The sequence below is a fragment of the Roseimaritima multifibrata genome, assembly GCF_007741495.1.
Taxonomy (GTDB): Bacteria; Planctomycetota; Planctomycetia; order Pirellulales; family Pirellulaceae; genus Roseimaritima; species Roseimaritima multifibrata.
The window spans coordinates 1,672,472-1,787,814 of sequence record NZ_CP036262.1; the positions used below are offsets into that span (position 1 = coordinate 1,672,472).

The 115,343-nt window shown below is 54.8% G+C and carries 82 protein-coding genes (2 of these 82 running past the window's edge); 45 read left to right on the top strand and 37 right to left on the bottom strand.

Going from position 1 to position 115,343, the window contains the following annotated elements:
• Together FF011L_RS06140 and FF011L_RS06145 are read right to left on the bottom strand one after the other, a co-directional pair.
• A protein-coding gene (locus FF011L_RS06140; protein ID WP_145350790.1) for a hypothetical protein crosses the window boundary here: on the bottom strand, positions 1-340 show its 5' portion. 326 nt of this gene lie to the left of the window's left edge; only the first 340 of its 666 coding nucleotides appear in the window; the start codon lies at positions 338-340; the stop codon falls past the left edge of the window.
• Between the two features lie 45 nt (positions 341-385).
• Positions 386-688 carry a hypothetical protein gene (locus FF011L_RS06145; protein WP_145350791.1) on the bottom strand — a complete coding sequence of 101 codons (303 nt, stop codon included), beginning with the start codon at positions 686-688 and terminating at the stop codon, positions 386-388.
• 332 nt (positions 689-1,020) lie between these two features.
• Between FF011L_RS06145 and FF011L_RS06150 the strand changes: the two genes are divergently transcribed.
• From FF011L_RS06150 to FF011L_RS06160, 3 genes are read left to right on the top strand one after another with little or no spacing between them, the layout of a single operon-like run.
• Positions 1,021-1,413 carry a hypothetical protein gene (locus FF011L_RS06150; protein WP_145350792.1) on the top strand — a complete coding sequence of 131 codons (393 nt, stop codon included), beginning with the start codon at positions 1,021-1,023 and terminating at the stop codon, positions 1,411-1,413.
• 5 nt (positions 1,414-1,418) lie between these two features.
• Positions 1,419-2,228, top strand: a complete 810-nt coding sequence (locus FF011L_RS06155; protein WP_145350793.1) for an ABC transporter ATP-binding protein — start codon at positions 1,419-1,421, stop codon at positions 2,226-2,228.
• Positions 2,229-2,258: 30 nt separating this feature from the next.
• A complete protein-coding gene (locus FF011L_RS06160) occupies positions 2,259-3,056 on the top strand; it encodes an ABC transporter permease (RefSeq protein WP_145350794.1) in 798 nt (265 codons plus the stop codon).
• Between the two features lie 198 nt (positions 3,057-3,254).
• Here the strand turns inward: FF011L_RS06160 and FF011L_RS06165 are convergent, their stop codons facing one another.
• The 3 genes from FF011L_RS06165 to mgtE (FF011L_RS06175) all read right to left on the bottom strand — a co-directional run bounded on the left by FF011L_RS06165 (position 3,255) and on the right by mgtE (FF011L_RS06175) (position 8,068).
• Positions 3,255-4,664, bottom strand: coding sequence for a neutral/alkaline non-lysosomal ceramidase N-terminal domain-containing protein (locus FF011L_RS06165; RefSeq protein ID WP_145350795.1), 1,410 nt, complete (start codon positions 4,662-4,664; stop codon positions 3,255-3,257).
• A 76-nt stretch (positions 4,665-4,740) separates the two neighbouring features.
• Positions 4,741-6,312, bottom strand: a complete 1,572-nt coding sequence (locus tag FF011L_RS06170; protein ID WP_145350796.1) for a bifunctional GNAT family N-acetyltransferase/carbon-nitrogen hydrolase family protein — start codon at positions 6,310-6,312, stop codon at positions 4,741-4,743.
• A 361-nt stretch (positions 6,313-6,673) separates the two neighbouring features.
• On the bottom strand, positions 6,674-8,068 hold the full coding sequence (mgtE, locus tag FF011L_RS06175) for a magnesium transporter (protein WP_246109767.1): 1,395 nt from the start codon (positions 8,066-8,068) through the stop codon (positions 6,674-6,676).
• 107 nt (positions 8,069-8,175) lie between these two features.
• Here mgtE (FF011L_RS06175) and FF011L_RS06180 point away from each other — a divergent pair, with 107 nt between their 5' ends.
• Positions 8,176-9,498 (top strand): Gfo/Idh/MocA family protein, encoded by a 1,323-nt coding sequence (locus FF011L_RS06180; RefSeq protein ID WP_246109768.1) that lies wholly within the window; start codon positions 8,176-8,178, stop codon positions 9,496-9,498.
• A gap of 779 nt (positions 9,499-10,277) precedes the next feature.
• On the opposite strand, the gene FF011L_RS06185 is transcribed toward FF011L_RS06180, so the two are convergent.
• The 3 genes from FF011L_RS06185 to rplM form a co-directional block, all read right to left on the bottom strand.
• A complete protein-coding gene (locus tag FF011L_RS06185) occupies positions 10,278-11,735 on the bottom strand; it encodes a Do family serine endopeptidase (RefSeq protein ID WP_145350798.1) in 1,458 nt (485 codons plus the stop codon).
• A 95-nt stretch (positions 11,736-11,830) separates the two neighbouring features.
• Positions 11,831-12,244, bottom strand: a complete 414-nt coding sequence (rpsI, locus tag FF011L_RS06190) for a 30S ribosomal protein S9 (protein WP_145350799.1) — start codon at positions 12,242-12,244, stop codon at positions 11,831-11,833.
• A 65-nt stretch (positions 12,245-12,309) separates the two neighbouring features.
• Entirely contained in the window at positions 12,310-12,762 is a 453-nt protein-coding gene (rplM, locus tag FF011L_RS06195; RefSeq protein WP_145350800.1) for a 50S ribosomal protein L13, read from the bottom strand.
• A gap of 880 nt (positions 12,763-13,642) precedes the next feature.
• On the opposite strand from rplM, the gene FF011L_RS06200 reads away from it, so the two are divergent.
• From FF011L_RS06200 to ettA, 7 genes are all read left to right on the top strand, one after another.
• On the top strand, positions 13,643-15,181 hold the full coding sequence (locus tag FF011L_RS06200) for an MFS transporter (RefSeq protein WP_218933044.1): 1,539 nt from the start codon (positions 13,643-13,645) through the stop codon (positions 15,179-15,181).
• 88 nt (positions 15,182-15,269) lie between these two features.
• Positions 15,270-16,271, top strand: a complete 1,002-nt coding sequence (locus FF011L_RS06205; protein WP_145350801.1) for a sugar phosphate isomerase/epimerase family protein — start codon at positions 15,270-15,272, stop codon at positions 16,269-16,271.
• Positions 16,272-16,302: 31 nt separating this feature from the next.
• Positions 16,303-16,503: a sulfur carrier protein ThiS gene (gene thiS, locus FF011L_RS06210; RefSeq protein WP_145350802.1), complete on the top strand. Its 201-nt coding sequence runs from the start codon at positions 16,303-16,305 to the stop codon at positions 16,501-16,503.
• A gap of 1 nt (position 16,504) precedes the next feature.
• Positions 16,505-17,395, top strand: a complete 891-nt coding sequence (locus FF011L_RS06215; RefSeq protein ID WP_315851702.1) for a thiazole synthase — start codon at positions 16,505-16,507, stop codon at positions 17,393-17,395.
• Between the two features lie 1,052 nt (positions 17,396-18,447).
• Positions 18,448-19,542, top strand: coding sequence for a BON domain-containing protein (locus FF011L_RS06225; protein ID WP_145350803.1), 1,095 nt, complete (start codon positions 18,448-18,450; stop codon positions 19,540-19,542).
• A 172-nt stretch (positions 19,543-19,714) separates the two neighbouring features.
• A complete protein-coding gene (guaA, locus tag FF011L_RS06230; protein ID WP_145350804.1) occupies positions 19,715-21,307 on the top strand; it encodes a glutamine-hydrolyzing GMP synthase in 1,593 nt (530 codons plus the stop codon).
• Positions 21,308-22,981 carry an energy-dependent translational throttle protein EttA gene (gene ettA / locus FF011L_RS06235; protein ID WP_145350805.1) on the top strand — a complete coding sequence of 558 codons (1,674 nt, stop codon included), beginning with the start codon at positions 21,308-21,310 and terminating at the stop codon, positions 22,979-22,981.
• Positions 22,982-23,085: 104 nt separating this feature from the next.
• On the opposite strand, the gene FF011L_RS06240 is transcribed toward ettA, so the two are convergent.
• The 3 genes from FF011L_RS06240 to FF011L_RS26185 form a co-directional block, all read right to left on the bottom strand.
• A complete protein-coding gene (locus FF011L_RS06240) occupies positions 23,086-23,805 on the bottom strand; it encodes a hypothetical protein (RefSeq protein WP_145350806.1) in 720 nt (239 codons plus the stop codon).
• A 522-nt stretch (positions 23,806-24,327) separates the two neighbouring features.
• Positions 24,328-26,055 carry a hybrid sensor histidine kinase/response regulator gene (locus tag FF011L_RS06245; RefSeq protein ID WP_145350807.1) on the bottom strand — a complete coding sequence of 576 codons (1,728 nt, stop codon included), beginning with the start codon at positions 26,053-26,055 and terminating at the stop codon, positions 24,328-24,330.
• A 347-nt stretch (positions 26,056-26,402) separates the two neighbouring features.
• The gene (locus FF011L_RS26185; protein WP_218933045.1) at positions 26,403-26,573 is read right to left on the bottom strand and encodes a hypothetical protein; all 171 of its coding nucleotides are present in this window, start codon (positions 26,571-26,573) and stop codon (positions 26,403-26,405) included.
• 858 nt (positions 26,574-27,431) lie between these two features.
• On the opposite strand from FF011L_RS26185, the gene FF011L_RS06250 reads away from it, so the two are divergent.
• Entirely contained in the window at positions 27,432-29,540 is a 2,109-nt protein-coding gene (locus FF011L_RS06250; protein ID WP_145350808.1) for a hypothetical protein, read from the top strand.
• Positions 29,541-29,723: 183 nt separating this feature from the next.
• Entirely contained in the window at positions 29,724-30,665 is a 942-nt protein-coding gene (locus tag FF011L_RS06255; RefSeq protein WP_145350809.1) for a hypothetical protein, read from the top strand.
• 13 nt (positions 30,666-30,678) lie between these two features.
• Here the strand turns inward: FF011L_RS06255 and FF011L_RS06260 are convergent, their stop codons facing one another.
• Complete coding sequence (locus FF011L_RS06260) at positions 30,679-31,902, bottom strand: S26 family signal peptidase (protein WP_145350810.1); 1,224 nt, start codon at positions 31,900-31,902, stop codon at positions 30,679-30,681.
• 81 nt (positions 31,903-31,983) lie between these two features.
• Between FF011L_RS06260 and FF011L_RS06265 the strand changes: the two genes are divergently transcribed.
• Positions 31,984-33,090: a beta-ketoacyl-ACP synthase III gene (locus FF011L_RS06265; protein ID WP_246109769.1), complete on the top strand. Its 1,107-nt coding sequence runs from the start codon at positions 31,984-31,986 to the stop codon at positions 33,088-33,090.
• Here FF011L_RS06265 and FF011L_RS06270 read toward each other — a convergent pair.
• Together FF011L_RS06270 and FF011L_RS06275 are read right to left on the bottom strand one after the other, a co-directional pair.
• On the bottom strand, positions 33,079-33,801 hold the full coding sequence (locus FF011L_RS06270; RefSeq protein WP_145350811.1) for a class I SAM-dependent methyltransferase: 723 nt from the start codon (positions 33,799-33,801) through the stop codon (positions 33,079-33,081). The genes FF011L_RS06265 and FF011L_RS06270 overlap by 12 nt on opposite strands.
• Positions 33,802-33,811: 10 nt before the next feature.
• Positions 33,812-34,798 carry a glycosyltransferase family 2 protein gene (locus tag FF011L_RS06275; RefSeq protein WP_145350812.1) on the bottom strand — a complete coding sequence of 329 codons (987 nt, stop codon included), beginning with the start codon at positions 34,796-34,798 and terminating at the stop codon, positions 33,812-33,814.
• A 264-nt stretch (positions 34,799-35,062) separates the two neighbouring features.
• On the opposite strand from FF011L_RS06275, the gene FF011L_RS06280 reads away from it, so the two are divergent.
• Positions 35,063-36,181 carry a glycosyltransferase gene (locus FF011L_RS06280; RefSeq protein ID WP_218933046.1) on the top strand — a complete coding sequence of 373 codons (1,119 nt, stop codon included), beginning with the start codon at positions 35,063-35,065 and terminating at the stop codon, positions 36,179-36,181.
• A gap of 517 nt (positions 36,182-36,698) precedes the next feature.
• On the opposite strand, the gene rpoC is transcribed toward FF011L_RS06280, so the two are convergent.
• From rpoC to rplK, 6 genes are all read right to left on the bottom strand, one after another.
• Positions 36,699-41,078: a DNA-directed RNA polymerase subunit beta' gene (rpoC, locus tag FF011L_RS06285; protein WP_145350814.1), complete on the bottom strand. Its 4,380-nt coding sequence runs from the start codon at positions 41,076-41,078 to the stop codon at positions 36,699-36,701.
• A gap of 122 nt (positions 41,079-41,200) precedes the next feature.
• A complete protein-coding gene (gene rpoB / locus FF011L_RS06290) occupies positions 41,201-44,923 on the bottom strand; it encodes a DNA-directed RNA polymerase subunit beta (RefSeq protein ID WP_145350815.1) in 3,723 nt (1,240 codons plus the stop codon).
• Between the two features lie 495 nt (positions 44,924-45,418).
• Positions 45,419-45,829 carry a 50S ribosomal protein L7/L12 gene (gene rplL / locus FF011L_RS06295; RefSeq protein WP_145350816.1) on the bottom strand — a complete coding sequence of 137 codons (411 nt, stop codon included), beginning with the start codon at positions 45,827-45,829 and terminating at the stop codon, positions 45,419-45,421.
• A 153-nt stretch (positions 45,830-45,982) separates the two neighbouring features.
• Positions 45,983-46,510: a 50S ribosomal protein L10 gene (gene rplJ, locus FF011L_RS06300; protein WP_145350817.1), complete on the bottom strand. Its 528-nt coding sequence runs from the start codon at positions 46,508-46,510 to the stop codon at positions 45,983-45,985.
• 53 nt (positions 46,511-46,563) lie between these two features.
• Positions 46,564-47,241: a 50S ribosomal protein L1 gene (gene rplA / locus FF011L_RS06305; RefSeq protein WP_145350818.1), complete on the bottom strand. Its 678-nt coding sequence runs from the start codon at positions 47,239-47,241 to the stop codon at positions 46,564-46,566.
• A gap of 187 nt (positions 47,242-47,428) precedes the next feature.
• On the bottom strand, positions 47,429-47,854 hold the full coding sequence (rplK, locus tag FF011L_RS06310; RefSeq protein WP_145350819.1) for a 50S ribosomal protein L11: 426 nt from the start codon (positions 47,852-47,854) through the stop codon (positions 47,429-47,431).
• A 327-nt stretch (positions 47,855-48,181) separates the two neighbouring features.
• Between rplK and cutA the strand changes: the two genes are divergently transcribed.
• Both cutA and FF011L_RS06320 read left to right on the top strand, forming a co-directional pair.
• Positions 48,182-48,520 (top strand): divalent-cation tolerance protein CutA, encoded by a 339-nt coding sequence (gene cutA / locus FF011L_RS06315; RefSeq protein ID WP_145350820.1) that lies wholly within the window; start codon positions 48,182-48,184, stop codon positions 48,518-48,520.
• Positions 48,521-48,919: 399 nt separating this feature from the next.
• Positions 48,920-49,474 carry a DUF4332 domain-containing protein gene (locus tag FF011L_RS06320; RefSeq protein WP_145350821.1) on the top strand — a complete coding sequence of 185 codons (555 nt, stop codon included), beginning with the start codon at positions 48,920-48,922 and terminating at the stop codon, positions 49,472-49,474.
• 1,194 nt (positions 49,475-50,668) lie between these two features.
• Here FF011L_RS06320 and FF011L_RS06325 read toward each other — a convergent pair.
• The gene (locus tag FF011L_RS06325) at positions 50,669-50,980 is read right to left on the bottom strand and encodes a hypothetical protein (protein ID WP_246109770.1); all 312 of its coding nucleotides are present in this window, start codon (positions 50,978-50,980) and stop codon (positions 50,669-50,671) included.
• Positions 50,981-51,163: 183 nt separating this feature from the next.
• Complete coding sequence (locus FF011L_RS26995; protein ID WP_218933047.1) at positions 51,164-53,164, bottom strand: peptide MFS transporter; 2,001 nt, start codon at positions 53,162-53,164, stop codon at positions 51,164-51,166.
• A 215-nt stretch (positions 53,165-53,379) separates the two neighbouring features.
• Between FF011L_RS26995 and FF011L_RS06335 the strand changes: the two genes are divergently transcribed.
• Positions 53,380-54,300 (top strand): RluA family pseudouridine synthase, encoded by a 921-nt coding sequence (locus tag FF011L_RS06335; protein WP_145350823.1) that lies wholly within the window; start codon positions 53,380-53,382, stop codon positions 54,298-54,300.
• Here FF011L_RS06335 and FF011L_RS06340 read toward each other — a convergent pair.
• The 5 genes from FF011L_RS06340 to pilM all read right to left on the bottom strand — a co-directional run bounded on the left by FF011L_RS06340 (position 54,281) and on the right by pilM (position 65,620).
• The gene (locus FF011L_RS06340; RefSeq protein WP_145350824.1) at positions 54,281-57,496 is read right to left on the bottom strand and encodes an efflux RND transporter permease subunit; all 3,216 of its coding nucleotides are present in this window, start codon (positions 57,494-57,496) and stop codon (positions 54,281-54,283) included. The genes FF011L_RS06335 and FF011L_RS06340 overlap by 20 nt on opposite strands.
• An 18-nt stretch (positions 57,497-57,514) precedes the next feature.
• On the bottom strand, positions 57,515-58,804 hold the full coding sequence (locus FF011L_RS06345) for an efflux RND transporter periplasmic adaptor subunit (RefSeq protein WP_145350825.1): 1,290 nt from the start codon (positions 58,802-58,804) through the stop codon (positions 57,515-57,517).
• A 269-nt stretch (positions 58,805-59,073) separates the two neighbouring features.
• Positions 59,074-61,314 carry a hypothetical protein gene (locus FF011L_RS26190; protein ID WP_218933048.1) on the bottom strand — a complete coding sequence of 747 codons (2,241 nt, stop codon included), beginning with the start codon at positions 61,312-61,314 and terminating at the stop codon, positions 59,074-59,076.
• A 141-nt stretch (positions 61,315-61,455) separates the two neighbouring features.
• Positions 61,456-63,345 carry a hypothetical protein gene (locus FF011L_RS26195; RefSeq protein WP_218933049.1) on the bottom strand — a complete coding sequence of 630 codons (1,890 nt, stop codon included), beginning with the start codon at positions 63,343-63,345 and terminating at the stop codon, positions 61,456-61,458.
• Positions 63,346-63,421: 76 nt separating this feature from the next.
• A complete protein-coding gene (gene pilM / locus FF011L_RS06365; protein WP_145350826.1) occupies positions 63,422-65,620 on the bottom strand; it encodes a type IV pilus assembly protein PilM in 2,199 nt (732 codons plus the stop codon).
• 221 nt (positions 65,621-65,841) lie between these two features.
• Here pilM and FF011L_RS06370 point away from each other — a divergent pair, with 221 nt between their 5' ends.
• Positions 65,842-68,601, top strand: a complete 2,760-nt coding sequence (locus FF011L_RS06370) for a hypothetical protein (RefSeq protein WP_145350827.1) — start codon at positions 65,842-65,844, stop codon at positions 68,599-68,601.
• 489 nt (positions 68,602-69,090) lie between these two features.
• Here FF011L_RS06370 and FF011L_RS06375 read toward each other — a convergent pair whose 3' ends face one another.
• From FF011L_RS06375 to panB, 3 genes are all read right to left on the bottom strand, one after another.
• A complete protein-coding gene (locus FF011L_RS06375; RefSeq protein WP_145350828.1) occupies positions 69,091-74,322 on the bottom strand; it encodes an AAA domain-containing protein in 5,232 nt (1,743 codons plus the stop codon).
• Positions 74,319-75,521 (bottom strand): M48 family metallopeptidase, encoded by a 1,203-nt coding sequence (locus FF011L_RS06380; RefSeq protein ID WP_145350829.1) that lies wholly within the window; start codon positions 75,519-75,521, stop codon positions 74,319-74,321. The genes FF011L_RS06375 and FF011L_RS06380 overlap by 4 nt, the downstream gene beginning before the upstream one ends.
• Before the next feature lie 181 nt (positions 75,522-75,702).
• Positions 75,703-76,509 (bottom strand): 3-methyl-2-oxobutanoate hydroxymethyltransferase, encoded by an 807-nt coding sequence (panB, locus tag FF011L_RS06385; protein ID WP_145350830.1) that lies wholly within the window; start codon positions 76,507-76,509, stop codon positions 75,703-75,705.
• Between the two features lie 173 nt (positions 76,510-76,682).
• On the opposite strand from panB, the gene FF011L_RS06390 reads away from it, so the two are divergent.
• Positions 76,683-77,285 carry a metallophosphoesterase family protein gene (locus FF011L_RS06390; RefSeq protein ID WP_145350831.1) on the top strand — a complete coding sequence of 201 codons (603 nt, stop codon included), beginning with the start codon at positions 76,683-76,685 and terminating at the stop codon, positions 77,283-77,285.
• A gap of 15 nt (positions 77,286-77,300) precedes the next feature.
• Here the strand turns inward: FF011L_RS06390 and FF011L_RS06395 are convergent, their stop codons facing one another.
• Positions 77,301-77,579: a ferredoxin family protein gene (locus FF011L_RS06395; RefSeq protein ID WP_145350832.1), complete on the bottom strand. Its 279-nt coding sequence runs from the start codon at positions 77,577-77,579 to the stop codon at positions 77,301-77,303.
• A 329-nt stretch (positions 77,580-77,908) separates the two neighbouring features.
• Here FF011L_RS06395 and FF011L_RS06400 point away from each other — a divergent pair, with 329 nt between their 5' ends.
• The 3 genes from FF011L_RS06400 (at position 77,909) to FF011L_RS06410 (ending at position 81,918) form a co-directional block, all read left to right on the top strand.
• Positions 77,909-78,466 carry an RNA polymerase sigma factor gene (locus tag FF011L_RS06400; protein WP_145350833.1) on the top strand — a complete coding sequence of 186 codons (558 nt, stop codon included), beginning with the start codon at positions 77,909-77,911 and terminating at the stop codon, positions 78,464-78,466.
• A gap of 133 nt (positions 78,467-78,599) precedes the next feature.
• The gene (locus FF011L_RS06405; RefSeq protein ID WP_145350834.1) at positions 78,600-80,948 is read left to right on the top strand and encodes an AMP-binding protein; all 2,349 of its coding nucleotides are present in this window, start codon (positions 78,600-78,602) and stop codon (positions 80,946-80,948) included.
• 4 nt (positions 80,949-80,952) lie between these two features.
• Positions 80,953-81,918 carry an SGNH/GDSL hydrolase family protein gene (locus tag FF011L_RS06410; protein ID WP_145350835.1) on the top strand — a complete coding sequence of 322 codons (966 nt, stop codon included), beginning with the start codon at positions 80,953-80,955 and terminating at the stop codon, positions 81,916-81,918.
• A gap of 125 nt (positions 81,919-82,043) precedes the next feature.
• On the opposite strand, the gene mgtE (FF011L_RS06415) is transcribed toward FF011L_RS06410, so the two are convergent.
• Positions 82,044-83,393 (bottom strand): magnesium transporter, encoded by a 1,350-nt coding sequence (mgtE, locus tag FF011L_RS06415; RefSeq protein ID WP_145350836.1) that lies wholly within the window; start codon positions 83,391-83,393, stop codon positions 82,044-82,046.
• A 460-nt stretch (positions 83,394-83,853) separates the two neighbouring features.
• Between mgtE (FF011L_RS06415) and FF011L_RS06420 the strand changes: the two genes are divergently transcribed.
• The 4 genes from FF011L_RS06420 (at position 83,854) to FF011L_RS06435 (ending at position 86,240) form a co-directional block, all read left to right on the top strand.
• Positions 83,854-84,690, top strand: coding sequence for a coiled-coil domain-containing protein (locus tag FF011L_RS06420; protein WP_145350837.1), 837 nt, complete (start codon positions 83,854-83,856; stop codon positions 84,688-84,690).
• Positions 84,683-84,874 carry a hypothetical protein gene (locus FF011L_RS06425; protein WP_145350838.1) on the top strand — a complete coding sequence of 64 codons (192 nt, stop codon included), beginning with the start codon at positions 84,683-84,685 and terminating at the stop codon, positions 84,872-84,874. Before FF011L_RS06420 ends, FF011L_RS06425 begins: the two co-directional genes overlap by 8 nt.
• Before the next feature lie 115 nt (positions 84,875-84,989).
• Entirely contained in the window at positions 84,990-85,319 is a 330-nt protein-coding gene (trxA, locus tag FF011L_RS06430; RefSeq protein ID WP_145350839.1) for a thioredoxin, read from the top strand.
• A gap of 450 nt (positions 85,320-85,769) precedes the next feature.
• Entirely contained in the window at positions 85,770-86,240 is a 471-nt protein-coding gene (locus tag FF011L_RS06435) for a DUF1569 domain-containing protein (RefSeq protein ID WP_145350840.1), read from the top strand.
• A 332-nt stretch (positions 86,241-86,572) separates the two neighbouring features.
• On the opposite strand, the gene FF011L_RS06440 is transcribed toward FF011L_RS06435, so the two are convergent.
• Positions 86,573-87,037 carry a hypothetical protein gene (locus tag FF011L_RS06440; RefSeq protein WP_246109771.1) on the bottom strand — a complete coding sequence of 155 codons (465 nt, stop codon included), beginning with the start codon at positions 87,035-87,037 and terminating at the stop codon, positions 86,573-86,575.
• Positions 87,038-87,176: 139 nt separating this feature from the next.
• Here FF011L_RS06440 and FF011L_RS06445 point away from each other — a divergent pair, with 139 nt between their 5' ends.
• The 4 genes from FF011L_RS06445 (at position 87,177) to FF011L_RS06460 (ending at position 92,486) form a co-directional block, all read left to right on the top strand.
• A complete protein-coding gene (locus tag FF011L_RS06445; protein WP_246109964.1) occupies positions 87,177-88,259 on the top strand; it encodes a diacylglycerol/lipid kinase family protein in 1,083 nt (360 codons plus the stop codon).
• Positions 88,260-88,316: 57 nt separating this feature from the next.
• Positions 88,317-89,174 carry a 3-deoxy-8-phosphooctulonate synthase gene (kdsA, locus tag FF011L_RS06450; protein ID WP_145350842.1) on the top strand — a complete coding sequence of 286 codons (858 nt, stop codon included), beginning with the start codon at positions 88,317-88,319 and terminating at the stop codon, positions 89,172-89,174.
• Positions 89,171-90,937: a tetratricopeptide repeat protein gene (locus FF011L_RS06455; RefSeq protein ID WP_145350843.1), complete on the top strand. Its 1,767-nt coding sequence runs from the start codon at positions 89,171-89,173 to the stop codon at positions 90,935-90,937. Before kdsA ends, FF011L_RS06455 begins: the two co-directional genes overlap by 4 nt.
• A 547-nt stretch (positions 90,938-91,484) precedes the next feature.
• A complete protein-coding gene (locus FF011L_RS06460) occupies positions 91,485-92,486 on the top strand; it encodes a PIN/TRAM domain-containing protein (RefSeq protein ID WP_145350844.1) in 1,002 nt (333 codons plus the stop codon).
• Between the two features lie 36 nt (positions 92,487-92,522).
• Here the strand turns inward: FF011L_RS06460 and FF011L_RS06465 are convergent, their stop codons facing one another.
• Together FF011L_RS06465 and FF011L_RS06470 are read right to left on the bottom strand one after the other, a co-directional pair.
• On the bottom strand, positions 92,523-93,944 hold the full coding sequence (locus tag FF011L_RS06465; protein WP_145350845.1) for an Nramp family divalent metal transporter: 1,422 nt from the start codon (positions 93,942-93,944) through the stop codon (positions 92,523-92,525).
• A 465-nt stretch (positions 93,945-94,409) separates the two neighbouring features.
• Complete coding sequence (locus tag FF011L_RS06470) at positions 94,410-95,795, bottom strand: S1C family serine protease (protein ID WP_246109772.1); 1,386 nt, start codon at positions 95,793-95,795, stop codon at positions 94,410-94,412.
• A 511-nt stretch (positions 95,796-96,306) separates the two neighbouring features.
• Here FF011L_RS06470 and cdd point away from each other — a divergent pair.
• On the top strand, positions 96,307-96,708 hold the full coding sequence (gene cdd / locus FF011L_RS06475) for a cytidine deaminase (RefSeq protein ID WP_145350847.1): 402 nt from the start codon (positions 96,307-96,309) through the stop codon (positions 96,706-96,708).
• On the opposite strand, the gene FF011L_RS06480 is transcribed toward cdd, so the two are convergent.
• On the bottom strand, positions 96,705-97,013 hold the full coding sequence (locus FF011L_RS06480; RefSeq protein WP_145350848.1) for a hypothetical protein: 309 nt from the start codon (positions 97,011-97,013) through the stop codon (positions 96,705-96,707). The two genes, cdd and FF011L_RS06480, sit on opposite strands and share 4 nt — an antisense overlap.
• Positions 97,014-97,444: 431 nt before the next feature.
• Between FF011L_RS06480 and FF011L_RS06485 the strand changes: the two genes are divergently transcribed.
• The 3 genes from FF011L_RS06485 to FF011L_RS06495 all read left to right on the top strand — a co-directional run bounded on the left by FF011L_RS06485 (position 97,445) and on the right by FF011L_RS06495 (position 100,131).
• Positions 97,445-98,050 carry an HNH endonuclease gene (locus FF011L_RS06485; protein WP_145350849.1) on the top strand — a complete coding sequence of 202 codons (606 nt, stop codon included), beginning with the start codon at positions 97,445-97,447 and terminating at the stop codon, positions 98,048-98,050.
• 86 nt (positions 98,051-98,136) lie between these two features.
• Positions 98,137-99,405, top strand: a complete 1,269-nt coding sequence (locus FF011L_RS06490) for an LL-diaminopimelate aminotransferase (RefSeq protein WP_145350850.1) — start codon at positions 98,137-98,139, stop codon at positions 99,403-99,405.
• A 333-nt stretch (positions 99,406-99,738) separates the two neighbouring features.
• Positions 99,739-100,131, top strand: a complete 393-nt coding sequence (locus FF011L_RS06495; RefSeq protein ID WP_246109773.1) for an NUDIX hydrolase — start codon at positions 99,739-99,741, stop codon at positions 100,129-100,131.
• 302 nt (positions 100,132-100,433) lie between these two features.
• Here FF011L_RS06495 and FF011L_RS06500 read toward each other — a convergent pair whose 3' ends face one another.
• Entirely contained in the window at positions 100,434-101,006 is a 573-nt protein-coding gene (locus FF011L_RS06500) for a helix-turn-helix domain-containing protein (protein WP_145350852.1), read from the bottom strand.
• 924 nt (positions 101,007-101,930) lie between these two features.
• On the opposite strand from FF011L_RS06500, the gene FF011L_RS06505 reads away from it, so the two are divergent.
• The 10 genes from FF011L_RS06505 to FF011L_RS06550 all read left to right on the top strand — a co-directional run.
• A complete protein-coding gene (locus tag FF011L_RS06505) occupies positions 101,931-102,611 on the top strand; it encodes a cytochrome c3 family protein (protein WP_145350853.1) in 681 nt (226 codons plus the stop codon).
• A complete protein-coding gene (locus FF011L_RS06510) occupies positions 102,608-105,859 on the top strand; it encodes a TAT-variant-translocated molybdopterin oxidoreductase (RefSeq protein WP_145350854.1) in 3,252 nt (1,083 codons plus the stop codon). Before FF011L_RS06505 ends, FF011L_RS06510 begins: the two co-directional genes overlap by 4 nt.
• 80 nt (positions 105,860-105,939) lie before the next feature.
• The gene (nrfD, locus tag FF011L_RS06515) at positions 105,940-107,364 is read left to right on the top strand and encodes an NrfD/PsrC family molybdoenzyme membrane anchor subunit (RefSeq protein ID WP_145350855.1); all 1,425 of its coding nucleotides are present in this window, start codon (positions 105,940-105,942) and stop codon (positions 107,362-107,364) included.
• Positions 107,361-109,121 carry a quinol:electron acceptor oxidoreductase subunit ActD gene (locus tag FF011L_RS06520; RefSeq protein ID WP_246109774.1) on the top strand — a complete coding sequence of 587 codons (1,761 nt, stop codon included), beginning with the start codon at positions 107,361-107,363 and terminating at the stop codon, positions 109,119-109,121. The genes nrfD and FF011L_RS06520 overlap by 4 nt, the downstream gene beginning before the upstream one ends.
• A 75-nt stretch (positions 109,122-109,196) precedes the next feature.
• Positions 109,197-110,468 (top strand): hypothetical protein, encoded by a 1,272-nt coding sequence (locus FF011L_RS06525; protein ID WP_145350856.1) that lies wholly within the window; start codon positions 109,197-109,199, stop codon positions 110,466-110,468.
• Positions 110,469-110,510: 42 nt separating this feature from the next.
• Positions 110,511-110,834 carry a hypothetical protein gene (locus FF011L_RS06530; protein WP_145350857.1) on the top strand — a complete coding sequence of 108 codons (324 nt, stop codon included), beginning with the start codon at positions 110,511-110,513 and terminating at the stop codon, positions 110,832-110,834.
• A gap of 61 nt (positions 110,835-110,895) precedes the next feature.
• A complete protein-coding gene (locus tag FF011L_RS06535) occupies positions 110,896-111,729 on the top strand; it encodes an SCO family protein (protein WP_218933051.1) in 834 nt (277 codons plus the stop codon).
• A gap of 23 nt (positions 111,730-111,752) precedes the next feature.
• Entirely contained in the window at positions 111,753-112,913 is a 1,161-nt protein-coding gene (locus FF011L_RS06540) for a cytochrome c oxidase subunit II (protein WP_218933052.1), read from the top strand.
• Positions 112,914-113,012: 99 nt separating this feature from the next.
• Complete coding sequence (locus FF011L_RS06545; protein ID WP_145350860.1) at positions 113,013-114,749, top strand: cytochrome c oxidase subunit I; 1,737 nt, start codon at positions 113,013-113,015, stop codon at positions 114,747-114,749.
• Positions 114,750-114,828: 79 nt separating this feature from the next.
• Positions 114,829-115,343 carry the 5' end (the start) of a cytochrome c oxidase subunit 3 gene (locus tag FF011L_RS06550; protein WP_145350861.1) on the top strand. Its footprint extends 670 nt past the window's final position, so the window shows 515 of its 1,185 coding nt (coding positions 1-515); its start codon is at positions 114,829-114,831; its stop codon lies beyond the right edge, outside the window.

The following is a 115,343-nucleotide window of genomic DNA, read 5'->3' on the forward strand; positions in this document are numbered from 1 at the left end:
GGGCGGCTTTAAACAGCGGCTCCACGACTTCGGGGGCGGAGGCTCCGTAGACAATCAAGCGGGGCTGGATCGTCACCACGATCAGCAGAACTAGGAGGGCGTAGAACAGGATCATCGCCAGCCAGACAGCCGGTCCAAAGAGCGCGGCTGCAGCTCCTGGAAAGAATAATTCTACGGGGCCGACGGCCAGCATCCCAGCAAGTGCCATCGCAAGGGCGACTAGGTCTCGTCCACCGCTGGTGACCAGTGGCGGGAAGAACAGCCGGATCGTGCCTAGCAATAACAGATAGGCGGCTAGCGGAAGGAGCGCTAGAACAATCGCAAAGGGCTCAAACCACATAATGAATAGCAGCGGGAGGGAGGGGGGGAATTGGCTTTGAGCAGTTTACTGCGGTTCTTCTTCAGGCGAATCCCCTCCAGCCGTGCTGGCTGGTTCGAGCGTTGCGTCTTGTTCCGAAGGGGCGGGAGTGAGCATAAGACTTTCTTCTTCTTCGGCAGGATCTCCCTCATCGGAAACGGCGGTGGCTTCGACGCGAGGAACAAAACGCTGCGGCGCGGGGCGGCTTTGTTGGTAGGCAAGCAGGGCGGCGCCAATCAATAGTAGAATCAGCAGGAACCCCAGTAGAAAATTGCCATGGTTTTGGTCCCACCGACTAGTATCTGGTGAATTCAGGGGGGCTGAAGACATGGGAAAAGCTCATGAAAGCTGAGGAAAAGGCCTGGAATCGGTTGAATAGAATCACCTCTGGAGGACGATTGTCGGGGATTAACTGGCGGAATTCAATACTCGCCCCGCCGCTTGGGGGAGTGTGATGAAACGGGGAGCATTGGTTTTCCCGGATAGGGGCGCAGAATGCTCGCGAAAGTTCAGTCTGATTGACACTGTTGCAAACCCTTTCACACTATGGTTTGTAGTGTTTTATCGGTGTTCACGCTCAGCCCCCTGTTCGCAGCAAACACTCGATTCCAAAATTTGACGAAGCACCCGCAGTAACTTCAACTTTTTAAGGAAATGAACCAATGGCCAAAAAACGCCAAGGCCCAAATAAATCAGAAGCGATTCGAACCTTCTATGAGAACAATCCGAATGCTAAACCTCGCGCAGTCGTGGAAGCTTTGGCGGCCGAAGGGCTGGAAGTAAGCGCTCAGTTCGTCAGCACGATTCGCTCTAAGCAATTGGCAACGGGAGGCAAAACGACCAAGCGTGCTGGACGGCCAAAGAAGGTTGCCACCAAGCGAGTCACCAAGCGTGCTTCGAAGCGTGGCCGGCCTGCGAAATCCGTAATCCCCGCTGCCGGGACCGCTCAGTTGTCGCTGGACGAACTGCTGAAAGCAAAAGAACTGATCGAAGAGATGGGCGGAATCGAGCGAGCTCGAGCGTCGCTCGATGCCCTCGATCAACTGTCTAGCTAAACGGTTTGGCGGAACCGAATGGGAGTGCTTCCAATGGTCTTGATCCTTTGAAGGTCCTCGGGGCGTCAATCGATGGTCAGCAAATGCAGGTTCGTTTTCAAGACGGATCGGTTGCTTTTGATGATTTGAAGTTGGCGGTTTCGCCGGGAGAATTTGTCGCCATCGCGGGGCCAAGTGGCTGCGGCAAAACGACATTGCTTCGTTGCCTGGCGGGTCTGCAAGACCTGACCTCCGGCACGTTGCAGTTGGAGCCGGCGGTGGAGCCTCGACGTGGTGGGTTGGGATTTGTGTTCCAGGGGGCAGCGTTGATGCCCTGGAGATCGGCTTGGCAGAATGTGGCTTTGCCGCTGGAACTGTTGCAGGGGACGCAGCGGCCGACGGCGAATGAACGGAAGCGAATCGCCTCGGAGTGGCTGTTAAAGGTTGGGCTGCAGCCAGAGGATTTCGAGAAGCGGCCGGATCAGTTGTCCGGTGGCATGCAGATGAGGGTCTCCATTGCCCGAGCTCTGGTAACCGAACCGACGGTCCTCTTGTTGGACGAACCATTCGCTGCGCTTGATGACATGCTTCGGCAGCGACTGGGGCAGATGCTACAACAGATTTGGATGGAACAAGGGCGGACGGTTGTCTTGGTCACGCACAACTTGCAAGAAGCCGTCACCCTTTCGCAGCGTGTGGTGGTGATGAATCGTGGCGGCGTTGTGGGGCAAGTCGCTGTCGATTCGAAGTATCCTCGCAAACCCGAAGTCTTCCGGAGCGAACATCATCTCGCATGTGTTGCGGAAATTTCAGGATTGTTGGAGGAGACTTCGTAAGCGATGCCAATTGCGAATTCATCAAATCGGATGTCCTCTGGCCTTGGATCCCGCCAGAATCCCTATCGGTTTTGGGAAACCTTTTTGTCGGTTTCGGTCGTCGCGGTTTGCTTGGTCCTTGCCTGGGAAGGACTGATTCGCTGGGGAAATATTCATCCCATCCTGTTGCCGCCACCGAGCCAGGTTTTGCAAACGGCTTGGGAGAATCGCGAACGGCTTTTTCAGGGCAGTTTGATGACAGGCTGGGCGGCGCTGGTTGGGTTATGCCTTAGCGTGACCATCGGGTTGATCATTGGGATTTTGTTCAGCCAGTTCCGTGCGCTGCGGATTGGCTTTTTCCCTTATGTGATGTTTTTGCAAACGGTTCCCATTATCGGTATCGCTCCGCTCTTAGTCACGTGGAGCGGGTATCAGTTCAGGACGGTCGTGTATGTAGTGGTAATCATCAGTCTGTTTCCGGTCATCAATAGTGTGACGGCGGGATTGATGGCGACCGATTCGGCGGGGCTGGATTTGTTTCGGCTGTACGGAGCCGGACGCATCAAGACGCTATTGAAATTAAGGCTTCCAGCGGCGGTGCCAGCGATCTTAGTGGGAGTTCGCACCAGCGGTGGGCTGGCGGTCATCGGCGCGATTGTCGGAGATTTCTTTATCGGTTTTGGTGGTAGTCACGACGGTTTGGGAACTTTGATGCTTAGTTGGTTGAATCAACAACATACCGCCTCGCTGATCGCCGCCATGTTCGCCAGTGCAGCCGTTGGGTTGGCGATTTATGGCCTGATCCATCTGGTTTCGCTATTGCTTTTAAGGCGATGGATCCGCGTCTAAAGTTGTGTGTCGCCTTTCGCTCCGCGAAAGAACGTTCTGTTGAAGCTACTTTCGCAGGGGACGTGAAATTTAATGGTGACGTATTGCCGGTCTGTCCACGCTCTGGCGAGCGCGGCGACGGCAGTCACGTTGCTGCCGTCGCCAGGCGGTGGTTCCTGCTGCACGTCCCACCCTTTTGCGTTTCACCTTCGCAGGCGATTACTTGCTCGTGGGCGTTTCGCTTGGTACTTGTACCACGCGCTGTTGCGATTTGATTTCGTCCATGATCTGTTTTTCGACCGTTGGGGCCCAGGCGGTTGGAAGGCCGTAGTAGACCATGGCTCCTCCCCCTTCGTAGCCTCCCTCTTGGAGGACTCGGCGCGATGGAATGTAGGCCATCACGTCGTTGGAGTATCCTGCGACCCACGTCGGTTGCTCACGTGTTGCTTGGATGGCAAGCGAGTAATCAACAACCACTTCGCCACCTAAGAAAACGAATTGCAGTTGCGAACCAAGACTCCAGGTTTGAATCGGGTAGGGATAGGTTGCATCTAGGCTTCCGTTGTCGGCTAGCTGCTGTTTCAGTTGTTTTCCTCGAGAGGCAACGAAGCGATCTTTGGATTGAATCTGTTGGTCAATTTCGGCTTCGGTAGGAAGGGTACCAAAGGCTAGATCGATTTCGCTGTAGGTTGTTTTTAGGGTTGGTTCAAGCGGCAGCATTTCGGTCGTCATGATGGCTGCGTCGACAGCTGTCGCCAAGCGGCGCCCGTAATGTGCGGCCAATTCAGGTGTCCGTCGTGGGAGTGGGTTTTGGTCGGCACCGCAGCCTGCCCAGAACATCGCTTGGCAACCCGGATAGATGGTCTCCAATTCTTGTTGTGCAAATCCGGGATAGTCTCCGGACCAAAGTTGATCACCAAGGGTGGTGGCGTGGCAGGCATAGCCAAATAGGATCGCTTGCAATTCGTTGTTGTTGTCGCGGACCGTCAGGACGGGGACGCTGTGGTCGAAAGGTCCAGCCAGGGTGCCTGCGGTTCGCCGGCTGGGGACCTCTGATTCGGGGCGATTGTCGCGACGATTGGTGGCAAAGGTCGCGGTGGAAAGTCCGTAGGCAAGTTCGCATTCTTGTAGGTTGGCAACCGCCTGTTCGCTGATTTCGACAATCGTTTTCTGAAGCGTTTCGGTGTACTTTTGGATGCTGGCTTGCTCGGTTTCGGACGCGAGCGAATAGTGCATCGTGCCAAGCAATTTTCCGACGACGGGGCCGGTGTGGGTATGGGAAGTACAGATTGCGATCTGTTCCCGTTTTAGGTCCAATTTGTCTTCCAGTTCGGCGCAGATTGCCGAAGATAAGCTGCGGTCGATGCCAACCAAATCAAGAGTCAGGATCAATCCACGGTTGCCGGTTGCGTCCTGGAGGACAAGGGCTTTGGCCCACAGTTCGGTACGTGTGCCCGAAGCGGGGTCGGTCCGGCTGGCATAGCCGGACATTGGCATCGGGTGAGTCGGAGTGATCGTGGCTCGGGCGGCACCGGCTTGCCAGGTCGCGGGGACCGCGTCGGCGGCAAGGATTGGACTTGCCGCGACAAAAAGAAGGAGGCTGAATAGGATCGGCATTTTGTTTGACATCGCGGAACCTCGGTGGGGAGCATGAAGGAGGGAGTACCGAAGATTCTAACGTTTATTCTGACGCCGGGGGCTCCTTTTACGGTGCGTCGCAGTCTCCTTCACCGCGGTGCGTCCGGACGCTGTAGAGGTCGGTTCGGCGGTCACGCCAGTTCTGCACCGATCCTTGTTGGCGGTGGCGTCGCAAAACTTCCAGGTCGACATCGTGAATGATCACGGTTTCGATATTGGGGTTCGCCTCGGCTCCGATCCCATCGCGAGGGAAGACGACATCGGCAGGGGTGAAGATCGCCGTTTGGGCGTAGTGGATATCGGCATTTTCGACGAACGGCAAATTGCCCGTGCAACCGGCGATCGCTACGTAGACATGGTTTTCGACGCAGCGAGCCTGGGCACAGGTTCGGACCCGCATGTAGCCGTGTCGATTGTCGGTGTTGAACGGAACGAAAATAATGTTCGCCCCTTTGGAAGCGGCGATACGTCCCAGTTCGGGGAATTCAACGTCGTAGCAAACCTGGATCGAAATCGGGCCGCAGTCGGTATCAAAGACCTCGATCGCGTCTCCGCCGATAACACCCCACCAACGTCGCTCGCTGGGGGTGATGTGCAGCTTGTACTGTTTTTCGATGCTCCCATCGCGACGAAAAAGGAACGCGACGTTGTAAAGTTGTTCGTCCTCTACAACGAACTGCGAACCTCCGATGATGTTGCAGTCAAAGGAGACCGCCATGTCGATGAACAGTTCGAGGTACTTGGGCGTGAATTCGGCGAGTGCACGAGCCGCAGTGCCGGGGCGCTGAGGCGGCATGCAGGAGAGAAGCTGCGAAGTGAAGAGTTCAGGGAATAGCAAAAAGTCGCATTTGTAATCGCCAGCGACATCGACGAAGTAGCGCGCTTGCTGGGCAAATTCGTCGAAGTTGGCGACTGTTCGCATTTGATACTGAACCGCACCGATTCGGACCGGTTGGACGTTTCGACGAAATCGCCGGCCGGATCCCACCTGGACGTCCAGGTTCTTCCATTCGAGAAAGGTCGCATAGCCGCAGCTTTCGACATCCGACGGGAGGTAGTTGGGGATCAGTCCCTGAAGGGCAAAGCCGTTTGCAATTTGAGCGGTTAAGACAGGGTCGTATAGCGATTTGTTAATGACACGTTCAACGTATTCGCTTGGTTTCATCTCCTCCGCATGTTTGCAGTATCCAGGGATGCGGCCGCCGATGATCATCCGGGTGACCTGTCGTTGTCGGCATAGTTCTTTCCGTGCGGCGTATAGGCGGCGGGAGAGTCGCATCCCGCGATATTCTGGATCGACCATCATTTCGATCCCGTACATCGTGTCTCCGTCGGGACGATGATTGCTGATAAAGCCCGAATCCGCGGTCTTCTTCCAGTCATGCCATTCGAGGTTGTCGTCGTAGTTCAGCAGCAAGCTGCTGGAGGAAGCGGCGACTCGGCCGTCGATTTCGATCACAAATTGGCCTTCTGGAAAATGTTTCAGCTGGCTTTCAATTTGGGATTTTCCCCATGGCTCCATATCAGCAAAGCATTTTTTTTGCAGGACAACCAGAGCGTCATAGTCTTCGATTCGCATCGGGCGGACGATGACATTCCATTCAAAATCGCTTAGATCAATGTCAGATGGGGAGTTCATGTAAGAAAAACAGTCCTTAGGTTAGGTGGTGTCTGAGGTGCGGGCGAGCCGCGCCGCTGGGCTGCAAAATCGATTCGCTACTTTGTAGCGGATCATCGCGAGACGTCCTGTCGTATTCGCCCAAAATTTCAGGTATTTCCCTCGCTAGGTTGTCTGTCGGTTTTGTGATTGTCGACTTTCGCATCCCTTGCAAAAGTATCGGCCGCAAACGCTACCTACGGTTGGTCGTGACAGCAATGCAGCAGGAACCACCGTCTGGCGACGGTAGCGACGTCACCAATACTTTTTTCTTCCCGGAGAGACGACGCTACGGCCGACGTTCTGCTTGCTTGGCGAAAGCAGGCAAGCCTGGCGTTTCAGCCTATGGGGTTACCAATTTGGATAGCATCAGGGTTGCCATTCCCAGAACGAGAAAGAACCCGCACATGTCGGTTACGGTTGTTAGCAGGGGGCCGCTGGCGACTGCAGGGTCGACGCCGAAGCGTTTGAGTAGCAGTGGGACCGTCCCGCCGATAGAAACCGCGATGATCGTGTTGGTTAGCAGGGCGACTCCGACCACCAATCCCAGATAGAGATTGCCATTAAACACAAACGCGGCCAGGGCCACCAACAACCCGAGGACGGTACCGTTGATCAGGCCAACGCTGACCTCCTGCCACCAGACTCGAAAGGCTTCGGTGGGGCGGACCAGCCCAAGGGAGAGTTCTCGCATGCTGACGGCGACCGCTTGGTTTCCGCTGCAACCACTCATGTCGCTGATGATGGGTAAGAAAACCGCCAGGGCGATCACCGCTTCCAGCGTGTCTTGGAACATTGCGATGACGCTGGCCGCCCCCAGGTTCAAGAAGACATTGATGCTAAGCCAGCTGAGCCGTCGTCGGGCTCGCAGCCAGATCGGCATTGTGCGAAGTTCTTCACCGCCGACGATCCCCTGGCTCTTGAGGTAATCACTTTCGACTGCTCGAGTCGCTTCATAGTCGACCGCATCGCGATGGATGACCCCTCGCAGGTGGCCACCCGCGTCGATCACCGGTGCCCCCAGGAAAGAGTGGTCATCAAAAAATTCGACCAAGTCTTCCAGCGAGGTGGAATCGAAGACAGACAACGGGTTGCGGATCATGATCGTGGCGATCCGTTCGGATCGTTTAGCGAACAGCAGGTTGCGCATTGGGATCACGCCGATCAGACGGTCTTCGCTGTCGCAGACATAGCCGTACTGAACGTCGAAGTCGCTGTATTCGTCTTCGTTGGCACTCAGTTGATGGATGACTTCGGCGACCGTCATGTTTTCATGAAACCGCAGGACTTCACAGATCATCAAACCGCCAGCGACATCGTCCGCAAAGGATGTCAGTTCGCGAACGGCGGCCGCTTCGTCGTCGGGTAAAGCCTGTAGGATCGCTTCGGCTTGCTCGCTGCTGACGTCGCCCAGAACGTCGGCTTGTTCATCGCTATGGAGTTCGTGAACGATCGCTGCGGCTGTATCGACCTGCAGCATTCCGATCGTGTTTGCTGCTTGCATTTCGGGCAGGCAACGAATCAGTTCCGCAGCTTCTTCGGCAGAAAGGGCTGTGAGGACCTCGGAGCGTTCGTCCTCGCTCAAGCGGCTGAGGGCTCTTGCTTGGTCGCCCGTGGAGAGCTGTTCGACGCAATCGGTTAGCTGTTGGGGATCCCCGCTACGGGCATGTCGAAGCAGATCCTCCCAAGGGCGATCGTTGGCTTCGGGGGCGTCCGGCAGCGTGGAGTCTTGTGACATATTGGAAGTCATCAATCGATTGCGCGTTCAAAACAGATCGGTAGTGAGCGTGGTATGATAGAGAGTATCAAACTCTTTCTTTTTCTATCACCCGGAATACTTGCAACATGAATCGCAAAATCAATCGACGAAATGCTTTGCTGACTTCGATGGCAGCCGGAGCCCTGATGGTTCACGGGGGTGCCGGTCGTCGACTGTCGGCAGCGGAAAGCCCCAATGAGAAACTGAATTTGGCCTGTATTGGCGTTGGAGGACGAGGGGCGGCGAACGTGAGTGGCGTGAAAAGCCAGAATATGGTCGCCTTTGTCGACGTCGACGCAAAGCGTGCAGGGAAGACGTTTGAATCTTTCCCGAATGTTCAGCAGCTGACGGATTACCGCAAGTTATTTGACCAGTTCGGAAGCAAGCTGGACGGTGTGGTTATTAGCACGCCTGATCATACGCATTTTCACCCCGCTTACGCCGCGATGCAGTTGGGGATTAACGTTTATCTGGAAAAACCGCTCGCCCACAACGTCTGGGAAACAAGAACGCTCACCGAACTCGCTCGCTCCAAAGGTTTGGCGACTCAGTTGGGCTCGCAGCGGCATGCAATGAGCAACATGCACCGGGTGGTTGAGTGGGTTCAGAGCGGAGCGATTGGTGAAGTCCAAGAGGTTCATTCCTGGGTTGGCGGGAGCCGTGGGATGCCCGATTTCCCGACCGACAATCCTCCGGTTCCTCCGGAGCTGAATTACGATCTGTGGCGAGGTCCGGTCCTCAATCCGCCGCGTCCCTATCACCCCACGATTTGCCCTTATGGCTGGCGTTTTTGGTGGGATTTCGGGACGGGAGAAACCGGCAACTGGGGCTGCCATATTCTCGATATCCCCTATTGGTCATTGCAGTTGACCAAGCCAACCCGAATCAAGGCAAGTGGCCCGGAGCCCGATGCCGAGCGGACTCCCAAGGCGATGCATGTTGAATACCAGTTCCCTGCGATCGACGACCATGCAACCCTTGGCAAGCGAGGAGCCGTGAAATTGCACTGGTACCATGGCACGCCTCCGATCCTGAAGGAAAAGGGGCTGGATGCTTCGGGCAATAACACTTTGATGATCGGTTCAAAGGGAATGTTGCTGTGCGGGTTCTCTAAGCGACAGTTGTTGCCAGAGGATCAGTTCGCCGATTACAAGTCGCCTGATGAGTTCATTCCTGATTCGCCAGGCTTCCACAATGAGTGGTTGAATGCATGTCGCGGAGGTGAAGCGGCGACGTGCAATTTTGATTATTCAGGGCCGATGGCCGAAACCGTGTTGTTGGGGAACGTCGCCTATCGAGCGGGGAACTTTGACTGGGACGCCGAAGCCCTCTCGACCGGCGATAATCAAGCGGCACAGGCTCTCATCAAAGAAGCCTACCGACCAGGCTGGGAAATCGAGCAGTCCTAGAGGATCGCAGATTTTCGAAGAGTGCAAAGCAAGGGTAGGTCCGGTTCGCACCGGCCCTGCCCTTTTTTTAGCGGCACGGCGCAAGGACGTGCGATTTATAAGTGAAGAAAGTCTGGCTCCTCTCGCCCTCAAAACAAGCTCGCCTAAAACAGGTTTGATCCTGGATCAACAGTTCGCCAGATAATTCAATTAATGGCGATTCAAAAGCTTGTTTTTGGGGAGAGGGGCCGACAGCGTTGGGCTAGGCGTGGAATAACCGCTTGGAATGCGGGGCGTTCACCGCGTCTTCGCTGCAAAATCGCCGCCTGGAAATCTCCCCCTCTCCCCCAGCCCCTCTCCCCCAAGCAAGCCCCGCTAAGCCAAACAAAGAGGCAGAGATCACGCAATGAACTAGCAGAGATTTCCTCCGCAACAAAGAGCTTGCTTAGGGGCGAGGGGAGCCAGACTTTCGTCAGTTATAAATTTCACGTCCCACGCGAAAGAACGCTCCCTCCAGGGCGCTTTCGCTAGGGACATGCAAAGAATGAGCAAAGAAAGTCTGGCTCCCCTCGCCCTCAAAACAAGCTCGCTTAAAAACAGGTTGGATATTGAATCAACGGTTCGCCAGCTAGTTCAGTTGAATGCGATTCAAAGGCTTGTTTTGGGGGAGAGGGGCTGGGGGAGAGGGGGCCGACAGAGGTAGGCAAGGCGTGACATAACCGCTTGAAATGCGGGGCGTTATCGGGGCCTGCACTGCAAAATCGCCTCGCAGAAAACCGCTCGTTTCCCTGTGGAAACGGTCAAGGTTGGATGATGATCTCTCGTCTTGCGTTTCCGCTTAGGAAAACGATCCGGCTGGCTTGTTCTTTTGCTCGTGTCTGCTCGATCGCTTCTCGCAGGACCTGCACGGTGTCTGCGGGACGTCCGTTGACCGCGACGATCACATCTCCGATGCTTAGCCCTGATCTTGCAGCGAGGCTCCCTTTTTCGACTCGAGTGACCACTAATCCGGTGTCCAGGTTCGTGTAGCCAAGCTGCTGCGCCAGTTGTGGGTCGATCGGCCTGAGGATGGCTCCGATCCCCGCGTCGCCAGGTTTGAACATTGCCATTGCTTGGCGACTGCGGGTTCCCAGGGTGACGTTCAGTTGCAGGGGTTGCCCGTTGCGCGTGATTTGCATCTTCAGGACGCTGCCCGGGCGTTGGGAGGCGACGTGGTTGCGCACGGCGGTCCCGGAGCTCATCCGCTTCCCGTTAATCGATGTGACAACGTCGCCGGGTTGTAAACCTCCGAGGGCCGCAGGTTGATCGTTCAAGACACTGATGACCAGTGCCCCGGTGCTGGATTGGATTCCAAATTCCTTTGCCAGTTGCTCGTTTAGGTCGCCAACTTGGGCTCCGAGGAATCCTCTTTGGACCGCGCCTGATTCGATGATCGAGGTGACGACCATGCTTGCCATGCCGCTGGGGATTGCAAAGCCAATTCCATTGGAGCCACCGCTGCGTGATTCGATGGCGGTGTTGATGCCGATCACTTCGCCTTGCAGGTTGACCAGGGGGCCACCACTATTGCCGGGGTTGATCGCGGCGTCGGTCTGGAGGAAATCTTCGATTCCTTGGCCGCTGCCGACGATCCCTTGGACTCGATTTTTGGCGCTGATGATCCCGGCTGTAACCGTTTGTTCCAGTCCAAAGGGGCTGCCGATCGCCAGCACCCAGTCGCCGACCCGAATCGCTTCGCTATCGCCCAGTCGGGCGGCCGCGTAGTTGGTACCTTCGATCTTGATGACTGCCAAGTCGGTTTCCGGGTCGGTTCCCATGATCTTTGCCGCCAGTCGTCGCCCGTCGCTCAGTTCCACTTCCAGTTCGTCGGTCCCTTCGACCACATGGTTGTTGGTGAGGATATAGCCATCGGTACGAACGATGACTCCACTGCCCAGTCCTTCGCGTTCTCGCGAGCGGGGGGGAAGCTGTCCGAAGAAGTCCTCAAATCCGGGCGGCACATTTCCGCCACGGACCTGTTCGGTTGCGTGGGTGTGGATACTGACGACCGTTGGACGCATCGCATCGGCGACATTTCGAAACGATTCCGACAGGTCGAGTGCCGTCGAATTATTTAGGCGGGAGAGTGCGGCGGTTGGGGCTTGAGCGATTGCGTCATTTTGGAGGGTTGCTGGCAAGCTGAGGACGACGCTGGTAAGCAAGCAGCCCAGGAGCATTGCGGCAAGCGTTAGGCTGAGGGTTTTCCAAATGTTTTGCATGAGAGAAATTCCTTTTGCTAGTCCATAACGAAAGCCAGCCACCACGAAAAATCGTGCTGGCTGGCCTGATTCGATAATCGAAAGATTCGCGGTGTTTAACGTTTGCTAAACTGGGTGGCACGACGTGCACCACGAAGACCTGGTTTCTTACGTTCTTTCATTCGCGAATCACGCGTCAGGTAACCACCTTCGCGTAGTTCGTCGTGAAGTTCTTCGCTGAAACTGACAAGGGCACGGGCTAGGCCCATTCGGATGGCGCCACTTTGTCCGGTGATTCCACCACCATTCACTCGTACGATGACATCAACTTTGTCGCTTTGGCCAGCCGCTTCAAGCGTTTCGGCAATCGCTTTGCGATGTTGTTCGTTTACGAAGTAGTCTGCGATCGTTTTTCGGTTGACCGTGATTTTACCGTCACCGGGGCGAACTCGAACCCGTGCAACGCTGCTTTTGCGGCGCCCGGTACCGAGGGCGTCTCCGTTAATTTTGTCTTTTTTGACAGCGACCATCGTATGAATTTATGCTGGATAGGTAGGTTGTTGGACTTAAATGACAAACGGTCTGCAGGAGAAGTTTAGGAAACTTTCTTGCTGGTCCGTTGCAGTGGTTGGCACTGTTGAGCTTGATGTGGGTGCTCAGGACCTGTGTAGACCTTCAGTTTTTTCAGCATCTGAGATGCCAATTTGTTTTTTGGAAGCATTCGGCGGACCGCGTGGATCAGCAGGTCTTCTGGTTTGCGAGCTTGGCGATCGCCGTAGCTTTCCAAACGCAAACCGGTGTAGCCGGTGTACCACGTGTAGTGGCGGACGTCCATTTTCTTGCCGGTCATGCCGATTTTGTCGACGTTGGTCACGACCACGAAATCGCCGCAATCGACGTGTGGGGTGTACTCAGGACGATGCTTGCCCATCAAAACCACCGCGATATCGCTGGCCAGACGTCCCAAAACTTCATCGGAGCCGTCAACGACGTACCAACTTTTATTCACTTGGCCCGCTTTGGCCATGTATGTTCGCTGCGCGACCATGGTGGTGTACTCGTACCCTAAGTGTGTTGCTTTAATTTGCTGCACGATCCTCAGGCAAATGCCTCGAGAATTCGGTTGCAGTTCTACTGGCTTTTTAAGAACCACAGAGTTTATCGGCGGCTGGTCATACCGGCAAGGCCGCAAACGGGTCCTTTTCTCGGTACTTTTAACGAGCGGCGGTTCATTCGCTAAATTTAGCCGCCTTCGGTCTCGTTGAAACCCCGGTGAATCAGCCTCGGAGGAACGTTTGTATGGGTTCTAGGGTGGGATTGGGAAGTTTGGACGTCTTTGCACGCCGACGGGTTCGTTTTGGGCGGCGAGGAAAGTTTGTTTGAGGACGATGCCGGTTTGGGGCGGTTTGGGGAGATCGGTGGAGAGAAAAGGGGTATGGGAAGTCGCGGGAGGCCCATGATGTCACGGTTTGTTGATCTAGTGATTGTCGCCTTTCGCTCGTCCCCCGCGAAAGAACGCTCCTTTGAAGCTGCTTTCGCGGAGCGGAAAGCTGACAGCCTTTCTCCGCTTTCGATTGAATCCCTAAGCCGGTCATCGAGGAGAGCGAGTGTGTTTGTTTTCGGAGGCAGGGGCTCGGAGGCTAAATTGTGTGAGCCGGTGTGCGGCTGTTTTTCGGCGACCGCAGCGGGCGGATGCACTTCCGGCAATTTACTAGCGTCACAATGGTGCCCTTTAGGGAAGGTCTACTGACGAATCTGCTTGAGAGTCTTGGTTTACCGGAAAAACTTGCTAGCAGGTGCTAACAGTTCGAGCCGTCACTGGGCTAGAATCGCCGCTTCATCGGATATTCAAGTGTTGCTGCGCCGATGCGTTTGGCGGCACTCATTCCTTTCTTCCCCACCTATCACTCCAGATTCGGACATCGGTCATGGCATCTCAAGACACTCCGTCTCCTAGTTCTCAAGCGGTCAAGGGAGGCTCTTTAATCATCAGCCTTCTGTCGATCATGATGTTTCTTCAGTTTTTTGCTTGGGGAGCTTGGTTTGCAACCCTTTCGGTGGCAATGGATTCCAGCCTGTTAGGCGCCTTTATCGGAGGCGCTTATGCAGCGGCTCCGATCGCTGCGATTTTTGCTCCCTTGTTCTTAGGGTTGGTCGCTGACCGTTTTTTCCCTTCGGAGAAGGTGATGGGCGTTCTGATGGTGGTCGGAGGCCTGTTGATGTTTATGGTCCCGGGGGTCGCTGGGAGTGCGTCGGCTTTTGCAACGGAGTCGCTGGCTCAGTTCACCAACAGTGCTGGCGAAGTCGATTCCGATGGCTTTAATGCCTATCAGGTGGCGGAGAATGGTTCGGGGCAGTTGTTGGTTTGGCTGATTTTGGCACATTTGCTCTGCTATATGCCGACGCTTGGGCTGGGCAATACGATCGCGTTCACGCATATCCCTAGTCAGGATCAGTTTCCCAAGATTCGAGTCTGGGGAACCATCGGCTGGATCACCGCGGGGCTGATGTTGGGGGCGTTAGGTTGGTCGGCCTCTTACAATATTTTCTGGCTGGGAGCCGTCAGTTCGGTCGCGTTGGGGATCTTCTGTTTCTTCCTTCCTCACACGCCTCCGCCGCTGAAGGGGCAGCCGATGGATTTGCGTTCGCTGTTCATGGTTGATGCTTTGAAGCTGATGGCCGACCGCAACTTCTTCATTTTTGCACTCTGTTCGACTTTGATCTGTGTTCCCTTGGCCTATTACTACGGGATGACAGGGACTTATTTGAATCAGACGGGGTTTGCTGAAGCCGGAGCGACGATGACGATCGGGCAGATGTCCGAGATTTTCTTCATGCTTTTAATCCCGTTCTTTTTCCGTCGCCTTGGAGTGAAGGTGATGATCATGGTCGGGATGGCTTGCTGGGTGCTGCGATACGCCTTGTTCGCGTACGGAGCTCCCGATCAAACGACCTGGATGCTGTTGTTGGCCGTGGCGTTGCATGGGATCTGCTATGACTTTTTCTTTGTCACCGGGTTTATGTATACGGACAAGAAAGCGCCCGCTGCGATTCGCGGGCAGGCTCAAGGGCTGTTGGTCTTTCTGACCCAAGGGGTCGGCATGTTCTTCGGGTACAAGATCATGGCCGGTGGCAGTCTGTTTGGTGTGATCCCGCTGAACCTGACATTTGGTCAGTACGGTGAACAGGTTCAGACCGCCAAGTATGTCGAAGCCCTTTCGGTGGCTCGTGGGACCGGTGAGGAGCTGGGCTTCTTCCAAAAGTTTACGCAGATGTTCTCTCGTGAGCTTCCCGAAAGCCTTGATCCCGGTTTGCTTGCGGAAACGATGGGGCAGTGGAAAGATTTTTGGCTTTCCCCCGCGATCATGGCGGCCATTATCTTGGTCTTCTTTACTTTGACGTTTTGGGACCGGACGGAAGCCGCTCCGGAGGAATCGGTTGTCGATCCTTCGGAACTTGTGAAATAAGTCGGTCCTTGCGATCGCTTCCGGGGGGCGTCAGAATGCTCTCTGAATGGTTCATTTGCAGTTCGTTAATTTTTTTGGAGCTTTGCCGATGTCGCGTCCGGTCACCTTGTTCACGGGCCAATGGGCCGATCTGCCGTTTACTGAGATGTCTCAGATGACCAAGGATTTTGGCTACGATGGCATCGAGCTGGCTTGCTGGGGCGATCATTTTGATGTCAAGCAAGCCTTGGAAGATGACAATTACTGCAAAGAAAAGCGTGCGGCCCTGGACCAGTTGGGGCTGCAGTGCCATGCGATTAGTGCTCACCTAGCCGGTCAGGCCGTCCTGGATAATATCGATTCGCGTCACCAAGCGATCCTGCCGGATTACGTTTGGGGCGACGGCGATCCCGCGGGCGTGAATGCTCGAGCTGCTGAAGAATTGATGAATTCCGCCCGAGCGGCTCAGAAATTTAACGTGGAAGTGGTGAACGGGTTTACGGGAAGCAGTATTTGGCACCTGCTCTATTCCTTCCCTCCTGTTCCTCCATCGATGATCGATGCCGGTTTCGATTTGTTGGCCGAGCGGTTCAATCCGATTCTTGATGTGTTTGGGGAATGCGGCGTCAAGTTCGCATTGGAAGTCCATCCGACCGAGATCGCTTTTGACATTCATTCGGCGCATCGTGCTTTGGAAGTGCTGGAGCACCGTCCCGAGTTCGGTTTCAATTTTGATCCCAGCCATTTGATCTGGCAGGGAATCGATCCCGTTCAGTTCATTCGTGAATTTCCCGATCGGATTTTCCACGTCCATATCAAGGATGCCAGTGTCACGCTTGATGGTCGCTCGGGGATTAACTGCAGTCATTTGAATTTCGGTGATCCTCGGCGCGGTTGGGATTTCCGCTCACCAGGTCGTGGGGATGTCGATTTCGAAGAGATCATTCGTGCTCTGAATGTCATTGGCTACACCGGGCCGCTTTCCATCGAGTGGGAAGATAGCGGGATGGAGCGGACCTTTGGTGCGACCGAAGCGTGCGAATTCACCAAGAAACTGGACTTTGCACCTAGCAATGTCGCGTTTGATGCCGCGTTTGACGACAAGAACTAACCCTCGTTATTTGAATTGAGTTCGGTTTAGCATGCAGGTTACCGTGAACGGACAGACGGCTGAATTTCCAGACGGATCGTCGATCGTGCAGTTGGTCGCGTTAGCCGATGTGCCGCCAAATTATTTGGCGGTCGAAGTCAACGAAGACGTGATTCCTCGCGATCAGCACGATACCTATGTGCTGAACGAAGGCGATCAAGTCGAAGTCGTTACGTTGGTCGGAGGGGGCTGAAGTGAATTCCAAGCCCCCGGTCGGCGGACAAGCCGATTCCAGCGATTCGCCCGAGCCAATTGATAAGCCTCTGACCGTTGGTGGGCATACGCTCAGCAGCCGTCTAATTGTCGGTACCGGACGGTATGACACGATGGAGGTGATGCGGGATTCGCTTCATCAATCGGGGGCTCACTGCGTGACCGTCGCGGTCCGTCGAGAAAAACTGTACGACAGGACCGGTCAGAATATTCTCGATTTCCTCGATCTGGAGCGGTATATCCTGCTTCCGAATACGGCTGGTTGCTACAACGCAACCGATGCGGTGCGGGCGGCAAGGCTGGGGCGTGAAATCTTGCGGACTCTGGAAAATCCCGGAGCTGATTGGGTGAAGCTGGAAGTGCTGGGCGATACGAAAACCCTGCTGCCAGACCCGGTGGAAACGATTCGAGCCTGCGAAGAGCTGGCCGCCGACGGATTCCAGGTCCTTTGTTACACCAGTGATGATCCGGTTACGGCCAGGCGGTTAAAGGCTGCTGGGGCTGCGAGTGTTATGCCTGCGGGGAGCCCCATCGGTTCGGGGCAGGGACTGTTGAATCAAAATAACCTGCGGATCATCCTGGAGTATTTAAAAGACGACGATCCGGATTATCCCGTGATCATCGATGCAGGGGTGGGAACCGCCAGCGATGTTTCGCAAGCTTTTGAGCTTGGCGCAGACGGGGTTCTGTTGAATACCGCGATCGCTCATGCCAGGGATCCCGTGCGAATGTCGCGGGCGATGCAAGCGGCGACCATCGCCGGCCGCGAAGCCTATTTGGCGGGGCGGATCCCCAAGCGGCTGTATGCAACCGCAAGCAGTCCCGAAGAGGGAGTGATCAGTTCACGTCCCTACGGCAGCCAGCCTCTATAGAGCCGAAGAAGGTTCGGAGCGAGTCGCCCAGAGTAGGCCGGACCAAAGAGCGACAGCGATGCCGTTCCGGCGACCGCTTCCTATTTGGCGGGGCGGATCCCCAAGCGGCTGTATGCAACCGCAAGCAGTCCCGAAGAGGGAGTGATCAGTTCACGTCCCTACGGCAGCCAGCCTCTATAGAGCCGAAAAAGGTTCGGAGCGAGCCGCCCAGAGTAGGCCGGACCAAAGAGCGACAGCGATGCCGTTCCGGCGACCGCTTCCGGCTCTTCGGATGCTAGCTCATCGTGTGGTCTCTGCATCTTTGTTTGGTTTGGCGGAGCTTGCTTGCTGGAACGTCTCATGTTTCAAGGGGGAATGTCACGTCTTGGCCCGGCTCTGTCGGCCCCTCTCCCCCAGCCCCTCTCCCCCAAAACAAGCCTTCGGATCGCAGTCAATTGAACTAGCTGGCGAACCGTTGATTCAATATCGAACCTGTTTTAAGCAAGCTTGTTTTGAGGGCGAGGGGAGCCAGATTCTTGGCTTGCTCTTTCTTTGCTTGCCTGTTCTTTCGTGTCCCGAGCAAAAGGCGACGCTCGCTAGATCGCCAGCCATCAAGCGGTTTGGCCGTCCGCAAGGTTTCAGGAGCCACAGCCGGACAGCACGCGCCGTTCCGCTACCTAAAGTCCGCACCGCCAGCGGCACTCCTTCACTCCTTCACTCCTTCACTCCGTGTCTCCGTGTCTCCGTGTCTCCAGCCTCAGCTAGCATTAACCCCGTCACGTTAACCTAGGCGACTTACAGACTACCTTGTCGGTTATCCGGCCCCTTGGGTATTTTCGGAACAACAATAATGACAGGAGTGACCAATAAAATCGGAAAAAACCTACCAGAGAGGACCCTAATCGGTCGACATATTCTTTCGGACAAGCATTTCTTGTGTCAGTTCACGAGGACTACGCGATACGCCGCAGAGGAAGTGACGTATCGATCGGAATGCTTAAATGTATGCGGCTCAACCAACGACCCAGAGTTCGTGGCCAGCAGCCAATGCAGAGGACCTAAGGAGGGATTCGATGCGACGTTTCTTTTTCGCAGCGGCGGTGCTCGCACTGGCTGCTACATGTCCCATCCAAGGATGGGCCGGCGATCGCGAGATCGCAGAACAGATTTTTAACCGCTTGAAAGTTCAGCGAGACGCTGGTTCTTTACAAGGGTTTCAGTTGGATATGAAAGTTGAAGAGGGCGTTGTTCTCTTCAAGGGCAAGGTTCGCCAAGCCTCTCAAAAGCAGTTGGTACTGTCAGCTGCTGAAGGTGTTGATGGAATTTCGAACGTGGTCGACCAGATTCAGGTCGAGCAAGCTGAGGCAGAAGACTTTTCGCTTCGTGACGCCTTGCAGGCAGAAGTTGCCGAGCCGGTTGTTACCACGGCGAGCCCTGTTGCTTTGCCTCATCCGTTGGCGATCGACTTCCAGCGTGGCTATGACGCTCCTGTAGCGGGCCCCGAAGCGGTTCTTCCTGTTGCGGCTCACGAAGAGGGAACGGCTGACCAAGCGGTCACCAGTTCGATCGTGAAGTTGCTAGGTCGAGCTCAGCAGGAAGGGCATTTGCGTGGATTTGGCGTCGATGTGACCACTTCGAACGGGGAAGTCTTGCTAAAAGGCCAAACCAGCTCGGCAGCTCACAAAGACCTGATCATCGATCTGGCTCGGAATACTCCCGGAGTACGCCGAGTTGTGGATGACATCGCGGTTGCCGGAGCGACTCCGATCTCCGCTTTGAATGATCCTTCGATGAGCCAGGGTGTTCAGCCTGTCGCTCATCCAGCGATGCAACCGGCTCCAATGCCTGGTCAGGCACCGATGGCGGCATCGTACCAAGGTGGTGGGATGGTTCACGGCGGAATGCAAGGGCAACCCGTTCCTTCGGCACCTTATGCTGCGGGACAGGCTTCGCCTCGCTACGACCAGCCATACATGCCAAACTACGCTTGGCCTGGCTACGCCGCCTACCCGAACTACGCTGCGGTTAGCTATCCACAGCAGTACAGCCCTTCGGCTTGGCCGTACATCGGACCCTTTTACCCTTACCCACAGGTTCCATTGGGATGGCGTAAAGTCAGCCTTGAATGGGATGACGGTTGGTGGTTCCTAGATTTCACCGACAAGTAAACAAGTCGGAAACGGACGAATCAGGTCCTCTGAGTCCATGCAATGCCTCGCTTCGAGAAATCGAAGCGAGGCATTTTTCGTGGGTTGTTCCGAATTTGTGGCACCCCTTGGGTTAAAACCAGGGGATTTCTATACTCTGGGATTCTCTCGCTAGCTGCGGAGGCATCCTTAGATGAGCCAATCCAGTCCTAATCATTCGCCCGCCGAATCGGCTGCCGACGCATTTACTGATGAATGCATCTTGGTGCTCGATTTCGGGTCGCAATATGCTCAGTTAATCGCGCGTCGCGTCCGTGAGCAAAATGTTTATTGTCGAATCGTCCGGCATGATTTGTCCGCGGAGCGGATTGCCGAATTAAAGCCGAAGGGGATTATCCTTTCCGGGGGCCCATCAAGTGTCTATGCAGAAGGGGCACCGCGTTGTGATCCCAAGCTGTTTGAGCTGGGGATTCCCGTGCTGGGAATCTGCTACGGGATGCAGTTGATGTGCGAAGCCCTCGGTGGGCAAGTCGAACATACGCTGACGCGTGAATATGGACGAGCTAGCTTGTCGATCGGCGAAGAGCGTCAATTGTTTGCCGGATTGCCGGAAACAATGGACGTCTGGATGAGCCACGGAGACCAGGTGTCGGGGATCGGCGAAGTCTTTGATTCGCTTGCCGCGACCGATACCTGTCCGTACGCCGCAATCGCCCATCAGCAGCTTCCGATCTTTGGAATGCAGTTTCACCCCGAAGTGACGCACACTCCCCTGGGCAGCCAGGTTCTGCACAATTTTGTGATCGGGGTGTGTGGCTGTGAAGGGACTTGGCACCTTTCGGATTTCGCCGATTCGTTGATCGATCAGGTGCGTCAGCAGGTCGGGCAGCGTCGAGTCATTTGTGGGCTTTCCGGCGGAGTCGATTCGTCGGTCGTCGCAGCCTTGTTGTACAAAGCGATCGGGGCGCAGTTGACCTGTATTTTGATCGACAATGGCTTGCTCCGCAAAGACGAACAGAGTGCGGTGATTTCTGAATTTACAAACCATTTCAAAGCCGATTTGCGAGTCGTCGACGCCGAGGATCAATTCCTCGATGCGTTGAAGGGAATCGATGAGCCTCAGGAAAAGCGACGCCGCATCGGCGCCGCCTTTATCGAGTGCTTTCAGGCCGAAGCCGAATCGATCGAGGATGCCCATTTCTTGGCGCAGGGGACGCTTTATCCCGATGTGATCGAGAGCGGAGCTGCTGCCGACGGGCCCGCGGCAACCATCAAATTGCACCACAATGTCGGCGGTCTGCCAGAGAAGCTTGGGTTCGAGCTAATCGAGCCGCTACGCGATCTGTTCAAAGACGAAGTACGCCGTCTGGGTGAAGAACTGGGGCTGCCGCCCGCTCTGGTTTGGCGGCACCCATTCCCCGGTCCAGGCTTGGCCGTCCGTTGCCTTGGAGAGATCACGCGGGAAAAATTAGATGTGCTCCGCGAAGCGGACGAGATCGTCGTCAACGAAATCAAAGCGGCCGGTTTGTATCGTCAGACCAGTCAGTCGTTTGCGGTCCTGCTTCCCGTCCAGAGTGTCGGGGTGATGGGGGACGCCAGGACTTACGAAAATGCGGTAGCAATTCGCAGCGTCAATACCGACGATTTTATGACAGCCGACTGGAGTCGCTTGCCATATGAATTGCTTGCCAAGATGAGCACCCGAATCATTAATGAAGTCAAAGGGGTTAATCGTGTTTGTTACGATATCAGTAGCAAACCCCCCGCAACTATCGAGTGGGAATAAATGAGCCAACACTACATTTTTCAAGTTGAAAATCTCGTAAAAAAACACGGCCCTAAGGTCGTCCTGAACGATATTTCTCTCGCCTTCTATCCCGGTGCCAAAATTGGTGTCCTGGGACCAAACGGTGCAGGGAAATCGACGCTGATGCGGATCATGGCTGGGCAGGATACCGAATTCGAAGGTTCGGCTCGGTTGGCGAAAGGTTACACGGTCGGTTACCTGACTCAGGAACCTGATTTGGATGAAACCAAAAACGTCAGAGAAAACATTGAAACGGCGGTTCAAGAGCGTCGAAAAACGCTCGATCGTTACAACGAAATTAGCGTTCTGCTAGGGGAGATCGATGACCCTGACCAGATGGAAAAGCTATGTGACGAAATGGCGAAACTGCAGGACATCATCGATGCCGAAAACCTGTGGGAACTTGATCGCCAAGTCGAAATCGCGATGCAGGTGATGAATCTGCCCCCCGGCGATGCGGACGTTACCAAGCTGTCCGGTGGTGAACGCCGCCGCGTGGCACTTTGCCAAATGCTGATTCGGCAGCCCGATTTGCTCCTGCTGGACGAGCCGACGAACCACTTGGATGCCGAATCGGTCGCTTGGCTGGAGCAGCATCTGCACAAGTATCCAGGAACCGTCGTCGCCGTGACGCACGACCGCTATTTCTTGGACAACGTCGCCCAGTGGATTCTGGAAATCGATCGCTCTCGGGCGTTCCCGTTTGAAGGGAACTACACCGCTTGGCTGGAGAACAAAGACAAGCGGATGAAGATCGAAAAGCGACAGGAAAAGGCTCGCGAACGAACGCTCTCGCGCGAGCTGGAATGGATCCGGATGAGCCCTAAAGCGCGGCAAGCGAAAAGCAAAGCCCGTATCAAGGCTTACGAAGAAATGTCCCAGCAGTCGTTCGATGAACAACCAGATGATTTGGAAATTCAGATCCCCTCGGGCCCGCACCTGGGCGGAGTCGTGATCGAAGCGGAAAAAGTAAATAAAGCGTTCGGTGAAAAGGTGCTTCTGGAAGACCTTTCCTTCCGTTTGCCTGCCGGTGGCATCGTTGGGGTTATTGGGCCCAACGGAGCTGGTAAGACGACGCTGTTTCGGATGATGACCGGTCAGGATAATCCTGATTCGGGAGCCCTTCGCGTTGGCGAGACGGTGACGATGGGCTATGTCGATCAAAGCCGCGATTCGTTGGACCCTGTCAAAACGGTCTACGAGGAAATCAGTGGCGGACATGAAACATTTGATATGGGCGGACGCGTCATGCACGCCCGCAGCTATGTTTCAAAGTTCAACTTCAAAGGCCCCGACCAAGAAAAACGCGTCGGCAATTTGTCGGGTGGAGAACGGAACCGTGTGCACCTAGCCAAATTGCTACGCCAAGGTTGCAATGTTCTGCTGTTGGACGAACCGACGAATGACCTCGATGTCGATACGCTTCGAGCCCTGGAAGAGGCGATCATGAATTTCGCTGGGTGCGTCGTGGTTACGAGCCATGACCGCTGGTTCTTGGACCGCTTGGCGACTCATATCTTGGCCTTCGAAGGGGACGGGTACGTCCACTGGTGTGAAGGGAACTTTGAAACCTACGAAAACCAGCGACGCGAGCGCCAAGGCGATCAGGGCGACGAGCCTCGTAAGTTCCGATACAAGAGCATCCACGCTTAAGTTGATGGCAATAAAAAAAGCTTGGAGACCAATTGGTCTCCAAGCTCAATAAAAGAACCGCAATGAAACGCTATGAATATCTGGGAATAATCAGCGACTAATTATTAGTTCTGCAGCGAAGTCAGGACTTCATCTGATGGTGCGAAGCGAGCTTCCCAGTCGACTTGCTCCAAGAACCGAAGAGCGTGAATGTAGCGATTGCTGTCGATCCCGTCACGCCCTGCTTCAAGAATGCCCTTCATCGCTTCAATTTCTTCGTGGATCTGGTCGTAGTTGCGACTTCCCCAGCCGGACGTGTCCGCCGACCGAGCACCGAGTAATTGCTGCACCGTTTCGCGATGCGACTTGAACACGGCCGCATCCAGTGGGTAGGTCCAGGTGATCTGCCCTGTCTGGGGATCGTACTGGTCAGTGGATAGACGGTCAGGGCTTCGCGAAGAAGCCAGTTTCTGATAGCCCTCCATGTCCAGTGGTTTGCGACGGTAGCGTTCTTGGTGGTCGTACCACAGATCGCGTCTCGCGTAACGAGCTTCGACTTTATTGACCGAGTTCTCGATCGCTCGGCGATAGGCTTCCTGGTAGTTCATCGCGGAGAGGGAGTTGTAGTAGTTCGCTTTGCCAACCCCTTCGGCATACGCGCCAGCCCCTCGTAGTGCTCCCTCGGTCGACGTGCTGCTGTGGTCTAGCCAGCTGAAACCACTGTCGGAGTATGCGATCGCAGGTCCATAGCCTCCGCTAGGTCCGGTGGCAGGAGCTGCTTCTTGGCCGTAAACGACGGCCAATGCGAGGCAAGTAAAAAGGCTGGTTAGTGCAATGCGGTTCATTTTAATTTCGTCCTAAATCAGATGACGTTTTCCCAGAGGTTCTTGTTAGTTATTAGAAGCAACTGCGGTGCCAAACGTTCCTGGGAATTTGTGTCGTTTTGTAACTTGTTTGTTGGTATCGGTTTAGGTCAATTGCTTTGGTGGGGCTGGCATTTGTCGTTTGTTTCATTTTGAGACGAATCGATCAATGAGAGACAGTTTTTGCAGGTTGTGCCAATGATTGCGGTTCGCATGTGCGGTCGTGGGGGCGTGAAATCAATATGCGGCAGGCACGCGACGGCGCTCGCCAGAGCGTGGATCGGCCGGCAATACGTCACCAATGGATCTCGTCTCTCGAGCGAAAGCGGCATCCACGGAGCGTTCTTTCGCGGGGAACGTGAAAAGAATACGTGACGGTATCCGGAACCACCGTCTGGCGACGGTACGCCACTAGCGGCGGTCGTTGCGCCGTTTTGCTGGGGCGGAACGACTTTGCCAGATCGGAACAACCGTTCAGCGGTCGCTCGCTCCGCTGCCCGGCCATTACGCGTCGGCGATGGCGCGGTCACTGGTCGCGATGATCGTTTCGACGACATCGATCAATTGATCGAGACGGAACGGTTTATACAGAACCCCTTTGGTGGGGTGAAGACCAGCTTGTCGAGCTTTGACGATCGAGTGCCCGGGGTCGTAACCAAATCCGGTCATCAGGACCATCGGGACATTTTCCATGATGTCCCCTAATCGGCACATCACTTGGTATCCGCTGAAATCGGCAAGCCGGATATCGCTGATGATGACGTCGTAGTCTGCGTTGCCGATGCTGCCGCGCACCATCGCGACCGCTTCCTGTCCTTCGTGGGCGGTTTCAACGATGCAGCCGTAGCGTTCCAGCAGGTTGTGGGCATCGTTGCGTACGGTTTCGTCGCCATCGACGACCAGGATCCGTTTGCCTCGCAGCGTGGGGTGTTGAGGTCCCTGAGCGCCGACGGGGACCGCTTCCAGCGGCGTCATCTTTTGGCCAATTTTTTGGATCGTGTTTTTGATGTCGCGTGCATTTTGCAAGATGCGGCGAATGCGGTCGACCATTTCGGAGGAGTGGCCGATGTACAGTTCCATAACGTTGACGGCATCGTTCAGGATTTCGTCAACAGGAAGGGCGACGGCGCTATGGATCGCGTTGCAGCTTTGCTGAGCCGTATTAGCTTTCTGGGCGACCAGCAGTTCCAGGGTGTTCAGTGCAAAGGCGACGTGGCGAGCGAAGATTTCTAGAAACTGCAAGTCATCTTCGCTGAACGCCGAACGCTCGGGGCTTTCGACGTTAATCGTCCCCAGCACTTGGTCATGCAGCATCAGGGGGACGGTGAGCGAGCTTTTGGTTTCCGCGACGCCGGGAACAAATAGTGGGTCGGTATCGACGTCGGTGCAGATATAGCTGACGCCGCGCGAGGCGACAAAACCGGTGACGCCGTTGCCGCGTGGGTGTGCGATGATTTGGCGGTCGGCGGCTTCTTGGTCGATGCCAACGCTGAGGAGCGGGATCAGGTTTCCGGTCGCCAATTCAAGCAGGCGGATTTCGATGACTTCGAAATTTAACAGATCGCTCAGGTGGGCACGGATGTTTTCTTTCAGCAGTTCAATCCGCTCGTCGACCTCCATCATGAAGATCTCGTCGGGCCGCAGGTCGGCCAGTTCGCGGCCGGCTTGATGGATCGCGGCAAGTTTCTGCTGCTGGAGGATTTCGTCCGTGATCTCGCTGACGGTGACAATTAGTTGATTGGGCCAGTTCGGGTCTCGCAGCGGTCCCGCATGGACGTGGAAGTAGCGGTTGTCGCTGGTGAGGAGCGTGCTGCTGCTTTCTTGGTCGGTTGCCAGCGCCGTGTGGAAAGGGCAGAAATCAGGCCCCATGATCTCGGGCTGGTCAAGCAAACTGTAGAAATTGATGTTGGGTTGGATTTTCCCTTCCGGAGTCAAAGCGGAGGGGCTGGCCCATTCCGTTAACCTTGCGTTTCCCCACAAGACCCGGAATGTCTGGTCCAACAATGCAACCCCTTCAGGGATGTCGCGGAGCATGCTGGAGCTTTGCTGGAGACGTAAGAACTCGCTCCCCGAAGGCAGACGCTCGCGATCGATCCAGATGCCATCGAACGATTCCGAGGCAATTCGATGAATCGCTTCGTTCGCCGTCTGTACCTTGACTATTTGAGCTTCAGCGGCACCGAATTCGGCTGCTGAGCAATCTCCGATACATAGTATGCGTGGCGCGCTCATCTTAAAACTCACCCCTGAGTTTCTGTTGTGCCATTGGCGTCATAGCACCACCGTGCGTGGGCAGCCCTCCCTGAATCGTAGAGGTTGTTTCACAGGGTAGCAACATCAGGCAGTGGGGGACACGTCTAACCAAGGCAATTCTGTGGGATTGTCTGGAATTGACCCCCCTGAGGGTGTCAATTCTTCGTGGGAGTCTTTGTGGGACGGAATGGATTAAGAATCGCAACGGCAGAAAGGGCTCCATCGTCAAAGGGTTGCCACCGGGCGATCACGTTGCAGTCCACATGTGACTCTTACGGACGATCCGCTGTCAATGCCAACGTCTTTCGTTAACCATATTCCACTGTTTAAAGTTTAACATGAGTCCCCACAGGTGATTGTGATTGGTTTTGCGTTAGGAACCCCAGTCCGGTGCGTCGCATCGAAAACAGAATCGATCCGCCCGCAGATGCCAAAGCCGATCGCATGGTGGGGACCGCTCGTGGTTTGCTGTCCAGGCGCCGGATGATGTGAACCATGCGGGGTGCCGGTCGATCGCGATGCGGTCTGTCAGGGCGGTCGTGCGTCTGGGGGACATGCAGCCGAAGTCCGCGCCAATGGTCTCGTGTGGACGCGGGGTGGTCTGGCGAGAAGGTTCGGTTGTTTTGCATTGCGCGGCACACGATTTAGCGGACCGCGTAAGAGGCAGCAAAATGGAAAATGGAAAATGGAAATTGAAAGATCCCTGCGGAGTCCATCATTGGACATTTGCGATTCCTCTTCACACTCGAGTCCGTTTCGTGGCGGGCATCGCCGGCGTGACCTGATCCGGCATGCATTGTGGCCTGATTTTCAACAGGCAAGTCTTGGGGGGGATTTGGTGGCTAGGGGGAAGGGCGTGGCTGCTTCACAAATGGGGTGCTAAACGCCCTACAGAGGTTCTTTTGTTGGTTGGGGGTGCGGTCCTAGTCCTTGGCGTTTTGCGAAGGTGTCTTCGATGGTGGTGCGTGGCAGCGGAGGGGGAGGTGGTTTGCCCTTAGTACTTTCGTAATGTTGTGATGACTGAAGGGGCGGGGGGCCAGCAGGCTGGAGTGGCTTGAAGCGCCGTAAACACTGGTTTTTACACGAGTTTAAGATTCCGCCGAGCTGTAGAGGGGGGATGCTAGCAGGTCATTTTATGGGGCCTGACCGCGTGTGGTATATTGTGGCTATTTTTCCTGGTTTTCCTAAACCACTCAATAGGTAATGGGTTGACACCCCATCCTATCCGTCTAAATTCAAAGGCGCGGGCACCTCGCCCAAGCTACGCAGCCGTTAAACTTCCACGTTACTTCGTTCTGTACCTGCCAGCTACATTGCACCTTGGCGTTGCGGGACACCAAAAAAAGGTTTACTTCATGAGATCACGGTTTATGAGCGTGGCATTTGGTTTGTTGGCAACCGCATTGGTTGCCGGACAAGCCTTTGCCCAGTGCGGAGATTGCAGTGGTTGCACCGCTGGCTCCGGTTGTGTCGGTAGCACCAGTGGTGCTGCTGCAGGTGGATATGTCGTCGCTGATGGATGTGCAACGGTTCCTGCGTACACCATGCAGCGCGTCACTCGCACCGAAATGGTTCCGACCACCACTTATCAGCGTCAAACCCAGACGCGTATGCGGACCGTAACCCGTCAGGTTGCTTCGGTACAAACCCGTCAGCAGACCTACACGGTTAACGTTCCTCAGACCCAGTCACGCACCGAGACCTACACGGTCAACGTATGTGTTCCTCACACCGAAGAAGTCAAGTACAACGTTCAGGTTCCGGTTACGACCGAACAAGAGCAAGAGTACCAGGTAGCGGTTCCTGTGACTGAAGAAGTCGAACAGACTTATTCGGTTCGGGTTCCTTACACCGAAGAGGTTCCTTACAGCGTATGCGTTGCATACACCGAGAACGTCGAGCAAGCTTACACCGTGCAGGTTCCTGTACAGAAGCAGCGTGAAGAAAGCTACAAAGTTGCTGTTCCTTATACCGAAAACGTAAAACAGACGTATCAAGTTCAGGTTCCTGTCCAGAAGACTCGTACCGTTCAGTACCAGGTTTGTGTTCCTTACACCGAAACCGTCACCCAGACCTATCAGGTCGCGGTTCCTGTAACGGAAACTCAGACTTACAAGGTTTGCGTTCCTTACACCGAAGAAATCGACCAGACTTACTCGGTACAGGTTCCTTACACCGAAGAAGTCAAGCAGACCTACACCGTTCAGGTTCCTGTAACCGAAATGGTTTCGCAGACTTACCAGGTGAACGTTCCTCGTCAAGAAGTTCGTGAAGGGACTCGTACCGTAACCAAGTGCGTTCCTGTGACCACCATGCGTGAAGTCACCTGCGAACAAGGTCACTGGGTTACCGAGCAAGTTGTTGCTGCAGCTCCTGCAGTCAACACCTGTGGCAACGGTGGCGTTGCTTACGGTAGCGGTTGTGGAAGCAACTGCGGTGGCGGATGCGGATCTTGTGGCGGATGCGGCGGATGTGCAAGTGCTTGTGGCGGTTGTGGTTCGGCTGCTCACGCTGGACACGCTGGCAACGCTGGTTGTACCGTGACTCGTCGTCGTTACGTCAGCAATCCTGTCACCACACAGGTTCCTGTCACGACCTACGAACGTCAGACTCACGAAGTTCCTTACACCTACACCGTCACGATCAACGAGTGCCAAACGAAGACTCGTGAAGTTCCTGTCACTCGTATGACCACGGAAACCCGTGAGCGTACCGTCAACGTCACCAAGTACAAAACCGAGCAGAAGACTCGTAAAGTTGCTGTGACCAAGACTCGCATGGAAGAACGTGAACGCGAAGTCACTCGTATGACCTGCGAAACTCGTACCCGCGAAGTTCCTGTCACCCGGACTCGTTTGGAAACTCAAGTTAAGGAAGTTCCTTACACCGTCCTGGAATGCCAGACTCGTGAACGCGAAGTTCCTGTCACCAAGACTCGCTGGGAAGATCGTGTTCGGACCGTTACTTACACCGAGTGCGCCACCGAAGAACGTACCCGTACCGTCGCCGTTCGCAAAACCCGTATGGAAGAACGTACTCGCCCCGTCACCAAGTGCCGTGTCGAGCAACGTGTCCGCAAGGTTCCTGTGACTCGGATGCAGATGGAAACTCGCACTCGCAAAGTGCCTGTAACCACCTACAACACCGAAGAGCGTACTCGTACCGTTACCACCAATCGTGTGGAAGCTCAGCAACGTGAACGGACCGTTAACTTCACCGTTATGGTTCCAGAAGAACGTACTCGCGAAGTACAAGAAACGGTTTACAACACCGTTACTGAAGAAGTTCCTGAAACCTTCACCGTTTGCGTTCCTGTAACCACTCAACGTGCCGTTCAGGTCACCGAGTGCGTTGCTGTTCCAACCAACGTTGCCGTTCCTGCTTACCAAGCTGGTGCATCCGCTGGATGTGCAAGCTGTGGCGGAACCGTTGCAGCTCCTGGATGTGCAAGCTGTGGCAACTAAGTAAATTTTAGGTTTTCGAACCTAAATACGATTCTTCGGAATCGAACAACTCTGCCTCCGGCAGCCTTCAGGGCTGCCGGAGGTTTTTTGTTGGTTTCTCTTTGCGGCAATGGTGATTAGAATTGGCCTGCGGCCTAGCCGTCTCTTCTCTGCCAATCGATCTTCTCGCGCAATGAGTTTCCTTTGTCAACGACCATTCAATGCCCGTCGTGTGCTGCAAAACTAGCGTTGCCTGAATCGTCTGCTGGCAAGCGGGTGAAATGCCCGAAGTGTGCGACGGTCCTGACCGTGCCAGCTGCCAAGTCCGTTCAAGCGAAACCTGCGAAACCTGTATCGAAGGGGCCAGTCCCGGGTGCCAAGCGATCGATTCGTTGTCCAGGATGTCAGAAATCGCTGTCGGTCCCCGCGAGTGCCGCGGGCAAAACCGTTCAGTGCCCTCAATGCAGCACCAAACTAAAAATTCCCGGATCGCCGCCGTCGGCCGGCCCGGCCAAGAAAGCGGCTCCGCGTCCCGCACCACGTCCAAAGCAAGCGGCTCCCAGCGACGATCTGTTTGGCGGTTCCGGTTCGGGAGGAAGCAGTGACCCGTTTGGCGATTTAGGCAATTTTGCCAGTCCGCCAGCGAGCGGCGGTGGGTTTGGCGGCGGAGCGCCGGCAAGTGCGTCGCCACCATCATTTGGCGGAGGAGCGGCTTCGGCGTATGCGCCACCGGCGGGCGGAGGGAATTCGTTTGGGGCCTCCGGCGGAGGCGGGGGAGGAGGAAACGATCGCAATGCTTTCTATATCATCAACGGAGCCATGATCGCATTGTGGGCCTTCTTTTACACCGGTTACGGCTGTCTTAATCTGGCAATGCTGATCGTGTTGATGGTCACGGGGAAATACTCCGATGGAACACTCCCTTTTATCATCGGGCAAACGGTCGGATATGGCGTTATTGTGATGCTTGGCCTGACGATGTTCTCAGGCGGGATCACGATGGCGATGCGGAAGAAGTTGAACGCGTCGCGGGCCGCAGCCATTATCGCGGCGATTCCCTGCTTTGGGTGTATTGCCTTTCCGTTTGGTATCTGGGCGACCGTATTGTTATTCAGTGCAAACGCAAAGAAGGATTTTCGCAGCTGATTTCCAGCCATTGCTATTTGCGTGACACCTTTCCGATGATTTGTTGCCGCTCGATTCCGCTAGGGGCTTGCCGGCTATCGGCCGAATTTGGTTGGTTGTCTCCGACGACAAAAAAACGGTCGGCTGGCAGGACGATGCGATCCGCCTGCCACTCTAAACGATCGTGTTCGCTGACGAACCAATGGATTTCACGATCGATACGTAGTATGGCCGGCGAATCCGCCTTTGCATCCAAACCATGAATGGCGATCGGGGTCGTTTCGCTGACGGGAATTTCTGACGCCGGACGGTCTGTTTGCGACCAACCATGTGCGGATCCGGTTTGCTCAAATCGGACGACATGTTTGCCTGCCGCAAAGGACCGCTTGTAGGAAACGGTTTTCGATGATTGCCAGCAGGCGATTTCAATTTCCGTTGGTTGTTCAATCGTAAAAGCGGCTTCACACCCAAAAGCTTCCACGCGGTTCATGTGGCGGGTCAGGTCGCGGTTGTAGGGACAGTCATCACGAATCGGTTCAGAGCGTTTTGAGTGAACCGAAAAATGATGATAGACCAACCAACCGTCCGGTCGTTTGAGCCAGCGCTGCGAGGCGCTGACGCCTTGCTCTTTGGAAACATCGGCATGGGGCGTTGGTTCCTGCTGAAATGCGGGAAACCGCGATTCGTGAACCGGGATCCTCGGCAGCGGACCCGGCACCACTTCAGACAGCGGGCGTGCATTGATTTGAAGTTCGTTCCCTTCCAGGGATACCGTGTCTCCGGGGACCGCCACCAGTCGCTTCACTCGTATCCCCGTATCATCAGCGATCGCGACTAAGTCTCCGCGTTGGGGTTCTTGGTTGCAGAGGGTCCAGCCCATCAGGTTCCAGCGATAGGCGGCGCGATCGATCCAGACAGAATCGCCGGGGAGTGCCTGAAATTGGAAGGATTTCGGAGGATATTTTTGCCCGCAATTCCAACATGTCAGATTTTCTGCGAGGTCGTCTGGGGGAGGAAATCTTTGGACGCTTTGGCAGTCAGGGCAGTTGCCTTGCAGGGTCGGGCAAAACAGAGTTGGCATCATCGACGGCCCGGCAATCATCACATTCCCTAGCCAACCCTGGATTTGGCCTAGCCGATGGCCCATCAAGGCAAGGATTCCAGCAAGCACCACCCACCACCACCACTTTGAGCGGTATCGGGATTTTGCCTGGCGGGCTGCCGCGTCGCCAGGCTGAAGTGATAAAGGGGTGTGCATCGACTCGTCTAACGCAGTTAGGGTTTGATCGGTATACTGCTTATCTTCATTTTACGCTCCTGGATTCAGCCCACGACCTTTATGTCTGAACCGCTATCAACAAAATCGTCCTTGCAGACGAACGAAACCTCTTCTCCTTCCGCTGCCGATTCCTGTCAACCGGAATCGACGGAGTCGCTCCATGCAATGAAGCGTGGGCGGATGGGCCAAGCTCTGGGGGTAAAAATAGCCGCCACTGGCTCGTATGCACCCGAAACGGTGGTCACGAACGAAGACCTCGCGGCCCTGGGGTGCGACAGCGACTGGATCGTCCGTCGGACTGGAATCCTGCAGCGTCGCAAAGCTGCCGAGGACCAAGCGACCAGTGATCTCTGCTACGAAGCGGCGATCACATGCTTGAAGCAAGCCGATGTCGATCCGGCCGAGATCGATTTGATCTTGGTGGCGACGATGACACCCGACCATCCAACCCCTTCGGCCGCTTGTCATCTGCAACGTCGACTGGGAGCTACCGCGCCGGCAATGGATATCAACGCGGCCTGTGCCGGGTTCATGTATGCCCTGGTGACGGGATCCCAGTTCGTCGTCAGCGGAACGGCTAAGCGGGTTTTGGTCGTGGGGGCTGACTTGATGAGCCGCACCATCGATCCCGAAGACAAAAAAACCTATCCGCTGTTTGGGGATGGTGCCGGAGCCGCATTGTTGGTTCCCGACAAACCGACGGGGGCAGGACTGCTTTCGTTCCAGCTAGGGAGCGAAGGTTGTGGTGGCGAAATGCTGTGCGTGCCGGCTGGCGGAACGCGGCAAGCATTGACCCCCGAAGCTTACGCGGCGGGGCAGCAGTACCTTCGGATGGACGGACGAAACGTTTTCAAATGGGCGGTCCGCCTGTTCGCCGAAAGTGCGAAAGACGTGCTGGAAGCCGCCGGGAAAGACGCGTCGGAACTGGACTTGGTGGTTTTGCACCAAGCCAACCAACGGATTATCGATTCGGCTGTCAGCGATCTGTCGGTCGATCGAGATCGCGTCTTTGTGAATCTAGACCGCTACGGAAATACCAGTGCCGCCAGCATTCCGCTGGCGTTGGATGAAGCGGTCCGCGAGGGCCGAGTCAAAGAGGGCGATCTGGTGCTGTTATGCGGTTTCGGATCAGGACTTGCCTGGGGAACCGCCTTGTTACGCTGGTAATTGATCGATGGACCAGAGGGCAAGCACCTTGTCGGTGTATTGCCCTCCATCTTGTGTGCACTCTTCGACCAGAACGGCTTTGGGTTCGGAGAGGTGAAACGGCGCCGCCTGCAGGTTTAGCGGACGCCATCGGCCTGTCACGATGTCCGTGTTTTCCTCACGTTCGGTAAACGAAGTGGTGAGCAGGTACTTCGCGCCACTGCTGCGGATGTTCGCCAACGCCTGGTGAATATGTTCGAAAGAAAAATGGACCAAGCAGTCTCGGCAGAAAACCAAGTCGGCCGCTGGAAGCGGATCGCTTAGCAAGTTCTTGTGTAAGAAGCTGACGTTGGGCGACGCATATTTTTGGTTGGCGGCGATCAGGTCTTCAACAATATCGCAGCCGATGTATTCGACGTTGGACAGATCGACATGCTGCATCCAGTGGAAATCACCGCAGGGGACATCGACGACACGTTTGATGTCCAGTTGCTGGAACCATTGTGGCAACGCATCAATGATCCGCTGCGTTTGCGACAGTTCCGATCCAATGCCGGAAATCGATTCCCCGCTTTTCCATGAATTCAACCGATAGATGTCGTTGAAAACCTGGTCGGGGGAAAGGTGTTTTAAGCGTCGCTTGGCACGTTTTCTCTCCACGAATCTTTGCAGGCCCGCAAACAAACCTGAGGGACGTACCGGATTCGATGTTTTGGCAGCAGATGAAATCATTTGATCGACTCTATTGGAAGTCCGCTGAAAAGCGAGGAATGATAGGGGCCGCGGGGGGCGGATGGACGACGGTGGAAACGGCGCGAAAACCTGCCTCCATCGTGCACCGCCATGTAATCGCAGAAAATGGTTGTTTGGCCCACTGAGCAACAAAGTGTTTACGGGCCGTTTTCCACTGACCCGCGCGAACCGCAGCTCGCAGGAATTTGTGGTGCCCGCCGGTCGAGCGTCGAGGGTTTTCTGGAAGGAGCAGCCCCGGAGGAATCGGGATGTCGCGGCGGCGGTATGCGTCGGTGAGAACCCCGTTGATCCGAGCCATCCGCAGGCTGGCGTTGTTCCAGCTAACGCTACCTAGATGTTGGCGATAACAGAGCATGACGTCGGGAAGATTCCCCAGCGGACCTCGCTCTGCCAGCCGCAGCCATAGATCGTGATCTTCGATCCACTCGTACTCTTTGCGGTACCCTCCCAGTTCCAGCACAATGTCGCGCCGCATCATTACCGACGGCTGGGCCATCCCGGTCCGACGGTGCATCAAGCAGTCATCGATCCGCTCTGGATCCGATTCATAGATCGAAATATTAAGTGGGTCACCATCGGCATCAATGTTCAGAATGGCGGTTCCGACAGCGAGGCATTCAGGATGCTTGTCCAGGTAGTCCACCTGAAGGCCGAACCGCTGGGGCATCGAGATGTCATCCGCGTCCATACGCGCAATCAGGGGAGCCGTTGCTTCTTCGATGCCGCGATTCGCGGCGCCTGCGATCCCTCGGTTTTCCTGGTCAATCACCCGGACGCGGGCGTCCCGTTTGGCAAAGTTATGAAGGATTTGAGAGCTGCGGTCGGTGCTACCGTCGTTGACAGCAACCAATTCAAAATCGGTGAAGTCTTGCGATAAGATGCTTGCAACGGCCTCTTTTAGGTGCTGCTGCCCGTTGTAGACCGTTAGCACGACGCTGACGCGAGGAGTCTTCGGTGGGGAGGCGGAAGAAGACATTGCAAGCTTCAATGGGTAATGGTTTTTATCGATAGGTTACGCATGGAATCTACAAAACTCCTTTTAGAGGGGGCAATATCAATCCGAGAAGATAGGCAATTCCTTGGCGATACGATGCGGCGTCCCCTTTGCATTCGTCCCCGCTAGCATTGTGCTGGCCAAATCGTATTGACTGCACCGCTTGATTCGCGTATCGAGGACCCATCCGAAATGGCCGTTTTGCTGTGTCGGTTTCCGCTTTCCTTCCTTGCCGAATTAAATCTCATGAAAGTCTGGTATGTTTCGACCCAGCGGGCATGGGGCGGTGGTGAGGAATATCTAAAGAACCTGGCGGCGGGCGTCGCCAAGCGAGGCCTTGAAGTAGCCGTGATGGCTCCGAAAGGGAGTCCCCTAGCGGCCGCCATGCGTGAAGAAGGGCACAGCGTATTTGAATTCGCCGGGAGGGGACGGGACCCTCGAACCATTTGGCGGTTTCGCAAACGCTTGCAGCTATCGGGCCCCTGCGTCGTCCACTGCAATGATTCGCACGCCCTGATGTTGGGCGGGCTTGCCGCACTTGGGGTGTCGCAAGCACGCGTTCTCGCGATGCGACATACCATGTTCCCGATTCGCTCCCCCGAAAAATACCATCGCTTGGCCGATCGCACGATCTGTGTGTCTCAGGCGGTTGCCAATCAGTGCATCAATGACGGACTGCGAGATTCGAATCTGAAGGTGATTCATGTGGGACTGCCAATCCCTTCACCCGATCCGGCCGCCGTCGCAAAAATACGAAATCAAGTCGCTGCCGATAATCGAAAATTGCTGGTCGCGATCGGTAACCTGTTGCCGTGCAAAGGTCACGCGGATCTAATCCGTGCGATCGGTTTGCTAGACCAGCCGCCGGGAACGTTTGTCCTCGCGATCGCGGGTGAGGGGAAACATCGTGATGAACTGGAGTGTTTGCGGGACGCACTCCCCGACCCCGAATCGGTGCGGTTGTTGGGCTTTCAAGACAATCCAGACGACTGGTTGGCTGCCGCCGATGCGGTCGTTCATCCTTCCCACCAGGAAGGTCTCTGTTTGACCGTTGTGGGAGCGATGATGTTGCGACGACCTGTCGTCGCCAGTCCGGTTGGCGGATTGTGCGAAGTCTTAGCCGCCGAACAAATTCATTCTGAATGGAGTTCCCCACTGGCGGAACTGTGTCTTCCCGAAGATCCCGCGTCGATCGCCAAGGCGTTGCGCACGCTCTTCGACGCCCAAGAGTCCCAAGTCCTGCAATCGCAGACACAGGTCGAAGCGGCCTATCAGCACGCGGTCCAGCGGTTTGGTGTCCAGCCAATGGTTGAGAAGACTCTAGCCTTGTACGAATCGCTAAACGAGCGACGCGCCGCGGCCTGATTTCGCACGAAGCGCAAGCGAGTGAGTGAATAAACTTGCGCATTCTGAAGTTACGCTTTTGAGGTGATTGCTGTGGTCAATCGTCCTGATTTCCGTACTCTTGCGGATGCCTCAAATCATTCGGCTAATCCAGCACCTTTTTAGCTCCAGGTATCGAGAGTTCTGTTTCCGGGTTTGGCCCGGCGGACTCGCAGTTGGCAGCTACCTTATTGGCCGAGAAGGATGAAATAGCAAAGAGGCATGGGGCTGCTGCCAGTTGTTGCCCCGGACCGGAACAAGCCCGGCGGAAGCAAAGTAGCCAACTTCAAAAAACGAAACATCAATACTTACGCAGCGGCGTGGGATTTTCTGATGCACGGCCGCACAGCGGCAACCCCACAGAAACCGTCACTTATCAATTTCACCGTCTGGTGGGGCGGCACAAAAAACGGTGCCCATTCGATCGAATGGACACCGTTTTCAATTCACTTGGCGTGACGAATATTCGCTAGTCGCCCGCCGTTTGCTCTAAGCCTGCTTACTCTTGGCCGCCGGTTGGCTTGCCGCCACCGAACATGCTGTCGAGGGCTTCGTTGCTTGGAGCTGGTTCGTTGCTTACCGGAGGTAGCGACGGAGCCGGGGTGGGTTCCGCTGGTGCTTCCTCGGGACTGTCTGGATCGGCCAGCAGTGGGAACGATTCCTCCAAGCTTTGGATGGGCTCTTCGGCCAATTCTTCCAACGCTTCGCGGCGGTAGTTGACTTCGGCATCTTGGAAGATGCGGAAACCGGTACCGGCTGGGATCAAGTGACCCAGGATGACGTTCTCTTTCAGACCGACCAAGCGGTCGACTTTGCCTGCCAGAGCAGCTTCGGTGAGGACCTTGGTCGTTTCTTGGAACGACGCGGCACTGATGAAACTGTTCGACTGGACGGCTGCCTTGGTGATCCCTAGCAACTGAGTACTAGCGGTCGCGGGCCGAGGACGTTTGCCCTTTGCAGGGGTTTGTCCGGCGGCTTCGATTTCCGCATTGGTTTGCTCGATCGCTTCCTTAGGAACAATTTGTCCTTCGGTGTATTCGCTGTCACCAGGGTTGGTGATTTTGAGGCAATCGGACAGTCCTTGATTGCTGCGGCGGAATTCAAATTTGTCCATTACCAAACCCTCCAGCAGACTGGTGTCGCCGGAGGATTCGATTTTCACCTTACGCAACATGCGGGCAATGATGACTTCGCAATGCTTGTCATTGATGTCCACACGCTGTGAGCGGTAAACCTGTTGGATTTCGTGAAGGAGGTATTGCTGGACGGCTTCTTCTCCGGAAACCCGGAGGATGTCGTGAGGAACCAAAGGTCCATCGACCAGGGCCTGACCGGCTTTCACAACGTCACCGCTGTGAACCAAGAAACGTTTACCGTGGGGAACCAAGTGTTCACGCTCGATGCCCGATTCACTACGGACGATGATCGAACGCTTACCACGTTTCTTTTCGCCAAGGATTTCGACGGTACCGTCGACTTCGGCGATCACGGCGGGGTCTTTCGGTTTACGAGCTTCAAAAATCTCGGTAATACGCGGCAGACCACCGGTGATGTCACTAACACCACCCGATTCACGCGGCATTTCAGCCAACACGGCACCGGCTTTGATCATGGCCCCTTCTTCGACCGAGATCATCGCTCGTTCGGGAAGGTACTGAACGTCCAGTGGTTTGCCTTCGGCGTCTTCGATGATGATCTGAGGATGCAATTCCCCTTTATGGTCGACGATCAACATACGGCTTTTACCGCTCGATTCGCGTTCCATACGCATCGTTTCGCCTTCGACCACATCTTCGAAGCGAACCTTACCGGTCAATTCGGTCATAATCGGAATGGAGTACGGGTTCCATTCGCAAAGGACCGAACCTTCGGTCACTTTGTCCCCTTCTTCGACCATCAGGGTCGAACCGGTGGGGATTTCATACGATTCGATTTCGCGACCGCGATCATCGACCAGGGTGATTCCCCCGTTTCGAGTCAACACGATGTTTTTGCCTTCGTCGTTGCGAATGGCTCGCATCCGAGTCAAACGAACTTCACCGGCCGACTTACATTTGATGTCCGACTCTTCGACTTGCTTGCTAACGCTACCACCGATGTGGAACGTACGCATGGTCAACTGAGTACCCGGTTCACCAATCGATTGGGCGGCGATGATTCCGACGGCCATGCCCTCTTCAACCAGGTCACCGGTCGAGAGGTCCATTCCGTAACAGCGACGACAAACACCCAGTGACGCGTCACAGGTCATCGGGCTGCGGACCTGAATCTTGTTCAGTCCCATCAGTTCGATCTTGCGAGCGATTTCCGGAGTGATCAAGCCGCTATCTTCGACGATCACTTCGTCGGTCACCTGGTGAACGATGTTCTGACGACTGATTCGACCACTGATCGATTCGGCCAATTGAACTTCGACTTTCTCGCCGCGGAAAATAACACCCTTGGTGATCCCTTGGGTGGTCCCGCAGTCTTCCAGCGTGATAACCACGTTCTGGGCAACGTCGGCCAGTTTACGAGTTAGGTAACCGGAGTCAGCCGTCTTCAATGCCGTGTCGGCCAGACCTTTACGAGCCCCGTGCGTCGAGGAGAAGTACTCCAGAACGGACAAGCCTTCGCGGAAGTTAGCCTTAATCGGCGTTTCGATGATTTCGCCCGATGGCTTTGCCATCAGACCACGCATCCCGCCCAGCTGACGAATCTGTTCGATACCACCACGAGCACCCGAGTGGGCCATCAGGTACACAGGGTTCATGTACCAGCCGCCTTCGCGGATGTCATGTTCCATCGCCACCATCATGTCGGCGGTGATCGCTTCACGAGCGTGTGTCCAAGTATCCAGAACCTGGTTGTAACGTTCAGGCCCGGTGATAACCCCACGGTCATACAATTTCTTGTACTTCATCACCGTCTTTTCGGCTTCACCGATGTACTTGCTCTTGGTGTCCGGAGTGACCAAGTCATCCGTCGCGAAGGACAGACCACTGCTGGTCGATTCGCGGAAGCCAAGCTGCATCATGTCGTCCAGCAGGTTGATCGTCGCTTTGCGACCCAAACGCTGGTAACAATCGCTAATTACCTTGGCAAGGTCACTCGATCGCTGCGGGAAGTTGTAGAAATCCATCCCTTCAGGAAGCATCTGATTAAATCGGATACGCCCAGGAGTGGTTTCGATGATCGCACCGTAGTCGTTGCGACCTTCGTTGTTTTTCAGTTTCTGGTGACGTGGCAAGCGGACTTTGATATTCGCATGCAGGCCGACAACCCCTTGAGCGTATGCCATGTCGGCTTCGTTGGGGCTGGAGAACGTCATCCCCTGCCCTTTCTGATCCGGCATCGCAACGGTCGTGTAGTAGCAACCCATGACGACGTCTTGCGACGGGCTCATGATCGGTTTGCCGTTCGAAGGTGCAAACACGTTGTTGGTACTAAGCATCAACGTATGCGCTTCGACTTGGGCTTCGATCGAAAGCGGCAAGTGGACCGCCATCTGGTCACCATCGAAGTCGGCGTTAAAGCCTTTGCATACCAATGGGTGCAGGCGAATCGCGTTCCCTTCGACAAGGGTCGGTTCAAAGGCCTGGATTCCCATGCGGTGCAACGTCGGTGCACGATTCAATAGGACCGGGTGGTTGGTGATGACCTGTTCCAGGATATCCCAAACCTCTTCGTCCTTCCGCTCCAGCATCTTCTTCGCCGATTTGATCGTGTCGGCGTGGCCCAGTTCTTTCAGGCGGCGGATGATAAACGGTTGATACAGTTCCAAAGCGATTTTCTTTGGCAGGCCGCACTGATGCAATTTCAGACGCGGACCGACAACGATCACACTTCGAGCCGAATAATCGACTCGTTTACCAAGCAGGTTTTCGCGGAAACGACCCTGCTTACCCTTGATCATGTCGGTCAAGGATTTCAGTGGACGGTTGCTGCTGCCCAGCACTGGTCGTTTGCAGCGGTTGTTATCAAACAACGCATCGACCGACTGTTGGAGCATTCGCTTTTCGTTGCGAATGATCACTTCAGGCGCGTTCAAATCGACCAATTTACGCAATCGGTTATTGCGGTTGATGATTCGGCGATAAAGGTCATTCAAATCGCTCGTCGCGAAATTGCCGCTGTCCAGCAAGACCAAGGGACGAAGGTCCGGAGGAATCACGGGGATAACGTCCAGGACCATCCATTCGGGACGGTTGTCGCTATCACGGATCGATTCGACGATTTTCAGCCGATTGATGTAGTCCTTCTTCTTCTGCTTGCTGCCGGTTTCTTGCAGGTCGATGCGGAGTTGTTCGGACAACTGAACCAGGTCCAGTTTGTTCAACAACTTGCGGACCGCCTCGGCACCCATGTCGGCTTCGAAGGCACCGTCGCCGTACTGTGTACGAGCTGCGCGGTATTCTTCTTCGGTCAGTAGTTGCTGGAATTCCAGGTCGGTGGAACCTGGATCGATCACCACGTAATCTTGGAAGTAGATGACCTTTTCCAGCGAGCTGGTTTTCATCGCCAACAGGTTACCAAGGCGACTTGGCATCGCTTTGAAGAACCAGATGTGAACGACGGGAGCCGCTAGATCGATGTGTCCCATCCGTTTACGACGGACGCGACTGTGGGTCACTTTAACCCCACAGCGATCGCAGATCATCCCTTTGTATTTCATCCCGCGGTATTTACCACAGGCACATTCCCAGTCCTTTTCAGGGCCAAAAATACGTTCGCAAAACAGACCGTCTTTTTCGGGACGGTAGGTACGATAGTTAATCGTTTCGGGTTTTTTAACTTCACCGAACGACCAGCTTTTAATGTCTTGAGGACGTGCCAAGCTGATGCGGACCGAGGCGTAGTCGTTGATACGTTCGTAAGTACCGGTTTCGCCGTTGGACATTCAGGAGACTCCTAAGGTTTGCGTCAAAGAGGACGCGTTGTTTTTTTGGGCCGTGGGGGACTCGCGTCGACCGTCGTCGACGCGAGCTGATTTCAAACCTGCGATTTCAATTTGAAATCTGCCTAAACCGGTCGTTTTTCCAATTGCATGTTGAGTGCTAGTCCTCGAATTTCGTTTGTCAAAACGTCGAAACTGGCGGGCGTGCCTGCCTCCAGGGTGTTTTCCCCTTTGACCATCGATTCGTAGATCTTGGTACGCCCTTCAACATCGTCACTCTTGACGGTGAGAAGTTCTTGCAGGATGTATGCCGCCCCGTAAGCTTCCAACGCCCAGACTTCCATTTCCCCGAAGCGTTGGCCGCCGAAGCGAGCCTTCCCACCCAAGGGTTGTTGGGTAATCAAGGAGTATGGACCAGTGCTACGAGCGTGGACTTTGTCATCGACCAAGTGATGTAGTTTCAGCATGTAGATGTAACCAACGGTTGTCTCTTGAGACATCGCTTCGCCGGTTCGTCCATCCAGAAGCCGCACTTTTCCGTGCCTTGGTAGGCCTGCTTCTTCTAGACAGTCATTGATGTCTTCTTCGCTGGCTCCATCAAAGACCGGGGTGATGGCTTGGAAGCCCAGTTTGGCTCCGGCCCACCCGAGGTGCGTTTCCAGAATCTGTCCCACGTTCATACGACTGGGAACTCCCAGCGGATTCAGCATGATCTGCAGTGGGGTACCATCCGGAAGGAACGGCATGTCTTCCACAGGCAAGATCTTCCCGATAACACCCTTGTTACCGTGGCGACCTGCCATCTTGTCCCCAACGCTGATGACGCGTCGATTGGCGATGTAGACCTTGACCATCTGCAGCACGCCACTGCGAAGCTCGTCGCCTCGCTTCATGCTGTTCAGTTTACGGTCTCGCGAGTCAATCGCTTGTTCAACGTTGATCCACTGTTGCTTGAAGACCTTTTCGACTTCCTCGCGAAGTTCTTCGCCCTTGACCTGTTCGATAACCCGCTTCAACTGGAAATTGACCGCTTGTTCCGCGATGAATTTCGGGTCTTGGCCGTCGGACAGTGGGTTGCCTTCAGCGTCTTTCAGTTTGGTGTTGGCAGTCGCTTCCAGTTCGTTGATCAGGCTGGTGAAAGTGCTGGCGATTTCTTGGTTGCCTTCGCTTTCAACTTCCTTCAATTCTTTTTCGAATTGCTTTCGTTCGTCTTCGGTCAGGCTCATGCGACGCGAGAATTTCTGCGTGTCGATAACGATTCCTTCGATCCCCGAAGGAACCTCCAGCGAATCGTTCTTCACATCCTCACCGGCTCGACCGAAGATCGCGTGAAGGAGTTTTTCTTCCGGAGTCAACTCGGTTTTGCTTTTCGGGCTGACCTTACCAACCAGGACATCGCCTGGCCGGACGTAGGTGCCGACTTGAACGATCCCGGAATCATCCAGGTTACGAAGAGCTTTTTCAGAAACATTGGGGATGTCGCGAGTGAATTCTTCGCGGCCCAATTTCGTTTCGCGAATTTCGACATCGAAGTCTTCGATATGGATCGAAGTATACGTGTCGTTCTTCACCAATTCTTCCGACAGGATGATCGCGTCTTCGTAGTTGTAGCCGTCAAACGACATAAACCCGACCAGCACGTTACGTCCCAGAGCCAGTTCACCGTTTCGGGTGGCAGCTCCGTCGGCGATGATCTGATTCTGTTCAACCTTGTCACCGACGCTGACGATCGGTTTTTGGTTCATACAGGTTCGTTCATTCAGACCTTGGTATTTCTTCAGGTCGTAATGATCGCTACCGATTTCAATTCGCTTTGCATCGGCGTAGGTCACTTTGCCAGCCCGGCGGGCTCGCACGACCATCGCGCTGTTCTTGGCGACTTGACGTTCCATGCCAGTTCCCACGATCGGTGGTTCTGCCACCAACAATGGGACGGCTTGCCGCTGCATGTTCGAACCCATCAATGCACGGTTTGCATCATCGTGTTCGAGGAACGGAATCAAACCGGCTGAAACCCCGACCATCTGGGCCGGAGCAACGTCCATGTAATCGATGCGGTCAGGATGAACGATCTCGAAGTCACTACGGACTCGAGCGATCATGTTTGGTCCTGGAACAAGCGAACCGTCCTTGACCTCGGCATCCGCCGGAGCCACGTACGATTCATCTTCTTCGTCGGCTCGCAACCAGACAACTTCGTCGGTGACTCGGCTTTCTTGAATCTTGCGATAGGGCGTGACCAAAAATCCGTAACCGTCGACGCCGGCGTAAATCGCCAGCGAACTGATCAGTCCAATGTTCGTACCTTCAGGAGTCTCAATCGGACAGATACGTCCGTAGTGGGAAATGTGAACGTCGCGAACTTCAAAACCGGCTCGTTTACGATTCAAACCGCCAGGCCCCAGAGCCGACAAACGACGTTCGTGTGTCAGTTGTGACAGCGGGTTCGTCTGGTCAACGACCTGCGAAAGTTCGCCACGACCGAAGAAGTAATCGATCGCTGCGGAAACACTTTTCGGGTTGATCAAAGAGCGAGGCGTCATGTCCTCGGCATCTTTCATGCTCATTCGCTCTTGGACGGTACGACGCAGTTTCAGGAATCCTTTGCGGAGTTCCTCAGCTGCAAGTTCGTCGATCGTTCGCAGGCGACGATTGCCCAGGTGGTCAATGTCATCGATTTCGGCACCACTGTCCGGATCGAACAGATCCAGCAGGTAGGCGATTGCGGAGATCATGTCCTGGTGACGCAGCGTCATTTCTGATTCGCTGATGTCGGTGCCCAGTTTGCGGTTCAGGCGGAAGCGACCGACCTTGCCCAAACGGTACCGATTTTCATCGTAGAATTTCTCGTTGAAGAGAGTCCGAGCTTTCTCCAGTTGCGGCGGGTTGCCCGGACGCAGACGTTGGTAGATACGGAGGAGGGCTTCTTCGTGGCTGCTGGTGTTGTCGTCACCGAGCGTATTGAAAATCAACGGGACCTTTGGTCCGTCCATGATTTCCACTTCGGTAACACCAGAAGTGCAGATTGTTTCGGCGACACTTTTGGTGATCTTGTGTCCTGCTTCGATGATGATTTCGCCGGCGCGGTCGCTATCGGAAGGATAGATGATGTCGTCAACGGCGACATTCCCTTCGATTTTAGCGGCACTGCGTCCGTCGGAGATCGTTTCGGTCGAAGTCTTGTAGAAGGCTCGCAGGAGATCGGCGTCGGTCGACAGGCTGGGGTCCATTGCTCGCAACAAAGTGGTTGCGGCAAATTTACCACTCTGGTCGATTCGGACGGTCAACGCGTCTTTCTTCGTGACGTTTACTTCGATCCATGATCCACGTTCCGGAATGACTCGGCAACTTGGCAATTTGCGATCGCTTGTTCCTTCTTGTTCCAGAACAAAGTCAACACCAGGGCTACGGTGAAGCTGCGAAACGACAACGCGTTCGGCACCGTTGATGATGAATTCACCACCACCCATCATGATTGGCAGGTCGCCCAAGTAGACTTCTTCGTCCACGGGTTCGTCTCGCATCAGGCGAAGCCAAACACGAAGAGGACGGCCGTAGGTCAAGCGAAGCTGGCGACACTCTTGAGGGGTGTAGCGAGGCTTCCCTAATTCGTAACGGAGGTATTCCAGGTTGATGTTCCCGTCATAACTGCTGATCGGGAAAATCTCACGAAGCACTCCTTCAAGGCCGACATCACGACGGCCCGTAGGCTCGGAGTCTTCTTGTAGGAATACAGAGTAGCTAGCCGTTTGCAGGGCAGTCAAATCGGGCAGGTCGAAACCTTCTCGATCGGAGCCAAAGTGACGGACGGTGGTTGGTTCAAGACGACGATTCGACGTAGTAGCCATTCGCGAGAACGCTCCTTGTAGGCCGGTTACGGGAAGCCCATGGATGGACGGAAACGCTGGAGACTGCCAGCGCGCAGAACAAGCCACGCGAGAACCCCATGGATATAAAAGGGGTTCGAGGGCCGCTCAAGTGCACGGGTACCGGGTGCATCAAGAGGATATTTTCGGGCAAGAAAGGGACGACGGTCGGAAGCTCAGATTTGTGGTTGTACCAAAAAAGCCCGAGACCAGTAACCCCGGCCTCGGGTATTTGGCGCAAATAATGCTGTATCACGAACGAGTGACTATGGCCGCCGTGCCAAGAATCATCGCATTTATTAACGGATCGTCCCTCGCCGCGAGCTCAGTTCGCCTGGGGGTAGCAGGCGGCGAGTTGCCGGAGTCGGTTGTCGGCCGGACGGGATGCCCGGTGGAAAACAGTGGTCCATTAAGCAACGCCACCCGCCGGGAGGCGGGTGAAACGTCGTTGATAGCGAGGAGCCGTCGGTTGTCGAACTATTTAAGTTCGACGCTACCGCCAGCTTCTTCGATTTCGCTCTTGACCTTTTCTGCGTCCTCTTTGCTAACGCCTTCTTTGAGCGTTGCAGGGGCGCTTTCGACCATTTTCTTGGCTTCCATTAGCGAAGCGCCGGTCAGGTTTTTGACGACCTTAACAACGTTCAGCTTTTTGTCGCCAAATCCAGTCAAGATGACGTCGAATTCGGTTTGTTCAACCTCTTCGGCTCCACCGGCGTCGCCTGCAGCTGCCATGACGACTCCGCCACCTGCAGCAGGTTCGATGCCATAGGCATCTTTTAGATAATCGCTTAGTTCTTTTGCCTGCTTCAGGGTCATTTCAGCGATCTTATCGCCAAGTTCCTTGGTTTCGGCACTAAATTCCGCTACTGCGGTTGCTTCTTCAGACATCGTTCGTGTCCCTCTACAAAATTGGCGGATGAATCGGTTTCAACCTCCCTCAAAATCGTTCGCATGTTGCTTGTGGAAGCGACAGAGGCTCACGCTGAGGTCCAAACTTCTTGGTTAGCGTTACGGATAAAAGCCACGAATTGCGGCGACGTTTTACTCTTCTGCTTTTTCCATGATCTGCTTGACTTGGCTGGCAAGTCCCTTGGCGGTGCCGATCAGGGCGCCCGACAGGTTTGCTCCAGGGGCCAGGATCTGGCCGACCAGAGTGGAGATCTGTTCTTCGCGGCTTGGCCATTTGCTGACAGCCTTTAGGGCGTCGGCGTCAAGGGCTTCGCCATCCATGGCCCCACACTGGGCCTTGAAGTGGTCGTACTTGTCACCGTCTTTGTCGAGGGCAACGACTGCTTTAACCAGCGAGACGTAATCGGTCGAGCCCCAGACGATTGCGACAGGGCCGTTAGCCCCTTCGAATGCTGGTGCTAGACTGGTTCCATCGGTGGCACGGCGTGCCAACGAGTTTTTGACCATCAGCATGTGGATGTCTTTTTCAGCCAACTCGTTCCGTAATTCTACGGTCGTGTTAGCGTCCATTCCCACGGTGCTGACAACAACGGCATCCGCAACGCCTTCGAGGCGTCCGGCGATGTCGCGAGTTACCAGGTTTTTTACAAACTTGCTCATTGTATTTCTCTGTTTGCCAAGCTTTCACTTGAGCCGCATTGGCGGCCAGGGACTTAGACTACGACGCGAACGCTAGGGCTCATTGTTCCGCAGATTGCGATCCCGCGGACATATGCCCCTTTGACCGTCTGCGGCTTAAGCCCGAGGACGAAGTCGATGAAGGCCTGGATGTTTTCTTCAAGCTGGGTAGGCTCAAAGCTGAGCTTGCCAACCATTGCGTGGACGTTGCCACCTTTGTCATTTCGGAATTCGACTTTACCAGCCTTGTATTCACCAACAACTTTAGCGACGTCTGGGGTGACGGTTCCTGCTCGTGGGCTAGGCATTAGGCCTCGAGGGCCCAGGACACGCCCGAGAGGTCCGACCAGTCCCATCATGTCCGGTGCGGCGATACAGACATCGAAGTCTGTCCAGCCATCTTTGATCTTTTTCGCCAGGTCGTCCTGTCCGACTTCGTCGGCGCCGGCTTCCTGGGCTGCGGTAGCCGCATCGCCACGGGCGAATACAACAACGCGTTGTGTTTTTCCAATGCCGTGAGGCAAGACCACGCTTCCGCGGATGATCTGGTCGGCTTGGTTGGAGTCAACCCCTAGCCGCATATGGACTTCGACGGTTTGGTCGAATTTTGTTTTGTCGTACTTCTTCAGCGTGCCAACAGCTTCGTTTAGAGGCTGAGGATCGCTGGGCTGCTTGGCCAGTGCGGCCCGCTGTCGCTTGGACGGCTTTCCCATAGCTTGGTGATTTCCTGCTTTGAGTGGTAAAGCGAAGGCGATCTTGAGGCAGCAATCCCTTTGGCGGGTTGCTGCCAGACCTTCTCCCACGATTTGCGACCCGAAACCGAATCGGGCCGAACACTGAACGTTGTATTTTTCTTGAGCAAGCGGAGGCCGCTCGTGATAACTAGTGGCGACTGGGCGACTAGCCTTCGACTTCAATGCCCATGCTGCGGGCAGTTCCTTCGATCATGCGAACGGCATGGTCGATGTTGCGGGCGTTGAGGTCTTTGATCTTCTTCTCGGCGATCTCAGCACACTGGGCTCGGGTTACTTTCCCAACTTTTGTTTTGTTGGGGACGCCGGAGCCTTTGGCGATGCCGGCCGATTGCTTTAGCAGCGAAGCGGCGGGCGGGCTTTTGGTGATGAATTCAAAGGAGCGGTCGTTGTAGACCGTCACGATGACTGGGATGGGAGTCCCGTTGTATTCGCGAGTCGCGTCGTTGAACTGTTGGACAAATTGCCCAAGGTTTACGCCGAATTTACCAAGCGACGTTCCGACAGGTGGTGCCGGAGTGGCTTGGCCACCGGGCACCTGGAACTTCGCTTGTCCTGTTACTTGTTTTGCCATCAAAAAAACTCATGCATCTTCGCTGCGGTGTCTAACGATAAGAATCAAAGCGGTCACTCGACCGGGATCGCTTCTCACCTCCCGCACGCGTAAGGTTTGGGTTAAGGGCCAGATTGTAATGTCTTCGGCTGTGGTGGGAAGGCGTCTTTGCTTATCCCGGGAGGAATTTTTAAGGAATCTGTGAGTATGGCATGGAATCATTGGAGATCCGTTCCTAAAACATGAACGGGCCCCCCGCCCAAAGTGGCCCGTTGGCGGTCGCTTTGTTTCACGTTTACCGTTTTTGGGGTAACCCGGTAAGCTTTTTTCGGTATAGCAGGTGCTCGGATGAATGAGTGTGCGGTCTATCAAGTTGAAACGACGGTCGAGTCGCTAGCGGATGGCGAACGATTGGCTCGTTCCCTTGTTGGGGCTCGTTTAGCGGCTTGTGTGCAGTTGGATCCCGGTCTGACCAGCGTGTTTCGCTGGGAAGGGCAGGTGCAAACCGAGCCTGAGATTCGTCTGACGATGAAGACATCTGGCACGAGGCTTGAAGAGTTGTGCGAGGCGATCGAGACCCAGCATCCCTACGATGTCCCGCAGGTGTTGGCGGTCGCAATTGCCTACGCCAGTCCGGCCTACGCAGAGTGGGTTCGCAGCGAGACCACCGTGGATGCGGATCGTTGAGGGAGGCAACCGGCGAAGGTTGGTGAAGTGATCGACGCGACGATGTGAATAGGGGCGTCACATTCTTAGCGGAACGGCGTAAGCCGTCCGGCCGTCGCCCTGGAAATCTCGCCTATTTGCCGGGCGACTCGCGCCGCACCGCTAGTATTTATGCTCGCTCCCTTTCTTAGCGGAACGGCACAAGCCGTCCGGCCGCATCGCCTTGAAAACCTGCGATTTTCCGTTCAACACTTCGGTCCGGCGTCAGCGATTTTGTTCGCTTCCCTTGCCCTGCAAAAACCTGCTTGCTTTTGTTTGCCGCGGCGACGGCTTGGGGTCGCGTTGGGAATTGGTTTCGAGGTATTCTCTGGGCTCAGCCGACTGGCTGAAGGGAAGGCCTTTTAGACATGGATGTGAACTATGTTGGGACGGATTGCTGAATACTGGAAACGAGATCCAGAGCGACGCGGTTTAGCGGCATTGCAGCCGACCGAGGCGTCTGGCAGCCCCGAGGAAATGGTCGTTTCGCTGCGTCGCACCTTGCGGGCTGCAAAGCCCCAAGACGAATTGCTTGCGTTGGGGCTGTTTTCGCGGTCGACTTGCGATTGGCTTCGAGCACAAGGCATCGCCGGGGAACGTGACTTCTTGAATCTGCCCGCAGAGGCGTTGCTGCCTCGGATTTCGGCAACCACAACCAGGCGTTTTCAGTTGGCGATTCGGATGGCCTCGGCGATCGACGGAATGCGTCCCTGGCATGCGTTGATGCTGTTCGCCATTCATCGCCGGAGTCCGAATAAGTTGGCGGCTGAATCCTCGGGAGCCCTGCACCGGGATCTTACGCGGTTTTCGTGGTCGACTCGCGGGCAAAAGCTGCTGGCAGGTCGCCGGTTGCCTTCCTTGTTGCTGGTCGAGGGCTGGATCGCCGCAGCCCGCGAACGAAGGGGAAAACGAGCGTTGAAGCACGAGCCTGTGTAATGTCGGCTTTCGCTCGGGACGCGAAAAGAATAGGCAAAGAAGATCTGGCTCCCCTCGCCCGCAAAACAAGCTCCACCAAATCAAACAAAATGGCAGAGACCACGGAATGAGCTAGCTAAGGTTTCTTCCGCAACAAAGAGCTTGCTTAGGGGCGAGGGGAGCCAGGCTTTCAATTTCACGTCCCCCGCGAAAGGACGCCCCCCCTCCAGGGCGATTTCGCTCGGGACATGGAAAGAATAAGCAAAGAAAGTCTGGCTCCCCTCGCCCTCAAAACAAGCTCGCTTAAAAACAGGTTGGATATTGAATCAACGGTTCGCCAGCTAGTTCCTTTGAATGCGATTCAAAGGCTTGTTTTGGGGGAGAGGGGGCCGACAGAGGCAGGCAAGGGATGACATAGCCGCTTGAAATACGGGGCGTTATCTGGGTCTGCACTGCAAAATCGCCTCGCGGAAATTCCCCCCCCCCTCTCCCCCAGCCCCTCTCCCCCAAGCAAGCTCCGCCAAATCAAACGAAAAGGCAGAGACCACGGAATGAGCTAGCTAACGTTTCTTCCGCAACAAAGAGCTTGCTTAGGGGCGAGGGGAGCCAGATTTTCGTCCGTTATAAATTTCGCTTCCCCCGCGAAAGAACGCCCCCTCCAGGGCGCTTTCGCTCGGGACATGGAAAGAATAAGCAAAGAAAGTCTGGCTCCCCTCGCCCTCAAAACAAGCTCGCTTAAAAACAGGTTGGATATTGAATCAACGGTTCGCCAGCTAGTTCCGTTGAATGCGATTCAAAGGCTTGTTTTGGGGGAGAGGGGCTGGGGGAGAGGGGGCCGACAGAGGCAGGCAAGGGATGACATAACCGCTTGAAATGCGGGGCGTTATCGGGGCCTGCACTGCAAAATCGCCTCGCGGAAACCCGCCCTCTTCCCCCAAGCAAACGCCACCAAATCAAACGAAATGGCAGAGACCCGGAATGAGCTAGCTAAGATTTCTTCCGCAACAAAGAGCTTGCTTTGGGGCGAGGGGAGCCAGCCTTTCGTCCGTTATAAATTTCACGTCCCCCGCGAAAGGACGCCCTACCATGCAGCTGCTTTCGCGGAACGAAAATCTGTAAGCTTTCTCCGCTTCCGATTAAATCGACGGTCCGTTGCCAGTGCGAATAAGTCCCCGGCGTAAGAGCTTCACTAACACCAGTTTGCCTCCATCGCGATTACTGTTTATCCGCTGGCCCCATCAGTTCTTCGACGGCGCCCAGAATGCGGTCCTTAAAAGTGGTCATCGATGCGTCGCCAAGAAGTTGCGACTGGTTGTTTTGCATGATCGCCGCCGCGAGGGGGCGATGCTGCTGCCAGTCGCTTAATCCGAATGCTCGCACGTCGACGTACGGGTCGGTTAGGTTCTTGCTTAGTTTGGGGACGAAGTAGAAACCATCGGTGGTTCGCACCACGTGGTAGTGCATGGCGCCCCAGAGCAGTCCAGCCCCGCAGATCATCCCAAAGAAAAACGTGCTGATGCGACCCATCTGGTAGGCTCCCGGTGAAAACGGCGGAAGGGATAAGCTGTAAAGCTATCCATTCACGATTACGGTCATCGCCGCTGCCTGGTCCGGGGAAATCCAACCAGGTCAGCGGTCTAATGAATATGTACCGTCATCATTCCTTTGAGGGAAGACGAACGCTGCCGGGGGGGCAGCAATCGGCCGCCTTTATTCGTCGCTATCAATCACGTCTTGGTGCATCCAAGCTTTCAGCCAAGGAGACAGCACCAAGCAGGCGATGCCCGATATCACCGCCGCGATCGCGATCTTGTAAAAGACATCGCCATAGATCATTACGGAGGTTAGCGGGATCGGGATTCCCGATTCGTCGCCCCCTTCGTTGGTGACGCCGGTGAACTGGGAGATGATGCCAGCTAGGTATTGGCTAAAGGCGGTTGCCAAGAACCAGCCACCCATGACCGTACTGACCAAGTGTTTGGGGCTAAGTTTGGTCATCGTCGATAGGCCGACAGGGCTCAGGCAAAGTTCGCCGGTGGTGTGAAGCAGGTAGCCGAGGACAAGCCAGCTAATGGAAACCATCCCGCGCGAGTCCGCGTTGATCGCCCCCATCCAAAGGGCTCCAAACCCGAGGCCCAATTGAATCAGGCCCAATGCAAATTTGACCGGGGAACTGGGGTCGGCATTCCGTTCGCCTAGTTTGCTCCAGAGGTATGCAAACGGCAGTCCGAATAGGAGGATGAAAATCGCGTTTAACGCTTGGAAACTGCTGGTTGCCAATTCGCTATTGCGGCCCGCGATCGCCATTTCTTGTTCGATATGCTCTTCGGTGATGGTCCAGGCAATCGTGAAGTTTGGATCCTTGTTCTCTTCCCGAAGCTTGTTTAGATCGGTCATCGTGAAGGCCGAATCGCCGTGCGTCAGGCCAAGCTGTTCCTGAGTCGGTTGCAAGTCGATCGTTTTGCCTAGCATATCGCTGGTGACGACTTGTCCATTGGCGATGCGGTCAACGTTGCGGTCGGTGAAGTTGCTGATGCTGCTGCCCGCTTGCTCAAAGAAGGCGAAGAAGAGCATCTGGAAGAAAATCAGGATCAGGGCGACGATCATCCGGTGCCGTCCGATGGTTCCCAGGCGAAAGGTTTCGCGGAGCAGGTAGCCAAACGAGAGGAGTCCGATAACCGTTAGGACCAGGCCTGCTGGCTTGGAGACTTCACCGGCTAAGATGGAGGCTGTGTAGCCGAGCGGTCCATAGCTAGCGATCTTTTCAACGGTTTCCGACGAGATCAGTTGGTAGGATTGCCCGCTTTCGGTAAACGGAGAGAGCCCGGACACAAGGAGTGCAAAAACCGGGATCGCGATGACAATTCCCACTCCAAGGCCCCACATTCGATTGGGGGTAAGGGCTCCTTCTGGAGGATTTCCCACATGGCTGGGTAAACCGCCTCGACCGAGGGCGAAACAGGCGATGATTCCTGCAATCAGCAGTCCGACGGCGACAAAAATATTGACGGCGATTGCCAGTGGATTGTCAGGGGTGAAAAAGATCAGGCTGCCCGCGGTCACGATTGCCCCGCCTCCGACCAGCAGTTGAGAAATCAGGTTGGGCATCACAAAGACCGCCAACCCGACCATCATTCCGATCGTGGCGACTCCAAATCCCCAGTGCCAGCCGTACGTTTCGCCTAGATATCCGCACAGCAGGGGGCTCATCGCAGCCCCCAGGTTGATTCCCATGTAAAAAATCGTGAATCCGCCGTCACGCTTTTTGCTCCCCGCGGGATAGAGGGCACCGACGGTTGTCGAGATGTTTGGCTTGAAAAAGCCGTTCCCGGTGATCAGCAACGCGAGGGCAAAGAAGAATGGCCAGGGGCTTTCGATGGTCATCAACAGATGCCCCATCGCCATCAGGATGCCCCCGATGATCACGGCCCTTCGTTGACCGAGCAGGCGGTCGGCCAGCAAACCTCCAATAAATGGAGTCATGTAAACCAGCGCGGTGTAGGCTCCGTACACTGTGTAGGCCTGGGCGTCCCCGTATTTAAGGAACCCCTTGATCATGTACAGGACGAGAAGAGCTCGCATCCCGTAGTATGAAAATCGTTCCCACATTTCAACAAAGAAAAGTGTGAACAGGCCAACAGGGTGCCCAAATAGGGTTGCGGAATCGGACGCGGATTCATTCGGCGTCGGAAGGCTAGCATCAGTGCTCATGGACGTTCGTTTCCCCGCAGCCGCCTGCGGTCCCAAGGGAGGAGAATCAATGGCTGGCCTGGTCATCTGGCCTATTTGCGTCTCCCATAATGGCCTTCGTGAGCAGCCCCTTCAAGCCATCCACACGATTATCGAGTTAGGATGGCCCTTGTGATCATTTAATGGCTACCCCAGACTACCTGTTTCCAATCTCTTTCTTGCAGCCGTGCCGACCTATGCCGATTTCGAACCTTTCCCTGACGGTTGAACCTGAACAAGCTGGTCGAGTCGATTTGATCGTGCGACAGATGACAAATACCTCTCGCAGCCAAGTCCGTGGGATGGTGGACCATGGCTGTGTCTCGGTCAATAAAGTTCTCTGCAAGTCGCTGGGGCGAACGGTTTCGGTAGGCGATGTTGTTGAAGTCAAGTACGACCCCGCACAACGTTACCACGAGAAGAAAAAACGCTGGGATGACCGAGCGTTTACTATGGTTTTTGAAGATGATCATCTGATTGTGGTCGATAAAACGGCGGGGGTTTTGACTGTCCCGACCCCCAAGGCGGAAAGCAATACCTTGGTCGATCGAGTCTCGTCTTACATCAGTTTTTCACGTAGCAAACGAGAGGCGTGTGTCATTCACCGTCTGGACCGTGACGTCAGTGGGCTGCTGGTTTTTGGGAAACACCAAGGGGTCGCCGACCGATTGATCGAACAGTTCAAGCAGCGTAAGCCCGAGCGGCTTTACGCAGCCCTGGTTGCCGGAGTCGTGAAAGCGGACGAGGGAACGATGGAGGCTCACTTGGCGACCGGTAAGAATTTGGACCGATTTATCGCCGCCGAGTCAAAAGATACCGAACGGGCGATTACGCATTTCAAAGTCTTAAAGCGAATGTCGGATACGACGCTGGTCGAAGCCCGCTTGGAAACGGGCAAACGAAATCAGATTCGTGTTCAGTTCGCCCATGCCGGTCACCCGGTTCTTGGCGACCCTCGGTATCGAACCGAGCAAGCCGCCCATCCGGGTTGGGCACGCAAGCGAATCGCCCTGCATGCGAAAACCTTGGGATTTTTTCATCCCCTCACCGGTGAAGAAGTCCGGTTTGAAGCTCCGATCCCCTCGACAATGAAAAAGTTTATGATTGCGAATCGGTAGCCGCAGGTAATGCGGCGGGCTGTTCCTGCGACGAACGCCGGAACAGGTTCTGAAAGTCGTCGAAAAACGTGTACAGCACAGGGATCGCTACCAGCGTCAGGACCAACGACAAGGTCTGTCCCCCCGCAGCCAGGACCGCGATCGAACGTCGCTCTTCGGCGCCCGGTCCCGTCGCAATTAACAGCGGCAGCAAACCGGCGACAAACGACATCGTGGTCATCAAGATCGGTCGAAGTCGGTCTCGGTTTGCCTGCATGATCGCTTGATGACGTGGGATCCCATCGCGACGCAGGCCGTTGGTATGATCGACCTGGAGGATCGCGGCCTTCTTCACCACGCCAAACAGAACCAGGATCCCCAGGGCAGAGTACAGGTTTAGTGTTTCGCCGCCCCAGTACAAGCTAAGCAGCCCAAACGGGATCGCCAGCGGCAGCGACAGCAGGATGATCAGCGGATAAACCAGGTTTTCATACTGTGCTGCCAAAACGATGTACATGAACACAAAGGAGAGCATGAACATCCAGCCGAAATCGGATAGCGTTCGCTCCAGTTCGCGGCCTCCGCCTAAGACTTGGCCGTTGAATCCCACCGGCATGCCGATCTCTTCGGCCGCCGCCTTGATGGCTTCGATTCGGTCGCCCAACGCGTAGCCATCGGAGATGTTTGCACGGACCGATACCATTCGTTGTCGGCTTAAGCGATCGATTCGCGAAGCCGATTCGCTGAATTCAAACTGAACGACATTGTCGATCCGAGTTAGCGACGTGGCGGGGGCGGAATCGTCATCTTGGCCGTCGGTGCTGCCACCGTTGCCGCGGACGTAAAGCCTTGAAATCGATTCGGCGCTGTTGCGGTCAAACCCGATCAGTCGCAGTTCGACGTCGTACGCATCACCGGCCGTTCGGTCCAGGTAACGGGAGACACGATCGTCACCTCCAACGGCAACTCGCAGCGTGTCGGCGATCTCGCGAACTTCCACGCCCAGATTGGCAGCGCGTTCTCTGTCGATCTGAACAAGCATTTCAGGGTTGTCTAATTGAAGCGTCGAGTAGACGTCGACCAGCCCCGGAATCTCTTTCGCTCGTTCACGCATCTTGTTGCTGAATTCTAGCAATAGGTCGGCGTCGGGACCGGTGATCGCATAGTCAATGTCAACGGGAGCCCCCTGCCGAAGCGAGGTGAGATTGCGAACCGACAGCCGCAGGTTGGGGATGACCTTTAGTTTGTTGCGGATCTCGGTCATTTTGTCGCGTTGAGTGTAGTTCCCGCGCCACGCCGATGCTGGGTCACCCTTTAGCAGCCCATGCCAGAGCCGGGTGAACGAGAAGGAACGTTCGCGGCTATCGACCAATTGCACATACAAACCCGCTCGATTGACGTCTCCGAAACTGCGCGTCCCGACGGTGGTCAGAACCGTTTTCACTCCTTCCACCTTAAACAGTTTTTCTTCGATGCGATCGATCGTTTCACGCATCGTCGAAAGGCTGGCTCCCTGCTTCGCTTCGGCGCGAATTTCGAATTCCGATTCGTCGACGTTGAGCGGGATATAGTCGCGGGCGACCATTTTGCTAAGCGGGTAATTCGACGCGATGACAGCGATCACAACGACCAATACCAACCATCGCAAACGCAGCGATTTGGCCAGCAGCCATAGGTAACTTCCTTCGATCCAGTGATAGACGCCCCCTCGCGACTTTGGAGTCGCCCCGGTCTGGGTTTGAGGGCGAAGCAGCTTGCTGCACATCATCGGCGTCAGTGAGAAACTGACCAGCATCGAAATCAGAATTGCGACCGTTGCGGTCACGCCAAACTGGAATAGCAGACGCCCCGTAACGCTGGATAGAAACGAAACGGGTAAGAACACAATCACCAAAGAAAGCGTGGTAGCCAGCACGGCCAAGCCAATCTCTTTGGTCCCCAGCACGGCAGCGGTACGCGGATCCATCCCCTTTTCTTCGATGCAGTGAAAGATGTTTTCTAAGACCACAATCGCATCGTCGATGACCACGCCCACCATCAACACCAGTGCCAGCATGGTCACATTGTTCAACGTGAATCCAAACATCCGCATGAATGCGAAGGTTGCAATGATCGAAGTCGGGATCGCGACGGCAGCGATCACTGTCGACCGCCAGGACCGCATGAACAGCAGTACCGTCAAGCAGGCCAAGATGCTTCCCGAAACTAAGTGCCGTTCGATTTCATGGAGGGCTTCGACGATATATCGTGACTGGTCTTGGATGATTTCGACCTGCACGTCGTCGGGCAAAAGGTCTTGGCAGCGCGGCAGCAGTTCCTTCACTCCGGCGATCACCGCCACCGTGTTCTGCCCGGATTGACGCTGGACTTCTAAAACGACGGCCGGTTCGCCGTTCAGTCTGGCAAGCGTGCGGACCTCTTTGGTGCTGTCGGTAACCGCGCCTAAATCGCTTAGCCGGATCGGCGTCCCATCGACGGTGTCAACGACCAGGTTGGAAAAGTCTCGCGAATCGGCAACTCGGCCAAGGGTCCGCAACGCACGTTCCCTGGGGCCCTCGTCGACGCGTCCACCGGGGACTTCCGCGTTCTGTTTCTGTAAAGCTTCGTGGACTTGCAGGATTGAAATCTGGTGGGCCGCCAGTCGCGATGCATCGATGTCAACCTGGACCGCGCGGTCGGCTGCTCCGGCGATCTGGACTTCACCAACCCCACGCGACGATTCGATCACGTTTTTGACATAGCGGTCGGCCAGGACAAACAGTTCGCGAGATGTCCGCGGTCCGGAGACCGCCAGCGTCATGATCGGCGAGGAATCGAGGTCCTGTTTCTGGACAATCGGAGGATCGATTCCTGGCGGCAATTGATTGCGCACACTGGCAACGGCATCTCGGACATCCTGGATGGCGGCGTCGATGTCGCGGTCCAGTTCCACGGTGACAATAACAAACGCACGGCCATCGGCCGAAATCGAACGGAGTTCATCAATCCCGGCGACCGTTGCGACCGCGTCTTCGATCACGGAACTGACCTCCGATTCCACCTCTTCAGCGGCGGCTCCGGGATAGGTCGTGCGAATATAGATCTGGGGGAGATCCATATTGGGAAATCGATCGACGCCAAGCTGTGGAAACGCGACTAACCCTGCGACCACAAAAGCGGTCATCAGCATCAGTGCGAATACGGGCCGTTTTACGCAAACATCGGCAAGCCAATACAAGGGACGCTACCTCAAGGTTCAGGGTGCCGGTTGGGAAACGGGGTGGATCTTCGTTTGAATTTCCTGGATGCGGGCAACCTGTCCGTTGCTCGCATCACTCAAGATGATGTCTCCCTCCGCTAAACCTTGGAGGATCAATCGGTTTTCATCCGCTTCCGCGGTGTCGTGTAAAGATTGCCGTTTGGCGGTCAGCACGGTCTGTTCGCGGGCGACTCCGTCAACAACCTTCCAGACTTTTTCGGCTCCAGCAAAAAGCGAAACGGCCGAAGCTGGAATCACCAAGGCGGTGGCGTCAGGATCCACGATGACCTCCGCTTTCGCGAACAGGCCCGTCCGCAAGGCGTGCGATTTGTTTTCGATTTCGGCTTCGAATAATAACGCTCGGCTGGAGGCATCCAGGCCAGGACTGATCCGCGTGATCGTGGCCATTTTGGGCGTGGGAATCGATTCGATTTTCAGCCGTACTTGCTGACCCGTCTTCAACGCCTGAGCGTACCGTTCGGGCACGGTGCCGCGAAAGCGAAGCGGGTCGGTACGGACCACGGTCGCCAGTGTCGTTCCGACCGCCACATAGGTTCCTGGCGCAACGTTGCGTGAGAGGACAAGCCCGTCCAGAGGGGAGCGAATGATCGCGTCTTGTTGCCGCTGTAGGGCGAGCGAAAGTTCGGCTTGGCGGACTCCGATCAGAGCGATCTTTTCTTGCACACTGTTTAAAGAGGATGCGTATCGAGCGGCAGCTACCTGCTCGAGTGCAAGGTTTAGGTCATATTCACTTAGCGAAATCGCATTCTGGTCTCGGAGGTCTTCGGCTCGCGATAGTTTGCTTTTGGCTTCCATCCACATCGCTCGCTCCTGTCGGACAGGGGGCGATTTTTCGGGGTCTAAGCCGGAGACGGGGTCCTCGCTGCGGAGTCCGACTGCGGACCTAGCCTGCTGCAGTTGTGCTTCGGCTTGAGCGACGCCCAGATCAAATTCCTCAGGTGCTAAGGTGACCAGAGGGTCGCCCGCACGAACTTCTCCACCCAGGTCCACATGGACCTCCGCGACACGCCCAGCAACCTTTGCGCCTAGGACTGTTTGCTCGTCGGGAAAAAGACTCCCCTGACTTTGGACGATCACCGGCCAAGGAGCCTGAGTGACGGTCATCACTTCGGCCTCCATAACCTCCAACTCTTTCTCCGAAGCATCGCTTTGTTCGTTCGCCGGTTCGCCGCAGCCAGCAAGACTTAGCAGACTGCCAGCGACGCAAAGCCACGCAAATATTGGACGCACTCCCCACAGGGGCATACGGGAACTGGTTTTCCACATGAGGTGAGATCAAAAGGTGGGACAGAGTCGTTCGCGGCATCGACTCATCGGACGGTGGGAGGCCTATTGGAGTCTCTGCGGTGGCGGTTGTCAAGTTTTTAATAACGCGGCTTGAGCCGGTTGGCTTTTATACACTTTCGCTTTGCATACGAGCCTCTTTGTCTCCACTTTTCCGAAAGCGTTTCGCAACAAAAAACCGATCGGTGTTTTGCACCGATCGGTTTCATTTTTTAGCGGGGAGCCGCCTCTGGGGCGGTTTTTAGGAAATGTTATGGCCCTTCGCCAGACATTCCCATCCCTTCCATCATCATCATCTCACCAGGCATCCCGTCGGTCCCCATGGGGTTCGCCGGCGGTTGCGGCACCAAGTCTTCGGTGTAGGTATTTAGATGGTACTGGAATTTGTCATCGATCTCGTCCATCACGGTCAAACCGCCGCTGGTCGGATCAAAGACCAGCGTTAACCCCGGTTCGGTAAGGCCTTCTTCGGCTTCTAGTTCAAGCGGAGTTCCGCCGACGATATCTAGGACCACCGTATTGGTGCGAACGTTGCTGTCTGGTTTCTGTTTGATGCGTAGCGTCAACGGGTCGACGACTTCGGCATCAAGTGCCTTGTTCATGATGGTCCCTGGCTGAATATCGAACGGTGCAGGAACCGGCATCGCATAAGCCCAGTCCCAGCTGGTTGCCACGGCTTTGCTTTTAGGGGTTCCACGCACAAGGTCGATAGGTCGTTTAGAGATTTCAATGGTTTTGACCGAAGGTGGGTCTTCAATCGGTCCGGTGTAGGTCGCCACGGTGCTTGGCAACGAGATTGGATCGCTGGGAGCACTCCAAGGAGTGTAGATGGCGAAATCTCGTTTCTTGGTGGCTTCCGCTTGCTTCAGTTTAGGAACCACGTCGACAAAAACCTCGGGTGCCAAGCTTCGCAGCGAAGGAGCCATCATCGGGTTTTCGGGGAAGTTGGGGTTTTCCATTTTCACTCGCACGCGGTAGACATATTTGCGTCCCGGTTTCGGTGAATTCTTGTTCTGTGGATGGAAGAAATCGTAAAACCGAATCAGCTTGTGATCGGCTGGGTTTTTCTCGACGGTTGCCATGCCTGGCATCCCTCCTTCCATTCCCATGTCCATCCCCATTCCCATCTCCATACCCATGCCCATCCCCATATCGCCTTCCATCCCCATTCCCATGCCCATATCCATTCCGCCTCGGCGTGGGTTATTGATTGCGGGGTTTGCAGCTTTGTCGCCGAATGGGTCGACTTCACGGACTCGGTCACGCGGATCTAACGCTTCGAAAGCCAATCGCTGCATCGATTTCAAAGGGATTTTTGGATGGGTGGCGATCCGGGTGAAATCGTTGATTAGCAGTGGTGGTAGCAGGGCGGTTAGGTGTGGGTCCCGGTAATCTGCAGGAACCACTTCGGTACCGTTACCGCTCCACCATGAGAGCGCGTAAATGTTCATTCGTTCCCAGTCGTCGATCGTCACCCAGTCCTCTTCCTGTAGATCGGCCGCAGCTTTCTGGGTCACGTCGGCCCGTTGGATATCAAATCCGAGGTAGTTGGGGCGGTCACGTAGCGGTTTGTAGTCATCCGTTGGTTCGTAGGCGGCCTGGAACGCTTCGACCATTACTTTGTGAGGCAAGATTGCGGTCCCGGAAATGAAGTAAGCGGTTTGCGGGATCGTTTTCAAAGGGCGTTTGCTTTCGGTGCGAGAGGCGGACGGACGACCGGCTCCGGGACCTTCGCCCCCCATGCCCATATCCATACCCATTCCCATGCCGCCTTCCATTCCCATTCCCATGCCACCCGCTTGGCCGGTTCCGTAGCCTTTGTTGTATTTGGATTCTAAAGATCGAATCTGGTTCTGGCCCATGCCCATCATTCCCGAACCTTCCATGCCCATGCCCATCTCCATTCCCATCCCCATATCACCTTCCATCCCCATCCCCAATTCCATATCCATTCCCATTCCCATTTCCTCGCCACCACCACGTCCGCGTCGGCCGCGGGTACGGGAGCGAGATTTTGGTTTGGGAGCTTCGACTTCAGGGACTTCGGCGTCTTCCAGTTTCATCGCCGGATAAGAGGTGTTCCGGCCCCCTTTCACAGCCATCGCACTAAGGACTCCGCGCATCTTCAATTCCAACGGAGCCATCAGAGTCGGAGCATCTCGTTTCAGCCCTTGGCTGGTCGATTTGGGCTCGAAGGCGGTGTGAGGGTATTCACTAAACGGGATCTGTTTCTGAAGTTGATCGATTCGTTCCTGGTAGGTCCGCGGAGCCGCCTCGGGGAGGAGTTCCAGGACCGCTTCGTTGTGCGGGTCATCGATGCTTGTTTTGACTTCACTCGCTTTTTGCGCCAGTTTTTCTGGCTGCATTTTGTCAAGGAACATCGGGAAGCTGGTTCCCTGATAGATCAGGAACAATGCAAAAGCTGCGATCCCCACCAAAATAATCTTTTCGATGTGGAGGACGAGAATATTGGGTTTTGCTTTGCTGTCCATGACTGGACTCCTGCTTCCAACGAAAACGAAAAGGGTGCTAGGGATTCAATATCAGCCGATATCCGTGGCTGCATCGGCATCCCGTCGGTCCATTCTAACCGGAGCGACGGGAAAAAGCTTGCTGAGAAATCGAGCGTGTCGTTAAGGAGCGGCTGCCGCCGGTCCCGCTCCTGCAGGGGCAGGTTCGGCTGCCGGCTGAGGTAGATTTTCGGGGACAACTTCTCCGGGGGCTGCCGCCTCGGGAAGTTCACCCTCGGGTGTCGGTTCGACGGGGACCGGAGCGACCAAGTCAGGAGTCGCTTGGGTCGGCGCCGCGGGGCGATTGGCTGCGGGTTCGCTTTCCTCGGTTTCTCCGCTCATCGCATGCCCTTCAACCACAGTGTTGCCGTCGACTTTATCGACGCCAAGTTTTTCCATGACGGGAGGATTGTAGATCTGGATGATGCCATAGATTTCGACCGGGACATCCATCGGGTAGCCAACCGGGGTGTTCATGCCTCCGGCACCGCCCATGCCCCCTTCCATTCCCATGCCCATGTCCATGCCCCCTTCCTTTCCCATGCCCATATCCATTCCCATTCCCATATCCATGCCCCCACCACCTTCCATTCCCATTCCAGCCATGCCGCCTGCTGCTCCTCCGCCTTGAGGATTCAGGCGAACTTGGCGAACTTCGACCATCAGGGCTGCGTTGCCACAGGCGGCGAGTAGTCGAGGGATTTCACGTTGGTCCATTTTGACTCGCAGCATGACTGGCAAACGTTTGGCAACGGTCAGGAAAGCGTCTTCGGGACTTTGGTTATCGGGGGACATCGCTGCCCGCACGCGACTGGCTTCGATCGGGGCGTAGTTGATGTCGACATAGCGATTTTCCAGCGGGTCACGGGCAGTCATCATTCCCATGCCGCCTTCCATTCCCATGCCACCTTCCATCCCCATGCCACCTTCCATTCCCATGCCGCTTTCCATCCCCATGCCCATGTCACCTTCCATGCCCATGCCCATCCCCATGTCACCTTCCATGCCCATGCCCATCCCCATTCCCATGCCCATTTCGCCTCCACCACCTGCGGCCGAGCCTCCAGCGGTGACGGGGCTGATCATTCCTGTGGCACGTTTGGCGCTCCGGCCAATTCGGATTTGTTCGATTTCGTGAATCTTGGCTTGGAAGGGCTGAGTGATTTCACCGTTGACGCTGGCGATGATTTCCAGCAACTGAGTCAGGACCCACAGGTTTTCCTGGCTGTAAAGAACTTGCAAAGTCGTCGGGCGTGAACCTCGCCATGGAAAAAGGTCTTTGAGAACCGCTTGTTGGCTGGCGACTTGCCAGCGGACAAGTGGGCCTTTCTCTGCGGCGCGTCCCATGCCCATGCCCATTCCCATGCCGCCTTCCATGCCCATACCCATCCCCATGTCCATGCCGCCTTCCATCCCCATTCCCATCCCCATGTCCGACCCGCCTGGCATGCCCATCCCCATGTCCATGCCGCCTTCCATCCCCATCCCCATGGCGTTACTGCCTGCGGAAAAATCGGCTTTCCATTCAGCACCGACGATTGCGGCTTTGGAATCCAGAACGTCTTGGATGTAATCTCGGTAGGCTTCTAAGTAGGTCGATTCAATTTCTTGTTCTTTGGGGGTGGGAAATTCGTTGAAGTGAGTTTCGACAGGGTAATATTTTTCAACACGTTCGATGAACGATCTGTCGAGGCTTTCGGCTGGCCAGACAAGGATATTCTGTTGGCGTTCGAATTGCGATTTCCAGGCTTCCAGCACCGCATCTTCTTCGCCGTTTACCAATCCTTCAAGGATCTCATGCGACTCGTCATTTGGGTGTTCGTTCATCGCTGAACGAATCGAATCCATCGACGCGTTGGCCGCTTCAAGTTCGCTGATTTGCTTTTGGGATTCCTCCAGTAGGGATCCCGTCGCGATGAACCAGACCGCCAGCGCGATCACGGCAGATAATCCGGTCGTGATCCAGAAGCCATGCTTCTTGAGGACAGCGAGTTTTTGTTTTAGTTGGTCCATGTTTGCAAAACTGTAAAGGTTAGATTCTGCTGAAATTGGAAAAGTGCAAACGAATTCATTTGGAGGGTGTCCTCCGCTACGGCAGCATCGCGACTTCTTGTCCTTCGACCATTTGTTCGGCCGCTTCTTCGGCTTCTAAGGCCGCTTTTTCGGCAGCTTCTTTTTGCATTTGCAAACGTTCGCTGAAGGACAATGGTTTCCAAACAAATTGGAAGGTGAAATCTTGCCGGACCACTTTCAGAGAACGAGGTTCGAATTTCGGAGCATTGGGATCGTCGCTATCGACAGCAGGCATTCCGGGGGCCATTCCCATGCCCATGCCCATTCCCATACCGCCTTCCATTCCCATGCCATCGCCCATTCCTAGGGTTCCAGGTGGTGGTGGCTCGTAGTCAGGGTTGGGAATCATCGTCTCTGTGGGCTTGTTGTCGGAAACAAGAATCGGGTAACTGATCCCCATTTCTTCCATTGTAAAGGTATGCATTTCCCCGTTTTCGTCAGGCAGCTGCACCGATTTGGTGAGGAAGTTGTTCAGCAGGGTTCGCCGCAGGTGGTTGCTCGCTTCGAACCCTTTTCGTTTCGTGCTGTTGTAGTAATGGTAGCCTTTGACTTCGATAACCCAGCCGGTCTCGGCCGGCCCCGTGTCTTCGGCGTACCCTTCGGCCAATTCGGATCCGGTCAAGTCAGCCCAACTTCGTAGTTCTTCGATATACCTTGCAGAGCGTCTTGTATCAAACCAGACCGACAGGTCCTCGTAGAAACGCGAGTCAACCGTTTGGACAAATACGTCGGGGCGGTCGACATAGGGGACTTCTTTGGGGGAAGGAATGCCGTCGGGGTAATCCCCACGCGGCAACATCTGAACGATCGTGGAGGCCAATTCCATCCATTGCAGCCGTCGTTCGCTGTTGCCGGAAACTTCGTTACCGACCGATTGCAGGTAGACCAGCTTCGACTTGTAACCGTCAAATTCGCCTTTGTGCCGGCTGCTGTATTCACTGGTTTGTTTCACCGCGGAGGTTGCTTTGCCCCAGTCGTCCGGATGGGTTTGCGACCAGCTCTTTTCGACAAACACGTAGTGGGTTGCCAGTCCCAGCAGCAATGCTGCCACACAGGCAAGCGCCCATGGCTTTTTGGCTCGGATCATCCGTTCGGTCAGGATTTCCTGAGGGACCATGCTGGTTTTCAGCTGTCCCTGTCCCAACCCTTGAAGGGCAAGTCCATAACAGACGCCGAAGGTGGTCGCGTTATCACGGAAGGCAGGGACCGTCAGGACGTCTTCCCCTTCCAGTCTTGTAAAGCGATCGACGGCGTGGACTTCATAGCCCAGGTTTTTGCCCAGGTACTGAGCCAGTCCAGGCATTTTGACCGTGTTACCGCTAACCAGCAGTTCGGCGATCTCGGCTTTCTTGTTGATGCTGCGGAAAAATCCAATCGAACGTTGGACTTCGGTCACCATGTCATTGAAAATCGGCCGCATCGTCTGGAAGATCAGTTTGGGATCTTCCGCTTCGCGGGCGTGCCGTTTGAGGTGTTCCGCTTTTGCAAACGTCAGTTTTAGATCTTTGGTCAACTGCCGCGTGAAGTGATTCCCTCCCAGCGGAATACTACGCTGCCAAATCCGGAACCCGTTGGTGATGATCAGGTCGGACGAATCGGTTCCGATCGACAGCAGGACGGTCGACGAAGGAGGATTGTCAGGATCAAAGGTTTCGTTTTCTAATCGCTCGGCAAGGCGATCGTAGGCCAGCATGTTGTAAAGCGCCAGCGGAGTCATCTGAATCAGATCGACTTCTAAGCCAACTTTTTCAAAAGGCTCTAGTACTCGGAAGGCTTGCTCGCGTTTCATCGCGAACAGCCCGACTTCCGAATCGAGGGCAAATCCTTCTTCAACGATGCTGCCAGGCATCATTTGGTAATCCCAGACCACATCATCAAGGTCAAACGGGATTTGCTGTTTGGCTTCGTAGCGAACGATATCGGCTACTTTTTTCAATTCGACCGGAGGCGGTTTGAAAAATTTTGCCAATCCGCTCGATCCGGGGACGCTCATCACGATCTTCGTATCGCGCGTATATTCATTGCGCTCGAGGAATTTTAACAATGCCTCGTTGATCAGTTCCTCGGGATCGGCTTCTGGCTGGCTGAGGATTTTCGGATATTCGATGTAATCGAAGGCATCGGTAACGACGTTTTCACCTTCGACGTGGCATCGTAGGGCTTTTAACGCCGATTGACCGATTTCAATTCCCCAAACGCTTGCTGCTTTCGCCATCTTGGTTACCGCTTCCGGTGGGCTGAGTTAGATTAGCTGTGTTGTGCAACAATCCTTGCTTGAGGGACTGTTTCACAACTATGATTTTATCATCGTGTGGCATCGCAGTGCGGAATCGGCAAGGAAGCTTGAAAAGACTAGAAGAAATGGATGCTAAGCCGCTTCTGCCACACCCTCCAGTCTACTGCCGGTTACCGCCCTACGTCAAATTCTAATCAGCCATGCCGATTATCGAAGAGTGTTGTGTTCTTATTCCTTGCCATACTTTGGAAGATTTCCCTTCCAGCGTCTCCAGCACGCACGCGCGTAGCCTGTTGGCGGCATGGTCTGCCCCCTGGGACCCCCGCTTAATCGCTGCAACGGGGAAAATCCCAACTTGGTGCCGGGCGGACGTCCCTCCGACGGTCCTAGACGGTCTAACCCTTTTTATCCCGGAAATTAGCGAAAGTCGCTTGCCCAGCGATTTTTCGACGACTCATTCCACCGAAAATGGGGTGCAGTCGATCCGAGCCACTTCGCGAGCGGGCTTTTTAGAGCCGCTTTCGCTGTCGGAGTTCGGGGGGCCTGCCGAACCGCTAAGTGGAGGCCATCGCGAGGTCGCACCCGCGGATTTCTACTCGCTGGCCTACGTTTTTCTGCAAGTTCAACTGATGACGCGGCAGTTGCGCTATACGAGTAACCTGGACGAGGTCCAATTTGCCGATGTGGTCGTCGCCGCTGCCAAAGCTTGGCAAGCCAGCGATGGGACGGCTGCGGCCGATTCGCTGCACCAAGCTTTCGACATGCTGGCAGAAGAAAGAGACCACTATTTCTCTTCCGATCCCCATCTGATCGATTTGACGTTGGTCGCCAAGACGACTCTGGGGGATTCTCTTGAGGAAGTTTTGAGTGGTTCCCGTCCGGATAATCTTCTGCTGGACGCGGAATTGGTCGAATTGTTGGCGGTGGAACATCCGCAGCGACTGCAGCAGATTCAATCGCGACGCGAAGCCGGAACCCTCGGCGTTGCCGGAGGAGCCCCCGCCGCAGGGACCTGCCTGGATCACTTGACGATCGGTGGGATCAGCAAAACGTTGACCGCCGCCAAAAATCGCTTTGAAGAGGTCTTGGGAACTTCGCCCGATGCGTTCGCGGGCCTGCAGGGTGGGATCCCCACCGATCTTGCCCCTTGGATTGCAGAACTTGGCTACACCGGGGTGATCCCGATCGATTTCGCCGCCGGAAGTGGGCACCGCGAGGAAAGCAAACTGCTGTGGCAGGCCGGAGCCGTTGATTTGGAAGCGTTGGTTGCGAAACCGATCGACGCGGCTGACGAGTCCGAATTCCTCCGGCTGGGAGCTCGTTTGGGGTCCGCCGTCGATGCGGGAGACGTCGCCACCGCATTGTTGGTTCACTGGCCGGGGCAATCATGTGATGCCTTTGCCGATTTGAAACGAGCCAGTGACTGGGGCGTGGCACTAGGCAAATTCTGGACCCTGGGGGATTACTTCTCCGATGGCGAACGCCCCTACCACAGTTTTCATGCCGATGCCGTTGAAGCGACCGGACAGTGGTTGACCAGCCAAGTTCAAGAAGTTGTCGAAAATCCTTTGACCAACGCGGCGTCCGGATTTCGTAAGCAGGTGGTGGCGGAGGAGAATTCTTTATTGAACGCAATGAAGGGGTTGGTGGAGGGAACGCCGACGACCGGTACGGTCGGCCCTGCCAATCAAGCCGAAACGCGGAGTGCCGCAAACGGTTTGCTGGCGACGCTGGCTGCGGTCAACACACCTTCGGAATCCAAACCGGCAGCGGTTGCTACCGCGATCGTGAACCCGCATTCCATCCCGCTCCGCGTAGCGGCGACGTTGAAAGGACATCCTCCTGCCATCACCCCCCCTGTTTTCGCTGGGCATGCCGTTGTCGGTGGAGAGAGTGTGGCGTTTGTGGATGTTCCGGCTTTCGGTTTCGTCAACATTCAGCCCGGGGCATCGCCCGCAAGGCAAAGCTGGTTCAAAAAGCCGCCGCGACGCGCCGATGGTCGGATGATGTCGAATGAATTTTTGGACGTCGTGATCGGCGAAGACGGATCGGTCGCGTCGGTTCATAGCGGTCCGGTACGAGGCAATCGCTTCTCGATGCAATTGTGTCTGTTCGATGCCGATCGTGAACCGCGATACACGTCGATGCAGGCCGAACATGTCGAAATGACTCGCAGCGATGGAGCGGTCGGCGAAGTCCGTTGCCAAGGGCGAATGATTCATGGGGATCAATCCATGGGGACGTTCGAAGTCTGCTACCGCGTCGAGTGCGGTTCGCGGTTATTGATCGTTGAAGGGGAAGTGAATTTGGCCAAATCGGTGACGCTGGGAACCAATCCTTGGCGGAACTATGTAGCGGCTCGAGCCGCTGTTGCATCGGATGCCTCTCGCACCAAAGTTCTACTTCGAGACAAAGTGCAGACGGTTCGTGGACGAATGTTGAATTCGCCGCTGGGCGTCGTCGTGGATGAACCCGATCGTCAGTTGTTGGTTATGGCAAACGGTCGGCCAGCACATCGGGCCAGTGGGACCAGAATGCTAGACACGTTGTTGATGGTCAAAGGTCAGACCGATGGCCACTTCCGCATAGCGTATGGGTTTGACGTCAAATCCCCTGTCGCATTTGCCCGAGCCCAATTGGCTCCACCGGTGATTCTTGGCCCCGCCGATAGGACGCCCGAAGCCGAGTCGTTGTCGGTCCCCTTGGGATGGCTGATCCAAGTCGATGCGAGAAACGTATTGATCACCGAAGCGACGACCACGATGGCGGAGGGTAAATTACAGTTGCATTTGTTGTTGGTGGAAACCAGAGGGAAACGAACCAAGACTCGATTGCACACCTACCGTGATCCCAAAACCGCAACGCGTCTGCCCGACGGCAAGCCGTTCGACTGCGAAGATGACAACGTCAAAGTCATCTTAGGAGAACACGAAACCCTGCGATTAACGATCGATTTTTAAAGCACGTTCATTAGAGGTAAGTGATTCGTAATTCTTAGCGGCAGGGCGCAAGCCCTCCGGCCCGTGCGTTGGTTTTGTAGTGAAGTGGCAGGACGGCTAGGATTTGTCCCCGACGCGTTCTCCGAGCCGATCCGGTGCATCGTTTTGGATTCTTAGCGGCAGGGCGCAAGCCCTCCGGCCCGTACGCGTGGTTTTGTAGTGAAGTGGCCGGACGGCTTGCGCCGTTCCGCTAAGAAAAGGGAAGGCATTGGACGCGAGCCCTCCAGCCCGTACGCGTGGTTTTGTAGTGAAGTGGCCGGACGGCTTGCGCCGTTCCGCTAAGAAGGGGGACGGCATTGGACGCGAGCCCTCCAGCCCGTGCGCGTGGTTTTGTAGTGAAGTGGCCGGACGGCTTGCGCCGTTCCGCTAAGAAAGGGGACGGCGATGGGCGCAAGCCCTCCAGCCCGTTCCGCTAGGTTTTGTACCCTCGGGTTCTCGGCACCGATACGCTTAGTCCTTTTCCTCCAGCGTTTTCAATAATCTTGCGATAACTCCTTTGGAATCGTCGTACCACGATTTGGCGAAGATTGTGGTCGTTTTCCAGCCGAAGGCTTGCAGTAATCGCGGACGCATGACGTCCCGCTCCAGAATGTCGTCTTGCTCGTAATAGTTCTGGTCATCTAACAAAATGCCCAGCCGGTAAACCGGTTCGTCTGGCCGCCGGACGGCCAGCGAACAGCGGAAGTGGGATCGTCCGACATTGCGGTCCACTTGATAACCGGCGGCCTCTAATACGCTTGCAATCTGTTCGGCCAAAACGTCTTTGGTAGAGTTGCCCGGTTGCGGTCGATCGATCTGCCATAGCGATAGATTTTGCAAGACTTGGTCTGCCGTTTTGGTGTCGCCTGTCGAAACGGCTGCCGCGTATTTCAAGTAGTTTTTTAAGCAGTTGGCTCCGTCGTTGTAGTCGTTTCGAATCGCTTGGTGATCGATCGAACTGACCACAGCCATGTGATGCTTCGCTCGTGAGAAAGCAACGTTTAAGCGTTTGGCGCCTCCACTGCGATTGATTGGCCCAAAGTTCATTCGCATCTTGCCTGTCGGTGGTTTGCCGTAGCAGATGCTCATGATGATGATGTCCCGTTCGTCGCCTTGGATGTTTTCTAGGTTCTTAACTAGCAGGCCAACAAACTGCCCGTCCTCTTCACGGTCCAGTTCCGCTTCGAGTGCTTGCGCAAAATCTTTGTCCTCTTCCGCCAAGTTTTGCAACGCGTTTTCGATTTCGGTTTGCTGCGCTTCTGAAAACGCGATGACGCCGATGGTCGGATGAGAGCCTGTCGCAGCGGAACCGGAGCCTGTTGGGCAAAGTAATTCGCGGACTAGGTGAGCGATATAGTCTGCCTCGGATCGGTTGCGTCGTTTGTCGTAGATTCCATAGGGGACCGAATGCATGCTGATCGACCGCTGCAATAGTTCCTTTGCACCGGCTGCCCCGTCGGAGGTGGATGTCGCAACGATTGGGGCTTGGTGGACGTCGTTGCAGACTTCCTCCGGGACGGTTAACAAGCGTCCGTCGTAAAACGCCCAGTTCGAAAAACTGATTAACGATTCACTGCGGCTTCGGTAGTGCCAGCCAAGCATCGTCGCGTTTAGATTTTTCGCGGCATGGGTTAACAGGCTATCGCTGTCGAGGTCATAGGGAATCCATTCCCCTTCCGATTCGACTAGAAATTCGTCTTCGGAATCATCCTGTTGCGTCGCGAAAAAGTTTGTGGGCGGCAACTGCATTTCATCGCCGACGATGATTGTTTGCGGGGCTCGGAAGAGAGCCGGGATCGATTCTTCCAAAGTGATTTGACTCGCTTCGTCAAAGATCACCACATCAAAGCGATCCGCAACCAGCGGCAGGGTGTCGGACACACTGAGGGGGCTCATCAACCAAACCGGTTTTAAGTCATTGATGACTTCGCCTGCCTCTTGGCTAACCAAGTCGCGGATCGGTTTGAATCGCATCTGTTTGCCAAATTCGTGTTCCAGGATCCGTCGCCCCTTTTGGTACTTCTTTTTGAAGGCTTTTTGTTCCGCGGTTAGCTTTGCGGCAGGGAGGTTCGTGAGCATCGTGTGCCGGTAGAATTTTGCCGCGACACGCCCACGGATTGCCGCTGCATTGTCGGTCAACCAGTCCTGGTATCCTGCCGAAAGCTTCCGAACCGTTTGTTCGTAAAAAGGTAAACTGAATTTTTGGAGTTCGCGGTTGCTGCGGATGCATTGCTGCAACGTTGTTTCGACGAGGAGTGCTTCGATGGACGGCAGCGGATAGGGAAGAGTACGGATTCGCCGCCGCAGCGATTCGGTCACATGAGCAAGCGGGCGGATTGTTTCTAGGGCTTCAGGCAATTGACCCAAATTCGCTTCCAGCCAGTCGAGCGATTGAAGCCAGTCGTCGGTGTCGACTTGGTCGGTGTCGGCAAACACTGTTTCAAGTGATTCCTGAAGCGTGCCCAAGGGACGCGCGGCGTACCTCAGATGACGCAGCATCCTCCCGGCCGAAGACTGCTTCAGCCAGTCTCGATGCAGGGCGATGAATGAGGCCGGTTGCTGCTGAATCCACTCGCCGAACGCTTCGGATTCTTCGATCAGCCCCTCCACTTGATCGCCCGCGATTTGCAGACGATCGGTGATCTGCCGTACGGTTGTCTCCAGAGCTTGCCGGGCCTCCTGTTCGGCAAGGAGTGGCGCTAGGATTAATGGTAGCGGCGGCCGGAGTGGATGCCGGGAAAAATCATAGCAACGATCGAGAAGTCGATTCAGTTTCCGCCAGCCGGGACGCAGCCAGGGCATGCGACACTGCTGATAGTATTCAGCCTGTTGATTGGCTGTTTCGGCACCGATTGGATCGAGTTTCGTTTTCCAGCCCTCTGTCTGCTGCTCGGCTTCGATGACGCGTTGGCGAAGTTGTTTCCATTGCTGTTGCTTTTTGCGAAACCACCTCGCGTCACGCCCATGATTGGCCTCTGCCAGCAGACTCAGTTGCTCCGCTTCGGTATGCCGGTGCAGGTGTTCTCCATACTCGGCCAACAGCGAGATCTGTGCGAGCGACTGCCACTGGGGCACAGGTAGCTCAGACGCTTGCAGTTGTTGCTGCAGGGCGTTCCAGGATTCGCGGATGCGATGGAAGGCGGTCGAAGCCGTGTCGATGGGCTGGTCGGTTTTTAGAAGCCCAAGTGAGAGGAAGCGGAGCGGGTGCGTGGCCCAGATCGTCGCCCCCGATTCGCTTGGCTGGTGCGTTAGAAAGGGGCCCCGCAAACCTTCTGCAAATTGTTCGATAGCATCGACGCTTGCAGTCCATTCGGAATAGGGAGGCAATCCTTCACGTGTGGTGGCATCACACTCGGGAACTTTGTCTTGCAGTTCGAGGTATCGGTCAAACAGTTTACGCAGTTTCAGACCGACCGAGGCGGGAGATTCCTCCATCGAGTGATCAAATCGTTGCAATGGGGCAAGTTGCCCTTGTAATTGTTCAAGCCTGCTTTCTCTGGCGTTTTGAGGGTCGTTCGGATTTTGACCCAACTGGAGCAAGGATTCATAAGACTGTTTTAGGTCCATCACAAATGATTTTTTGTCCGCTTGCGAATCGTGGATCAGCGAGCAAAGTTCCGCTAGTCCGCACTGTTTCAGCCTTGCATAAACGACGTCAATTGCGGCTCGCTTTTCGCAAACAAAGAGAACCCGTTTTCCCCTCGCCACATAGTCCGCGATCAGGTTGGTGATGGTCTGGGATTTTCCGGTGCCGGGAGGCCCTTGGATGATGTAGCTGTTGCCGGTCCCCGCTTCGGCAATCGAGAGAGCCTGAGTCGGATCGCAGGGGACAACATCAAATCGCTCGGGGAGCGGATGAGGTTCTAAGATTTGACGCTCCGTTGGACGGGGAGTCAGCGAGAACGTCGATTCGAAAGATTCCGATTCAATGTCTTGTTCCAGTAGCGATTCGTAGTCTTGGACAAGAGACATCCGGCGGTAGCGGAAGTTTGCCAGTGTCACATTGCACAGATCAAAAGTCCACTGGTAGGGGTTGTTTCCGGCGGCCCCTTGGATTGCGTAGGCTTGGCGGGAATGAGCGGCTTGCGGCACATCGTCCGTTTCAGGATCGGCGGGGTCTTCGGCTTGTATGAATGACCGGGGACGGGGGCCTTTTTCGATGATCTGGCTAAGTTTTGTCTGTGACGGTTGGATTCGGCTGCTGAATAGTTTGATTCCCAGGGGGTGGTAATTCGCGGGGTCGTAGCTGTAGTCGAGGTCGGAGAATTTGCGGACTCCTTTTCCTGAAACCCTTGCTTTGCGTCGGTAACGGTCGAGCCGACGTTTTGCCGTTTCGCGAATCGATTGGATTCGCGGACGGTCGATTTTTATCAATTCGATCGCCGCTTCGGATTCAGCAATTTTCGATTTCAGGTCGTCAAAGAACTTGTGTAAATCCGTTTTGTCCAAATCCAGATGGGTGGGGAGCCGGATGTCAAAGAGTTGTTTGAATTGGTGGCGGAGGACGGGATTGATTTCCGCTTCGTTGGTTTCCGATTGCAGCCAGTAGGTGTCGCGAATCCCCTTTTTCTTTTGCAGACGGACTGGCAAAAGAATCAATGGGGATTCAAAGGCGGCCGGCGGAGACGCTTTGATATTGGACCAATTGATGAAACAAAGAACCAGACGCAGCTGAGCGAAACCGTATTCGGCTTGGTCACGACGCGTCTCAGTGATCAGCCGGTTTAGCTGCACTGGCAGGTAAAGGGTTTCGGCAAAATTTAAATGCTGGTTCAGTGAGACCTGTTTGCCTGCCGCAATCTTTTTTGCAAAACTTCCTTGCCATGTGCAAATCTGGTCGGGGCGAATGTTCTCGATGTCAAACGAAAGAGGGACCGATGTTTGCGTTAAATTGACGCTCTGCATGGTCGGGCGAAAATGCAGTAGCCGATTGCGCCGCGTCAGTTCAAATAACCGATTTCGCAGGTTCGACAAAACGATCGAACGCTTGTCGTGCGGTGATGAATCTACACGATTGTCGGATTGCTGAATTTCGTAAGTAAAGTCGGCCGGTTGGTGGCGGTAGTTTGAAAGCGTGTGCACCACAGCCGACAGGTCGGAGGGTCTGTCGTGCCTCGCGAGAGCAGTCATTTGGACAATGGCTTTGGCGACCACCGGGTGGAGGTGTTCCGCAAGGTTAAAAAGGTTGTTGCGGTGTTTGACGAAATTTCGCAGGTCTTCCGGTTGTGAAAGGTCCAGCCCGGTGACCATGCTGGCTAGGATCATGCCAAGACTGAATGTGTCGGTAAGCGGATCATGACAGTCCAGGCGGTGTTCCCAGGCGATATGCTCCGGTAGATAAAGCGGACGGGTGACGGGGGCGTCCAATGAACCGATCTGCAAATCGACAATTTCTCTGTCGCCTGTATCAACCTGATGCGTGATTGAATATTGGCCCGTGACATCGACACCTGAGCGGGGATTCGGGACGCGGAAGGAAGCGGGCTGATGGAAGCTGCGGATCGGTTGCTCGGAAGATTGTGCGAACCATAGTCGGCTTTCGGCGATGCGAAGGCTGTCGGTCCCTTCCAGCGGGGCAACGTTGCCTCGGGCGTGTGCTTCGACAACTTGCTCCGCCATCGGAAGGAAGCTTGCGATCGCGTCTTCGGTGCTGAATCCGCCGGTCTGGAAGCGGTCCTGAAGGAAGTCTTCGAATGCAGTCACGCTGTAGGATCCTCGCTGGTGCTAGCCGCTTTGATCAGGGCCTGTCGGTTTTCCTTGATCTGTTTTAGTTGCTGCTTGCGGAGCCGGAGTTCGCGAATCGCAAGCGGTTCAAAAGTCTCCTGCAGCTGGAACCGCATGGCTATGTCGAGGGCCAACGCCAGGGATGCCTCTTCCAATTCAGGATCTGCGGTTACGAAATCAAGCAAGATGAAACCAAAGTACTCTTGCAGTTTCGTGTCGCCGCGGCGGTAAGCGTTTTCTTGTGGCGTGTCTTGATCGCTGGGCGACGGATTTTTTGCTGGGGGATGGTAGTCACTAAAAAACAACCTGGCATGTCCGATCAACGGTTCAGTCTGCATCCACTTGGGCGTTAGTAACGCATCGATCAACTGCCGTGTTAAAAGGGTCTGATGCTGCTGTGAAATAAAGTCAAGCGATTCCAGTTGCGGGGGACCCGCGATCCAATCTTGGATCTTCGCGGCCGCCGTGGATTCGTCGGCATCCCAAGCATCCAGTGCCGCGGCACGGAGGTAGCACTCCGGGTGGCTGATCCCTGTCGATTCAACCGGACCGGATTGGAGGATTTCGGCAGCTTGTTTTCGATAGGCCTGGGCATCGACGCTTTCGGTGCCGGTTTCAAGTTTGACCAGAGTCTGGATCATGGGAGCGGGATCGTCCATGATTTGCATCGCAATACGATCGCAGAAAATTTCGGTGTAAAGCGAGAACAGGCGAGTCGTTTCGATGTGGCTTGGATCGGAGGCCAAGTCCAAGGTCATCGCTTCAAGGATTTGAGACGCGATCAGGCATTCCCCATCCCAGCTTTCTAAGAAAATCAGATGCCCCAGTTCGTGTGCAAATAATGCTTCTTGTTCGGAGGGGGCAAGGCGGTCAAGGATCGGGCCGTGAAGGACGATGTGCGCTTCGTTGGGGAGGTACGCCAGCGAAGCGTTGATCGCCTGTGGGTGTTGCGATTGGTAGACCGTCACGGGGGCCGCAAGCGAGAGTTTTTCGGCTAACGTATCGACGATTTTGTAAACGTCCGTTGCCGAATCACGGTCTAGGCGATAACAGGTCTTGAGAAGATCAAAACGTGTTGCTGCGGACTGATCGTCGCGAAAGCGGTTGGATGCGTACCACTGCCAAACCTCCGCCTCGGCCGTTTTTAGGTATTCGCAGACCTGGGAATGGTAGGGCATGCGTAAAGGAGGTGACGATTTCAACAAACAATCTTTCGAATACGAAAACCGAAATCAAAGCGTGCGAGGTGGGAGGCGGGATAAAGCGGTGTGATTTGCCAAACCGTCGGCTGTTAAGTCGCCCGTCGCTTGGCGTCCGCCGCCTGGCTTCGGAGCCGGTCGCGCACCGGTTGCCGCTTGCTTATTTAAAGCTGTGTTCATCGCTGGGGTACTGGCCACTGCGAACTTCGTCGCAGTAGGCCGTCACGGACTGGGTAATGGCTTCGGCAATATTTCCGTACTGTTTGACAAACCGCGGAAGGTATCCGGCGGTTAATCCGATCAGGTCGTTGGTTACCAGGACTTGGCCGCTGACATGTGGCCCGGCTCCGATTCCAATCGTGGGAACGGAAACGGCCTTGGTGATTTGCCGAGCTGTTTCGGCAGGGACGCATTCGATCAACACGGCAAAGGCTCCCGCATCCGCGGCGGCTCGGGCGTCGAGGATAAGTCGTTCGGTGTTGCGCTGAACTTTATAGCCGCCATCCTGATGAACATTTTGCGGTCGAAGCCCGACATGAGCCATGACGGGGATTCCGGCGGTTGCCAACGCACGGATCCGTTCAGCCTGCTCAAAACCTCCCTCCAGTTTGACCGCTTGGCAGCGAGTCTCTTTCAGTATTCTTGCGCCGGCTCGAAGCGTTTGTTCGACCGAAAGCTGGCCTTCGGGGAATGGCAGATCGACCACGACCAATGCGCGTTCTGCGGCCCGCCCTACCATTTCAGCGTGGTAAATCATCTGGTCCAGAGTAACGGGCAGGGTGGTTTCATGACCCTGAACGACCATTGCCAATGAGTCGCCCACCAGCAGGCAGTCGACGCCTGCTTGGTCCATCAATTTGGCCGTTGGAAAATCGTAAGCGGTCAGCATCGTGATCGGTTGGTTATCGCGAGCCATTTTCGCGAGTGCCGAGGTGGTCACGCGGCGGGGGGAATCAGACTTTGCCATTTTAGAAATCATTGCGTGGATTGGATTGCGGAACGGTGCGAGCCGTCTGGTACCGAACGACCGGAAAATTTGTGCCTCGCCGTTTGCAGGGTTCAATTGTCATCGCTTGGGAGGTAGGTGACAATGCGACGTATCCTCCTTCGCCCTTTGACCGTCGGGAAGACTTTTACGCCATGAAGATACTTTGTTTCAGCGATTTGCACTGTGACACCGAAGCCGCTCGCAACTTGGTCGAACTTGCCAAGAGTGCCGATGTGGTGATCGGCGCCGGGGATTTTGCCAACCGGCATCAAGGGCTGAACTTAACGCTTGATATTTTGGCCGAGATAACTCAGCCAGCGGTTCTTGTGCCTGGCAACGGCGAAACGGCTGAAGAACTTCGCGCTGGGGCGGCGGGCTGGAAATCGGCTCGCGTGCTTCACGGGGAAGGCTGTGAAATCGACGGCGTGCCGTTTTGGGGCGTCGGCGGAGGGATCCCCGTTACTCCATTCGGCGACTGGAGCTACGACTTCGATGAACAAGAGGCAGCCCGATTATTGGCCGGCTGCAAGGAAAACGGAGTTCTGGTGGTTCACTCACCTCCGTTGGATACTGTCGATTCCGACAGTGCTGGACGGGTGCGCGGCAGTCAAGCGATCCGCGACACCCTGCTGACCTGCCAGCCGAAGCTGGCGGTTTGTGGGCACATCCATAGTGATTGGGGCAAACAAATGATGCTGAACAATACTCAGATCTTGAATGCCGGTCCCCGTGGCGTTTGGATGACGATCGATTGAGCGATCGCCAAAGGATCACTCTTCCGCAAGCGGCTCTTTCTTTTCAGTGATCACTTCCAAATCGTCGCATTTTTCCGCGTTCATGGCGATGTATTCTTGCCAATCTTCAGGAACATTGTCCTCGTGGAAAATCGCTTCGACTGGACATTCTGGAACACAGGCTTCACAGTCGATGCACTCTTCAGGGTGGATGTACAACATTTTTTCGTCCTCGTAGAAGCACTCCACAGGACAGACCACCACACAGTCGGTGTATTTGCATCCGAAGCATGGTTGCGTCACCACATGCGTCATCGTAGATACCTTTTCGCTACAGAATGGGGAAAACGAGAAACAAGTGAGGCGAGAAACTCGCACCCAATCATTACCTGAGAATTTAATCGGCACGTACAGGCCACGCGCTTGACCAGGAATTATGGTGAATTGCGTTCCACATGAATTGAAATGCGTTCCACGCAGCTCCGGCGGAGTTCAAATCGTAGTGAATGTTGCGAGGGAATGTCAACGTAGGGGGGGTGGGTAAATAAATACAAAAACTTGCGGTCTGAGGGAGAGCGACTTACGATGAGAGCCTAGCAGCATGTTCTGGCGGGCTCCTTTTCTATTCGGACATTGTTTCTCTCGTGTCATTATCTCCTCCTGACCGCCGTTTGATCGATCAATGCTTGGAGCAGTCTCCGCAAGCATGGGAGAGCTTTGTAGACCGATTTTTGGGGATGGTGGTTCACATCGCCAATCACGCTTCGGAGTCGCGGCGTATCCATTTGACGGCTGAACAGCGTGACGATTTGGTCGCTGAAGTCTTTTTGGCATTCGTTGACAATGATTACGGTGTCCTCCGACGGTTTCGCCGCAATTGCTCATTGGCAACCTACTTGGCCGTCATTGCCCGGCGGATTGTGGTGCGGCGAATCATGGCCATTGGGATCGAACCGGTAAATGGGCATCTGCCCGTGGAACCTCAGGTCGATGCGACCCATGAACATCGGATCGAAGACCAGGAGCAAGTTGCCCTGCTGATGTCACGACTGGAGCCTCACGAGGCGACTGTGGTTCGGATGTACCATCTAGAAGGCAAGTCCTACCGAGAAATCAGTGCTGCCGAAGGGGTTCCCGAAAACAGTATCGGCCCCGTTTTAAGCCGTGCCCGCGCCAAGTTGCGGGAAACGACCAACCCTTAGACCGATTGCACGGACCACCCGCGCGAACGTACCGTATCAAGATTCGCTATGCTCTTGCGATGATCGCTTAATTAGCGAACGAGTGCGAAGTTTTTCACGGGTGTTGGGCTCTTGAGCCATGGAGGCTTGAATCATGGTGCATTTACTTGCCATTCAGAGTGGATGGTGGACGCTGCTTGGGGCAGTTGGCTTGGTGGCTGTTGGGGTTATTGCCTTGGCCATTCTGAATCCGCGGCTTTTCGTTCGCAGTTGTTTCCGCCCAATGTTGGCTTTGCTTTATAGCAAACGCTTGGTGGGGGAAGAGAATTTTCCGAAAACCGGCGGGGCGGTTGTGATCTGCAATCACGCTTCCTGGTTGGATGGAATCTTGCTGCTTTGGATGCTGCCTCGCAACGCTCGATTTATCGTCGATGGTGGCAATTTCGATGGCAAATTCGCTCAGTATCTGGCAGGTGCGTTTGATACGATCCTGATGGCAGCCAATGTGAAATCGATCGGTCGTGCGCTGAAAGCGGGCCGCCAAGGTTTGCACGACGGGCACGTCATCGCGATCTTTCCGGAAGGGACGATCACTCGCAGTGGCCAGTTGCAAGCCTTTCGTCCCGGCGTGACCAAAATCCTGAAAGGAACCGACGTCCCGATTGTGCCTATGTTCTTGGACGGAATGTGGGGCAGCCTATTTAGTTTCTCAGAAGGTAAGTTCTTCTGGAAATGGCCCGCCTGGCCTCGACGGCAATTGACCTTGTATATCGGGACTCCGTTGCCAGTCGATGCACCGCTGGACCGCATGCGAAATGCCGTTCAGCAGCTCGGTTCCAAAGCGATGATCGAGCAGCGTCAGCGGATGCCTAAGCTGCCCTGTCAGATTGTGCGGGCATGGAAGAAACGTGGCGGCAAGATGCAGAACGCCGATTCCAGCGGTGTTGAATTAAGTGGCCGAATGATGTTGCTGCGGACCTTGGTCCTGCAACGCATCCTCCGGCGTGAAGTGCTGCTGGATCCGAAACAGGAACCAACGGTCGGGATTTTGTTGCCGCCAAGTGTTGCGGGAGTCGCGGTGAATGTGGCGATGGCGTTTGAACGCAGGACCGCCGCCAACCTAAATTACACCGTCAGCAGCGATGTCCTGAATCGGTGTATCGAATCGGCTGGGATCAAGCACGTTTTGACCAGTGTTCGATTTATGGAGAAAATGAATTTTGATCTGGATGCCGACGTTGTCCTGCTGGAAGACTTCAAAGACAAAGCGACCTTAGGGGACAAAATTTGGGGCGTCATCGGAGCCTATCTGCTGCCAGCGTTCTGCCTTGAGCGATTGCTAGGTTTGAGGAAAATCGCCTGTGATGACCTGCTGGCCGTGATCTTTACCAGCGGTTCGACGGGGACTCCCAAAGGCGTCATGCTGTCGCACGCAAATATCAGCCACAACGTGGAAGCGATCAAGCAATCGGTTCGTTTGGATAGCGACGATGTGGTGTTGGGGATTTTGCCGTTTTTCCATTCCTTTGGCTATGCGGTCACGCTTTGGGCCGTCCAGACATTGGGGCCTCAGGGCGTTTATCACTTCAACCCGCTCGATGCCCGGCAGGTCGGAAAGCTAGCCGAAAAATATCAAGCGACGGTGTTGCTGGGGACGCCAACGTTCCTCCGCGGCTACCTGCGTCGGATCGAACCCGGCCAGTTTGCAAGTTTGGACGTGGTTGTGGTTGGGGCTGAAAAAATGCCCGCCGATTTGTTTGAATCGTTTGAAAAACGCTTCGGAGTTCGCCCCGTGGAAGGTTACGGAACGACCGAATTAAGCCCTCTCGTTTCCGTCAATATTCCACCCTCGCGTTCGGCTGCTAAATTTCAGCCCGATCGATTCGAAGGTTCGGTCGGTCGCCCGTTCCCCGGAATTAGTGCCAAAGTGGTTTCGCCCGAGGATGGGAGTGAACGCGGAGCCGGCGAGGATGGGCTGTTGTTGATTACGGGACCCAATGTGATGCAAGGTTACATGGGACGTGAAGACCTGACCTCCGAAGTCTTGCAAGACGGGTGGTACATCACTGGCGATATCGCCAATGTGGACAAGGAAGGGTTTCTGCATATCACCGGTCGGCAAAGTCGATTTTCGAAAATTGGCGGTGAAATGGTCCCTCACATCCGCGTCGAAGAGGAACTGGCCAAGCAGCTGCTTGTCGACGATGATGACGATGGGGAGGACGATGTGCTCCGAGTCTGCGTCACGGCAATCCCAGACGCCAAAAAAGGGGAGCGGTTGATCGTGTTGCAGCTGCCCTCGGAAAAGGACCCGAGCGATCTGCGGAAAGGATTGACGGAAGCAGGGCTTCCCAATTTGTTTCTCCCCGCCGCCGATGCGTTTTATACGGTGGAGGAAATTCCAGTCTTGGGAACCGGGAAATTGGATTTGAAGGGGGCGCGGGTTTTGGCCGAGCAATTAACCGATCCTGCGGCAGCCAATGAAACCCAAGCAAGTGGATGACGCCATGGATTCTGCCGAAGCCGATGCCGTAGGGACGACGTCGAAATCAAAGCGACGTCGTTGGTGGATTTTCGGATTCGTTGCAGCCGGACTGATTCTGGGGACGCTGGGATACGTCGAATGGTTTCTGAAACGTCCCGTCGGCGAAGGGCCGGCCGGACCCGAGATCGCCCGCCAGCCGTTTGAGAAAATCTGGAGTGAACAGACGATCCAGATTGTTGGCATCGGGGATAGCGTTACCGCAGGACTGGGGGCGAAGAACCCAAGTCACAGCTATTACAACCGGCTTCGAGAGAATCCGGAGGACGAGTTCGAATCGATGCGGGGCATTTCGTTGTCGGCCGTTCTGCCAAACTTGCAGCATCAAAATTTCGCTGTTTCAGGGTCGGAATCGCTGGCGCATGAGCAGATGGTCAACGAGACCGTTCCTGACTATCCCGCGGAGACCTTCGGGATCATCCTGATGTCCAGCGGAGGGAACGATTTGATTCATAGTTATGGACGTCGACCGCCTCGAGAATGTGCGATGTATGGGGCGACCTTGGCGGAGGCGGAACCATGGATCGAAGCTTTTGGGATCCGCTTAGCTGGGATGTTTGAAAAACTAAACGAGCGGTTCCCCGGCGGCTGTGAAATCTATTGTGCGGATATCTATGATCCAACCGACGGCGTTGGGGACGCGCCCAGTATCTTTTTGCCGCACTGGCCGGACGGGTTAGCCATTCATGCAAAGTACAACCAAACGATCCGTTCGGTTGCGGAGTCATTTGAAAATGTCTTTGTCGTCCCGCTCTACGAGAATTTCCTCGGGCACGGTTCGCATTGCCGGCAGTTTTGGCAACCGCATTACGATGCGCAGGATCCGTATTATTGGTTCTACGATAATGTCGAAGACCCAAACGATCGTGGGTACGATGCGATCCGGCGTCTGTATTTAAAAACGATCGTCGAAAATACGTCGCTCCGCTAGCGGACGCCATCGTCGTTGCCGTAGCTACCGTCGTCAGACGGTGGATTTATTCGATTGTAGGCCTGTCTTGAATACTCGCTTACGCTTCGTGCTAGTAAGCGGAAAGCGAGCGTTGCTACCGAGCGCTAGTGCATTACGGCTCGAGCGACATTGAAGTAGATGACGATTCCTAGGATGTCGACGATTCCAGCGACAAAAGGGTTGCTCATCAAGGCGGGATCCAGCCCCAGTCTTTTGAAGATCAATGGAAGGGTGACTCCGACCATGCACCCCGAAATCACCACCGCGAGAAGCGTGATCGGGATGACCATCGCACTGGCGCTGTCCGGGGCAACAAATAACGACACCACAAAGCCTAGCGAGGCTAAGAAACTGCCAAGCATGCAACTGACCACCAGTTCTCGAGAGAGAATCGTTCTCCAGTCGCGGACGCTTAGGTCGCCGCTGGTCATTGCCGTGATTACCAGGGTTGCCGACTGAGTCCCCGAATTGCCACCCGCTGAAATGATCAGAGGGATGAACAGAACCAGCCACGTGTAAGTTTCCAGTTCTTGGTCGTATTGCCGGAGTGCAAACGCGGTCAGCAGGGCTGCGAAGAAAAGGATGGTTAGCCAGATTCCTCGTTTCCAGCCTAGCCGAACCAGATTGATTCGCAGGTAGCTTTCTTCCAGCGGAGCGACCGCAGCGATGCGCTGTGCGTCCTCGGTTAGTTCCTCTCGAACGACATCGATCACGTCGTCATGCGTGATGATTCCCAGAAGTTGTCGTCCCTGGTCGACCACGGGGATCGCCAACATGTTGTAGCGTTCGACCCGTTCTGCAACCGCTTCTTGGTCATCGGTAGGGAGGACGGCGATCACGTCGGTTTCCATCAAATCGCTCAGTCGCGATTCCACGTTCCCCAGTGCCGAAATCAATTGTCGGCCGGAGACGATTCCGCGGAGCCGATCGTCTTGGTCAACCACATAGATGTAGTAGATCGTTTCTAGTTCTTCCGCTTGTTTGCTCAGTTCTTCCAACGCTTGTCGGACCGTCAGATCTTCGGTCAGTTTGGCGACTTCCGAGGTCATGATCGCCCCGGCGGTCCCCTCGGCAAAAGATTGGAGTCGCCGGATGTCGCGGCGCTCGGATGCCGGTAGCAACGCCAGTAGGTCGACGACTCGACTTTCACTTAGCTCTTGGATCAAGTCGACGCGGTCATCCGAGGGGAGTTCCGCAAGCAGGTTTGCAGCTTCGGTTGTGTCTTCAAAGTTCAGGATGTTCAGTTTTCGGTCGAGATCGAAATACTCGAAAATCTCGGCTCGAAGTCCTGGGGGGGCGTGGAGCAGGACCTGCCAAGATTCGGCAGCGGTAAGTCCTTCCATGTATTCGGCCGTCCGCCCCGGGTTCAGTGCGGTGCAAAATTCCTGCAGCTCTTCGGCACTATTGTGCTCCAGCATCTCTCGCAGTTCTGGGAGAAAAAGTGTGTTGAGCATCGTTGAAGCAATTCACGAGTGTGCAGGGAACTGTCTAGATGGGGCGAGGCCGCGGGGTATCTTAGCGGGCGAAGTCAATTGTCTGCACCCGCCGGTCAGCGGTAAGCAGGGGGCGTCGGATCGGGAGAGAATGGTTTTCCGAGTTCTTGTCACAGGACTTGTGCAGCCAGCGAAGCGGGGTGAAAAACTTCGGTTCACGGCAGGTTTCCCCCTTGATGGCTTTGCGTTTTTGTCCGAGCGGGTGGTTTTTGCCTCCGCGAGATGTGAAATTGTTTCATTTCGTTGACACTTCAATTTTGCCGCAACTATAATTTTGTGGTACGAGGCTCCGCTCCGGTGCTCCCTTCTCATTAAAAGCCCATGTTTTTTCTCGGCAAGTGGTAAGGGTTGAGCTAGAATTGAGCCTAAACTTGATGGATTTCCGCCCTCGGAATCACCTTGTCTCCCAAGAGCCTGCACGATGACATTTTTAGGCAAGTGCTTTACCTTCATGATCTTTATCCTCAGTGCCATATTTATGGCGCTGGCCTTGGCTGCAAATGCCTCCCACCGCAATTGGCGGGAAGAAATTGTCAAGGAAGGTGGATTAAAGGATCAGGTTGAAGAGTTCGCCACAAAAAACCGAGAGCTTGAAGACGCTCGTGTTCGCGTCGAGCGAGCCCTTGCTGCGGAACAGGTTGCTCGCCGGACCGCTTTAGCGGCTCTGGAAACCGACCTCGCACAGAAAAGCGACTTGTTGGCTAAAGCTGAGCAAGCTTTGACCAGCGAGCGTGCGACCAATGAATCATTGGCTCGCAAAGACGCACAGATTACCGACGAACTGACGCGTTTGACTGCCGATAACGCCAAACTTCGCCAGCAAATTGTCACCGAACAAGACGACCGCGACCGTTTGTTCGCCAGGGTCCTCGAATTGACCGACAAAATGAACGGTATTCGGGGTTTGCTGGAAGTTCAGAAAGAGCGGAATCAGACGCTTGTCGCTCAGGTGACTCGCTTTACTGAAGTCATGCAGGCTCGTGGTATCAACGTCAATGACGCCCTCGATGGAGCTCCTCCTGCTCGAAACGGGACCGTATTGGTCGTCGATCGCGGCAAGAAGTTGGTGGAATTGTCCATCGGCTATGACGAAGGGCTGCGAGTTGGCCACATGCTAGAAGTGACCCGTGGATCACAATATTTGGGCCGTGCGAAGGTTCGCCGAACCAGTCCAGATCGTGCCGTTGCGGAGATCATGCCAGACTTTACGCTTGGAACCATCCAAAAGGGCGATCGTGTCGACACCACAATTGAATGATATTCCTCGGAAGCAGAACGCCAACATTTACACAGTGATGCTGCTTGTTAGCATGCTCTTTATGTTGGTCGCTGTTATCGCCATGTTTGTTGAATTTCGCCGGTATGAAGGGACTCTCCCTTGGAAAACCGATGAAGCGCGGCCACAGGTTATGCATCACACGACCTTGCCGACCTATTTCTAGGCACTGGGCCATTGGTCCACTAATTGCTGTAGTGTATGCTCGCAATGGTGGCCAGACAGGCTGGCAGCCAATTGACGTGAAAACGCAGTAACGTATTACAAAGAAGGGTGTCACGATGGCAGGTGCTGTAGCCGAATTTACCGTTGACAATTTTGATTCCGAAGTCCTTCAGTCCTCCAGTCCCGTTCTGGTTGACTTCTGGGCGCCTTGGTGTGGCCCTTGCCGCCAAATTGCACCAATGATCGACGAACTTGCTAACGACAACCCAAGTTTGAAGATCGGAAAGCTGAACATTGATGATCATCCTGAAATCGCTCAGCGATATCAGGTTAACACCATCCCAACCTTGTTGGTATTTAAGGATGGTAATATCAGCGAAACCTTTATCGGAGTTCGCCCAAAAGCTCAGCTGCAAGAAGCTCTCGATTCGGCCGGTGAAGCCTAATCGCGTCGCGAATTGCGAAAGATCCAAAAGCCACAGCAAGTTGTTGTGGCTTTTTTTATGCAAACGCGCCTCCCTCGCCTATCACGAACGGTCCCCAATCAGGCCGAGACTGCAATGAAGACGTTCATTTCACAGTAATGGCGGGCAGGTTGCGGTGTTTTTCCCTCCCCTCCCAAACGCAAAGCTGGCTCGCCGGTGACGGGAATGAAAAATGGCCGTCTCCACAAGGCAATCTTCAATCTTCAATCTTCAATCTTCATTACTCATTAAGCAGTCGCTCACCCAGCGACTGCAGCCTCGTCCCAAACAACGCGCTTTTAAAAAGCCTTTTCATCATCCCTGTCAAAGATCTTCAGCACGCTAAACTTGGGGATCTGTCCCGCGTCTGACCCAGTTGGCGTTTTTTGGGGCTAGCCGTTTCCTTTGTCTTCTTTATGCGAGCCTACTGCGATGGTGGATGTTACTGAGCAACGAGAACTTAGTTTTCCTGACTTTGACGCCGTCCTGGAGGAAGTGGATCGGTTGGCATCGGGGGAGGTTCGCACGGTGGGGAATCATACGTTTGGCGAAATTTTGAATCACCTTGCGATTAGTCATGATGTTTCCGCAGGCCGTCTGCAGGCTCCATCCCCGCCGCTTCTGGTTAAGCTTTTGATGCCGTTGATTCGGCGGACGGTAATTCATGCCAAGCCACTAAAGCCGGGTTTCAAACTGCCCGCTTCCGGCGAATCCTTTTTCTGGCCCGCTGGGGATTTTGAAACGTCCTCGTCGGTGGCTCGCTTCAAAGAATCGGTGGAGTACTACAGGACGAACGGCCCGCTGGCGAAACATCCCTTCTTTGGGAAACTAACAAGTGCCGAGTGTGACCAACTGCAGTGTCGTCACGCGGCCCTGCATCTTGGTTTTGTGCATCCTGCGTGAACCGGCCCTCTCCTATGGTCTGGTGAAAAGGCTTCCCCGATCCGGTTTCGTGGCACGAAATTCAACGAGCGGCGCAAGGCGACAATTGCAGAATGGAGAATGAGAATTGCAAAGTCCCCTGCAAGGACAGTCATTTTGTATTTTTCATTTTACAATTTAGCTTTTGCAATTCCCCTCACCCGTGAGCCAGTTTCGTGGCGGGCAACCTGTCGCAACCTGCCCAGCCATCCACCACGGAATAATTTTCAGAAGGCCACTTCTCCCCGCTCACAGCAGCCCGCGCGTGCCGTTCCGCTACGAAGTCGGTGCCAAACCGCGAGGGGTTGTTGCCTTTACGCGTCTGCCAGATTGGAGATCGATGGCAGTTGCGACGTGGAGGCTGGAAGGACCAGCCATTCGGTGATGACCACCCGCTGGATGATCGGGTCGGTGATGTGCCCTAGAATGGCTTCCATCAAACGGTCGCGAAGAACCGTTTGTGTCGGATCGTTTAGCAGTTCGGTAGGAGCCTGCCGGAGCAATTGTTCGACGGTTTCATTGATTTCCAGCTCTTTCAGCCCGAGTTGTTCTTCGGCAGAATGGCGTCGTTGAGGGTCGACGACCACATGCAGCTGAAACGAGAAAACCTGGGTTAAGTCCGAGACATGTTGGAATCGGTAATGCCCGATCGGAATCGTCGATGATTGTTCTTGATTCAATCGTGCGACCTGGCTGCGGACGTAACTGATGATGACCGCATGGACCACCACCATGGACAGAACAAGTCCAACCACCCAGTAGCGACGTATTAAATTCACGGTAAACGAGCTCTACGGATTCGGTTTATCAAATGGAAACAATAACAACATGGTCGGATTTACGTCCTTTCAACCCTAGGTTGCCTTTATGCTTCCGCAGGATTTGCCAGCAGGGATCTCGAGGAGGCTCGCTTTGAATGTGAATACAACCGACACAACCGCTCCAGTCGTTCTGGTCTGTTCGAGTCCGAAAGCGGGTAGCGGAAGGAATGGCCATCGGATGCCATTGTTGTTGGCGGCCTTGCGGAAAGCCGGTTATGACGTTCACTGCCATCACCAAATCGACAAGGTGGTCGAAATCGCCGAACGCTTGGGCCCCGAGGGGCTTCGCGCGGTGATCCCGGCAGGGGGCGACGGCACGATTCGGTTGGTAGCGGAGAAACTGCCGGCATCCATTCCGCTTGTCCCTTTTCCGCTAGGGACCGAAAACCTGTTGGCCCGCCACTTTGGATTCGCCGCAGACCCCAAGCAAACCGTTCAGACGGTTGAACATGGCCCCCTCTACAGGATGGATGCTGGTAGTGCAAATGGGAAACTGTTTTTGGTGATGGCCAGCTGTGGGTTCGATGCGGAAGTCGTTCGCGGAATGCATTTGACTCGCCGCGGACACATCCGCCGCAGCAGTTACATCAAACCGATTCTGCGTGCGGTACGTAACTACTCTTATCCCTCCATTCATGTCGCCCCGGTTGCCCCCACGCAGCAAGGCGGTTTGGAGCCGTCCGTCGATCCACCGTTCGTTCAGAATCCTGGCAATCCATGCTCCCCAGCTTCCGCTCCCGTCGTGACCAACAAGCTTTCAGGGGCGAGCGTTCCCGCTGTGGGTACCGATTGGCTTTGCCGCTGGGCGTTGGCGTTCAATTTGCCCTGTTATGGCGGCGGGCTTCAGATCGATTCAGAGGCGAGCGAAGTCGATGGGCGGCTGGATCTTACGACTCTGCAAAACGGATCGACCTGGTCGACGCTTCGTTATGTAGCGGGCGTCTTCGCGGGACGGCACCGTCGTTGGACCGATGTTCAGCATCATCTTGGCAAAGCTTGGCTGCTAACGTCCGAGTCCCGTGTCAATTATCAGCTGGACGGCGACTACACGGGGCGTTTGCCTCTCCGCTTGGAATGTCTCCCGGGTCGGCTTACCTTGCGGCTACCGTTAACCTTTGGGGAAACGAAGCCGGTGCTGGATCCTTCTCGGCAGCCAGCTTCGCGCGTTCCCGATGCTTGATCTGTCCGAGTCCGCTCCAACGGATTCCCGTTGCCCTCAAACATTACTGGAGTGAGCTTGTCTGATTCCGATGCTTCACCATCGCAACCGCCTACTGTGTCGATCGGTCCCTATCTTTGTGGGCCGCAGTCACCGTTGCTGCTGATCGCCGGTCCGTGCGTTTTACAGTCGTTCGATCTGGCGATGCAGATTGCACAGCCGCTGGTCGATTTGAATAAGCGGGCGGATGTGAACGTCGTGTTTAAGGCTTCTTTTGATAAAGCCAATCGGACCAGTGTCTCATCGGAACGCGGGCCGGGAATCGACGCCGGCTTGAAGATCCTTGAACAGGTGGCCGATGCGACGGGGTTGCCGACCACGACCGACATCCATCTGCCCGAACAAGCGGCACCGGTTGGAGAGGTCTGTCAGCTATTGCAAATTCCTGCATTCTTGGCAAGGCAGACCGATTTGCTGGTTGCGGCGGCAGCGACCGGACGCCCGGTCAATGTGAAGAAGGGGCAGTTCATGGCACCGGAGGACATGAAATATGTCGTTCAGAAATTAGTCGCAAGTGATGCCTCCGGAGTTTTGTTGTGCGAGCGAGGGACCTTTTTTGGCTATGGCCGTTTGGTCAATGACATGCAGGCCTTGCCGATCATGCGCGCTCTGGGAGCTCCCGTTATTTTTGATGCGACCCATAGCGTGCAGCGTCCTGGAGGGTTGGGCGGAACCACGGGAGGGAACCGTGCAATGGTCGAACCCCTGGCAAGGGCAGCCACAGCGATCGGCGTTGATGGGCTCTTTTTCGAAACCCATCCCGATCCTGCTCAGTCCCCTAGTGATGGTCCCAATATGATCCCGCTAGACCAATTTCCCTCGCTGATTATCCGCTTGCTTCGCCTTCGCGAGACCGTTGAGGACCTGAACCAATGACCCATATCCGATCCTGTTTACGATCTTCCTTGTCCTACTCGCAAACGGTAGCCCTTGTCGCGGTTTTCTGTCTGTTGGGGGCCGCTGGCTGCGAGGATAACACCGCAACGCTGCGGAAAATTCAGCAGCAAAAACAAGCAAGGATGGAAGCGACCAGCAAGGTGGATCACCTCCGTGATACCTACCTCCTCTTTGGTCAGTTGGGGGAATCCAATTTGGAAGCGGCGGCCGCTCAGGTGCGCTACCACCTGAACGCATGGCAGGAATCGCAGGCGGCCAGGTCCGATTCCGGTCCCGATTCGCTTGCCATCCCCGAAAGTTTGGTCGCTACCTGGGATGACGCATTGGTAACCGCAACCGTCAAAGACCGGATGGAAAGCGAACTGTTCCTTGAATCCGATGTCGAACATTTTCGTTTGCAGTATCTGCTCCACCGAATCAGCGACTGGGCGCTCGACGGCGCTTCGCTGGACCCGTGGTTACAGGAACGACTGGATGCGGAGTCGCTGGACGAAACGGAAAGTTATGATTTAGGAATTGCCTGTCAGTACTTCGATTGGGTGATTCGAAATGTTCAGTTGGAACCTCAAGTATTAGGAGGTCCTGCACCGGCGGCGCCGCGTTTAAGTGCGGGGCTGCAGTTTCGTGGTCCTGGGTATCGCCAGACAAGCTGGGAAACGCTCTGGCGAGGAAGCGGCGATGCCTGGCAGCGAAGCGACTTGTTCTTGCAGTTGTGTCGCCAAGCGGGATTGGATGCTTGCCTGCTTGCGGTCCCTCAAGGCCCCGAGGAAAACCTTCAACCGTGGCTGACGGCCGTCCGAATTGGCGATCAGCTTTATCTGTTCGATGCTGAACTAGGCCTTGCCGTTCCCGGCCCTGACGAAAAGGGGATCGCCACCTTGGCCGAGGCACAGCAGGACCCAACGATTCTTCGCCGCCTAAGGGTGCCTGGGCTATTCGAGTACCCATTCACCAGTCAGCAAATTCAAAATTGTGTTGCTTTGCTGGATGCGAATCCTGAACTTCTAAGCAACCGTATGAAAAGGCTTGAAGAAGGGTTTACCGGAGATCGACGGATGAGCCTTTCGCTTGATGCGGCCGGCGTCGCCGAACGTATCGGTGCACTCGATGGGATTTCCGCTGTCCAGTTATGGCAGGTGCCTCTCCAAGCCATGCTCTATCAACAAGGCATTGCGGAAGCGATGCGAGACGATTTGGCTTTGAACCAGTGGTACTATTTGCAGTGGGGGATCTTTGATCGACAGTCCCAGCTCTATCCGGCTCGCTGGCATCATCTGGAGGGGCTGTTTGATGACGACCCCGAGGCCAATATCAAAGGGGCTCGAGTTCAATACATGAAATTGAGGAGCCCTGAATTTGAACTGGAAGATCTGAACATGGATATTCAGTTGCAAATGGAGTACGGGTTGAGGCGAGCCGCTGGCGAAGCGGAAGCGGATCATCGCCGCCGGGTCCTTGTCGTGCAAGAAGTGATGCGAGCGGTCAAGCGGACCGCCACCTTCTGGATCGCCCTGATGCATGTCGAAGAAGGCCGCTGGGAAACCGCCGAGAAATGGTTAAAAGGAAGGGTGCTGGAAGATCCGCAGGCCGGACGATGGTACCCGTCAGCGCGGTACAACCTGGGCCGCGTCTCTGAGCGACTGGGCGATCTTGAACAAGCCGAAGCGATGTACAAAACCAATGGGTACCCCCAGGAACAGGGGAATCGTATCCGGGCGAGGTCGCTGGATGACGAGGAGTGACACGCGGGCAAGGTGCGTGCGATTTGGTGGTGCCGAATTATTGGACGCTAGCGGCTTGATGATTGAGTAATGGTCCCCTTTCGCTCCGCGCAAGAACGCTCCCTTAAAGCTGCTTTCGCGGAGCGTAAGGCTGCAGCGTTTCTCCGCTTTTGATTGTATCGACAGGCCGGTAGCCGCCTGGTAGCGTCTCGGGCTAGGGCGGTTTGGTCGCCGGAAAAAAGGGGGGGGCGGAGGATCTGGACGCATTATTGGAGCGGTTATCGAGGCATTTTCCCCTTTCGGGCAGACTGTTTTTTTGGGGGGTGAGGGATACGTAACTTGGTTGGCTGCAATGGGTAATGCGATCGAGCGAGGTGTTACAACCCTCCCCCAGATCGCTCCCAAGGTGAATTTACAACAGCCTCCCCTGGGGACAGCCTGTAGCGTGGCTTAAACTAAATAGTTCATCCTGGGGCAAGCGTCGATTGACGGTCCCCTCCCTACCGGTTCGGTTCCGAACCCTTTGTGTTCACTTTCGCAAGGTGATTGATCGTCACCCAAAAATACCATGGCCCTGATTATTCTTCGTTGTGTTTTCTTAGCATGTGCGTTGGGGATTTCGCAACTGATTAACTCCAGCTTGGCTGCAGACCAAGTCAATAGCTGGGTACCATGGATGGTTTTTCTGTCGATTTTAGGCATTTCTTCGATTGTTTTGATTGGTGATATCTATATCGCCAAGAAGGACCTGAGCACGATTTCGTCGATCTACTTTGGTTTGCTGATCGGGCTGCTGCTCACTTATATCCTCTCGATCGCGGCCGCCCCGTTGATTCGCGGTCCGAATGTGATCTGGTTTCAGTTAGTGACGGCGATGCTGTTGTGTTATTCCTGCACCAGTTTCTTATTGCAAACGAAGGATGATTTCCGGTTCTTGATTCCCTACGTGGAATTTGTCCGCGAGGTGAAAGGTTTTAAACCTTTGGTCTTGGACACAAGCGTGGTCATCGATGGCCGGATTGAAGACCTGGTCAACACGGGAATCTTTGACAATCAATTGATCATCCCGCGGTTTGCCTTAACCGAACTGCAAGCGATTGCTGACAGCGGAGATAAACTGCGAAGGGCTCGCGGTCGACGTGGGCTGGATGTGTTGAATCGCCTGCGTGGCAACGACAATGTCGATTTGCAGATCTTTGATCGAGAGTTGCCTGAAATGAGCGGGCAGACAGTCGACCTGAAATTGGTCCTGCTGGCCAAGCACTTGGAAGGCAAAGTGGTCACCGGAGATTTCAATCTGAACAAGGTCGCCAAGCTTCACAATGTGACGGTGATCAATCTGAACGAGATCTCCAATGCTCTGAAACCGCTCTACCTGCCAGGTGAGACTTTCCAGGTTCAGGTGATCAAGCCTGGCGAAGGAAACGAGCAAGGGGTTGGCTACCTGGACGACGGCACGATGGTCGTGATCGAAGGCGCAAGGGAAGCGATCGGCGAACAGAAGATGGTGATGGTTACCAGTACGCTGCAGACCAACGCTGGCCGAATGATCTTTGCCAAAGTCGAATAGATGCCGCCATCATGCCGCCAGGAAATTCGCCGGTGGTCAGTTGGCAACTTCGGTAGCGGCGGGCGCTAAGTAGGCTTTTGCTGGGACGTAGACATTGTCGTAGACGACATACAACGCCACCAGGAAAATTGCCACCGAACTGATCCATAGCGTGATGTCGTAAACGCGGGTTGGAAGCAACCGCTGATCCAAGCGGCGGTAACGAAAATGGAGTGCCGCGTAGACGACGATCAGCAAGATGACGACGGTTGCAAGGCCGCCAGAAATGATCATCAACGCTGGATTCTTCATCTGCAGGAATAAGGTCGCCCAGCCGACGGGGATCACCCAAGCCGCAATCGCGATCGCTCGCTTTCGAGACGTAAGGTTTTGGAAATCGTAGCAGCCGACTCGGCCCAAAGCGTCCGCGAACATTCGCGTCCAAGCTGCAAGGGCTGCAAAGAGCGTCGAGTAGAGGACAACGATCGCGCCGCAGATGAACACGTTTCTCGCCCATGGACCAAGCGATTCGGTGTACATGTTCCCAAGCGTCGAAATCAATTCCTCTCCGGCGGGAACCTGACCCTGTCGATTTAGGATCGCGGCTCCCAGCAGGTAAAACATGACCGTCATGCCCGTGTATGCGATCATCGCCAGGATCGCATCCCAGTACATGATACGAATCCAGCCTTTGGCGCGACGTTCCCAGTCCTTGGTATCGTTGCTCGGTCCTGTGTATTTGGCATACCCCTTTTCGATCAACCAATAGTTGTAGGCCATGATCTCGTCGCCGCCGACGCCGGTGATCCCAAAAGCGCCAATCGCGGCAAGTAAGAGGACGGTTTCGGTGGGAAGCGATGGAATCAAACCCGAAGCCAATTCACCAGATGTGATCGCAAAATCGGTGGTCTGCAGGGCGATTAATGAAGCCAATGTAAAAAGCGTGAAAGTCCCGATCATCAAGAGCGACACTTTTTCAATCAGCAGGTAGTAGCCTTTGTAGATCAGCAGCGATACCGATGCGGCGATCGCGTAAGTCGCAATGGCTTTGGTCGGCATCTGTGCGAGTGCCGGAAAGAATTGGACCAGTGCCAGCACGACCCCGCCAACAATACCGCCGACTTGCATCATCTTGGCGATCATCAAAAGCAGCCAGACCCAAATCGACCAGTTCGCATGTCCCAATCTTGGACCGGGTAGCGAGTTCAGCGACGCCATTGTTGATTCGCCGGTCCCAATGGCATGTTTGCCAAATTCCAGCTGGACAACCACTTTGACGAGGCAGCTGAAGATGATGAACCACATCAGCACAAAACCCGCGCGTGCGCCCACGATCGTCGTCGCTACCAATTCACCCGAACCAACGATTGAAGCGGATAAGATGAAGCCTGGCCCGATGTAGGACAACTTGTCCCACAATTTCGTGGGAGGCTCCTTGATGGCGGATTCGTGTAATAGATAGGGATCGGAACTTGGCATGCTTGAGCTTCCATTCGCGTTAACCCCTCACATTGCGGGATTGAGCGTGGTCGGAACAGAGGGCGATTTGCCGGACTTAAACTTCCGCCTGAACGCCCAACGCTCGTGGGGCGAGCGTTAGAGGTATGATAACGGCATTTTAGCCGCCAAGTGGGCCGAGGGGGCTCGTTTCGATAACCGCCAGTCAAAGTGATCTGCAGCGTCTCACTGACCCGGTTGTCGATTTAGTGATTGTCGCCTTTCGTTCCGCGAAAGGCTACAAAAAAATGTCCCCTGCAAACGCTACTTTGGCGTCTCAAACGCTGGGCGACACTGAAAGAATGGCCCCAACGTCGGGCATGAGAGCCGCAACGTTGATGCCTGCGGCGGGTGTTAACGTGCCGCATGGCTGCATTGCAATGAACGCAGCTTCAAAATGTGTAAGCGAGGGATAGCGAGCGTCTTTTGCCATCCCTTGGAGGCAGCTTACTCGGCCGAGGCGGCTTCGGCTGTCTCGGCGGCGGCTTCCTCTTTCGCAGGAGCTTCGGTTTTCTCTTCAGCGGGGGCTTCATCGACTGCGGGGGAAGGTTTGTCTTTCGCGGGTTGCTTTGCTTCTTTTTTAGCCGCTTCTTCGTCTCCCTTGGCAGGTTTTTCTTGATCCGCTTTCCCTTTTTCAAGGTGCGGTTCCTGACGCAAGACGTCGGTTGGATCGTCGAGTGGGGCAAGGACGACGTTCAGGTCCAGTTCTTCCCCTTTGCGATAGATTTTGACGGGCTGCGTCGATCCGATCGGCATCCGTTCAACGACGTTTTGTAGTTCGACCGGTTCGCGGACTCGCTGTCCGGCAAATTCTAGGATCACATCAAGTGGCTGGATGCCAGCTTGTGCAGCTGCGGAATTGTTGATCACTTCGTAGACCAATACGCCCAGCCCAACGGGCAGGTTGACTTTGCGTGCGACCGACGCGTTCAGTTCGGCAAGTCGAATTCCCATCGCGGCTCGTCGGACACGCCCGTGTGCAAGCAGTTCTTCCGCAACCCAGCGAACCTGTGAAATGGGGATTGCGAAACCGATGCCTTGATACGATCCGTTTCGTGTTGCGATGGCCGTGTTGATGCCGACCAAGCGACCGTCCAGGTCGACCAACGCGCCTCCCGAATTGCCCGGGTTGATGGCTGCATCGGTCTGCAGCAGGCTGCCGCGGCGGATGCGATCGATCGTTCGTCCTTTAGCGCTGATGATCCCAGCACTGACGGTAGCTTCTAAACGAAAGGGACTGCCAATTGCCAGTACCCAGTCGCCGATTTCCATTTGGTCGGAGTTGCCCAGTTCCATCGGTTGAAGTTCGACATCCCCGATGTCCAGTCGTAGCGTGGCGAGGTCGTTGTCCGGGTCGCCGTGGACTTCGGTAGCGGTTAGTTCGCGCCCATCCTGAAGACGGACGATTACTTTTTCAGCCGATTCAACAACATGATTATTGGTTACCACGGTTCCTTCGCTGGAGAGTACGACTCCGGAACCCAATCCGGTTGCACGCATTCCATTGCCTCGGTTGCCGGAGCGGTCACGAGGCATCGGTTGCAGTGGATTGTCTGGCTGAGACGGGTCGCTGTTTTCTGCCCCTGATTGTTGCCCGTAGGCGACAACCGTGACGACCGACGGGATGGCAACTTTTGCCGCGTCGCGAAACGCTTTGGAAAGCGCCCGGGGACCACTTAGTTCATCCGCCGCCAAAGCTTGGGACGAAACGACCGTTGGCAGCAGCGTGAAAGCGGCAGCCAGCCCGATTGCAGTAGAAACCTTTGTCAGCGTCGAAATTTTTCGGAGTGCGGGGGACAGGGAAAGTGAACGACGAAACTTATGAAAAAGCATTGGGTTTCCTAAGAGGATGGACCGTGGTGGCATTTTTGAATACGGACTGCAGTCGCAATCCCTTATTATAGTCAATCTGGTGAACTCTCCGCATGTGGCTTGCGAAGGTAGGCAGCCTTAAAGCCTGAAATGATTGTATCCTTTCGCTCTGCGAAAGTCGCTTTAAGGGAGCGTTCTTTCGCGAGGCGAAAGGCGACAAACTTTCTTCGCTGCCGATTAAGTCGTCAGTCCGGAAATCGACCCCAGCTGTACAGTGCCAACGTAGCGTTGGCTGGTTAATCGTCTTTCAGGGCCCCTGCCCCAAAACGAGAAATAACGCAGATCTAGAATGCTCGGGCGAGAGATAACCACCCCCTCAACCGATGCATCGGCTGCGAATCATGGCCGGTTTGCCTAGCCGTCGACGCTTTGGGCTCTTGGGAATGACTTTATCATGGTATCAAGTGGGCTAGTACCAAAGGCGGCGTCAAGAGATCGGTTCAAGCCGAAAGTTTAAAGGTGTCTAGGAAATATGGATTCAAGGGAATTAAGCCGATGGATTGAAGCGGCGCTGCGTTGTCGTGAAAACGCGTACGCTCCTTACAGTCGGTTTGCCGTTGGAGCGGCTTTGGTAACCGCAGGCGGCGACCTTTTTACGGGCTGCAACATTGAAAACGCATCCTTTGGAGGGACGATCTGCGCGGAACGGGTAGCCGCTTCGGCAGCGATCGCTGCGGGCCAGCGTAAGTGGCAGGCAATCGTCTTAGCGCTGTCTGGCGGCGGCCCGCCTTGTGGTATTTGCCGGCAATTCCTAAGCGAATTTGCGCCGGACCTGCGAATATATCGAGTCGACGCCGACAACCCGCAGGGGGAATACCAGGCCGATAGCCTGGCGGACCTCTATCCTCATCCCTTTAGCCGTCACGATCTTTAGTTGGCGCTGAACCGCAGCAAGCGGCGGGCATTTTGTCCGAGCGGGTTTTGCAGGAACTGTTTGTAACATTCCGGGCAAAGCTGAAATTGGTTCGACGTCGTTGTTTGTGTCGCTGCCAGCAGTTCGGCCTCTCGACTCTCGATGTCTCCGAGTAATTCATGCAGTTCAAGCAGGTGGTCTCTCCCTTCTTCGGTAAAAGCTATCTCTGCTTGGACCACCGGGCGGGCTTCAAAATGAACTTCGTAGCAGGTGTCCTGCTGGCAATTGCAATCTCGCTTACAACGATCGCATCGGTAATGGATCATTCGACATTCGTCCCAACGAGTTGTTGGCGTCAATGCAGGGCCTGAGACACCAGGCGATGAAAAAGACATTGAATAGCGCCTACTTCAAAACTTCATCGTATCGATAGAGAAGTCCGCTCTGCAAGCGAATTTGTTTCAAGTCGCGTAAACCCGAAAGGAAAAATTAGGCGTAGGAGGTGATTTGCTAGGGAAAAGCAGGCCTCGCGCGAACCCGTATTGCTGCGGATCGTGTCCGTTCTGGGGAACACGCGACCTAGCTGCCAAACGGAAACAGTTGAATTCTGCTTGCCAGGACGCGTAAAATTAGAAGCAGCGTGATTGACACCGCGCTGCCTACCGAACGCCACCAACCATCGCATGACGTAAATCGTTCCAGGGGGGAGACCCTGACGAGTGACCCTCGCGATGGGAAGCCTGACACGGAGGATGTTATGTCCGCGAGTGCCCTGGAAAGTAATGTGCTTGTCTTGAATCGCTTTTACATGGCGACGCGAGTGATTAACGCACGGCGTGCGTTAACCATCTTGTATCGCAATTGTGCCGAAGTGATTGCGACTGAAATGGACCAGTATGTCAGCTATGATTTTGAATCGTGGTGCGAACTGGGGCAGATGGCCGCGATGGAAAAACAGCCGGGCGAGGACTACATCCAGGCGGTCGGTTTCGAACTGCAGATCCCGCGAATCGTTCGGCTTACCCGGTTTGATCGCGTTCCAATTCATTCGGTTCGATTCAACCGCAAGAACCTATTCGCCAGAGATGGTCACGCTTGCCAGTACTGCGGGCAGTCGAAGCCAACCAATCAGTTGAGCCTCGATCATGTCGTTCCTCGGAGTCACGGCGGGCAGACCACCTGGGAGAACATCGTTTGCTGCTGCCTAAGGTGCAATGGACGAAAAGGGGGACGCACGCCTTTGCAGGCCAACATGAAATTGCTTAGCAAACCTGTGAAACCTAGGCACAATCCGCAGTTGGTCGAGGCGGTGCTGGATCCGCGGTATGCCTGCTGGAAAACGTTTCTTCCGGTAGCCAGTTAAGATCCCCCGCTTGCTCACCGCAGGGGTTGCAGAATAGGCTGGCGGTTCAACGAATTCGCTTTATTATCTCTGAGCCCCTGCGAGCCATGTCCACAAACGAAACGTCTGCTTCCGCTTCCCAGGACCCTTACTTTCAATCACTTTTCGCGGATCGAATCGGTGGCGCCGATTACGGCAAAGGGACCGCGATCTATAAATTCGAAAAGATCAAGCGAGCCAAACGCAAGGCCTTGGAAGACCACCCTGATCGTCAATTGCTCGATTTTGGGATCGGCGAGAACGATTCCATGGCGGCCGCTTCGATCCGCAAGGTAATGGCTGCCGAAATCGATAAGCCCGAAAATCGCGGGTACGCCGACAACGGAATCAGCGAATTTAAGCAGGCTGCCGCTAGGTTCATGCAGCGTCAGTTCGGTGTGACGCTGGATCCCGAAACTCAGATCAATCACAGTATCGGTAGCAAGCCTGCCTATGCGATGCTGCCTGCTTGTTTTATCAATCCCGGTGATATCACCATGATGACGGTTCCGGGATATCCGGTTGCCGGGACGCATACCCGTTATTACGGCGGCGAAGTCTATCAGTTGCCGCTGTTGCCTGAAAACAATTTCCTGCCTGATTTGGATAGTGTCCCCGACGATATCTTTCGGCGGACCAAAATGTTGGTCTTGAATTATCCGAACAGCCCAACAGGGCGAACGGCTCCGGCTGAGTTTTTTGAAAAAGTGGTCGCCCTGGCCAAGGAGAAGCAGTTTATCGTCGTGCAAGACGCGGCCCACATCATGTTGACTTTTGATGGCAAGCCACGCAGTTTCTTGGAAACCCCCGGCGCGATGGATGTGGGTGTCGAAATCCACTCGATGAGCAAGGGGTATGACATGATCGGGTGGCGGATGGGGTGGGTGTGCGGTCACCCGCAGATCGTCCGCGCCTATGCCGATGTGAAAGACAACAGCGACAGCGGGCAATTTATCGCAACCCAAAAAGCGGCTGCCGCTGCGTTGGATGACGATGCGATTCCGGCCGCGATCAGTGCAAAGTATCGTCGTCGGTTGGAGAAATTGGTCACCGTCCTGAACGACTGTGGTTTTCAGTGCGAGATGCCCGGAGGTTCGTATTTCCTCTACACCGCGTCCCCGACGGGAACCGAAGGTGGGGTCACCTTCCCCGCTGCGGAAGACGCGACGCGTCACTTGATCGAAGAAATGGGAATCGTAACGGTCCCTTGGGATGATGCGGGTAAATACCTCCGCTTTAGCGTCACCTACGTGGCTGCGGATGAAGCGGCCGAAGATGCGTTGATGCAGGAAACCCGCCAGCGTCTTTCGGACGCGAAGTTCCAGTTTCAAAGCTAGCGGCGTCTTGATTCGAGAGGACGCATTTGCGTCGCGTCTCAGCGTTTTTCCTGCGGCAGGTGTTTGATTTGCCGCAGGGATTTTTCCGTAGAACGATGCGTCTGCCGGTTCGGCGACGCCTGTCACCGCTAATTCCTGGTTCTTCAGAGGTTGTGCGATGGGGCAGTTTGTCGGTACAAACGATGGTTCTTCATCACCCCCTTCTCGGAGCCTTTTTCGGAGACCCCCTTGAATCGGCCCCCTTCGTCTGAGCCCGATCCCCCGGCCAGTCCCAGAGTTCAACGCCCCGCAAAGATTTCCTCTCCCAAGCCAGCACATGGTAGGCGGGGGGTGGTGGCTGTTATTTTGCGAGACGAGCGTTTTCTGGTGATTCGCCGCTCTCAGCAGGTAACGGCTCCAGGGAAGCTCTGTTTTCCCGGTGGGGGAATCGAACCGGGCGAGACCGAGGAGCAGACGTTGGTGCGTGAGATGTTGGAAGAGCTGGCGATTGCGGTCGACCCCGTCCGGCTTCTATGGCGAAGCACGACCCCGTGGGGAACCAAGCTGGCGTGGTGGTTGGCCGACATTCCCGACACCATGCAGCCCGATCCGGACCCAGCAGAGGTCGCCGAATTTTTCTGGCTGTCGCGACTGGAGTTGAATGACGCAGAGGATTTGCTGCCCAGCGTCCCGCAATTCATGCGGGCTTGGCGTCGAGGTCGGTTGTCGCTGCCAATCAACTGGTAGTTTGAAACTTGCTAGGCGTTTCGGGGCTGGCGGAGAACCGTATTTCGATCGTACCGGAGAGTAGCTGCCAGTTGTGAGCCCGCCGGGGGAAGCCCGGAAACGGAACTCTATTAACCAAGTTTCAAATCTTGGCTTCCTGGCAGGCAAGCTGGCATGAGGCCTTTTCTCCCAGCCACGCTCGCAACTTATTTGTCGCACGTCCCCAGCGAAAGGCGACAATCGATAACCCCTTGGGTATCAACGCAAAAAAGCGTTGTCCGGACAGGTCCGAACAACGCTTTTTCGACGAGGCAGATTGGTGTTTAGACCAATTCTTTTTTGGCACCGATCAAGGTACGCAGACGCTCGGCCAGAAGGTGAGCATCAAACGGTTTCTTGAAGGTTTCGTTGATCGCACTGCGATCGAAGCTCATCGGCTGACCATCGTCAGGCAGCAGAGCAATCAGGATGATGTCGGTGAAATCGACATTCTTCCGTAGGTTTTGGCAGATTTGCACCGATTCGATTTTTCCGATGGAAAAGTCGACGATGATGCAGTCTGGTGTGAAGCTTTCCGCCTGAATTCCTGCTTCGAAGCCGCTAGCAGCGACTGCGACTTTGAAGGATTTCTCAGGTGGCAATTCACGCTTCAAATTTTCGATCAATACTTGGTCCTGGGCGACGATCAAGCACTTGGCCATCGCTTCATCTTCTAAGTCACCAAGAGGCATACCATGTTCCTTAAGGAACTTGATCAGGTATTCTCGAGGAATACGCCGATCTTGAGATCCTGGAATACGGTATCCTTTTAATCGCCCTGAATCGAACCATTTTGAAACAGTTCGTGGGGCGACTTTACAGATCTTGGCGACCTGTCCAGTCGTGAAGACCTTCATGTTAGGTTCTCCATAACGCCTCGTTGAATCTTCCCTGAACCTGCGGTGCGTCGGTAACCGCCGGTTTAGTGGCCCTGGGAGTCGTTGGTCGTTCCACAACCGGTCCTGATCGGTTGTCATGCTCGTGGGGCGAACATAAAAGGAATTTCCTCAGACGGCTGGGTCTGGGCCTGCCGGTTGCGTGTATGCAACGCTCTGTTGGAACGGGATTCTCGCGATTTCGGTTAAAATTATCTCTCTTCGCCCCAGGGGGACTCCAAGAGCCGGTGTGCAACGAGTCTGTAGCGACATCATGTCACTACGCGGGCAGAAGCTGAGCACGAACTAGAAATATCGGCCGGCGAAGTTGGCAGATATCGATAGCTCTGCTCACAGCCGACCATCCTTGCGGATCGCGGCGTGAGTCCAGATTCCCCCCTGTCGTCAAAACAAGCAACTTAAGACCGCCACCGGTCTCCCTACCCCGAAAGGCGAAGAAACCCGGTCAAGCGTTGCCTGTCCGAGAATTAGTTTCGAGCGCAACCACCCTAACTCTTTAACAAGTTTGAGGCGGAACGAGCGGCAGGTTCGGTCTTGACCGTCAAGGTCAATCCCAATTCCCTAGCACGGTTTATCGATTCAACGTGGAAATCGTGAGAATTCGTCTTGACTTCACTCTAAATTTATCGAATTTCCGAGCCCCGAAGAACTTGGGATATTTTTTTCCGGATATTCGATCAGCTGCTCCTGTTCAGAAAAACAGGTCCGCTACCGCTCATATTGTGTGGCTTTATGTCGCAACGCCCATCATGGCCTTGAAGTGAAGGGGCACTCCGTACAACAATGCGTCCGCAAAGGATGATCCCCTGGTCGGATGTCTTGTGCCTTTGTTTCAACCGAGCTCCTGTTCCACTCGTTCAATTGGTGCCCCCTCGGGCAATTGCTATGGATCGCTTTCTATTCCCTCGCTGGGTGAACCGACTTGTGGTTCTGCTTGGCGGCGTGTTTGCTGTCGGGGGCATTTATGCGCTCGCCTTGGGCGGTGTCGCTACTGACCCGGAAACCCTAAATATCGGGTATCAGCCGACTCAGCCAGTTCCGTTTAGTCATGCGATTCATGCAGGGCAGCTTCGGATGGACTGTCGCTATTGCCATAACACTGTGTTTGATGCGGCTCATGCCGCGATCCCGCCGACGGCAACCTGCATTAATTGCCATAGCCCCGCGGATGAAGGAGGGCAGACGTCGCTCGCAGCCGTTCGTGCTGATAGCGATAAACTGGCTCCGATTCATCGAAGCTGGGAAACCGGTCAGAGTATGAACTGGGTTCGGGTCCATAATCTCCCTCAGTTTGTCTACTTTAATCATGCCGTGCATGTGAATTCGGGCGTCAGTTGCGTCAGTTGCCATGGGCGGGTTGATCAGATGGAAGTCGTGCAGCAAGCCAAGCAATTGTCGATGGCCTGGTGTATCGAGTGCCATCGGGACCCGGCGCCGCATCTGCGGCCTGTCGAGTTTGTGACCCAGCTGGACTGGGAACCTGGTGAGGGTGACCCCACCGGTGAAGAGCTAAAAGAAAAACATCATATCAATCCGCAAGTTAACTGCGCTGTGTGTCACCGATGAGCCAACAAAACACTGAGTCCCCAAAGGCTCGCTACTGGCGCAGCCTAAACGAACTTCGGGAAACCCCTGAATTTCGTAGCTATATCGAACGAGAGTTTCCTGTTGCTGCGTCGGAGTACCCGGAAGGGGTTTCGCGTCGTCGCTGGATTCAGCTGATGGGTGCCTCTTTGGCGCTCGGCGGCGTGATCGGTTGTCGTTATCCCGAGGAAAATATCGCTCCGTTCGTGATTCGTCCCGAAGGGCGCGTTCCGGGTGAACCTTATAGCCGGGCAACGAATTTTGAGTTGGCGGGTCGGGTCTATAACCTGCTTGTTAGCTGTGTGGATGGTCGTCCAGTCAAGATTGAAGGTAATGTCGAGCATCCGCTTGGGCGTGGTGGTACCGACGTTTTCTCGCAAGCGTCGATTCTTGGGCTGTATGACCCAGATCGCTTGGGAGAAATCCTTCAGTTCCGTGAAGAGAAGAAGCGTCCTGCGACGCCGGAAGATTTTGCTGGCTATTTGAAGTCGATGCGGAATCGTGCGAAGGCGAACAAGGGTCGTGGGATGGCGGTTCTTGTTGAGCCGACTTCCTCGCCGTCGATGGTTCGGTTGCTTGGTGAGTTGCAGGGGCAGTTGCCGGAATTGACGATCTGTCGTTTTGATTCCGTTGGTAACGATGTCGTCGCCGAAGCGACGCAGGCCGCTGTTGGGCGTCGCTCGCGTACGTTGCTGGATCTTGCTTCTGCGAAAGCCATTTTGACCGTTGAGGCCGATATTCTTGGTCGCGATCGGGCGATGGTTCATAATTCGCGAAGCTTTGTCGACGGTCGCGATCCGATGACCGGCGAAATGAGCCGTTTGTACACTGTCGAAGCTGGGTTCACGAACACCGGTGCTTCGGCGGATTCTCGCTTGTCGCTACGTCCGACCGATGCCGTTCGCTTTTTGGCGGCGTTGGAAGTTGCGATCGATGCGGGCGAACGCTCGACCGATTCGGCCGAAGGTGAATCCAATTACGATGAATTGACAGCTCAGGAGCGTGCGGAGCGTTTCTTGGCTGTGGCTGCTGCCGATTTGGTGCAGGCTGGCGATAAAGCCGTGGTTGTGGTTGGCGAGCACTTGGGTGCGGAAGCCGTCGCGGCCGGTATTCGGATCAATAACAAACTCGGGTCGCTGAACTCTTTGGTTCGCTTCCCTGAATTGGTTGACGCACCGCTCAAGACGGTCGATTTGGCTGCGTTTGTCGAAAAAGCTCAGGCTGGCGAGATTGATTCGCTGGTCGTGTTTGGTGCGAACCCCGTCTTCACGGCTCCGGCAGATGTCGATTTGGGGGATGCGATTGGTCGCGTTGCCGATTCGATTTATCTGGGTGAGTACGACGATGAGACCGCAGTGACCTGTAAATGGGTCGCGCCGATGGCTCATGCTCTGGAAAGCTGGGGCGACGCGCTTTCGGACGATGGGCATTATGGGGTTTGTCAGCCGCAGATTTTGCCGCTTCTGGGTGGTCAGACGCCACTTGAATTGCTCGCCGTCCTTGTTGGCTCGGAAGATTCCGGGGAAGCGATTGTTCGGAAAACGGCCGACGCGATTGCCGGTGGCAGTTTGAGTAACCGCCAGTGGCGCAGTCTTCTGCACGATGGTTTCAGCGATGATTTGAAGGTTGAAGTCGCAGATGCTGAATTCAGTGGCTCCGCTCAGCCTCTGACGACCGATGCATTGAATGCGGTCGACGAAGTGGATCCAGATGATGTGGAAGTGCTGTTTGTTCCTGCCGACGGGATCTACGACGGTCGGTTTGCGAATAATGGTTGGCTGCAGGAAATGCCGCAAGCATTGACTAAGTTGACCTGGGATAACGCGGCTTTGATGAGCCCCCGCACGGCTAGGCAGTTGAAAGTCGCCCACGGAACGATGGTCGCTTTGCGACGCGGTGAAGCGAGTGTCAAGGTTCCCGTTTACGAAATGCCTGGGATGGCACACGCCTGTGTTGTCCTGCCTTATGGTTATGGCCGCACTCGCGTCGGAGCGATTGGTGGGCACGCCGATTGGGAATTCGATTCGGTTGGTACCGATGTTCGCCCACTGCGAACCAGCGATTCAATGCTTGTTGCATACAAGATTGAATCCCGTCCTCGCTCTCACGAAAAGTATGAGCTCGCAACGACTCAGGATCACTGGGCAATCGATGAACTTGGGCGAGACGAAACGGAGACCCGTAGCTACAAACTGATTCGTGAGGGAACGCTGGCGCTGCTGGAGAAGACTCCAGGGTTTACGGAAGCCAAGGGGCCTCACGTTCCTGATCTTGCTCATACCACGCTCTGGAAAGAGCCGATTGAGGAGATCATTGATCAGAAAAACGAATATGTTCCGCAGTGGGGGATGTCCGTTGACTTAAGTAAGTGCACCGGTTGCAACGCATGTGTGATCGCTTGTCAGAGCGAAAACAATGTTCCAATCGTCGGTAAAGAGCAGGTTTCTCTTAGCCGTGAAATGCACTGGATGCGGCTCGACCGTTACTTTCAAGGTACCGAGGATAACGCGGATGTTGTCCAGGAACCTTTGATGTGCATGCACTGCGAAACGGCTCCTTGTGAGCAGGTTTGTCCGGTTGCGGCGACGGTCCATACCAACGAAGGGATCAATGCAATGGCTTATAACCGTTGTATTGGAACGCGTTATTGTGCCAATAACTGTCCATTCAAAGTGCGTCGTTTCAACTACTTCAATTTCAACGAAGATGTTGGGGTTGGTTACGGAATCAACGCGTATCAAAGTAATATTGAATCGGCAAATCGAAAATTGCAGCAGTTGGTTCTGAATCCTGAAGTGACCGTTCGCGGTCGTGGGGTGATGGAGAAATGCACCTACTGCATTCAGCGAGTCGAAGCTGGAAAAATCCAGGCTCGCAAGGAAGGGCGAATGATCCAAGATGGCGACGTGAAAACCGCCTGCCAGACGGCTTGCCCGACTCGAGCTATCGAATTTGGCAATATTGCTGACGAAACTAGCAAGGTTGCGGTCGCTCGCGGAGACATCCGTAGTTATGGAATGTTGCCGCAGTTGCGAGTTAAGCCTCGCACAACCTACATGTCACGCATTCGCAATGTGCATCCTCGGTTGATGACCAGCAAGCAGGTTTATGATCTGCAGCATTTGCACGAACATATTCATCATGGGCACGATGACCATGATGATCACGGTGACGATTCGCACTCCGACGATCCTCATGGTGCCGAAGAGCATCCTGAATCGGTCTCGTAAGTGATCGTCCGGGGAATCTTCCCCGCTGAATTGTATTTTTTAAACTCCAAATCTCTCTTATTTCCCAGTATCCAAAAACCATGTCCATCGCCAGCGTCAAAGGCTTAGACAACACACTGGAACGCCCGGGTGAACGGGCGCCCCTGGTGCTGGGAGACACCAACTTCCACACCATCACTGAATCGGTCTGCAAGATTGCGGAGCGAAAGCCGAGCAAGATGTGGGTCGCGGGATTTTTGATCTCCGCCCATATTGCAGCTTTCTTCAGTATCCTCATCCTGTATTTGATCTACACCGGAGTCGGTGTCTGGGGTAACCGCTCGCCGGTATTCTGGGGCTGGCCGATTGTGAACTTTGTGTTTTGGGTGGGGATCGGACACGCCGGAACGCTGATCAGTGCAATTCTGTTTCTGTTTCGTCAGGAATGGCGTACCAGTATCAACCGTGCCGCGGAAGCGATGACCATTTTTGCGGTTGTCTGTGCTGGTACTTTCCCCGGGATTCACGTTGGGCGAGCTTGGCTGGCTTATTGGTTGGCTCCGTATCCAAGTTTGAACCTTTGGATGTGGCCTCAGTTCCGTAGTCCACTGTTGTGGGACGTGTTTGCCGTTAGTACCTACGGCACCGTTTCGCTGCTGTTTTGGTACATGGGGATGATCCCCGACTTGGCGACCTTTAGAGACCGCGCGAAGAACAAGTATCGACGTTTTGCTTACGGCCTGTTGTCGCTTGGTTGGTCCGGGTCGTCGCGGCACTGGATGCGATACGAAAAAGCCTATGCATTGTTGGCCGCGTTGGCGGCACCGCTTGTGTTGAGTGTTCATACGATCGTTTCCTTTGACTTTGCAGTTAGTCAGGTGCCGGGTTGGCATACAACGATCTTCCCGCCTTACTTTGTTGCGGGAGCCATTTTTAGCGGCTTCGCGATGGTGTTGACTCTGATGATTCCAGCTCGAGCCATGCTCGATCTGAGAAATCTGATCACCATTCGCCACTTAGAAAACATGTGCAAGATCATTCTTGCTACAGGATCGATTGTCGGTTTGGCGTACGGGACTGAGTTTTTCATCGCTTGGTATGGCCAGGTAGGTGAGGAAACGTTTGCCTTCGTTAATCGTGCTTTTGGCCCTTACGCTTGGGCTTACTGGATCATGATTAGCTGCAACGTTATCAGTCCACAATTGTTCTGGTTCCGTCGCTTCCGCACCGATCCAGTCCTGATTTTTATCGTTACCATTTTTGTCAATATCGGAATGTGGTTTGAACGGTTTGTAATTGTTGTGAGTAGTTTGTCACGCGATTACCTCCCAAGTGCCTGGGGATACTTCAGTCCAACCTGGGTTGACTGGGGGATGTTGATTGGATCCTTCGGCCTGTTCTTTACTCTGTTCTTGTTGTTCTGTCGGTTTATGCCGGTCGTCAACATGGCAGAAACCAAAGCCACACTTGCTCATGAAATGCACGTGCGGCACGCGATGGAACATGCAAAGCACGAATCGGAATGAAAGATAGAACCATGGCCGTCAACAAAGAAAAAACAAATCTGAAAGGGGTAACCGCCGAGTTTGACTCGGTCGATACCCTGATGGCTGCATGTCGACGTGTTCGCGATGCAGGCTATCTTAAAACCGATGCCTTTACACCGTTTCCGGTTCACGGAATCGATAAAGCGCTCGGCATTAAACCAACGGTCCTTCCGTGGATATCGTTTGCCGGTGGGCTGACAGGTTGCACCATCGCACTGGCGATGGAAATCTGGATGAATGGTATTAATTACCAGTACATCATCTCGGGTAAACCGATGATCAGTCTGCCAGCGTTCATTCCGGTGGCGTTTGAGCTAACGATTTTGTTAGCCGCGTTTGGGTCGTTCTTTGGAATGTTGGCACTGAATAAGTTGCCTCGTTTCAGTAATCCGATCTTTACAAATCCCCGTTTTGATCGCTCAACCGATGACCGCTTTTTCCTTTACGTTGATGCGGAAGATGGACGCTATGATCATGCCGGCGTGCGAACGTTACTGAGTGATTGTGGTTCTGAGTACGTCGAAGATGTGATCGAAGACGACTCGTCAAACCTGATCCCAAAACCTGTTTTTTATGTGCTGACGGCCTTGGCGATTGTTGCCTTGGTGCCGCCGATCATTTTGGCAAAAATGCGGGTCACCACCAGCGGGACTCCACGTTTTCATATCTTCTACGATATGGATTTTTCGCCCGCTAAAGAAGCACAAACCAAAACCACTCTGTTCTCCGACGGACGCTCCATGCGTCCCGACGTCCCCGGAACCGTGGCCCGTGGTCAGTTGAACTATGGGCTTGATTTCAATACCGGAATCGATATGGAAGCATTGTCCATTATCGATCCTCAGCGAGCAGACCAGTTGGTCAGCCTGTTGCAGGCTCCCGACGATGGGGAACCAGCAGCCGAAGAAAAACCAGCGAAGGAAGCTCCACCAGCTGAGGAAAAACCGGCTGAAGAAAAACCAGCTGAAGAGAAACCGGCCGATGACAAGCCAGCTGACGAAAAGCCAGCTGAAGAGAAACCGGCCGATGATAAGCCAGCTGACGAAAAACCTGCTGACGAGAAACCAGCAGAAGAAATGAAAGCGGAAGAGAAACCTGCTGCTGAAGAGAAACCTGCTGCGGAGACAAAACCTGTCGAGGAAGCAAAGCCTGCTGAGGAAATGAAAGCTGACGCAGCTCCAGCGGTCGTCGCCGAAGAGGCGAAGGCGGCTGTTGAAGAAGTCGCTGCCGCGGCCGACGCAACACCTTGGTTGACAGCGAACCCGCTTGAAGAGACTGCCGCGAATATGAAACGCGGGCAAATGCAATTCAATATCTACTGTGCCGTCTGCCACGGGCGAGACGGTAGCGGTAGTGGTTTGGTCGCCTTGCGGGCTCAGAAGATTTTGGCTGCGACTTGGGTACCTCCCACGCGGCTATACAACGAAGATTTGAACTCCAAAGACTATCCAGATGGCAAGTTGTTCAACACCATTACTCACGGGATTCGCAAGATGCCCGGGTACGGTGCTCAGATCACTGCACAGGACCGTTGGGCGATTGTCGCTTACGTACGAGCCTTGCAGTTAAGCCGGAACGCCGATTCGCTTGGTTTGGAAAGTGTTCCTGCCCCGCGGCGTGCGGAACTGAAGAAATTGCAGGCCGATGTTCAACAACAGCTTGAAGAAGAAGCAAAAAAAGCGGCGGATGCTGCAGCAGCAGCGGACGCAAAGAAGTCCGCGGAACCGGCTGCATAGCCGGGTCTGAAACGCAACCGTTATCCATTGTCCGCACACCAGCCATCCCCATTATCACGTACTTGGTGAACCGAAGTGAGCCATTCTGAACCGATTACTATCAAAGCCCCTGATGACGAGTCGCTGCAATTGCCCGACTCGTTGGCCAAGCTGGCGCTGCCATTGTTGGCTGGCGGTGTGCTTGTCCTCTTGATTGGATGGGGCCTGGGAGCCTCTGCGGTCGAAGGCATTCGGTACGCAATGCTGGCCTACCTGTCGGCGTTTATGTTCTGCTGCACGATCAGTCTAGGCAGTCTGTTCTTCGTGATCATTCAGCACCTGACGCGGGCCGGCTGGAGTGCCACGGTTCGGCGGACCACCGAACTGCTTGCCAATAACGTCAAGTTGTTGGCAATCATGTTCCTCCCGATTTTAGCCGCGGTCTGGGTCGCTCACCTGACCCATGCGGATTCGGAAACGTCGACCATGTACCAGTGGCAGACCGCTGAATTTGACGCAATGGGCGTCGCCAAAGCGAAACAGCTGTACTTGAATCCATGGTTCTTCACCGTTCGAGCCATCTTCTGCTTCGGTTCTTGGATCCTTTTGGCCCGCTTCTTCTGTGGGCTTAGCCGCCTGCAAGATCAGACGGGCGAAGTCAAGATTACCGAACGGATGCAATTCTGGAGCGGTCCCGGTCTGATCGTCTTTTGCTTGACAGCATCGATTGCCGCTTTTGACTGGATCATGTCATTGGCACCTATGTGGTTCAGCACGATGTTCGGAGTCTACATCTTTGCCGGATCGATTTTGGCGGCTCATGCCACGGCCACCGCCCTGGTTTACTGGTTCCAGTCGCACGGCAAAGTCCGTGACGAATTCACGGTCGAACACTACCACGACATGGCCAAGTTGATCTTCGGCTTTATCGTCTTTTGGGCTTACATCTCGTTTAGCCAGTACCTGTTGATCTGGTACGCCAATATTCCAGAAGAGACCGAATGGTTCTTCTTCCGCCAGTCGCATGGTTGGGCAACGGTGTCGATCCTTTTGATCCTTGCACACTGGTTGCTCCCCTTCCTGGCTTTGATGAGCCGCACGCTACGCCGTCGTCCAGGTTGGGTGGTTGGCTGGGCGTTGTACATTTTGGTCATGCACTTTATCGATCTGTTTTGGGCAATCATGCCACAAGCAACTCATACGCTCGGCCCTGCCGGCGGCGGATTGGGGATCGTCAGTGTGATTTTGTGTGCGGTTGGGATGTTGGCCCTGTATATGGGATGTTTCCTGAAGCAGGCTTCCGAGGTTCCTTTGATTCCTGCCCGCGATCCGCGGTTGGTCGAATCGATTGGCTTTGAGAACATTTAATCGGACCTTTAGAGTTCAAAACAAGAATCAGGCCTCCCTGTTATGTCGAATTACAACGATTTAAATAATCGCCAAATCATCACGATCTCGGTGATCTCCGCCGCGCTAACGTTTATCGCAATTCTGGCTAGCCAGGTGATCTACTATGCCTTGGAGCAACGTGAACACAGATTGAAGTCCGCACAAAGTCATTACGCTGAAGGGAACGAGCTGCTTGCTGAGCAGATGGGGACCATCGAAGAGTATGGCGTAAACTCGCTGACGGGCCAGATTCAAATCCCTATCGATGAGGCGATCGAGAAACGAGCCGCTTTGTCGGCTAAGAATTCCAATGAAAAGCGAGAATCCAATTCCAACGAAACGTAACAGATCGTTTCTGCTTCGGTTGACTGTGCTTTTGGGCGGGTTCGCTTGTTGCCTCCCGGCGATGGCGCAGCCAGGCACCGAGTCGGGGACACTGAACAACGGCGTACCCGCCCAGGTGAAGGGTGTTGACGTCGAACAGCACCTGGGGGTGAACTTGCCCCTCGACTTGGAAGTCACCGATAGCGAAGGAAAAACAGCTCGCCTCGCAGAATATTTTGATGGCAAACGACCGGTCATCGTGACCTTGAATTACAGCGATTGTCCGGTCCTATGCAGCGTTCAGTTGAATGCGTTAACCCGCTCTTTAAATGAACTAAATCTCCGTCTAGGAGACGATTTTCAGATCCTAACGGTCAGTATTGACCCAGACGAATCGACCGAAAGGATCAGCGAAACCAAGGCCCTTTACGTGGGCCAAGTAACCGAACAACCCGATGTCGCTCAGGCGTGGCATTTCGCCACGGCGGAGCAATCAGTGATTACAGAACTGACGGATACGCTAGGATTTAAGTACCGGTTGGATCCCGTCTCCAAACAATTTAACCACCCTGCGATGTTGGCTTTTGTCACTCCCAACGGTGAAATTAGTAACTATTCATTACGAATCGATTTTCCAGCCGAAGACCTTAAACGTTCGCTGATCGCCGCAGGTGAAGGTGAAATTGGGTCTCCGGTCGACCAGATTGTGATGTGGTGTTTTAGCTACGACCCGAACTTGGGGAAATACACCGCGGAAGCTTGGAAGCTAATGCGTTTGGGGGGACTGCTGACGGTGGTCATTGTCCTCGTGGCTTTGATCCCCTATTGGCTCGGGAAACGTAAAACTCAGGCTGATTCTGCGACACCAGACCAAGACGAAACTGAACCTGTCGACTCCGCATCGATGGAACCGTAACCAACAATTCTTTTGATATGACGATGTTAGCTAAACTAAATCAATGCACTTCGGGCCTCTGGGCCGATGCCGCACATAAATTGTGGTTTCCCGATCAGGCTTCCACGTACGCTGCGGAAAGCGATAGCACCTACAGTATGATTCTGTGGGTATCTATCATGTTTTTCGTCCCGTTGATGATTGTGATGGGCTATTTCGTCCTCAAATACAAAAAAGCCAAAGGTGGCAAGGCGACCAGTCGCCTCCGCCATCACAACGGTCTGGAGATCACGTGGACGGTGGTTCCTTGTATCTTCTTGGTGATCATGTTTGTGCGTGGATCCTGGGGATATTTGGATATGTCCATTCCCCCAGAAGGTGCCCGGCAAGTGGACGTCACTGCCTACAAGTGGGCTTGGTCGATGGATTACGGTAACGGAGCCATTCACCCGGAATTGCACGTTGTTTTAGATCAACCGACCAAAATGGTGATGCGATCGACCGACGTTCTGCACTCGTTTTTCGTCCCGGCGTTTCGCATTAAGCGGGACATTGTTCCTGGCCGTTACAACATCGCTTGGTTCGAGGCGACGATGGCTAGTGAAAAAATCAGCGACGAAGAACTCGCCGTCATTCTCGCCGATCATAAAGAATCGGGTGATAAGCAGTGGGATTACGATCGTCACCAAGTCACCGAGGATGGCTACCGATACTTCGACCTGTTTTGTGCGGAATACTGCGGGCAGGATCACTCGACCATGCAATCGTATGTCGTCGTGCATGAAACCCAAGAAGATCTTGACCAGTGGATTAAGAAGATCAGTTCGCGTGGTGAAACGCCTCCTGCCGAATATGGCGAGAAACTGTACAAACTGCGGAACTGTGTCGGCTGCCACTCGCTGGAAGCAAACAAGATCGTCGTCGGCCCTTCATTCCATAACTTGTTTGGTTATGACCGTGAACTTGCAACGGGTGAAAAGGTCCTGGGCGACGAGCAATACATTCGCGAATCGATCCTCGATCCTAAAGCAAAGGTCGTCAACGGATTCAACCCACAGATGCCTAGCTTTAAGGGACAGTTGTCCGACGACGACATCAATTCCCTAATTGCGTTCATCAAACAACAAAGTGATCGGGGCTCTACGGCCGCCGATCTCGCAGAAGAAAAATCGGCTGATGAAAAAGCCGCAGACGCAGCGGAATAGACGAAGTAATGCTTTGTCTGATCAAGTAACCATAATAACGACCAATATTTTATATCCCGAACGTTCAGTTCGGGGCCTTTTAGAGACAGGGGATTAACGATGGCCTCAGGTGCAGTACCGCAAGTTAGCGGGCGCGATGCCGGTTTCGTTTCCGACAGCGAAAACTACCTTAAGAACAGCAGCGGTGTGCTCAGCTGGGCATGCACGCTGGATCATAAGCGGATTGGGATCATGTACCTGGTCGGCATCCTTGCCTCCTTCTTGGGAGGCGGATTGCTGGCGATGGCGATTCGTGCTCATCTGATGTCTCCCGATGGAGCGTTGTTTGAGGACAACAACACCTACAACCAGATCTTTACGCTCCACGGAGCGATCATGGTGTTTTTGTTTATCATCCCAAGTATCCCAGCGGCACTGGGGAACTTTATGGTTCCCGTGATGTTGGGTGCCAAGGACGTTGCTTTCCCTCGCCTAAACCTGAGCAGTTTTTACCTCTGGGTCGGCGGAGCGATTTTCTTCGTCGGGGCTTTGTTGATGAACGGCCTGGATACAGGTTGGACCTTCTACACGCCTTACAGCACGTCGACCGACACATCGGTGGTGATGGCGACCTTGGGAGCATTCATCCTCGGGTTTAGTTCGATTTTTACCGGTCTGAACTTCATCGTGACGATCAATACCATGCGTCCACCAGGGATGACTTGGTTCCGGATGCCTTTGTTCCTCTGGGCGACCTACGCGACCAGCATCATTCAGGTATTGGCTACCCCAGTTTTGGGTATCACCCTGCTTCTTTTGATCGCTGAAAAAACGATGCATATCGGGATCTTCGATCCCGAATTCAACGGTGACCCTGTCACGTTCCAGCACTTCTTCTGGTTCTACAGTCACCCCGCTGTGTACATCATGATTCTGCCAGCGTTTGGTGTGATCAGTGAAATTGTCAGCGTTCATAGTCACAAAGGGATCTTTGGTTATCGCTTCATCGCGTACTCCTCGATCGCTTTGGCTCTGCTTAGTTTCTTGGTCTGGGGACATCACATGTTCACCAGCGGTATGAGTCACGTGACCGTGATTGTCTTCAGTGCTTTGACCTTTACCGTTTCCGTCCCGTCGGCCATTAAGGTCTTCAACTGGGTGGCGACGATGTACAAAGGGGCGATCAGTTTGACCACCCCGATGTGTTATGCCCTTAGCTTTTTGTTCTTGTTCACCATCGGTGGATTGACCGGATTGTTCCTGGGAACGATCAGCACGGACCTTCATCTGCACGATACCTACTTCGTGGTCGCCCACTTCCATTACGTGATGATGGGCGGAACCGTGATCGCCTTTGTCGGTGGCTTGTTCCACTGGTGGCCAAAGATGAGTGGCAAGATGTTCAACGAGGCCTGGGGACGTGTTTCGGCCGTGGTTGTGTTCATTGGCTTTAATATGACCTTCTTTCCTCAGTTCTTGCTAGGGAATCAAGGGATGCCACGGCGGTACGCCAGTTACGACCCTGAATTTGCCTGGTTGCATCAGTTGTCCAGCATCGGTGCATTCACCCTGGGGATCGGCTTGCTGATCGCCGGTTTGGTATTGTTGCACTCGATCTTCAACGGCAAACAGGCTCCTGCAAACCCATGGGGCGGAGCAACGCTTGAATGGCACTGCACCAGTCCTCCACCGTTTTTTAACTTCAAGAATCCACCAGCTGTTGGCGACCCGTATGAATTCGACAATGTCGAATACGATTCGGCGACCGACAACTATGTCTTTACGGATTTGCCTCGTGAACGTGTTCCGGAAAAGACTCCGGAATCCACCCCTGCTTCGGCAGGCGGGCAGTCGTAATCATTGCGTGGTAGGCCTTTGTGCCTATCCGATTTGAATCCATCCTACTACTTTGAACTTTTCGAAAAGCAGCCGTCCGATGGCAGAGACAACCGCAGATGCGCACCATGGTCATGACGATCATGAACATCACGAAAACCTCGCTCACCATTTTGACTCGTACGAACAGCAGTTCGACGCAGGCAAATTGGGGATCTGGTTGTTCCTGGTGACCGAAGTCCTGTTTTTTGGGGGGATGTTCTGTGCGTATGCGTTGTATCGCAATTTACGACCAGAGGTCTTTGAAGGCTGTAGTGAATTCCTGAACACTCAGTTGGGAGCCATTAACACCGGCGTCCTGTTGTTCAGTTCACTGACCATGGCCTGGGCGGTTCGCTGTGCTCAGTTGCGACAACATAAGATGTTGATCGGAATGCTGGCGGCGACGCTTTCGTGTGCCGCGATCTTCTTGGGCGTCAAGGCGGTCGAATACTCTCATAAATTTGGTATGGGTTTGCTGCCAGCCGGTTTGTACACGTACGATCCGCTGCATCCTCATCACGCCGATGCACCGAATTACCTTGCATATATTTGTGTTCCGTTTGCGATCATCGC

Coding starts and splice junctions, on each gene's coding strand:
- FF011L_RS06420 (WP_145350837.1), top strand. CDS start 83,854: ATGACATTTTTAGGCAAGTGCTTTACCTTCATGATCTTTATCCTCAGT.
- FF011L_RS06460 (WP_145350844.1), top strand. CDS start 91,485: ATGGCCCTGATTATTCTTCGTTGTGTTTTCTTAGCATGTGCGTTGGGG.
- FF011L_RS06520 (WP_246109774.1), top strand. CDS start 107,361: ATGAAAGATAGAACCATGGCCGTCAACAAAGAAAAAACAAATCTGAAA.
- FF011L_RS06185 (WP_145350798.1), bottom strand. CDS start 11,735: ATGCAAAACATTTGGAAAACCCTCAGCCTAACGCTTGCCGCAATGCTC.
- FF011L_RS06205 (WP_145350801.1), top strand. CDS start 15,270: ATGTCGCGTCCGGTCACCTTGTTCACGGGCCAATGGGCCGATCTGCCG.
- FF011L_RS06380 (WP_145350829.1), bottom strand. CDS start 75,521: ATGCCCTACCATTCCCAGGTCTGCGAATACCTAAAAACGGCCGAGGCG.
- FF011L_RS26195 (WP_218933049.1), bottom strand. CDS start 63,345: ATGGACCAACTAAAACAAAAACTCGCTGTCCTCAAGAAGCATGGCTTC.
- FF011L_RS06480 (WP_145350848.1), bottom strand. CDS start 97,013: ATGATCCATTACCGATGCGATCGTTGTAAGCGAGATTGCAATTGCCAG.
- FF011L_RS06145 (WP_145350791.1), bottom strand. CDS start 688: ATGTCTTCAGCCCCCCTGAATTCACCAGATACTAGTCGGTGGGACCAA.
- FF011L_RS06225 (WP_145350803.1), top strand. CDS start 18,448: ATGCGACGTTTCTTTTTCGCAGCGGCGGTGCTCGCACTGGCTGCTACA.
- FF011L_RS06280 (WP_218933046.1), top strand. CDS start 35,063: ATGAAAGTCTGGTATGTTTCGACCCAGCGGGCATGGGGCGGTGGTGAG.
- FF011L_RS06395 (WP_145350832.1), bottom strand. CDS start 77,579: ATGACGCATGTGGTGACGCAACCATGCTTCGGATGCAAATACACCGAC.
- FF011L_RS06485 (WP_145350849.1), top strand. CDS start 97,445: ATGTCCGCGAGTGCCCTGGAAAGTAATGTGCTTGTCTTGAATCGCTTT.
- rpoC (WP_145350814.1), bottom strand. CDS start 41,078: ATGTCCAACGGCGAAACCGGTACTTACGAACGTATCAACGACTACGCC.
- FF011L_RS06260 (WP_145350810.1), bottom strand. CDS start 31,902: ATGCACACCCCTTTATCACTTCAGCCTGGCGACGCGGCAGCCCGCCAG.
- FF011L_RS06200 (WP_218933044.1), top strand. CDS start 13,643: ATGGCATCTCAAGACACTCCGTCTCCTAGTTCTCAAGCGGTCAAGGGA.
- FF011L_RS06240 (WP_145350806.1), bottom strand. CDS start 23,805: ATGAACCGCATTGCACTAACCAGCCTTTTTACTTGCCTCGCATTGGCC.
- FF011L_RS26995 (WP_218933047.1), bottom strand. CDS start 53,164: ATGAGCACTGATGCTAGCCTTCCGACGCCGAATGAATCCGCGTCCGAT.
- FF011L_RS06165 (WP_145350795.1), bottom strand. CDS start 4,664: ATGTCAAACAAAATGCCGATCCTATTCAGCCTCCTTCTTTTTGTCGCG.
- FF011L_RS06265 (WP_246109769.1), top strand. CDS start 31,984: ATGTCTGAACCGCTATCAACAAAATCGTCCTTGCAGACGAACGAAACC.
- FF011L_RS06150 (WP_145350792.1), top strand. CDS start 1,021: ATGGCCAAAAAACGCCAAGGCCCAAATAAATCAGAAGCGATTCGAACC.
- FF011L_RS06320 (WP_145350821.1), top strand. CDS start 48,920: ATGTTGGGACGGATTGCTGAATACTGGAAACGAGATCCAGAGCGACGC.
- rplM (WP_145350800.1), bottom strand. CDS start 12,762: ATGGTCGCGCAGCGAACATACATGGCCAAAGCGGGCCAAGTGAATAAA.
- FF011L_RS06335 (WP_145350823.1), top strand. CDS start 53,380: ATGCCGATTTCGAACCTTTCCCTGACGGTTGAACCTGAACAAGCTGGT.
- rplK (WP_145350819.1), bottom strand. CDS start 47,854: ATGGCAAAACAAGTAACAGGACAAGCGAAGTTCCAGGTGCCCGGTGGC.
- FF011L_RS06530 (WP_145350857.1), top strand. CDS start 110,511: ATGTCGAATTACAACGATTTAAATAATCGCCAAATCATCACGATCTCG.
- FF011L_RS06410 (WP_145350835.1), top strand. CDS start 80,953: ATGGATTCTGCCGAAGCCGATGCCGTAGGGACGACGTCGAAATCAAAG.
- rplA (WP_145350818.1), bottom strand. CDS start 47,241: ATGGGAAAGCCGTCCAAGCGACAGCGGGCCGCACTGGCCAAGCAGCCC.
- FF011L_RS06510 (WP_145350854.1), top strand. CDS start 102,608: ATGAGCCAACAAAACACTGAGTCCCCAAAGGCTCGCTACTGGCGCAGC.
- FF011L_RS06245 (WP_145350807.1), bottom strand. CDS start 26,055: ATGAGCGCGCCACGCATACTATGTATCGGAGATTGCTCAGCAGCCGAA.
- rpsI (WP_145350799.1), bottom strand. CDS start 12,244: ATGGTCGCTGTCAAAAAAGACAAAATTAACGGAGACGCCCTCGGTACC.
- FF011L_RS06490 (WP_145350850.1), top strand. CDS start 98,137: ATGTCCACAAACGAAACGTCTGCTTCCGCTTCCCAGGACCCTTACTTT.
- FF011L_RS06470 (WP_246109772.1), bottom strand. CDS start 95,795: ATGCTTTTTCATAAGTTTCGTCGTTCACTTTCCCTGTCCCCCGCACTC.
- mgtE (WP_145350836.1), bottom strand. CDS start 83,393: ATGCTCAACACACTTTTTCTCCCAGAACTGCGAGAGATGCTGGAGCAC.
- rpoB (WP_145350815.1), bottom strand. CDS start 44,923: ATGGCTACTACGTCGAATCGTCGTCTTGAACCAACCACCGTCCGTCAC.
- rplJ (WP_145350817.1), bottom strand. CDS start 46,510: ATGAGCAAGTTTGTAAAAAACCTGGTAACTCGCGACATCGCCGGACGC.
- cdd (WP_145350847.1), top strand. CDS start 96,307: ATGGATTCAAGGGAATTAAGCCGATGGATTGAAGCGGCGCTGCGTTGT.
- FF011L_RS06170 (WP_145350796.1), bottom strand. CDS start 6,312: ATGAACTCCCCATCTGACATTGATCTAAGCGATTTTGAATGGAATGTC.
- FF011L_RS06370 (WP_145350827.1), top strand. CDS start 65,842: ATGCCGATTATCGAAGAGTGTTGTGTTCTTATTCCTTGCCATACTTTG.
- rplL (WP_145350816.1), bottom strand. CDS start 45,829: ATGTCTGAAGAAGCAACCGCAGTAGCGGAATTTAGTGCCGAAACCAAG.
- cutA (WP_145350820.1), top strand. CDS start 48,182: ATGAATGAGTGTGCGGTCTATCAAGTTGAAACGACGGTCGAGTCGCTA.
- trxA (WP_145350839.1), top strand. CDS start 84,990: ATGGCAGGTGCTGTAGCCGAATTTACCGTTGACAATTTTGATTCCGAA.
- nrfD (WP_145350855.1), top strand. CDS start 105,940: ATGTCCATCGCCAGCGTCAAAGGCTTAGACAACACACTGGAACGCCCG.
- FF011L_RS06455 (WP_145350843.1), top strand. CDS start 89,171: ATGACCCATATCCGATCCTGTTTACGATCTTCCTTGTCCTACTCGCAA.
- panB (WP_145350830.1), bottom strand. CDS start 76,509: ATGGCAAAGTCTGATTCCCCCCGCCGCGTGACCACCTCGGCACTCGCG.
- FF011L_RS26190 (WP_218933048.1), bottom strand. CDS start 61,314: ATGGACAGCAAAGCAAAACCCAATATTCTCGTCCTCCACATCGAAAAG.
- FF011L_RS06405 (WP_145350834.1), top strand. CDS start 78,600: ATGGTGCATTTACTTGCCATTCAGAGTGGATGGTGGACGCTGCTTGGG.
- ettA (WP_145350805.1), top strand. CDS start 21,308: ATGAGCCAACACTACATTTTTCAAGTTGAAAATCTCGTAAAAAAACAC.
- mgtE (WP_246109767.1), bottom strand. CDS start 8,068: ATGTCACAAGACTCCACGCTGCCGGACGCCCCCGAAGCCAACGATCGC.
- FF011L_RS06465 (WP_145350845.1), bottom strand. CDS start 93,944: ATGCCAAGTTCCGATCCCTATCTATTACACGAATCCGCCATCAAGGAG.
- FF011L_RS06545 (WP_145350860.1), top strand. CDS start 113,013: ATGGCCTCAGGTGCAGTACCGCAAGTTAGCGGGCGCGATGCCGGTTTC.
- FF011L_RS06540 (WP_218933052.1), top strand. CDS start 111,753: ATGTTAGCTAAACTAAATCAATGCACTTCGGGCCTCTGGGCCGATGCC.
- FF011L_RS26185 (WP_218933045.1), bottom strand. CDS start 26,573: ATGGTTCACATCATCCGGCGCCTGGACAGCAAACCACGAGCGGTCCCC.
- FF011L_RS06390 (WP_145350831.1), top strand. CDS start 76,683: ATGAAGATACTTTGTTTCAGCGATTTGCACTGTGACACCGAAGCCGCT.
- FF011L_RS06345 (WP_145350825.1), bottom strand. CDS start 58,804: ATGTGGAAAACCAGTTCCCGTATGCCCCTGTGGGGAGTGCGTCCAATA.
- FF011L_RS06160 (WP_145350794.1), top strand. CDS start 2,259: ATGTCCTCTGGCCTTGGATCCCGCCAGAATCCCTATCGGTTTTGGGAA.
- FF011L_RS06535 (WP_218933051.1), top strand. CDS start 110,896: ATGGCGCAGCCAGGCACCGAGTCGGGGACACTGAACAACGGCGTACCC.
- pilM (WP_145350826.1), bottom strand. CDS start 65,620: ATGGCGAAAGCAGCAAGCGTTTGGGGAATTGAAATCGGTCAATCGGCG.
- guaA (WP_145350804.1), top strand. CDS start 19,715: ATGAGCCAATCCAGTCCTAATCATTCGCCCGCCGAATCGGCTGCCGAC.
- FF011L_RS06435 (WP_145350840.1), top strand. CDS start 85,770: ATGGTGGATGTTACTGAGCAACGAGAACTTAGTTTTCCTGACTTTGAC.
- FF011L_RS06500 (WP_145350852.1), bottom strand. CDS start 101,006: ATGAAGGTCTTCACGACTGGACAGGTCGCCAAGATCTGTAAAGTCGCC.
- FF011L_RS06505 (WP_145350853.1), top strand. CDS start 101,931: ATGGATCGCTTTCTATTCCCTCGCTGGGTGAACCGACTTGTGGTTCTG.
- thiS (WP_145350802.1), top strand. CDS start 16,303: ATGCAGGTTACCGTGAACGGACAGACGGCTGAATTTCCAGACGGATCG.
- FF011L_RS06275 (WP_145350812.1), bottom strand. CDS start 34,798: ATGTCTTCTTCCGCCTCCCCACCGAAGACTCCTCGCGTCAGCGTCGTG.
- FF011L_RS06180 (WP_246109768.1), top strand. CDS start 8,176: ATGAATCGCAAAATCAATCGACGAAATGCTTTGCTGACTTCGATGGCA.
- FF011L_RS06250 (WP_145350808.1), top strand. CDS start 27,432: ATGAGATCACGGTTTATGAGCGTGGCATTTGGTTTGTTGGCAACCGCA.
- FF011L_RS06270 (WP_145350811.1), bottom strand. CDS start 33,801: ATGATTTCATCTGCTGCCAAAACATCGAATCCGGTACGTCCCTCAGGT.
- FF011L_RS06325 (WP_246109770.1), bottom strand. CDS start 50,980: ATGGGTCGCATCAGCACGTTTTTCTTTGGGATGATCTGCGGGGCTGGA.